The sequence below is a fragment of the Chitinophaga parva genome, assembly GCF_003071345.1.
Lineage (GTDB): Bacteria > Bacteroidota > Bacteroidia > Chitinophagales > Chitinophagaceae > Chitinophaga > Chitinophaga parva.
Genome location: NZ_QCYK01000003.1, coordinates 461,373 through 576,715 on the forward strand (window position 1 = coordinate 461,373; position 115,343 = coordinate 576,715).

Annotated in this window: 89 protein-coding genes (2 of these 89 cut by a window edge); 52 read left to right on the forward strand and 37 right to left on the reverse strand. The window is 53.2% G+C overall.

Annotation, left to right across the window (positions count from 1 at the left end):
• Positions 1–1,428, reverse strand: partial view of an ABC transporter ATP-binding protein gene (locus DCC81_RS21110; RefSeq protein WP_205686398.1) — the 5' portion only. Its footprint begins 429 nt before the window's first position; the window shows 1,428 of its 1,857 coding nt (coding positions 1–1,428); the start codon lies at positions 1,426–1,428; its stop codon lies off the left edge, out of view.
• A 175-nt stretch (positions 1,429–1,603) separates the two neighbouring features.
• On the opposite strand from DCC81_RS21110, the gene DCC81_RS21115 reads away from it, so the two are divergent.
• Positions 1,604–2,080, forward strand: coding sequence for an RNA polymerase sigma factor (locus tag DCC81_RS21115; protein ID WP_108688662.1), 477 nt, complete (start codon positions 1,604–1,606; stop codon positions 2,078–2,080).
• A 4-nt stretch (positions 2,081–2,084) separates the two neighbouring features.
• Positions 2,085–2,729, forward strand: a complete 645-nt coding sequence (locus DCC81_RS21120; protein ID WP_108688663.1) for a hypothetical protein — start codon at positions 2,085–2,087, stop codon at positions 2,727–2,729.
• On the opposite strand, the gene DCC81_RS21125 is transcribed toward DCC81_RS21120, so the two are convergent.
• The gene (locus DCC81_RS21125) at positions 2,726–3,541 is read right to left on the reverse strand and encodes an MBL fold metallo-hydrolase (protein ID WP_108688664.1); all 816 of its coding nucleotides are present in this window, start codon (positions 3,539–3,541) and stop codon (positions 2,726–2,728) included. The genes DCC81_RS21120 and DCC81_RS21125 overlap by 4 nt on opposite strands.
• Before the next feature lie 116 nt (positions 3,542–3,657).
• Positions 3,658–5,574, reverse strand: coding sequence for a beta-N-acetylhexosaminidase (locus DCC81_RS21130; protein ID WP_108688665.1), 1,917 nt, complete (start codon positions 5,572–5,574; stop codon positions 3,658–3,660).
• Between the two features lie 241 nt (positions 5,575–5,815).
• Here DCC81_RS21130 and DCC81_RS21135 point away from each other — a divergent pair, with 241 nt between their 5' ends.
• Entirely contained in the window at positions 5,816–6,367 is a 552-nt protein-coding gene (locus tag DCC81_RS21135) for a glycosyl-4,4'-diaponeurosporenoate acyltransferase CrtO family protein (protein ID WP_133177756.1), read from the forward strand.
• Positions 6,368–6,462: 95 nt separating this feature from the next.
• On the opposite strand, the gene DCC81_RS21140 is transcribed toward DCC81_RS21135, so the two are convergent.
• The 3 genes from DCC81_RS21140 to DCC81_RS21150 all read right to left on the reverse strand — a co-directional run bounded on the left by DCC81_RS21140 (position 6,463) and on the right by DCC81_RS21150 (position 11,479).
• On the reverse strand, positions 6,463–8,901 hold the full coding sequence (locus DCC81_RS21140) for an outer membrane beta-barrel protein (protein ID WP_108688667.1): 2,439 nt from the start codon (positions 8,899–8,901) through the stop codon (positions 6,463–6,465).
• A gap of 91 nt (positions 8,902–8,992) precedes the next feature.
• Positions 8,993–11,026, reverse strand: coding sequence for a M56 family metallopeptidase (locus tag DCC81_RS21145; RefSeq protein ID WP_108688668.1), 2,034 nt, complete (start codon positions 11,024–11,026; stop codon positions 8,993–8,995).
• A 66-nt stretch (positions 11,027–11,092) separates the two neighbouring features.
• Positions 11,093–11,479: a BlaI/MecI/CopY family transcriptional regulator gene (locus DCC81_RS21150; protein WP_108688669.1), complete on the reverse strand. Its 387-nt coding sequence runs from the start codon at positions 11,477–11,479 to the stop codon at positions 11,093–11,095.
• 95 nt (positions 11,480–11,574) lie between these two features.
• On the opposite strand from DCC81_RS21150, the gene DCC81_RS21155 reads away from it, so the two are divergent.
• The 4 genes from DCC81_RS21155 (at position 11,575) to DCC81_RS21170 (ending at position 14,907) form a co-directional block, all read left to right on the forward strand.
• On the forward strand, positions 11,575–11,793 hold the full coding sequence (locus DCC81_RS21155; protein WP_108688670.1) for a hypothetical protein: 219 nt from the start codon (positions 11,575–11,577) through the stop codon (positions 11,791–11,793).
• 154 nt (positions 11,794–11,947) lie between these two features.
• Positions 11,948–12,532 (forward strand): TetR/AcrR family transcriptional regulator, encoded by a 585-nt coding sequence (locus DCC81_RS21160; RefSeq protein ID WP_108688671.1) that lies wholly within the window; start codon positions 11,948–11,950, stop codon positions 12,530–12,532.
• Positions 12,533–12,584: 52 nt separating this feature from the next.
• Entirely contained in the window at positions 12,585–13,331 is a 747-nt protein-coding gene (locus DCC81_RS21165) for an SDR family oxidoreductase (RefSeq protein WP_108688672.1), read from the forward strand.
• Positions 13,332–13,356: 25 nt separating this feature from the next.
• The gene (locus DCC81_RS21170; protein ID WP_262510185.1) at positions 13,357–14,907 is read left to right on the forward strand and encodes a DHA2 family efflux MFS transporter permease subunit; all 1,551 of its coding nucleotides are present in this window, start codon (positions 13,357–13,359) and stop codon (positions 14,905–14,907) included.
• A gap of 11 nt (positions 14,908–14,918) precedes the next feature.
• Here DCC81_RS21170 and DCC81_RS21175 read toward each other — a convergent pair whose 3' ends face one another.
• Positions 14,919–15,824 (reverse strand): helix-turn-helix domain-containing protein, encoded by a 906-nt coding sequence (locus DCC81_RS21175; protein ID WP_108688674.1) that lies wholly within the window; start codon positions 15,822–15,824, stop codon positions 14,919–14,921.
• 412 nt (positions 15,825–16,236) lie between these two features.
• Here DCC81_RS21175 and DCC81_RS21180 point away from each other — a divergent pair, with 412 nt between their 5' ends.
• The 5 genes from DCC81_RS21180 to DCC81_RS21200 all read left to right on the forward strand — a co-directional run bounded on the left by DCC81_RS21180 (position 16,237) and on the right by DCC81_RS21200 (position 23,086).
• Positions 16,237–19,350: a SusC/RagA family TonB-linked outer membrane protein gene (locus tag DCC81_RS21180; RefSeq protein WP_108688675.1), complete on the forward strand. Its 3,114-nt coding sequence runs from the start codon at positions 16,237–16,239 to the stop codon at positions 19,348–19,350.
• A 24-nt stretch (positions 19,351–19,374) separates the two neighbouring features.
• Positions 19,375–20,880, forward strand: a complete 1,506-nt coding sequence (locus DCC81_RS21185) for a RagB/SusD family nutrient uptake outer membrane protein (RefSeq protein WP_108688676.1) — start codon at positions 19,375–19,377, stop codon at positions 20,878–20,880.
• A 130-nt stretch (positions 20,881–21,010) separates the two neighbouring features.
• Positions 21,011–21,910, forward strand: a complete 900-nt coding sequence (locus DCC81_RS21190) for a helix-turn-helix transcriptional regulator (protein ID WP_165806683.1) — start codon at positions 21,011–21,013, stop codon at positions 21,908–21,910.
• An 84-nt stretch (positions 21,911–21,994) separates the two neighbouring features.
• On the forward strand, positions 21,995–22,450 hold the full coding sequence (locus DCC81_RS21195; protein ID WP_108688678.1) for an SRPBCC family protein: 456 nt from the start codon (positions 21,995–21,997) through the stop codon (positions 22,448–22,450).
• A gap of 54 nt (positions 22,451–22,504) precedes the next feature.
• Positions 22,505–23,086 carry a Crp/Fnr family transcriptional regulator gene (locus DCC81_RS21200; RefSeq protein ID WP_108688679.1) on the forward strand — a complete coding sequence of 194 codons (582 nt, stop codon included), beginning with the start codon at positions 22,505–22,507 and terminating at the stop codon, positions 23,084–23,086.
• Here DCC81_RS21200 and DCC81_RS21205 read toward each other — a convergent pair.
• Genes DCC81_RS21205 through DCC81_RS21220 form a run of 4 tightly spaced genes read right to left on the reverse strand, consistent with a single transcriptional unit; the run spans position 23,073 to position 25,751 of the window.
• Positions 23,073–23,702, reverse strand: coding sequence for an alpha/beta hydrolase (locus DCC81_RS21205; RefSeq protein ID WP_240613040.1), 630 nt, complete (start codon positions 23,700–23,702; stop codon positions 23,073–23,075). The two genes, DCC81_RS21200 and DCC81_RS21205, sit on opposite strands and share 14 nt — an antisense overlap.
• Before the next feature lie 14 nt (positions 23,703–23,716).
• Positions 23,717–24,655 (reverse strand): ring-cleaving dioxygenase, encoded by a 939-nt coding sequence (locus DCC81_RS21210; RefSeq protein ID WP_108688680.1) that lies wholly within the window; start codon positions 24,653–24,655, stop codon positions 23,717–23,719.
• 12 nt (positions 24,656–24,667) lie between these two features.
• On the reverse strand, positions 24,668–25,000 hold the full coding sequence (locus DCC81_RS21215; RefSeq protein WP_108688681.1) for a hypothetical protein: 333 nt from the start codon (positions 24,998–25,000) through the stop codon (positions 24,668–24,670).
• A gap of 28 nt (positions 25,001–25,028) precedes the next feature.
• A complete protein-coding gene (locus DCC81_RS21220) occupies positions 25,029–25,751 on the reverse strand; it encodes a pirin family protein (RefSeq protein WP_108688682.1) in 723 nt (240 codons plus the stop codon).
• 180 nt (positions 25,752–25,931) lie between these two features.
• On the opposite strand from DCC81_RS21220, the gene DCC81_RS21225 reads away from it, so the two are divergent.
• From DCC81_RS21225 to DCC81_RS21235, 3 genes are all read left to right on the forward strand, one after another.
• Positions 25,932–26,969, forward strand: coding sequence for a serine hydrolase domain-containing protein (locus DCC81_RS21225; protein ID WP_108688683.1), 1,038 nt, complete (start codon positions 25,932–25,934; stop codon positions 26,967–26,969).
• 98 nt (positions 26,970–27,067) lie between these two features.
• The gene (locus DCC81_RS21230; RefSeq protein WP_108688684.1) at positions 27,068–27,502 is read left to right on the forward strand and encodes an SRPBCC family protein; all 435 of its coding nucleotides are present in this window, start codon (positions 27,068–27,070) and stop codon (positions 27,500–27,502) included.
• A 149-nt stretch (positions 27,503–27,651) separates the two neighbouring features.
• Entirely contained in the window at positions 27,652–28,815 is a 1,164-nt protein-coding gene (locus DCC81_RS21235) for a glycoside hydrolase family 88 protein (RefSeq protein WP_108688685.1), read from the forward strand.
• A gap of 87 nt (positions 28,816–28,902) precedes the next feature.
• Here DCC81_RS21235 and DCC81_RS21240 read toward each other — a convergent pair whose 3' ends face one another.
• The 5 genes from DCC81_RS21240 to DCC81_RS21260 form a co-directional block, all read right to left on the reverse strand.
• Positions 28,903–29,304: a DoxX family protein gene (locus DCC81_RS21240; RefSeq protein ID WP_108688686.1), complete on the reverse strand. Its 402-nt coding sequence runs from the start codon at positions 29,302–29,304 to the stop codon at positions 28,903–28,905.
• Between the two features lie 91 nt (positions 29,305–29,395).
• A complete protein-coding gene (locus DCC81_RS21245) occupies positions 29,396–29,833 on the reverse strand; it encodes a VOC family protein (protein ID WP_108688687.1) in 438 nt (145 codons plus the stop codon).
• Positions 29,834–30,124: 291 nt separating this feature from the next.
• On the reverse strand, positions 30,125–30,676 hold the full coding sequence (locus tag DCC81_RS21250; RefSeq protein WP_108688688.1) for a P-loop NTPase family protein: 552 nt from the start codon (positions 30,674–30,676) through the stop codon (positions 30,125–30,127).
• 187 nt (positions 30,677–30,863) lie between these two features.
• Positions 30,864–31,628, reverse strand: coding sequence for an SDR family oxidoreductase (locus tag DCC81_RS21255; protein WP_108688689.1), 765 nt, complete (start codon positions 31,626–31,628; stop codon positions 30,864–30,866).
• 126 nt (positions 31,629–31,754) lie between these two features.
• The gene (locus tag DCC81_RS21260) at positions 31,755–32,153 is read right to left on the reverse strand and encodes a helix-turn-helix domain-containing protein (protein WP_108688690.1); all 399 of its coding nucleotides are present in this window, start codon (positions 32,151–32,153) and stop codon (positions 31,755–31,757) included.
• Between the two features lie 127 nt (positions 32,154–32,280).
• Here DCC81_RS21260 and DCC81_RS21265 point away from each other — a divergent pair, with 127 nt between their 5' ends.
• The gene (locus DCC81_RS21265; protein ID WP_108688691.1) at positions 32,281–33,807 is read left to right on the forward strand and encodes a SulP family inorganic anion transporter; all 1,527 of its coding nucleotides are present in this window, start codon (positions 32,281–32,283) and stop codon (positions 33,805–33,807) included.
• Positions 33,808–33,810: 3 nt separating this feature from the next.
• On the opposite strand, the gene DCC81_RS21270 is transcribed toward DCC81_RS21265, so the two are convergent.
• Positions 33,811–34,659 (reverse strand): NAD(P)-dependent oxidoreductase, encoded by an 849-nt coding sequence (locus tag DCC81_RS21270; RefSeq protein ID WP_108688692.1) that lies wholly within the window; start codon positions 34,657–34,659, stop codon positions 33,811–33,813.
• Positions 34,660–34,781: 122 nt separating this feature from the next.
• Between DCC81_RS21270 and DCC81_RS21275 the strand changes: the two genes are divergently transcribed.
• The 14 genes from DCC81_RS21275 to DCC81_RS21340 all read left to right on the forward strand — a co-directional run bounded on the left by DCC81_RS21275 (position 34,782) and on the right by DCC81_RS21340 (position 53,275).
• On the forward strand, positions 34,782–35,954 hold the full coding sequence (locus tag DCC81_RS21275) for an acyltransferase family protein (RefSeq protein ID WP_108688693.1): 1,173 nt from the start codon (positions 34,782–34,784) through the stop codon (positions 35,952–35,954).
• 24 nt (positions 35,955–35,978) lie between these two features.
• Positions 35,979–37,007, forward strand: a complete 1,029-nt coding sequence (locus tag DCC81_RS21280) for a sensor histidine kinase (RefSeq protein WP_165806684.1) — start codon at positions 35,979–35,981, stop codon at positions 37,005–37,007.
• Positions 36,994–37,692 (forward strand): LytR/AlgR family response regulator transcription factor, encoded by a 699-nt coding sequence (locus DCC81_RS21285; protein WP_108688695.1) that lies wholly within the window; start codon positions 36,994–36,996, stop codon positions 37,690–37,692. Before DCC81_RS21280 ends, DCC81_RS21285 begins: the two co-directional genes overlap by 14 nt.
• Positions 37,693–37,819: 127 nt before the next feature.
• Entirely contained in the window at positions 37,820–38,509 is a 690-nt protein-coding gene (locus DCC81_RS21290; RefSeq protein WP_108688696.1) for a hypothetical protein, read from the forward strand.
• A gap of 73 nt (positions 38,510–38,582) precedes the next feature.
• Complete coding sequence (locus DCC81_RS21295; RefSeq protein WP_108688697.1) at positions 38,583–39,332, forward strand: hypothetical protein; 750 nt, start codon at positions 38,583–38,585, stop codon at positions 39,330–39,332.
• 316 nt (positions 39,333–39,648) lie between these two features.
• Entirely contained in the window at positions 39,649–41,046 is a 1,398-nt protein-coding gene (locus DCC81_RS21300) for a coiled-coil domain-containing protein (protein WP_133177757.1), read from the forward strand.
• 49 nt (positions 41,047–41,095) lie between these two features.
• The gene (locus DCC81_RS21305; RefSeq protein ID WP_133177758.1) at positions 41,096–44,656 is read left to right on the forward strand and encodes an RHS repeat domain-containing protein; all 3,561 of its coding nucleotides are present in this window, start codon (positions 41,096–41,098) and stop codon (positions 44,654–44,656) included.
• A gap of 20 nt (positions 44,657–44,676) precedes the next feature.
• Positions 44,677–48,915, forward strand: coding sequence for a DUF6443 domain-containing protein (locus tag DCC81_RS21310; RefSeq protein ID WP_108688700.1), 4,239 nt, complete (start codon positions 44,677–44,679; stop codon positions 48,913–48,915).
• A 39-nt stretch (positions 48,916–48,954) separates the two neighbouring features.
• Positions 48,955–49,404, forward strand: a complete 450-nt coding sequence (locus DCC81_RS21315; protein WP_108688701.1) for a DUF4265 domain-containing protein — start codon at positions 48,955–48,957, stop codon at positions 49,402–49,404.
• A gap of 282 nt (positions 49,405–49,686) precedes the next feature.
• Positions 49,687–50,133: a hypothetical protein gene (locus tag DCC81_RS21320; protein WP_108688702.1), complete on the forward strand. Its 447-nt coding sequence runs from the start codon at positions 49,687–49,689 to the stop codon at positions 50,131–50,133.
• Between the two features lie 2 nt (positions 50,134–50,135).
• Positions 50,136–50,405, forward strand: coding sequence for a hypothetical protein (locus DCC81_RS21325; protein WP_133177759.1), 270 nt, complete (start codon positions 50,136–50,138; stop codon positions 50,403–50,405).
• A 26-nt stretch (positions 50,406–50,431) separates the two neighbouring features.
• Positions 50,432–51,043 carry a hypothetical protein gene (locus tag DCC81_RS21330; protein ID WP_108688704.1) on the forward strand — a complete coding sequence of 204 codons (612 nt, stop codon included), beginning with the start codon at positions 50,432–50,434 and terminating at the stop codon, positions 51,041–51,043.
• Between the two features lie 75 nt (positions 51,044–51,118).
• Complete coding sequence (locus DCC81_RS21335; protein ID WP_108688705.1) at positions 51,119–51,382, forward strand: hypothetical protein; 264 nt, start codon at positions 51,119–51,121, stop codon at positions 51,380–51,382.
• 282 nt (positions 51,383–51,664) lie between these two features.
• Entirely contained in the window at positions 51,665–53,275 is a 1,611-nt protein-coding gene (locus DCC81_RS21340) for a S1C family serine protease (RefSeq protein ID WP_108688706.1), read from the forward strand.
• On the opposite strand, the gene DCC81_RS21345 is transcribed toward DCC81_RS21340, so the two are convergent.
• Positions 53,247–54,185, reverse strand: a complete 939-nt coding sequence (locus tag DCC81_RS21345; RefSeq protein ID WP_108688707.1) for an alpha/beta fold hydrolase — start codon at positions 54,183–54,185, stop codon at positions 53,247–53,249. The genes DCC81_RS21340 and DCC81_RS21345 overlap by 29 nt on opposite strands.
• A gap of 103 nt (positions 54,186–54,288) precedes the next feature.
• On the opposite strand from DCC81_RS21345, the gene DCC81_RS21350 reads away from it, so the two are divergent.
• Positions 54,289–55,431 (forward strand): lactonase family protein, encoded by a 1,143-nt coding sequence (locus DCC81_RS21350; protein WP_108689274.1) that lies wholly within the window; start codon positions 54,289–54,291, stop codon positions 55,429–55,431.
• Between the two features lie 79 nt (positions 55,432–55,510).
• Here the strand turns inward: DCC81_RS21350 and DCC81_RS21355 are convergent, their stop codons facing one another.
• Positions 55,511–55,924: an SRPBCC family protein gene (locus DCC81_RS21355; RefSeq protein ID WP_108688708.1), complete on the reverse strand. Its 414-nt coding sequence runs from the start codon at positions 55,922–55,924 to the stop codon at positions 55,511–55,513.
• A gap of 164 nt (positions 55,925–56,088) precedes the next feature.
• Here DCC81_RS21355 and DCC81_RS21360 point away from each other — a divergent pair, with 164 nt between their 5' ends.
• Positions 56,089–57,216: a flavin-containing monooxygenase gene (locus DCC81_RS21360; protein WP_108688709.1), complete on the forward strand. Its 1,128-nt coding sequence runs from the start codon at positions 56,089–56,091 to the stop codon at positions 57,214–57,216.
• A 12-nt stretch (positions 57,217–57,228) separates the two neighbouring features.
• Here DCC81_RS21360 and dgt read toward each other — a convergent pair whose 3' ends face one another.
• Positions 57,229–58,599 (reverse strand): dGTP triphosphohydrolase, encoded by a 1,371-nt coding sequence (gene dgt / locus DCC81_RS21365; protein ID WP_108688710.1) that lies wholly within the window; start codon positions 58,597–58,599, stop codon positions 57,229–57,231.
• Positions 58,600–58,721: 122 nt separating this feature from the next.
• Between dgt and DCC81_RS21370 the strand changes: the two genes are divergently transcribed.
• Together DCC81_RS21370 and DCC81_RS21375 are read left to right on the forward strand one after the other, a co-directional pair.
• Positions 58,722–59,318, forward strand: a complete 597-nt coding sequence (locus DCC81_RS21370) for a TetR/AcrR family transcriptional regulator (protein WP_108688711.1) — start codon at positions 58,722–58,724, stop codon at positions 59,316–59,318.
• 6 nt (positions 59,319–59,324) lie between these two features.
• Positions 59,325–60,482, forward strand: coding sequence for an FAD-dependent oxidoreductase (locus DCC81_RS21375; protein WP_108689275.1), 1,158 nt, complete (start codon positions 59,325–59,327; stop codon positions 60,480–60,482).
• 138 nt (positions 60,483–60,620) lie between these two features.
• Here the strand turns inward: DCC81_RS21375 and DCC81_RS21380 are convergent, their stop codons facing one another.
• Both DCC81_RS21380 and DCC81_RS21385 read right to left on the reverse strand, forming a co-directional pair.
• Complete coding sequence (locus DCC81_RS21380) at positions 60,621–60,908, reverse strand: DUF1330 domain-containing protein (RefSeq protein ID WP_108689276.1); 288 nt, start codon at positions 60,906–60,908, stop codon at positions 60,621–60,623.
• Between the two features lie 72 nt (positions 60,909–60,980).
• Entirely contained in the window at positions 60,981–61,706 is a 726-nt protein-coding gene (locus DCC81_RS21385) for a sugar transferase (protein ID WP_108688712.1), read from the reverse strand.
• Positions 61,707–61,853: 147 nt separating this feature from the next.
• Between DCC81_RS21385 and DCC81_RS21390 the strand changes: the two genes are divergently transcribed.
• From DCC81_RS21390 to DCC81_RS21405, 4 genes are read left to right on the forward strand one after another with little or no spacing between them, the layout of a single operon-like run.
• A complete protein-coding gene (locus DCC81_RS21390; RefSeq protein ID WP_108688713.1) occupies positions 61,854–62,966 on the forward strand; it encodes a DUF1972 domain-containing protein in 1,113 nt (370 codons plus the stop codon).
• Positions 62,963–63,919, forward strand: coding sequence for a glycosyltransferase family 2 protein (locus DCC81_RS21395; protein WP_108688714.1), 957 nt, complete (start codon positions 62,963–62,965; stop codon positions 63,917–63,919). Before DCC81_RS21390 ends, DCC81_RS21395 begins: the two co-directional genes overlap by 4 nt.
• The gene (locus DCC81_RS21400; protein ID WP_108688715.1) at positions 63,909–64,943 is read left to right on the forward strand and encodes a glycosyltransferase family 9 protein; all 1,035 of its coding nucleotides are present in this window, start codon (positions 63,909–63,911) and stop codon (positions 64,941–64,943) included. Before DCC81_RS21395 ends, DCC81_RS21400 begins: the two co-directional genes overlap by 11 nt.
• Entirely contained in the window at positions 64,936–66,015 is a 1,080-nt protein-coding gene (locus DCC81_RS21405) for a glycosyltransferase family 4 protein (protein ID WP_165806685.1), read from the forward strand. Before DCC81_RS21400 ends, DCC81_RS21405 begins: the two co-directional genes overlap by 8 nt.
• On the opposite strand, the gene DCC81_RS21410 is transcribed toward DCC81_RS21405, so the two are convergent.
• The 10 genes from DCC81_RS21410 to DCC81_RS21455 form a co-directional block, all read right to left on the reverse strand.
• Positions 65,925–67,523, reverse strand: coding sequence for an ATP-binding cassette domain-containing protein (locus DCC81_RS21410; RefSeq protein ID WP_108688717.1), 1,599 nt, complete (start codon positions 67,521–67,523; stop codon positions 65,925–65,927). The genes DCC81_RS21405 and DCC81_RS21410 overlap by 91 nt on opposite strands.
• Positions 67,507–68,766: an O-antigen ligase family protein gene (locus DCC81_RS21415; protein ID WP_108688718.1), complete on the reverse strand. Its 1,260-nt coding sequence runs from the start codon at positions 68,764–68,766 to the stop codon at positions 67,507–67,509. Before DCC81_RS21415 ends, DCC81_RS21410 begins: the two co-directional genes overlap by 17 nt.
• A complete protein-coding gene (locus DCC81_RS21420) occupies positions 68,753–69,838 on the reverse strand; it encodes a glycosyltransferase family 4 protein (RefSeq protein WP_108688719.1) in 1,086 nt (361 codons plus the stop codon). Before DCC81_RS21420 ends, DCC81_RS21415 begins: the two co-directional genes overlap by 14 nt.
• Positions 69,835–71,037, reverse strand: coding sequence for an O-antigen ligase family protein (locus DCC81_RS21425; RefSeq protein WP_108688720.1), 1,203 nt, complete (start codon positions 71,035–71,037; stop codon positions 69,835–69,837). Before DCC81_RS21425 ends, DCC81_RS21420 begins: the two co-directional genes overlap by 4 nt.
• Positions 71,034–72,485 carry a lipopolysaccharide biosynthesis protein gene (locus tag DCC81_RS21430; RefSeq protein WP_108688721.1) on the reverse strand — a complete coding sequence of 484 codons (1,452 nt, stop codon included), beginning with the start codon at positions 72,483–72,485 and terminating at the stop codon, positions 71,034–71,036. The genes DCC81_RS21425 and DCC81_RS21430 overlap by 4 nt, the downstream gene beginning before the upstream one ends.
• On the reverse strand, positions 72,472–73,368 hold the full coding sequence (locus DCC81_RS21435; RefSeq protein ID WP_108688722.1) for a hypothetical protein: 897 nt from the start codon (positions 73,366–73,368) through the stop codon (positions 72,472–72,474). Before DCC81_RS21435 ends, DCC81_RS21430 begins: the two co-directional genes overlap by 14 nt.
• On the reverse strand, positions 73,352–74,173 hold the full coding sequence (locus tag DCC81_RS21440) for a class I SAM-dependent methyltransferase (RefSeq protein WP_108688723.1): 822 nt from the start codon (positions 74,171–74,173) through the stop codon (positions 73,352–73,354). The genes DCC81_RS21435 and DCC81_RS21440 overlap by 17 nt, the downstream gene beginning before the upstream one ends.
• The gene (locus DCC81_RS21445; RefSeq protein WP_108688724.1) at positions 74,170–75,606 is read right to left on the reverse strand and encodes a B12-binding domain-containing radical SAM protein; all 1,437 of its coding nucleotides are present in this window, start codon (positions 75,604–75,606) and stop codon (positions 74,170–74,172) included. Before DCC81_RS21445 ends, DCC81_RS21440 begins: the two co-directional genes overlap by 4 nt.
• A gap of 3 nt (positions 75,607–75,609) precedes the next feature.
• Entirely contained in the window at positions 75,610–76,554 is a 945-nt protein-coding gene (locus tag DCC81_RS21450) for a hypothetical protein (RefSeq protein WP_108688725.1), read from the reverse strand.
• 153 nt (positions 76,555–76,707) lie between these two features.
• A complete protein-coding gene (locus tag DCC81_RS21455) occupies positions 76,708–77,376 on the reverse strand; it encodes an NAD(P)H-dependent oxidoreductase (RefSeq protein ID WP_108688726.1) in 669 nt (222 codons plus the stop codon).
• A gap of 98 nt (positions 77,377–77,474) precedes the next feature.
• Here DCC81_RS21455 and DCC81_RS21460 point away from each other — a divergent pair, with 98 nt between their 5' ends.
• From DCC81_RS21460 to DCC81_RS21470, 3 genes are all read left to right on the forward strand, one after another.
• Complete coding sequence (locus DCC81_RS21460) at positions 77,475–77,858, forward strand: winged helix-turn-helix transcriptional regulator (RefSeq protein WP_108688727.1); 384 nt, start codon at positions 77,475–77,477, stop codon at positions 77,856–77,858.
• A 27-nt stretch (positions 77,859–77,885) separates the two neighbouring features.
• Entirely contained in the window at positions 77,886–78,347 is a 462-nt protein-coding gene (locus tag DCC81_RS21465; protein ID WP_108688728.1) for a DUF6790 family protein, read from the forward strand.
• Positions 78,348–78,478: 131 nt separating this feature from the next.
• Positions 78,479–82,756, forward strand: a complete 4,278-nt coding sequence (locus DCC81_RS21470) for an AAA domain-containing protein (RefSeq protein WP_108688729.1) — start codon at positions 78,479–78,481, stop codon at positions 82,754–82,756.
• Positions 82,757–82,816: 60 nt separating this feature from the next.
• On the opposite strand, the gene DCC81_RS21475 is transcribed toward DCC81_RS21470, so the two are convergent.
• Positions 82,817–89,218 (reverse strand): papain-like cysteine protease family protein, encoded by a 6,402-nt coding sequence (locus tag DCC81_RS21475; RefSeq protein ID WP_108688730.1) that lies wholly within the window; start codon positions 89,216–89,218, stop codon positions 82,817–82,819.
• 403 nt (positions 89,219–89,621) lie between these two features.
• Between DCC81_RS21475 and DCC81_RS21480 the strand changes: the two genes are divergently transcribed.
• A complete protein-coding gene (locus tag DCC81_RS21480; protein ID WP_165806686.1) occupies positions 89,622–91,091 on the forward strand; it encodes a serine hydrolase domain-containing protein in 1,470 nt (489 codons plus the stop codon).
• Between the two features lie 271 nt (positions 91,092–91,362).
• Positions 91,363–92,328, forward strand: coding sequence for a glycoside hydrolase family 43 protein (locus DCC81_RS21485; protein WP_240613041.1), 966 nt, complete (start codon positions 91,363–91,365; stop codon positions 92,326–92,328).
• On the opposite strand, the gene DCC81_RS21490 is transcribed toward DCC81_RS21485, so the two are convergent.
• The 3 genes from DCC81_RS21490 to DCC81_RS21505 all read right to left on the reverse strand — a co-directional run bounded on the left by DCC81_RS21490 (position 92,325) and on the right by DCC81_RS21505 (position 95,474).
• A complete protein-coding gene (locus DCC81_RS21490; RefSeq protein ID WP_108688732.1) occupies positions 92,325–93,110 on the reverse strand; it encodes a class I SAM-dependent methyltransferase in 786 nt (261 codons plus the stop codon). The two genes, DCC81_RS21485 and DCC81_RS21490, sit on opposite strands and share 4 nt — an antisense overlap.
• 198 nt (positions 93,111–93,308) lie before the next feature.
• Positions 93,309–93,809, reverse strand: coding sequence for an SRPBCC family protein (locus DCC81_RS21495; RefSeq protein ID WP_108688733.1), 501 nt, complete (start codon positions 93,807–93,809; stop codon positions 93,309–93,311).
• A 465-nt stretch (positions 93,810–94,274) separates the two neighbouring features.
• Positions 94,275–95,474: a metallophosphoesterase gene (locus DCC81_RS21505; protein ID WP_108689278.1), complete on the reverse strand. Its 1,200-nt coding sequence runs from the start codon at positions 95,472–95,474 to the stop codon at positions 94,275–94,277.
• 167 nt (positions 95,475–95,641) lie between these two features.
• Between DCC81_RS21505 and DCC81_RS21510 the strand changes: the two genes are divergently transcribed.
• Both DCC81_RS21510 and DCC81_RS21515 read left to right on the forward strand, forming a co-directional pair.
• Positions 95,642–96,616, forward strand: a complete 975-nt coding sequence (locus DCC81_RS21510; protein ID WP_108689279.1) for an NADP-dependent oxidoreductase — start codon at positions 95,642–95,644, stop codon at positions 96,614–96,616.
• Positions 96,613–97,527, forward strand: a complete 915-nt coding sequence (locus tag DCC81_RS21515; RefSeq protein ID WP_108688735.1) for a helix-turn-helix domain-containing protein — start codon at positions 96,613–96,615, stop codon at positions 97,525–97,527. The genes DCC81_RS21510 and DCC81_RS21515 overlap by 4 nt, the downstream gene beginning before the upstream one ends.
• A gap of 343 nt (positions 97,528–97,870) precedes the next feature.
• On the opposite strand, the gene DCC81_RS21520 is transcribed toward DCC81_RS21515, so the two are convergent.
• Positions 97,871–99,451 (reverse strand): right-handed parallel beta-helix repeat-containing protein, encoded by a 1,581-nt coding sequence (locus DCC81_RS21520; protein WP_165806687.1) that lies wholly within the window; start codon positions 99,449–99,451, stop codon positions 97,871–97,873.
• 707 nt (positions 99,452–100,158) lie between these two features.
• Here DCC81_RS21520 and DCC81_RS21525 point away from each other — a divergent pair.
• The 7 genes in view from DCC81_RS21525 to DCC81_RS21555 are tightly spaced (at most 32 nt apart) and all read left to right on the forward strand, a layout consistent with a single transcriptional unit that may run on beyond the window.
• Complete coding sequence (locus DCC81_RS21525; RefSeq protein ID WP_165806688.1) at positions 100,159–103,329, forward strand: SusC/RagA family TonB-linked outer membrane protein; 3,171 nt, start codon at positions 100,159–100,161, stop codon at positions 103,327–103,329.
• A gap of 30 nt (positions 103,330–103,359) precedes the next feature.
• A complete protein-coding gene (locus DCC81_RS21530; protein WP_108688738.1) occupies positions 103,360–105,249 on the forward strand; it encodes a RagB/SusD family nutrient uptake outer membrane protein in 1,890 nt (629 codons plus the stop codon).
• Positions 105,218–107,215, forward strand: a complete 1,998-nt coding sequence (locus DCC81_RS21535) for an NPCBM/NEW2 domain-containing protein (RefSeq protein WP_108688739.1) — start codon at positions 105,218–105,220, stop codon at positions 107,213–107,215. Before DCC81_RS21530 ends, DCC81_RS21535 begins: the two co-directional genes overlap by 32 nt.
• A 5-nt stretch (positions 107,216–107,220) precedes the next feature.
• Entirely contained in the window at positions 107,221–108,051 is an 831-nt protein-coding gene (locus DCC81_RS21540) for an alpha/beta hydrolase (protein WP_108688740.1), read from the forward strand.
• Between the two features lie 32 nt (positions 108,052–108,083).
• Positions 108,084–109,910: a glycoside hydrolase family 88/105 protein gene (locus tag DCC81_RS21545; protein ID WP_108689280.1), complete on the forward strand. Its 1,827-nt coding sequence runs from the start codon at positions 108,084–108,086 to the stop codon at positions 109,908–109,910.
• Between the two features lies 1 nt (position 109,911).
• Positions 109,912–111,756 carry a hypothetical protein gene (locus tag DCC81_RS21550; protein ID WP_133177760.1) on the forward strand — a complete coding sequence of 615 codons (1,845 nt, stop codon included), beginning with the start codon at positions 109,912–109,914 and terminating at the stop codon, positions 111,754–111,756.
• Between the two features lies 1 nt (position 111,757).
• Positions 111,758–115,343, forward strand: partial view of a DOMON domain-containing protein gene (locus DCC81_RS21555; protein WP_205686399.1) — the 5' portion only. Its footprint extends 53 nt past the window's final position; the window shows 3,586 of its 3,639 coding nt (coding positions 1–3,586); its start codon is at positions 111,758–111,760; the stop codon falls past the right edge of the window.

Consider the following 115,343-nt stretch of genomic DNA (forward strand, 5'->3'; position numbering starts at 1 on the left):
GAATTGCTCTCCGATATTGCCCACGGCAATGTTCTGTGAGAAATTCATCTGGTAGCGCAGGTAATCCTGGAAAATAACGCCAATGTGTAAACGAAGTTCTGCCAGGTCGTACTCCCGCAGGTCCACCCCGTCCAGCAGGATGCGGCCTTCCGTGGGATCATACAGGCGGCAGAGCAGCTTTACCAGCGTGGTTTTGCCTGCGCCATTCTCGCCCACGAGGGCCAGTTTCTCCCCGGCTTTCAGCGTAAAGTTCAGGTGGCGGTTGGCCCAGCGTTCTGCATTGCTGTATTTAAAGCCCACATCTTCAAACGTAAAGCCTTCCCTGATCACATCGGGGAAAGGCCGTGGACGGGCGGCCATCGTGATCTTGGGCTGGATGTCGAAAAATTCAAAGAAGTCGCGCAGGTAAATGGCGCCCTGCGATACGCTGGTGAAGCGGGAAAGGATGGTTTCCAGCAGTGATTTTAGCTGGCGGAAAGAGCCCGCCAAAAAGGTAAGGTCACCAATGGAAAGCTGTCCCTCCACGGTGCGGATGATGATGAAGATATAAGCGCCATAATACCCTGCGGTGCCCAGCAGGGCAAACACGGTGCCCCACACGGAACGCCGGATAGACAGGCGTTTGTTATCCAGATAAAATTTATCGGACAGGGTTTTAAAGCGGTCAATGATAAAATCGGACAGGTCAAATATTTTCACTTCCTTGGCCGTGTCATCGCTGGCGCCCAGGTAGCGGAGGTAGTCCAGTTCCCGGCGCTGGGGCGTTTGGCCACGGGTGAGGGCGTAAGTCTTATCATTGAAATAAGATTCACCGAGGAATGCGGGCAGGATGGCCACCAGCAACAGGAGGATAAGCCAGGGATTGAATACCAGCAGGCCGGCGGCCAGGAAACCCATAGTGATGAGGTCCTGCACCTGGCTCATAACCTGGGAGAGCAACACAGTGCGGCCGGTGGTTTGCTGGCGGGCGCGTTCCAGCTTGTCGTAAAAGGTGGCGTCTTCAAACTGGTCCAGGTCCAGGGTGGCGGCATGGCGCATGATGCGCACGGAGGTGTGGTTAGAGAACAGGTCGCCGAGGAGGCTGTCCAGCAGCGTGATCACACGCCCCAGCGCGTCCGACCCGATGGCCAGGGCAAACTCAATGCCTACCATCCACCAAAGCTGATGGGTGTCTACGCTTTTGCCATTGTGCAGCTGCACTACCTGGTCTATGATGATCTTGCCGATGTATAAAATAGCGAGGGGCGTGGCGGCCCGGATGAGGCGGAGCACGGCATTGGCCACCGTGAGCCAGGGGTTTGTGTCCCATACCAGCTTAAAAAATGCCGGTAACATACGCAGCGCATCCAGTCTTTCTTTCAGCGTTACCTGCGGCTTGCCATCCGGCATGGCCGCGGGCGTGGGAAAGAGTCGTTTCCAGAAATTCATGTCCCGAATTTACTTTAATTGTGAGTAATTGTGGTGGGGATCAGGTCTTGGGTCTTAAATCTTAGGTCCCAGGTCTCAGGGATGGGTGGGGGATTGTTTCAAAAAATAATTTCAAACTCCTGTGATTTTTTAGGCCGCGCCGCGAATCATATTACAAACAGTTACGCACACGCCTATGCAAGCACAATTCACCGCTATCGTGAACGAGCATAAAGGCCTCATCTACAAGGTGGCTGGTGCCTACTGTGCGGATGCGGAAGACCGTAAGGACCTGGTGCAGGAAATACTGCTGCAACTGTGGAGGGCCTTTCCCCGCTATGATCCGCAGTTCAAGCGCAGCACCTGGATGTACCGCATTGCCCTCAATACCGCCATTTCCTTTTACCGGAAAGATCACCGGAGAAGGGCCGCCATGGCGCCTTTGCCGGATGATATCCTGGTGCTGGAGGCGGAGCATCCGCCACCCCGGGAGGCGGCCCTGGAGCAGTTACACCAGTTCATCAGTGCGCTGCCGGAGCTGGACCGGGCCCTCATGCTACTTTACCTGGAAGACCGTTCCCATGCGGAAATGGCAGATATCCTTGGTCTCAGCGTTTCCAATGTAGGCACCAAGATCAGCCGCATCCGCCAGCAACTCAAACAAAAATTCTAAACACATGGAAGAGCAAGATATTAAACAACTGTGGCAGGCCTACGATGCACAATTGCAGGAGGCGCTCCGCGTAAACGAAAATACCCTGCGCGAGCTGCAGACCCTCAAAGCCAAGCGGGCCGTGCGCCGTATGCTGTGGGTAAAATGGCTGGGCATTATTGTAGGCATTATCTGGATAGCCGTGGTATACACCTGGGTGAGCATAGCCCTTGCGGTGCACAATTATTTTTTTGCCGCTTCCGCTGGTGTGCACCTGGTGGTTACCACCGTCATGGTGGTCACCTACCTGCGCCACCTGGGCATGCTGCACCGGATAGACCGTGCTGCTGCTGTAATAGCCGTGCAGGAAGGGTTGGCCCGCCTGCAGGCCTCCACGCTGGAAGTAACCCGTATCGGTTTCCTGCAATTGCCGGTGTTTGCCGTCTTTATGCTGGGATGGGGCGTGTATAACAGGTGGCAGATCGTCATCTGCGTTGCAGTGGCCATTTTACTTATCCTGGCGGCGCTGTGGTTGTATGCCAATATCTCGCTGAAGAATGCCCACAAGCCCTGGTTCCGCCTGTTATTCAGTTCACCGGAATGGACGCAGCTCGTGCGTGCCCAAACGTTCCTGGCGGCCATAGAAGATTACAAAGGGGGAGAAGGTTAGAACAGGGAAAGCTGCATGCGCCGGCCTTCACGGGCAGCATCCGGATCGGCGGAGATGTGGTACAGCGCCGTTTCCGCGTAGCGCGATGCTACGATGATCTCTGTGCCCCGCGCATGCGGGCGGAAAAGATCTTCCACGAGGGCAGGGTCATTATTGTCTTTGGATAAGTGTGCCAGCAGCAGATGGCTCATGAAAGGAGGGCGGTGGTCGCGGAACAAAGCCAGGGCCTGCGCATTGGAAAGATGCCCTTTCCCGCCACGGATGCGGTTTTTCAGCATCCACGGGTAGCGGCCCTTCAGGAGCATGTCTTCATCATAATTGGCCTCCAGGAAAGCGGCATGGCACAGTTTGAAATGATGCGTGAGCTGGTCGCAGCACTGGCCTATGTCTGTAAAAATACCGATGGTCACATTGTGGGCGCGCACAATAAAACTATGTGGGTCTGCGGCGTCATGGTGTTTGGGAAATGCAGTGATGGAAAGCGCGCCTACCTGCACCGGGGTATGCGCCGTAAAAGCATGCACCCGCTCCGGTGCCAGGGATAAGCCGCCGTGGTGGTGGGTATCGGCAGTGATGTACACCGGCAGCTGGTATTTGCGTGCCAGTACCGGGATGCCACTGATATGGTCACTATGCTCATGCGATACAAAAATAGCCTTCACCGTTCTCATGGAAAGGCCCAGGCGCTGCATGCGCCGTTCTATTTCCCTGCACGAGATCCCAACATCTACCAGTATGGCCTCCTCCTGGTTCCCGATATAATAGCAATTGCCATTGCTGCCGGAATTCAGCGAGGTAATGAATAGTGACATAGGCGGCAAAAATACGGAGAAAGTGCCGTATTGCGGCAGCGCCCCCGCTGTTAAATGCGAAAAGCGCCACCACCCCGGGGATGTGACGCTTTTCTGTTATAAATGCGTGTGCCGCGTTATTTTTCCTGGTGGTTCAGCCGCTCCTGCATCACTGCAACAGGCATGGTGAGCATGCGGCCCATGGGCTGGTTTCCGCGGTAGGTGATCACCTTCAGCACTTTGGCATCTTTAGGTGGTGCCAGGGGCTGGGTGTATTTCGGGTAAAAACGGTCGGGGAATGAGTTGTCAAAGCTGTAGTAAATATCCAGGTCTTTTACTTCCGTATCCATAGCGATGAGCAGGTTGCCGCTGGCATCTTTTTCTGCCGTGAAACTGGGATCAAACATGCTGGGGGCATATTTTACCGCGGCGGAGTCAAAGCGTTTCATGTGGGCTTCCACGCGGGGCTCAAATTTGTCCCAGCTTTTCAGCTCCCCGGGCGTCCACACAGATTCTGAAATGGCAAATGCACGGGGCCAGGTCATGTACTCTGCATGGCGCAGGTTGTACACATTCTCCGTCCACAGGTTGGCCTGTCCACCGCGGATGTAGGCCGGATCAGCACCTTCGGGCACGGGCTCAAACTGGTAAGCGGTGCTCAGTCGCAGGGTAGCGTAGATGCGGGGCTCTATGATCACATCGCCCTGCATGTAGTCCAGGTATGCATAGGTGGTGGGGCTCATCACTACGTCGTGTTTCAGTTTGGTGCCTTCCACGCCGCCTTTCTCACCGCGCCAGCTCATGACGGCTGCACCGGGGGCCAGGCCGCCTTCCAGGATCTCATCCCAGCCTATCACTTTTTTGCCTTTTGAGTTTACGATCTTCACCACGCGTTTTTCAAAGTAGCTCTGTACTTCTTCATACGTTTTCAGGTGCTCTTTTTTCATCAGCGCCGTTACGGCATCGCTCTTTTTCCAGAAGGTCTTGGGACATTCATCGCCACCTACGTGGATGTAGTCGAAGGGGAAGAGGGCCGCTACTTCTGTGAATACCTTGTCCAGGAATTTGTAAGTGTTCTCATTGGCAGGGCACATGGTATTGTCGTAATGGGCCACCATGCCACTGTCTGTCCAGTCCATGAAATTCCGCTCACCGGAGCGCACCTGGTAATGGTCTGCACCTTCCGTGCAGGAAATTTCCGGGTAAGAGGCCACCGCAGCCAGGCTATGGCCGGGGGCTTCAATCTCGGGCAGTATGTTTACAAAACGGTCTTTCGCGTATTGGATCACTTCTTTTACATCTTCCTGCGTGTAGTAACCACCAGCGGTGCGGGGGGCATCATCAGGTTCCGGGGAGAAGGTGCCAAACTCACCGGTCTTGTCCAGGTTGTAGGCGCCTTTCTTCGTCAGGTTGGGCAGGCTCTTGATCTCAATGCGCCAGCCCTCATCATCAGTGAGGTGCCAGTGGAAGAGGTTGAATTTGTAGCGCGACATCTGGTCGATGTAAGCCATCACGTCTTCCTTTTTAAAGAAGTGGCGGGACACGTCCAGCATGAGGCCTCTCCATGCATAGCGCGGGTAGTCGGTGATCTCCACGGTGGGGGTCACCCAGGCTACATTATGCACGGCCTGGCCGCTTTCAATGGCCGGGGGGAACAATTGCACCAGTGTTTGCGCGCCGTAAAACAGGCCGGCCGGCTCATTGGCTTTGATCACCACCCCGGTGGGCGTTACGCTCAGCTGGTAGCCTTCCTTGCCCAGGGTGGCGTCGGCCTTGCCTTTGGCATGGAGTTGCAGGCTGATGGTGGCATTGCCGCCGGCCTGGGTGGTTACCGGGTAGCCGGTGGGCGTGCCCAGCCGTTTTTCCAGGAAATCCGTAATGGGCTTAGTGTTAGCACCATTAGGCGTGGCAATGCTGATGCGGGAGGGCAGGGTAAAACTACCGCCGGAAGTGGTGACCTGTACCGGTTGTGGAATAATGGAAATAGGCGCCTGCTGGGCAAAAGCGCCTGCCGCCAGGAGGCTGGCAGCCAGGATAAGCGTTAGTTTCTTCATGACGCGCGGATAAGCGTAGTTTTGTTAGCAATAAAACACTTTGATAAAGCGCCGGCGCTTTCTGCCGGAGGTGATAAGTTACAACCTATCCGCCTGATTTGCAACAACGGTGTGATAAATGGTAGCCCCGTCCCGAAAAACTTTAAAACAGTGATCGTTTCCTGGGCCTGAATGTGTATCTTGAGGAGCACCGCTACATTAATCAGACCATCAACTGAACCGCGTAAACTCCTCCTCCGACATGTCGATCCGACAAAATGTTCTTGCCCGGAAGGGTCAGCGCCTGGCTGCGTGGTACAACATGGTGCCCAGCTTTGCCTGGTCTATCCTCAACCTGGCGCCGCCGTTTATCTACGTTTACCGTTTCCTGGACCTGCAGTGGTTATGGGTGCTGGTGCCGCTTTGCATGGCGCCTTACTTCCTGCAAAAAGGTTTTATAGACCGCCTGGCCCTGAGCAGGACCAGGGACCTTTATATTCGTTTAGGCGTAGACGTTATACAGGAATTTGTGCAGCATGGGGGCATGGTAAACCGGCTGATCCGCCGCCGCTATCCCACTTACCGCATCGTGTTTGACAAGACCACGGTGCACCGCCAGCTCTCTGCCACTTATATGTTTGAGCGCTTCCACCTGGGCATGGCCGCTGCTTTTTGCGTGCTCATTTTACACGCGGCTTTCAGCCAGCGCTGGGAATGGGTGTTGCTGCTGTTCGTTTGTAATTTCATTTACAATGTGTACCCCGTATTGCTGCAGCAATATATGCGCATCCGCCTGAAACACCTGCTGGGATAGGGCCGGAAAAATTGCCTCCCACGGCTTGTTATGCATGGGTATAATTTAAACGGGGCATGTAATTCAACCGGCGCACTGCTGGCGGCCATGGTGTATTACTGCTTTACACGGTTACGTTCACTATCTGCACTGTTATCCTCGTGCCGGCGCTGGTTGGCAATGGTTTTCCCGAAGTTATAACTGATGCTCAGCGCCACTTTGCGGGTGTCTGATACATTGCGCCAGTTGGCAGTTGTCATGGCCAGGTTGTTGATCACCCCTGTATTGATCATCGTCTTGAAAAGGTCGCTGCCATTGAGTTTCAACAGGAGCTTGGGCGTTATCTTCTTGGAAAATCCAAGGTCCACGGCACCTCTTTCTCCCAATACAAATTGTGCATGGGTCAGTTTACTGCGGTAACGCGCACTGGCCTGGATGGTCCAGTCCTTGGGCAGCTTCAGCGTAAGCGTGGGCATTACAAATACGTAATTACCGCGGCTGTCCAGGTGGCCGGCATAGAAGTCGCCATAGGAGTGGATATTGCCGGCTTCCCCGTAGAAGTGCAGGTTCAGGCGCTTTCCGAGGTCCTGCTGCACATCCAGGTCCACTTCCAGCGTGGTGGTAGCGCCAATGTTGCCAGGGCGGCTGTAGTAAATGCCGTTTACAATTTCAATGGTCTCGTTGATGTCATCCCGGCTGTGGGTATAAATGAAAGTGGTGCTGATGCGCCCTTTATAGCTGTGCCCCAGTTCCACACGTTGCGTATAAGATGGCTTTACGTAAGGGTTGCCTACGTAGTAAGTGAATTTGTCCAGCGGCGATATGAACGGGTTCAGGTCCTGGTAATAGGGCCGGTCAATGCGCCTGCCATAGTTGAGCGACAATGTATTGTTGGCCGCCGTATCCAGCTTGTACAGCAGGTACAGCGTGGGAAACAGGCCGGTGTAATTGCGGTTGAAAGCGGAATCACCTTTCACGGCATTGCCCAGCTGGTGGCCGTTGGAGACCGTGTTTTCAAAGCGCAGGCCGGCCTGTACAGATAACCGTTTAAAATCCTTATTCAGGTTCAGGTAAGCCGCGTTAATGTTTTCGCGGTAGCGGAAGTGATTGCTTTTATCGTAGTCCGGCAGGTTTTGTCCATCAACCAGGTTGTAATATTGGGCAATATTATCCGTGGCGGTGTAACTGCTTTTCACGCCCGCGGCCAGCTTATAACCGTTCCGGAAAGGGTGCGTGTAGTCCAGCTTACCGGAGTAAATGTCGATGTGCGTGGGCACCTGTCCGTTCAGCTGTGCATAGAGATAAGGATCGGTGGCATCCGGCAGGTAGCTGTAGTTGTTGTAAACCTCCTGGCTGCCGGTGTTGTACCGGATGTAATCCGCGTCTGCCGTGAGCTCCCGGCCATTCTTATCGTAGGCGTGGCGGTAGTTCAGGTTAAGGCCCACGTTGTTGAAAGTGCCCTTGGTACTATTGAGGGCATGGATGCTGGAATCCAGTTGTTGATGACCATCCAGCAGGTGGCTGATGTTGTCATTATCACTGCGTGGGTGATCGTCATCACCGGATAGCACGATGCCGAAGGTGCTTTTTTCCGTGGCGTAATAGTCTGCGCTGATCTTGCCGGAAAAGGAGGTGAACCACCGGTTGATCTGGTTGTGCTGCATGAAGTAGCCCTGGGTTTGCCCGGCTTCATCATAAAACTGGCGGTTGATGGTGAGGTCACTGTAGCCCCGCGCTTTGTTGTAGGCCACATTACCGCCTATGTTCCACTTGTTGTTACGGTAATTAAAATTGAAGCTGTTGTTGGTACTGAAATAAATGCCTTGCATGGCCGAGAGGTTCAGTCCCCCGTTGAAACCCTTTTGCCTGCTACGTTTAGTACGGATGTTGATCACGCCGCCGGTGCCGGCCGCATCGTATTTAGCAGGTGGGTTGGTCATGATCTCCACGCTTTCAATGGTGGATGCGGGCAGGGAGCGCAGGTAGTTCTGCAATGCGGTGCCGGAGAGGTAAGTAGGCCGGTCGTCGATGTAGATGGTTACATTGTTCTTGCCTTTGAGACTGATGGTCTGTTCGTCCTCTACGCTTATGCCCGGGCTTTTTTCCAGCACTTCCAGCGCGTTGCTGCCTGCATTGCTGATAAGCGCGTCCACGTTCACCACGGTGCGGTCTATCTTCCTTTCAATAAATGGTTTCTGTGCTGTAACGGAGACTTCCTTGAGCTGTGCATCCTGCTGCTGCAGTGTGATGGCGGGCAATGTAAGTGCCTGGCCTTTGGTAAATACAAAACTCTCGCTGCGGTATTTTTTATACCCCATCATGGTTACCCAGAGGCGGTAGGTGCCTGCAGCGATGGCTTCAAAGGAGAAGCGGCCGCTGTTATCCGGCAGGGTGGCTTTTACTACGCTGCTGTCGTTGTGGCGCACCAGCACAATGGTGGCGGCCATTGCGGGTTGCTGTTGCGCATCTTTTACCTGGCCGGTGATCGTTTGCGCCAGGAGGGGTACGGGCATGAGAAGGCTGATGGTCAGCAGGACCACGTTTTTCATTTGCATGGAGCAGTTTGTTTAGAGCAGAAAAGGCATGGCCTGCCTGGAATGCAGTGTAGTACTGCGTTCCAGGTACTTGGGCCGGTAATGTTCCAGGTTAGTTCTTGACTTCGTAATTGTACAGGAGTGCCCAATGGTCTTTGGGTACAAACTTGTCTGCAAAGGCTTTTGCAATGTCTGCCCGCATGGGCTTGTCGTTGACGATAAATGCTTCCCTGCTTAGTTTAAACGAGAGGTTTTTGGTCTTGACGATCAGGTGCGACTGCAGCAACTCCTGTACCACGCGGTCTGAAAGGTTTTCATCCTTTTCGGCAGCCGCATCCGGTGAAGGAGGTGTTACGGGTTCCACCGGTGTGGGTGGCGCTGCAGGGGTAAGCGGTGAAAGCGGCGCAATGGGCTTAACCGGGACAGGTGGCGGCGCGGCGGCTGCAACATGGGTCACTGGTATGGCCTTCGCGGCCGGTTTTGCCACGGGTGCGGGCATGGCTACAGCGGTGGGTTGCACCCGTGCGGCAACATTGGGCATATACTGTACACGCGGGGCTCCAATGGCGGAAGGAGAGGTGCGTGGGTGGGTGGTGTCATGACCACTGCCGTGGGGTACCTGTGCGGCTGCAAAGTACTGGTGTGCATTTACCTGGTAAGCACGGGCGTTTGCCGTGCGCTGGCGTTCATCACTGGCGCGTTGTTTTTCCGCGGCCTCGTAGGCCCGTTGGTCTTCCGCGGCTACAGCTGCCTGTTCATCATGGAGGCGTTGTTTTTCCGCGGCCTCGTAGGCCCGATCTTCCAGCCAGCGTTTGGCGGCCGTATCATCCCGCAGGATCAGCGTTTGCCGCTGGTTACTGTCCACCCAGTACAGGGTGGGGCAGGCGGAAGACAGTGCGCCGAGACTGGCCTGCTGCGGGCGCAGGGTTCCATCCAGCGAGGTGAAGGCCGGCAGTGGCGCCATGCGCATATCATCCAGGGTAGCCAGTTGGGGAAGGGTACAGGTATCGTTATGGCGGTCTATGGAGAGCGTTACATTCCGTGTATCCGTTATCGTGGTCTGGTGATCAAAAGTGGTAGTGGTGGTGATGGTTTTTACCACGTGGCGGGCTGCTTTCCCGGGAAAGGCCAGCAGGAGCAGGCCTGCGCCTACCAGGCATACGCTCAGCAATGTTTTTTCCACCACGTTCAGGGAGTGGTTATGGTTGCTGATCATGCGGGTTACACGGGCCAGCAGGGTATTACGGCTCCCGGGCAGGGCCATGGCCAGTTCCGGGTGGCCATATTCCTGGCAGGATACCAGGGCTTGTATGTACACGGTTTTGCTGTGGGTGTATTGCATCACCAGGTCGTCACAGCAGTTTTCCCGCTCGGCTTTGAGCAGGGCGCAGATCCAGGTGACGGCCGGGTTGAAGAAGAAAAGGATCTCCACGAAACTTTGCAGCAGGTTTACCAGGTAATCGCGGCGGCGGATGTGGGCCAGCTCGTGCAGCAGGATGGCCTCAATGGCTTCCGGTGTAAGGCTGGACAGGAGGCCGGCCGGCACCAGGATGAGGGGCTTCAGGTGGCCCAGCACCATGGGCGCCTTGGCCAGGGCCGATTCCAGCAGTCTAACGGGACGGGATATACGCAGCTGGCGGGCCAGGTCCTGTACCCGTGCGCTCCACCGGGCGTCCGGGGCAATGGTTTGCTGGGTGCGCAGCATGCGCACTTCATACAGGCCGGTGAGCATGCGGATGCTCTTGATGCAGATAAAAAGGAACCAGATGAGCACTACCTGCTGGGCATGTGCACTGAGGTATTGAAAGAGCTGCTGGGTCAGTGCATTGGCCGAAGGCGCGGCTACCACGGTATTGGCTATACGCAATTGCTCCACGGCGGCCAGGCCGCTGGCGGTGGCGCCTTGTGCGGGCTGCAGGGCCAGCCACTCCCACACAAATGTAACGGCGGCGCCCCCGGTGAACAGGGCCAGCGCGCCCACCAGCAGGTAATAGCGGCTGGCGGCCTTTTGCCGGCGGGTGGCCAGCATGATAATGCCAGCCAGTGCGGCCAGGATAACGCCCTGCCAGAGCGAGTGGAGCAGGGTGCGGCACAGTGCCTGTATCAGCAGGTCTGCCTGGAAAGAAGGAAGCGCAGATGCTTGCATACGTTTTAGTTTTTTAGAACGGTGGGAGGAGGGGGCGGTTTTTAAAAATCCGGTTTATGGAGCAAATCAGTCCAGTTTATTCAGCATTTCCTTGATGGCCCGGAGCTCTTCGGCAGAGGTCTTGCGGTTGCCCAGCAACTGCAGTACCAGCTTGCTGGCAGAGCCTTTGTACAGAGCGTCTACGAATTTTTCCAGCAGGTGGGCCTTGGTGGCCTGTTCATCTTCCGCTACACTGTACACGTGCTTCATACGGCTTTCATCGCGGGTAAGAATGCCCTTGTCTGCCATGATCTGCATCAGCTTCAGCGTGGTGGTATAATTTACGTCTTTCTGTTTACATAACTCATCATTCACGAAACGCACCGTGCTGGGACCATGTGCCCAGAGCACCTGGAGGATCTCCAGTTCTGAGCGGGTTGGCTCCACATTCTTTTCGTCTTTGTTCTTTTCCATGATCCTAAGGTACGAATATTTTCGTACGAACAAAATATTATTTCAGGAGGTGGGTGGAAAAAAGTAGTTTCCATTTATTAAGGAGTAAAAAAATTATGCAGTACAAATCATTTAGCATTGCGGCGTCCAGCGCGGAGCAATTACAGGAAGGAATTAACAAGTTCTTTGAGGCCAATACGGAGATCACCGTGGTGTCTGCGCAGCAGAGCCAGAGCGGGGAGAGTGCGGCGTTGCGGATCACGTACACGGTGCTGTATAAGGTAGCGGAGAAAAAAGGGGAAGGTATCGGGTTTGGATTCAATGCGATGCGGTAGCGGAGCTTACAGGCCGGGGGAGGCCTGCCCCCTGGCCAGGCAGAAGGGACCGGCCTCCCCGGTACAGGGACCGCTCCACCACAGTGATCCCGTTTTTTTTATTTGGAAAATAATACCAATCGGTATAAATTTGTACCGTCTTACTGATAACAACATGAGTAAAGCGGAAAGAACCAAACAGTTCATCGTAGAGAAAACCGCCCCCATCTTCAATGTAAAAGGTTACGCGGGCACCTCTCTCTCCGATATGACAGATGCCACCGGGCTTACCAAAGGCAGCATCTACGGTAACTTTGCCAATAAGGATGAGGTGGCCCTTGCCGCCTTTGATCACAACCTGGAAAAGATCACCGGCATTTACGGCGCGGAGATTGCGAAGCACGATGGCGCCCGGGACCGCCTGATGGCTTATGTGCACGTATACAACAACTTCCTCAAATATCCCTTCCCCGTGGGCGGCTGCCCCATTCTCAACACCTCCGTAGAATCGGACGATATGCACCCTGCGCTGAAAGAGCGTGCCGCAAAGGCCATCCACAAATGGAAGGATAAACTGGTGGAGATCATTGAAGCAGGCGTGCGGGATAAGGAGCTTAAAAAAGTAGTAAACCCTGAACAGGTGGCCCTTTCCATCATTGCCATGCTGGAAGGCTGCATCATGGTAAGCAAGGTGACCGGTAATATGCACTACCGTAACCTTGTTACCCAGGCCCTGGAAAAATTTATCATGGAACTCTGAGTTCCTTTTTTTATCATAAAAAATATACCGATCGGTATAAAAAATCGACAGCATGAAAACGACTAACAACACCGTATTGATCACCGGCGGCAGCGCCGGCATTGGCCTGGCTATTGCCAAAACCCTTGCAGCGCAGGGCAACCATGTTATCATTACGGGCCGCAACAAAGAGCGTTTAGAGAACGCCGCTGCGCAGTTGAACAATGTAACCCCCATCGTGGCAGACGTGGCCAGCGCAGTGGCGGTGGATGCGCTGGTAAGCCGCATCAGCAAAGAGTTCCCGGCACTGAATGTAGTGATCAATAATGCAGGGGCGGCTCACTATTACCAGCTGGGCGCCAATGTGAGCGCCTTTGATAAGGCCGCGGAAGAGATCCACACCAACTACCTTTCCATCCTGGCCCTCAATGAAAAGCTGCTGCCCCTGCTCAGCAAACAGGCGGAAGCGGCCATCGTGAATGTATCGTCCATCGTGGCTTTTGTACCCGCCCGCAATATCCCTACGTACGCTGCCAGCAAGGCCGCCCTGCATTCCTACACACAGATCCTGCGCTATGAACTGGCGCAGCAACAATCACCTGTAAAAGTATTTGAGCTCATGCCCCCGCTGGTGAACACCGACTTTTCGCAGGCCATTGGTGGTGCGAACGGTATCCCGCCACAGCAGGTGGCAGATGAGCTGGTGCAGGCCCTGGCAGAAGACCGTTTCGAGATCCATGTAGGCGGCACCGCACAGTTGTACCAGGCTTTCCTGCAGTCACCGTCAGACGCGCTCCAGTATATGAACCAGGCCCGTTAAGCGGCGCTTTTTAACGCTAAAAAATATACCGAACGGTATGAAAAGAACGGTGCTCCTGATCACCGTCATCTTCGCAGCAATGATGGAGCTGATCGATTCCTCCATTGTAAACGTGGCGCTCTCGCATATGAGCGGTAACCTGGGCGCCACGCTGGAAGATGCTTCCTGGGTGATCACTTCTTATGCCATTGCCAACGTGATCATTATCCCTATCACCAGTTTCCTGGCCGCCAGGCTGGGACGGCGCAATTATTACATTGGCTCTGTAATGGCTTTCACTTTATGCTCTTTTCTATGCGGGCAGGCTACCAACATCTGGATGCTGGTCACTTTCCGCTTCCTGCAGGGCATTGGCGGCGGTGCGTTGCTCAGCGTATCGCAGGCCATCGTATTTGAATTGTTTCCCAAAGAAAAACAGAACGTAGCCAGCGCCTTGTTTGGCATCGGGGTGTTCATCGGGCCTACCATCGGGCCCACGCTGGGCGGCTACATCACGGAGTATTATTCCTGGCCCTGGATCTTTTATATCAATGTGCCCCTGGGTATCATCGTGGCATCTTTATGCCTGTTGCTACTGCATGAGCCGCTTATCAAACCCAGGGTGGGAAAGGTAGACTGGTGGGGTATCCTGCTCCTGGCCATCGGCATCAGCTCCCTGCAAACGGTGCTGGAAAGAGGGGAAACGGAAGACTGGTTTTCCACGCCTTACATCACCTGGCTGAGCGTGATTGCGGGTTTTGCGCTCACCATTTTCGTGTGGTGGGAACTGCAGGTAGCGCATCCTGTGGTAAACCTGCGGGTATTGCGCAGCAAGAACCTGAGCATCGCCGCAGCGCTCACTTTTATCTCGGGCATCGGGTTATTCAGTTCTGTATTTCTCACGCCGGTGTTTGCACAGCGTTTGTTGGGATTTACGCCCACACAAACGGGATTGCTGCTGCTGCCGGGCGCAGTGCTGGCCATTTTGGGGCTCATGGTCTCCGCACGTTTGTTGCAACGCGGCCTATCGCCCATGTATATGATCACGGCGGGCATTTTGTGCTTCGGGTATTTCAGTTGGGAAATGTCGCGGATAGACCTGGATGCCAGTGCAGACCTGCTCACTTTTACACTCATCTGGCGGGCCGTGGGACTGGCCATTATCACGGTGCCGCTTACCACCCTGGCCGTATCATCCCTGCCACCGGCGGAGATCCCGCAGGGGGCGGCATTGAACAATATGATGCGCCAGCTGGGTGGCTCCTTTGGCATTGCCATGGTGAACACTTACCTGGCCAACCGTACGGCCCAGCACCGGTTTGACCTGGTGAGCAACCTGGCCCTGGATAACCCGGCCACCCGGGCCCGGCTGGATGGTTACACGCATTACCTCATGGGCAGGGGCTTTAACGCCCCCGCCGCTAAACACGGGGCCCTGGGCCTGCTGGATGCGGTGATCGGCAGGCAATCTTCCATGCTCAGTTTCAATGACGCCTACCTGGCGGTGGGCAGTGTTTTCGTACTGGCGTTGCCGTTATTGCTGATGGCGCGCAGTGCCAAAAAAGGAAAGCCTGCGGTGATCGTATCAGACCACTAGGTACCCGGTCATCAGGCTACGCGGAAGGCAGATGGGGTAGTGGCGGTTTGCTTTTTGAAGAAGTGGTTGAAGTGCGCGGGCTCCTCAAAGCCAAGGCTGTAGCTGATCTCGGAGATGTTCCAGTTGGTGTGCCGGAGCAGCGCCTTGGCTTCCGCGGCCAGCCTTTCCGCAATGTGGGTGGTAGTGGTTTTCCCCGTGGTATCGCGGATGGCGCGGTTCAGGTGATTCACGTGCACCGCCAACTGGTCTGCATAATCCTTCGCGGAGCGCAGGGCAATGCGTTGTCCCGGCGATTCGATGGGGAACTGTCTTTCCAGCAGTTCGGTGAATACGGAAGTGATGCGGGCATGCGCATTGGCGTGCTGGTACAGGGTTTCAGTAGGCTGCAGCTTATTGGCTGCGTGCACGATCTCCATCACGTAGTTGCGCAGCAGGTCGTACTTCATGGCATAGTCAGACCCTATTTCTGCCAGCATCTTTTCAAATATTTCGCCCGTTTGTGCATCCTGCGCAGGGTTCAGTATATACGCCGCTTTCCCGTTCGGCGCAAACATGGGCAGCTCATGCAGGCTGCCCTTTATTTTTTCCGTGAAGAAGGCTTCCCGGAAAATGCAGAAGTACCCGCTGTTGTCTTCCGACAAGGCTTCTATAGTATAAGGCACGTGCGGGGTAAAGAACAACAGCGCACTGCCATTGATCTCCACACTTTTATCCGCATAATGGAAAATGCTATGCCCCCTGAATAAACTGATCTTGTAAAATGAGCGCCGGCTGTATTTGGGCGGGGCGGGGCAGTTTGCAGTGCCCTTGGGTACGATCCGGAATACATTGAAATGCCCGATGTCCTGCTGGAGGTTGTCGGGCAGCCAGCTGAATTTATGTTGATAAAACTCCTCGAGTGTTTCTATACCTGCCATACCTGTAAAAATACAAAAATGAATGGAGCCACCGGCCAGCCTCCGTTCATTTATGTACGATTTTTGCTATCAAATTGAATACGACTGCTGCAAGACGGGATGGAAAATAATTTAGTCTACAGATTTTGTAGATTAATTACTTCCCCCTAATTTTGCCTCCGCAACCAGAAAAACCGGTTCACGATATTTAGTATTTATAGATCAACAAAACGCTTATGTAAGAAACCGGGGATCTGATCAACCGGCTGTACAAGAAACAGGGATCAACATGTGTGAGGCCAGGCGGAAACGCCGGACCAACCGCTATTTTCATGCAACTAACCAAACAGATCGCTTTATTACCAGGCTGGCATTTGTAAGGAAAACCGTCCTTTCCGAAACGCTATTTTTTTTACCGCTTATTGGAACAATTATGCTAAGAACGCTACTGAGTGTCATGCTTGTATTTTGCTGCGGCATTGTGCTGGCGCAAGATCGTTACATCATTCACGGCCAGGTGCGCGCCGCGGAAAACGGGGAGCCGCTGCCCGGTGCATCCGTTACAGTGAATAAATCGCCCCACGGTGTATTCACCGATGAGAACGGCCGCTTTTCCATACCGGTAGCCAGTCTTACCGGCACCGTGTCCGTGAGCTACGTGGGCCGAGAAGCTGCGGAGGTCCCGCTGAAAGGCGATACTTCCATCACCATTAACCTGAAAGCTTCCAACAAACAACTGGATGAAGTGGTGGCCGTAGCTTATGCCACGGTAAAGAAATCCGCATTCCCCGGCTCTGTATCCAGCATACAGGCGGACAAGATCGAGAACCGGCAAACCTCCAACATCACTAATGCCCTGCAAGGCCTGGTGGCAGGGGTGCAAACGGAATCGGCCAGCGGCCAGCCGGGCAATGCATCCGATATCCGCATCCGCGGCGTGGGCTCTGTGAATGCATCCAGTGCCCCCCTGTTTGTACTGGACGGGGCACCTTACTATGGTGATATCAATGCTATCAACCCCGCCGATGTACAATCCATCACGGTGCTGAAAGACGCTACCGCGGCTAACCTGTATGGCGCCAGCGCGGCCAATGGCGTGATCGTGATCACCACCAAACAAGGTAAGAAAAGCGACAACGTAGCGGTGACCGCCACCGTGAACCAGGGCTGGAGCAGCCGCGCCGTAAAGGACTACGCCCAGCTCAATACCCAGCAATATTTTGAACTGACATGGGAAGCGATACGCAATAACCAGATGGATAACGGCCTCTCTGCGGATGCTGCCGCCGTGAAGGCCAGCGAATTGCTCACCAGCAACCAATACCTGAACATCAATCCCTATGGCCCCGGTTTTCCCCAGCCGGTAGGTACAGACGGGAAGCTGGTACCGGGCGCAAAGCTGCTCTGGAACGATAACTGGGAGAATGCCATGCATCAAAATGCGGGCTATACCCAGGCCCAGCTGAGCCTCAGCGGCGGAAACGATAAAGGCAATTACTACATCAGCGGCGGCTACCTGGATAACCAGGGGCTGTACCTGAAGTCCGGCTTTAAACGCTACAGCATCCGCAGTAATGTGAACCTGCAGGCACGCAAGTGGCTGCGCGTAGGGCTGGATTTCAATGCCTCGAGCACCACGCAGGATGCACCACCGTCCACGGATTCCCAGACCGGCAACGTGGTGAACTTTGGACGCAGTATCCCTGGTTTTTATCCCATTTACCAGCGCAATGCTGATGGCACTTTCATCCTCGATGACAAGGGACAGCAGCAGTTCGACTTTGGTACCTACCGCCCGTCCGCAGCCTTGGCCAATGAGAACCTGGTGGGCAGCATTCCGTTGGACAGATATCGCCTCACGCGTGAGAACGCCTCTGCCCGCACCTTTGCGGAAGCCACGCTGTACAAAGATTTGAAGTTCAAGACCAGCTACAATGTAGATTACATCAGCAGCAATGGGCTTACGTATTACAACTCGCAATATGGAGACTACGCGTCTATAGGCGGCCTGGTGGACAAGAGCAGCAGCCGTACCGTGTCTTACACGTGGAACAATATCCTTACGTATGACCATGACTTCACCGGCGGCCATCACTTGAACCTGCTGGCAGGGCATGAGTATTACAGCTTCAATTACACCAATCTTTCCGGTGAGCGCCAGAACTTTTCTTACCCCGGCTTTTACGAACCGGTGGCGGCTTCTGTGCTCAACAGCTTTACCGGCCAGAGCGATGTGTACAATAAACTGAGCTTCTTTGGCCAGGGACAATACTCTTTCCGCAACAAGTATTATTTCACGGCTTCCCTGCGAAGTGACGCTTCTTCCCGCTTTTCGCCACAGGAGCGCTGGGGTACTTTCTATTCTGTAGGTGCATCCTGGCACATGGCGGATGAGCCCTGGCTGAGCAATGTGACCTGGATCAATGCACTGACGCCTAAAGTGAGCTATGGTGCCTCCGGCAATGATAACCTGACGGATAATGGTTCCCCGAACTACTATGCATACCAGGCATTGTACGCCATTACGCCCAATCAAAGCGCGGGCGGCGCTACCACGCTGCGTTTGGCCACGCCTAATTTGAAATGGGAAAGCAATATCAGCACCAACGTGGCGGTGGACTTTGCCTTCTTCAAGAACCGGCTGAGTGGTACCATCGGGTTCTATAACCGCCAGAGTAAAGACCTGCTGTTTCCCAAGCCGCTTACGCCTTCTACGGGTTTTTCCACCATCTATGCAAACATTGGCAGCCTGCGCAACCGGGGCTGGGAGTTTGAGTTCAATGTGATCCCCGTGAGCACAAAGGACTTCCGCTGGAACCTGGCGGTGAACGGTACTTTCAATAAGAACAAGATCACGTCCCTGCCGCAAAATGAAATCATTTCCGGCACCAAGAAGCTGATGGTAGGTAAGTCCATTTATGAATTTTACATCCGCCAGTGGGCCGGTGTGGACCCGAAGAACGGGGACCCGCTCTGGTACACTACGGATGCTGCTACCGGCGCTAAAACAACGACCAACCTTTATAAAAATGCAGGCCTGTATTACTCCGGCTCTTCCCTGCCGGATGTATACGGCGGCATTACCAACACCTTTGACTACAAAGGCTTTGAGCTTAGCTTCATGGTGTCTTACAGCCTGGGTGGCAAGGTGCTGGACGGGGATTACCTGGCCCTCATGAACAACGGCAATTCCTTTGGCCACAGCTGGAGCACCGAGATCCTGGACCGCTGGACACCGGAACATACCAACACGGATGTGCCCCGCCTCAGCACCATTACCCAGGGCGCATGGAACCAAACCTCCACCCGCTTCCTGTACAGCGCCAGTTATGCCCGCCTGAAATACGCCACCCTGGCGTATAACCTGCCCAAGGCATGGATGCAGCGCGCCAATCTTACGAACCTGAAAGTGTATGTGACCGGTGAGAACCTGCTCACGTTCTATGGCCACAAAGGCATGGATCCTGAGCAGTCCATTGACGGTACCACCTTCTATCAATACCCAACCCTGCGCACCTTGTCCGTGGGCCTGCAGTTAGGTTTTTAATGTTCATGTTTAATTGTAATGACGATGAAAAAAATTGCCACTTCTTTATACATCGCGGCGGCCATGCTGCTACTGCCAGCCTGCAGCAAGCAACTGAATACGGCGCCCTCTGATGCCGTGACCGGCGACCAGCTGTATGGCACGGTGAATGCACTGGGCACCATTTACGAAGGTACCTGGGCTGCTATGATGGACAGCTACTGGGGTGATATTTTCGGGAATCCCGGCTTCAGGACCATTGGCCTGGTGAGTGATGCCATGGGCGATGACGCAGCCCTCATTCCCAATAAATACGGCTACCGCGATGCCTATCCTTTCACCGAGATCAATGACAAGACCAGGAGCCGCGTGGCCGCCATCTGGGCCACCGTATACAAGGTGGTCAACAATATGAACATCATCCTGGCGCATGCAGATGCCGCACAAGGGGATGCCGCCAGCCGCAATGTGCTGAAAGGCCAGGCGATGGCGCTGCGGGCAGACATGTACCTTACGCTGGCTTCTTTCTACCAGTTCTCTTACCTGAAAGACTCCACTGCCAAGGCGGTGCCCATTTACACCCAGCCCGCCAGCGATACTACACAAGGCAGGCCCAGGGCCACTTTGAAGGAGATCTACGCCCAGGTGTTTGCCGATCTTACGCAGGCGGAAACCCTGCTGCAGGGCTACAGCCGCCCTTCCAAATACAAGATAGATGTGAACGTGGTGAATGGCCTGCTGGCCCGTGCCTACCTGAACACCGGCCGCTGGGCACAGGCAGCAGCAGCAGCCGTAAAAGCGCGTGATGGTTACTCGTTCATGTCTGCCTCCGACTATGCAAAAGGGTTTAACGACATCAATAATTCAGAATGGATCTGGGGTGAGCCGGAAACCACCGTGCAGCGTACCGGCAGTGATGCATTCCACTTCCTGGATGTAACCAACGATGGATCTTACTATTACAGCTTCATGGCAGATCCGTTCTTTATGCAGCTCTTTGATGACGGGGATTACCGCAAGGCCCTGTTTTCCTGGGATGCAGATGCAGGCCGTGAAGGTTATTTGCAGTACAGGAAATTCCTTTTCCGCGGTGACCTTACCGCAGACCTGGTGCTCATGCGCTCCGCAGAGGAATACCTGATCGAAGCAGAAGGCAATGCCCGCGCAGGCAATACCGGGGCGGCCGTTACCGCTCTCAATACCCTGAAGGCCGCCCGCAATGCCAAAGCCTACGATCCCGCCGGTAAAACCCCGCAGGACCTCATTGACGCCATCCTGGTTGAACGCCGCAAGGAGCTGTTTGGAGAAGGCTTTGCACTGGCAGATATTATCCGCAACCAGCTTTCCGTAGTGCGCAAACCTTATGTGGATGGCCAGGGCCATGATATCCTGGTGACCATTGTACAGGACGGCGTGTCCAAGCAGGTACCCGCCCGCTACCATACGGTGCGCAACTTCCCGGACAAGTCTGCCTTCGTGGCCAACAGCCCGTACTATATTTTCTCCATCCCATTGGTAGAAGAACAGAACAATCCCAACCTCTACAAGTAGGCAGTTACACATGTTGATAGTAAGGGCGTGGTCGCAATGGCGGCTGCGCCCTTCACGTTTGCAGGCCCGGCCCACCAGGTGCCGCCGGCCGTGCATGCCCCCCGGAGAATTATTTTCGTACCTTTCCCGCATGGAAGAAACCTTCTCCCACAGCTTTGAACAGGGCACCCGCACCGGTACCATCTGGCAGTGCGACGACATCCGCCTGGGCCACTCGCTGACGGTGATGAACACCCTTTGCACCCTGCCCGGCCACGCGGATAACGACGTGGTGCGCATGCACTTTGGGATGCGCGGAGATTATGCATTCCACTATGAACAGTTAGGCCGCAGTTTTGACCTGGTGGGCAGCCACCACAACATCATGTATTCAAACGGGTTTGATATCCAGGTGACCAATAAAACCCTGGAAGTGGAAACCTTTGGCGTGCAATTTCCCAAAGCGCTTTTCCTGCAGTTTACCCAAACAGCCAGCCCGGCGTTGCAACGCTTTGCGGAAAAAGTGATGCAGGGGCAAAACGTATTGCTCAGTGAGCATTGGGGCAGCATAGACAGTAATATCCAGCAGGTGATCCAGCAGATCCTGCATTGCAAATACAATGGGGAATTGAAGAAACTATTCCTGTTATCCAAGAGCATCGAGTTATTGGTATTGTGTGCAGCTGCCTGCGAAGCGGCCAGCTACCGCCAGGAGCACTTCCTGAAAACGGCTACAGACAAGGAGAAGATCATTGCCGTGCGGGACCTCATCAACCAGCGCCTCAGTGATCCGCCAAACTTGTCGGAGATTGCCAAAACGGTGGGGCTGAATGAATACAAACTGAAACGTGGCTTTAAGGAAACCTTTAACCATACCGTGTTTGGCTACCTCACCGACCAGCGCCTGCAACTGGCGCACCAATACCTCCGCGATACACAGAAAACCGCCGCGGAGATATCCTTTGAACTGGGCTATACTTCGCCCCAGCACTTTAACAACGCTTTTAAAAAGAAATTCGGCACCACTCCGGCAGCCGTGAAGCAGGGCTGATGCTCCGTTTTTTGTTAGTTATAATCCGGTATTTGCAATGCCTTGCGCCGGCAAGGGGCTAATATTGCATAAAACAAATCAACAATGGCACTTTTTGTAAACAACCAGATCCACTTCAACGCGCCCGTGGCGCGGGTTTGGGATTACCTCGTGAATCCTGCACAGACCAAGAAATACATGTTTGGCTGTGAAGCCCTGTCCGACTGGCAGCCCGGCAGCCCCCTTATCTGGAAAGGCAATTTCAACGGGGTGGAGCTGGTAGCCGTAAAAGGGAATGTAGTGGAGATAGAGCCGGAAAGAAAGCTGGTGTACACCACGTTTGATCCCAACAACCCATCCCTGGAAGACCTGCCGGAAAACTACCTGACGGTTACGTACCGCCTGGAGCCCAAAGACGGCGGCACGGACTTTTATGTGCAGCAGGGCGATTTTTCTACGGTGGCCAACGGGGACGCCCGTTACAAGGATGCCAGCAACAATGGAGAGGGCTGGATGCCGCTGCTAATAGAGATCAAAAAACTGGTGGAAGCAGCAAACTGACCCACGTTTTATGCAGGTTTAGCGTTATCTTCCGGCCTTATTAATACCGCTTGTATGTTTGAACCGCTGGATCGCTTTGTGGCGCGTTACATCACGCTCACCCCGGAGGAAACGGAGTTGTACCATTCCCTTTTTACGTTGAAAAAAGTGAAGAAAAAGCAATTCCTGCTGCGGGAAGGGGAGGTGTGCGATTTTGAGGCCTACATTCTGAAAGGCTGTATCCGCGCGTATTACACGGACAAGGAAGGGAAGGAAACGGTACTGCTTTTTGCCGTGGAAGACTGGTGGGTGAGTGACCTGAGCAGCTTCATGGACCGCAAGCCTTCCAACCTTTATATTGAAACCCTGGAAGACTGCGAGTTGCTGGTGATCGATTTTATCAGCAAGGGTATTTTGTTTGAGAGCATTCCCAAGTTTGAAAAGTTATTCCGTATCCTGGTACAACGTTCGCTCGGCGTGCTGCAACAACGGTTTTATGCATCCGTGTCGCAGACCGCCGAGGAGCGTTATATTAATTTTACAGCACGTTATCCCCAGCTGTTGCAGCGCATTCCACAACACCAGATTGCCCGTTACCTCGGCGTTTCGCCGGAGTTCCTGAGTAAGGTCAGGGGCGCCATGGCTAAGCGGCATTAAATATCACTTCATTCACTACATCCAGCTCATCCTGTGAAATGGTATGCCCCATGTGGGGATAGATCTTCGTATATACGTTCGCGTGTTTTTCCTGTAAAAGTTTGGTGCTTTCCTGTACACGGGGCACGGGCACGTGCATGTCCGGGTCACTGCTGCCTATGAAAATGGGCGTGCCGGCAAAGTCGCCCTGGGCATAGGTGGCAGGGTTTACCTTGTCACCTATGAGGCCCCCGGTGAAGGCTGCTATACCGCCCCAGCGGGTGGCGTTGCGGGTGGTAAATTCCAGGGTAAGGCAGGCGCCCTGGGAGAAGCCGAGGAAGTAAATGTTTTCGTTTGGAATGCCTTGTGCGTTCAGGTCCTTGACAATGTCACCCACCATTTGCAGGGCGCTGCCAAGATAAGGTTCATTCTGCGAAGTGGGCGCCAGGAAAGAGTAGGGGTACCAGCTGTTGCCGGTGGCCTGGGGTGCTATCAGCGTATAGTCCTTCACGTGAAGGTGTGCGGCCAGGGAGAGAATGTCTTCTGCACTGCCGCCCCTGCCGTGGATCATCACCAGGACCTTGCCGGTGGCGCTTAAGGGAGCGCCGCCGGTCAAGAACTGTTTTTTATGCATCATGCTTGTTTTAAAGGTTATTGAATTTTCACCAGGGTACGTTCCAGTTCTGCGCGCAGGTGTTCATGTTGTGCGGGCAGTTTCAGGTGGGTGCCCAGTTCGTTCAGCGGCTCGTCCACGGTGAAACCGGGATTATCAGTGGCCAGCTCAAAGAGTACGCCACCGGGCTCGCGGAAGTACAGGGAGAAGAAGTAATCACGGTTGATCTTAGGCGTAATGTGGAGGCCCTTACGCAGGATCTTTTCACGGAACTCCATCAGGATGTTGTCGTTCTTCACGCGGAAAGCCACGTGGTGGTTGGTGCCCCCGGCATTGAGGCCGCGGGGCTCGCCGGGAATTTCCACCAGGTCTACGATGGCCGCAGCATCTACCGCCTTGGTGATGTAGCGGTAACGGTTGCCTTCCTGTTCCAGCAGTTCGTAACCAAAGATGTCAGTAAGGATAGCGGCGGTGGGCTTCACGTTATTCAGCGTAAGGGTTACCGCGTGGAATCCTTTGGTGGCGGCATTCGCGTCCACTTCCGGAGTGGTCCATCCCTGGCGGTTATCGCCGGTTTTGGATACTACGAGGTTCAGGTTCAGCCCGTCCGGGTCCTGGAAGGGCAGGATGATCTCACCCATGCGCTCGGCCTGTTCACCGGCTTTTACATTCTTTTCCTTGAAGCGTGCGGCCCAGAAAGGCAGGCTGCCTTCGGGCACCGCGTAGCTGATCTCCGTGGCCATACCTGCACCGGGGCGGCCGGCAGGAATGCCTTCCCAGGGGAAGAAAGTGAGGATGGTGCCAGGCGTACCCTGTTCATTACCAAAGTAGAAGTGGTAAGTACCGGGATCGTCAAAGTTCACCGTCTTTTTCACCATGCGCAGGCCCAGGGTCTGCGTGTAAAAATTATGGTTGGTAACGGCATTGCCCGCAATGGCAGTGATGTGGTGGAGGCCTAAGATGGTATTATCGTTCATGATGGTGTGTTTTTAAAGTGAAAGGGTAATGTTATGTTCAGCCAGCAGGTTGCGGATCTCGGCTTCCAGTAAGCCGCTGCCGCCGCCATAGTGCTGGGAAATGATGAGGTCCGGTTTGCGTTGCAGCAGGTGGCGCCACAGGGCTGTTTCCTCGCCGGGGGAAATGCCTGCGCAGAGCAGCACGATGTCGAACGGTGTTTGCTGCAAGGCCTGCAGGGCGGCTTCATCGCTGGTGACGGCCAGCCCGTACCAGGCTTCGTGGCTGTTGAGCAGCCTTTCCACAACAGCCATGATGGCGGCGTTGCGACCTACGGCTAATACGTTGAGATGATCTATCGCTTTCATGATGTGTACTTTTTTTACGGATAAAAGATCAAAGCGTCATGGGAATTTCCATCAGCAAGATCGTAGCTGCGTTGGCGTTAGCCTGGATGCTGATCTCACCATTGATGTCTGAAATGCCCAGCCCATCGCGGGTTTCCAGCAATTGCCCGTCTACCGTGAAGCTGCCGCTGATCACGAATACATACAAGCCATTGTCTTTTCTGCGCAGCGTGTAAGACACGGTTTCACCCTGGTCAAAGTTGCCCATGTGAAACCAGGCATCCTGTTGTATCTGCCCGCCGGCGTCTGTTGCATCCGGGGAAAGGAGCTGTTGCAACCGGTGTGCACGGCCGGCGGGGTCGGGGGTGAACTGCTGGTAGCGTGGTTTTACGTTCAATGTTTTGGGAAATACCCAGATCTGCAGGAAGGCGGCGTCCTGGTCGGCATTGCCATTGTATTCACTGTGGAATACGCCTTCACCGGTGCTCATGATCTGGATGTCGCCCGCTTCAATACGCTTTTCGTTACCCAGGTTGTCTTTATGTTCCAGCGCGCCCGCCAGGGGGATGCTGATGATCTCCATATTATCGTGCGGGTGCTCGCCAAAACCGCGTCCACCAGCTACCACATCATCATTCATTACCCGCAGGGTGCCAAAGCGGATGCGGTCCGGGTTGTACTGGCCGGCGAAGCTGAAGGTCTGCGCGCTTTTGAGCCAGCCATGGTCCAGGATGGCGCGCTGGCCGGCCTTGTGTAAAGTATAGTGTGCCATGTGTTTCGTTGTTTGTGATACAAATGTACAGTGACCGGTACCCGCAATCCATTGAACTAGGTTAAGAAATCAGCGGCTGCAAACCTACGGCCCCGGGAGCGGGGGATTTTGTTGGAATGGTAGTTTTTGTAGTATTTATAAAACACGCACGCATTATTTTTGCAGAAACCTTCCCGTCACATGCCGTTATCATTCCCCCGCACAGGCTATTTCCTATGCCTGTTGTTGTGCTGTACTTCCCTGAAAACCGCCGCCCAGCTGGCGCACCGCCTGGATTCGCTGTTGCAGGCGGACACACCCCGCGCATTCAATGGCGTAGTGCTGGTGGAGCAAAAAGGCAGGATCATTTATTACAAAGCAAAAGGCGAAGCCAATCGTGAAAAACACATTCCGCTGAAAAAGGAAGATGTGTTTATCATCGGTTCCCTCAGCAAGCAGATCACCGCGGTGCTGGTGCTGCAGGAAATGGAAAAAGGGCACCTGCACTTAACCGATACCCTGCACCGTCTTTTGCCCGGACTGAAAGCGCCCTGGGCCGATTCCATTACCCTGGAGCAGCTGCTCACCCACACCTCGGGACTGGGCTCGCCGCCAGATGAAGCCGCGCCCCTGCTTTCACGCCCCGGCACGGAATTTCACTACTCCAATTACAACTTTATGTTGCTGGCCCAGGTAGCCGCCCACACCAGTGGCAAGCTGTATGAAGCGCTGGTAAAGGACCTTTTCAAACGCTGTGGCATGAAGCATTCCAGCCCACCCAGGGGCTACCACGGCCCCCTGGTGACGGACTACGCAGAAATGCCGGATGGTACCTGGCAGGTGGCGGATAACATCCTGGAACTGGCCGCCCCGTATGGCCCCAGTGGCGCCACCATTTCTACGGCGGCCGACCTGCTGCGCTGGAACCACTGTCTGCATGGCGGAAAACTGCTGCAGCCGGCCACTTACCAGCTGATGACCAGCCGGCATGCCAGCCGCCAGGGCCACCGCTGGGGCGATGTAGGCTACGGTTTTGGGGTGCAGGTGGACAGCATTGGCAATATCCCGGAGATCAGCCACAATGGCAACTTTGCAGGTTTTATTGCTACGGATATCTACCTGCCGCAAAGCGTGACCAGCATCATCATCCTGGAAAATGTGAATGCACAAAACCAGGACCGCAACCGCACTTTTTACTACCACGACCTCATCCGGGAATGGGTACGGCAGCAACTTTAATTTTGTGAAACCATTTGGTTACGTATATTTGTTGTGCAGCGCTGGTCCGCGGCCGGGCTGATTATTGTACTTGTTTTTTATCACCAAATCATCGTACCATGGCAAACACACCGCTGGTAGTGGAGCGTATTTACAATGCCCCCGCAAACACTGTATGGGAGGCGCTTACAGATAATAATAAACTGAAGCAATGGTATTTCCAGCTGGAGGAATTCCGCCCGGAAATAGGCTTTGTATTTACATTCATGGGCGGTGATAAGACCACCCAGTACAAGCATATCTGCGAAGTAACGCAGGTGGTGCCGGGTAAGAAACTGGCCTACACCTGGCGTTACGACGGCTATCCCGGCAATTCCGAAGTAAGCTTTGAACTGTTCCCAGAAGGGGATAAGACCCGCCTGAAGCTGACCCATACCGGCCTTGAGACCTTTGCGGCCGACAAGGACAAGAACTTCCGCGTGGAAAGCTTCAACAACGGCTGGACCTTCATCCTGGGTACCAACCTGGCCAATTTCCTGGAAGGCAAAAAGTAAGCAGGTATATATTGCAGGCCGGGGCCCGCGGGTCCCGGCATTTTTGTGCCCATAGCCGAAAACGATTTCGTAAATAAATACCCTGCATCGTTCGCTAACAAGCCATTTACCGGTTAGATTTGTCGCTTACCTACCATGTTTACAACGATATGAAATACTTCTTTGCAGGTCTCCTGCTTTCCACGTGTATGAGCGTCCACGCGCAGCGGAAGGTGGATGTGGCTAAACAGCTGAAACTCGCCGCCCACCAATATCATGGCATGTTACAGGAGCTGGGCGATACCACTACCTTGTTCCCGCAGTCCATCAACCCGGATGGGAGCATGAAGAAAATGAAGAGCGACTGGTGGTGCAGTGGCTTCTTTGGGGGCAGCCTTTGGTACCTGTATGAGTACACGAAAGACACCTCCCTTAAAAGTGCTGCGGCAACCTGGACGGAAGCCGTATCCAAAGAACAATACAATACCGGTACCCACGACCTGGGCTTTATGCTGAACTGTTCCTTTGGGAATGGTTACCGCATTACAAAGAACCCGGCTTACAGGCAGGTGCTGCTCAATGGCGCCCGGTCCCTCTCCACCCGTTTTAATCCCGCGGTAGGCGTGATCAAATCCTGGAATAATTTCAAAGGCTACAAATACCCGGTGATCATCGACAACATGATGAACCTGGAACTGCTTTGCTGGGCCACCCAGACCAGCGGGGATAAAAAGTTTGAAGACATCGCCCGAAAGCATGCGGATAAGACCATCAAAAATCATTTCCGCCCGGACTACAGCAGCTATCACGTGGTGTGCTACGACAGCGTGGGCAACGTACTGGCTAAAATGACCGCTCAGGGCTATGCAGACAGCTCTGCCTGGGCCCGCGGACAGGCCTGGGGCCTCTATGGCTACACCATGATGTACCGGGAAACGAAGGATAAAAGATACCTGGAACAAGCCAAGCACATCGCTGCTTTCTATATGCATCATCCCAATCTGCCGGCCGATAAAATTCCTTACTGGGATTTCAATGCACCACATTCCGACAACGAGCCCCGCGATGCTTCTGCTGCGGCCATCGTAGCTTCTGCACTGTTGGAGTTGCGCGGTTATGTACCGGCTGCATTAGGCAAAACGTATACAGACTTTGCAGAAGCCACCCTGGTAAGCCTTTCCAGCCCTGAATATTTTGCGGCGGAGGGCAATCATCACTTCCTGATCAAGCACTGTACCGGCCATTTACCCGGTCATTCAGAAATTGATACGCCGCTGATCTATGGGGATTATTATTACATAGAAGCGCTGCTGCGCTATAACAGGATAAAGTAGGCATAACCTGACAAAGCTATAATGTAAAAGGGAAGATCATACGCTGATCTTCCCTTTTACATTTAAAGAATTTCCCTGAATGACCTGCTATGCAAATGCAGGGCCCTGTTGCACACCCGCGGCCTTGTACTGCTGTATTTTGTGGTAACAGATGTAAGAGCCGGCAATGAAGACAAAGAAGATGATCATGGGCGCCCATTGCATAAAGGGAGTGCCACTACGGATGATGGAGTACGTGGCACCGGAGAGGTCGAAGGTAATGCCGGCGTAAGCCCATTCTTTGAGGCGGGGATAGCCGGGTATTACAATGGCGATGACGCCCAGTATTTTGGCCACGCTCAGGAAAGGCATGATGTAGAGCGGGTAGCCCAGCCCTTTGAACAATTCTACACTTTTGGCATCGCCCATGAGACCGGGGATGGAGAATACACCAAACATCAGGATGATAAAGGCGGTGAACACCCAATAAGCAATTTTGATCTTTTTCATACAAAAGGTTTTAGAATGGCGTGATAAAAAGGTGGCCACAGCGTTTCCCGCTGGCGGTGGACGGAGGCTGCTGTGGCCCTTGTAGAAGTAGTTATTTCCCGTGTTGGTCCTGGTTGTAATCGTGGTTGATCATCCACCGCACGCCCCACTTGTCTGTGAGCATGCCAAAATATGCGCCCCAGAACTGTTTGGACATGGGCAGTTGTACGGAGCCACCTTCAGACAGGCCTGCAAAGATCTTGTCGGCTTCCGCATCGCTGTCCACAAACAGGCTGAGATAATGGTCATTGCCGGGATTGAATTTTTCCATGCGCTTGCCCACCAGGTCTGTGGCCATCAGTACGTTGCCTTTGCCAATGGGAAGGGCAATGTGCATGGCTTTTTCTTTTTCGGCTTCGGTGACATTTTCTTCAGAAGGGGCGTCTTTAAAACGTACAATGTTGTATTCCCCGCCAAATACTTTTTTGTAGTGGGTGAAGGCTTCCTCGGCGTTACCGGGATAGTTCAAGTAAGGATTTAAGGTTACCATGTGAATGTGTATTTATTCGTTTTCTGCAACGGTTGTTTGCACCGTAAATGTAGAACAGTACCGGGTAAGATGCCGGGGCGATAAATGACAACTTGAGGGGGGAATCAGGACAACCTGCGGGTGGCGCTAAGCGTACCGGCCGGTTTAGCTGTAACAATGGGCTGTAGCGCGTTCCGGCCGGCTGGTCCCGTGCCCGGGAGCGCGTTTAAAACACACAATGGAACCTGGATGCAACAGGTAGGTGAAATGAGCCGTGGTATGCCTGCACATAAATGCGCCGGCCGGTGACGGTTAATCTGCCTGTGAAACAATTTCGCGGATGCGCTCCATGATCATTTCCCTTCTTTCTTCAATGCTGTAATCTCCTTTGATGGTGAGCACGGGGCAGCTTAGTTCATGCATCCATGCCATGTGCACGGCCAGGCTGCGGCGTATATTGCCGGTATCGTAACTGGCTGCCCATTCCATGAATTCTTCGTGCAGGCGTTGACGTTCGGGATCAGTGCGGATGATCTCCCCATAGCGGTCCATCTCCCGTGTTTTGAGGCGTTCCATGCGGATGGGGTGGGGCACATATAGGAAAACGGCGAGGTCCAGCGCGGTTTTCCAGTAATCACCCCAGCTCACCAGGGAACCGCCAATGATCCAGCTGTCGTAGGGCTCCAGGGCTGCTTTGAGCAGGGCATTGCGTTCCTCCTCCGGTCTTCTTTCGGTGAAGGGAACGGCGGAAGGCGCCCAGAAATAATCGTCGGAATCAAAGTAGGGGATGTGCAGTTTGGCTGCCAGGTCTTTGCCCTGCGTGGTGGAGCCCGCGCCGGATGCGCCGAACAAGTGGATTTTCATACGCTTGCAGATTGATGGTCCGTGCTCAAATGTAAGCGGACCAAAAGGATTTAGCAAACCTGGCCAATAATTTAACGTGATTGTACGTCACGCAGGGCTGGTGCCGGTGTGGCCCCCGGCAGGTACACATTCAATTAAAACAGCCAGGAGGTGGGCCCCTGGCTGTTTTAATTGAAAATGGATGTTTTTACAGGTTCATGCCGCCAGATGCTTCAATGCGTTGTGCATTGATCCAGCGAGCTTCTTCCGTGCAGAGGAAGGCTACCACGCCGCCAATATCATCCGGCTCGCCCACGCGGCCCAGGGCGGTAACCCCTGCCACCATTTTGTTGGCCTGTTCATTATCCCGTACCATGCCGCCGCCAAAGTCTGTGGCAATAGCCCCTGGTGCCACCACATTGGCCGCAATGCCGCGGGCGCCCAGTTCCTTGGCCAGGTAACGGGTGTACACTTCAATGGCGCCTTTCATGGCTGCATAGGCAGAGAAACCAGGAGTGCTGAAACGTGCCAGGCCGGAAGAGATGTTGATGATGCGGCCTCCATCTGCCAGGATGGGCAGGCAGCGCTGGGTGAGGAAGTACACGCCTTTGAGGTGGATGTTCACCATGTCGTCAAACTGCGCTTCGGTGGTTTCTGTTACAGACGCATACACGCCTACGCCGGCATTGTTGACCAGGAAGTTGAACTTGTCTGCGCCAAAATTGCTTTGCAGCGTGGCTTTCAGGGTTGCTATAAAAGCGGGGAAGCTGCCGGTGTCACCCACGTTGAACTGCAGGGCGGCGGCTTTAACGCCGGTGTTCTCTATTTCCTTTACAACGGCTTCAGCCTCGTCTTTTTTACTGTTGTAGGTGAGCACCACATCAATGCCCTTGTGTGCAAGGGCGAGTGCCATGTTCTTGCCTAGCCCGCGGCTGCCGCCGGTAACCAGTGCGATCTTTCTTTGTGTTGCCATGTTATTGAGTTTTGATTTTGACAATACAAATGTGAAGCGAAATCCCGGTCAAAAATGTTCCAGACTTCAGTATTTGAAAACGGGAGGGGAACAGGTAAAAAGAAAGCGGAAAAAGTATTCCAGGCTTCAGTTTTTTTGAGCTTCCTGCAGCGACTTCCGGTATTGCAGCGGCGTCATGCCGGTCATGTTCTTGAAGAACTTCGCAAAATTGGACGGGGTACTGTACGTGAGGCGGTAGCCCACGTCTGCCACGGAAAGGGTTGTGGTGGCCAGCAGGCGGTATGCCTCGGCGATCAGGCCTTCTTCCAGGTGGTCGCACGGGCTTTTACCGGTGGTGAGCTTAATGGTATTGGTCAGGTGCACCGGGTGCACAAAAAGCAGGCGGGCCAGGTCGGCCGTGTGGTACGTCTTCTCCACGCTGTTGTTACGGATGTCCTGCAGGTGCTGGTCCACCAGGGCCAGGAACTGCTCCGTGATCTCGTCCTTGCGGGACAATACTTTTTTAGGAATAGAGGTGCTTGGCATATGGTAAAGTTAGCACAATTTACCCGCTGCCCCGCGGGCAGGATCGGAGGGGCGGATGGTGGTCAGCTGAGGCTTCCAACCCGCTCTTCATGGGCGGGTTGGGGGTTTTTGCGTACTTTTGCGGCGCATGAGAACATACCTGCGCCTATTCGATTTTTCCCGGAAAGTAAATTACAGAAACGAAATACTGGCCGGCTTCACGGTGGCCATGACCATGATGCCGGAATCGCTCAGTTTTGCGATACTGGCGGGTTTTCCGCCGCTGGTGGGGCTGTATGCAGCCTTCATTATGGGGCTGGTTACTTCCGTGCTGGGTGGCCGCCCGGGCCTGGTGTCCGGTGGGGCCGGCGCTACGGTGGTGGTGCTCATTGCCCTCATGAAGTCGCACGGGATCGATTATGTATTTGCCGCAGTGGCCATGGCGGGCGTGATACAACTGATCATCGGCATTTGTAAGCTGGGCAAATTCATCCGGCTGGTACCGCAGCCGGTGATGTATGGTTTTGTGAATGGCCTGGCCGTGATCATCTTCATGGCGCAGTTACAGCAATTTAAAGTGATGAGCAACGGGGAGCTGGTGTGGCTGAGCGGTGCACCGCTGTGGATCATGGCAGGCCTGGTAGCGCTCACCATTGGCATTGTGTTGCTGTTGCCCCGGTTTACACGGGCCGTGCCGCCGTCGCTGGTGGCTATCATCGTGGTGTTTGTGCTGGTGCTGGTCTTTCACATTCCTACTAAAACGGTGAAAGATATTGCAGCGGTGAGCGGTGGGTTCCCGCCTTTCCATATTCCCCATGTGCCGCTCCATTGGGGCACCCTTACCACCATTGCACCGTATGCCTTGGTAATGGCCTGTGTGGGGCTCACAGAAGGCCTGTTGACCCTGAACCTGGTGGATGAAATGACTGCCACAAGGGGCAACAGCAACCGGGAATGCATTGCCCAGGGTACGGCCAATATACTCAATGGTTTCTTCACCGGCATGGGTGGCTGCCCCATGATCGCGCAAACGCTGGTGAATCTTTCCGCCGGTGCGCGGGCGCGCCTGTCCGGTATTATTGCATCCCTTACCATCCTGGCCATTGTACTACTTGGTGCGCCTGTGATAGAACGTGTGCCTATGGCGGCCCTCACGGGGGTTATGATCATGGTGGCTATCGGCACGTTTGAATGGGTGAGTTTCCGCATTATCAACAAAATGCCAAAGCAGGATATTTTTGTAGGCATCCTCGTAGCAGTGATCACGGTACTGCTGCACAACCTGGCCCTGGCCGTGCTGACCGGTGTGATCATTTCCGCCCTGGTCTTTGCCTGGGAAAGCGCGCGGCACATCCGCGTTGTTGCGCACGTGAACGGCGCTACGAAATTGTACAGCGTGAATGGGCCGCTATTCTTTGGCTCGGTCACCGCCTTTGCGGAGCAGTTTGACGTGGAGCAGGACCCGGAAGAAGTATACGTTGATTTTAGGGATAGCCGGGTGGCAGACATGTCCGGCATACAGGCGCTGCACAAGCTCACCGGCCGCTATAAAGCAGCCGGTAAAACCCTGCACCTGCGCCACCTGAGCGCAGATTGCCGCCAGTTGCTGGAAAATGCGGCGGCAGTAATTGAAGTGAATATCGTGGAAGACCCCGAGTACAGGGTAATGAAGTAAACGCTACAAAGCCCCTTCGCCAATTACGGTCCAATCCTTTCCACCCTTGCCATCGGCAATGAACTGGTCCATCAGTTTAGCCACGGCGGGGATCACGTTCAGTTGTACACCGGCATCTGTTGCAGCCTGGAGGAAAAGGCCGGTGTCCTTGCGGGCCATGTCCAGCTCCCAGGAAGGCTGGTCGTAGTTGCCGCTGGCAATGCGTTTCAGGCGGGCGGGCAGCATGCCGGCGGGGTTCCAGTTATCAAAGAGGCGGAGGATGTCTTCCGGTGTTACATGCAGGGCCTTGCCCAGGGCCAGCGTGTCAGTGATGCCGGCGGTGAAGGTGACGAGGAACAGGTTGCCGATCAGTTTCATGGCTGCGGCCTTGCCTTCTTCCGGGCCAAAGTTTACCACCTTGCCGGTCATCTTGGCCAGGGCGGGTTCCATCTTCTTTATCACGTCCTGGTTGCCGGATACCAGCATGAAGCCGGTGCTGTCCAGCGCATTGGATGGGCCCATGAACACGGGGGCATGGAGGTAGGTGAAGCCTTTTTCTTTCCAGGCCTGGGTGCGGGCAATGGCGCCGGCGGCGGAGGTGGTGGTATGGTCCACGATGATGGCGCCCGGCAGGAAACCCGCGCTGGCGGCGGCCAGTACGCTGTCTACCGTAACATCGTCCTTTAATGTTACGTGGATCACAGCGGCGCCTTTTACGGCGTCGGCCACGTTTTCAAATGCTTTGGCCCCATCTGCTTCCAGGGCTTTGGCCTTGGAGTGGGTGCGGTTCCAAACCTGTACCTGTTCTCCTTTCCTGCGCAGCGCTTTGGTAAAATTGGCGCCGAGTAATCCCATGCCTAAGAATGCTATCATAATGTATCGTTTTGGTGGTATAAAGATAGGGATTTGCAGGTGGTCACTGAAATGCTGCGTGTTGTCAAAGTTGTTTCTCCAGGGTATGTGCTTGTGCTTTCTTTGAAAAAAAATATAACGCCATGGAAACAACCCTCCGTCAAAGTTACCTCGACTGGCTCCGTATAGCCGCCATTGCCGGCGTATTGCTTTTCCACTCCTCCATGCCTTATGTGGCAGAGTGGTCCTGGCATATCAAAAATGCAGAAACCAGTAATCTTATGCTGGAAGTGGCGTTCTTCTTCCATCTGGTGCGCATGCCGCTGCTGTTCTTTATTTCCGGTACCGTAAGTTATTACATGATGCAGCGCCGCTCCGGCTGGGCTTTTATGGGCTTGCGCATACGCCGCCTGTTCATTCCCCTGGTGGTGGGAATGTTCATCATTGTGCCGCCGCAGATCTATGCCGAAAGGGTAACGCAAGGCTACCAGGGCGGCTTCTGGGCTTTTTACACCACGCGGGTGCTGCAGTTTGTGCCTTATCCCAACGGCAATTTCAGCTGGCATCATCTCTGGTTTATCTGCTACCTGCTGGTGTACGACCTGTTGTTCGCGCCGGTATTTGCCTGGATGGTATCCCCGCGCAGCCTGCGTTTCCGCGAAGCGCTGGCGGTGCTGGCCAAAGGTAAACGGGTGCTGCTGCTCATGGTGCCGGGCGTGTTATGGTTTGCCGGCGTGGCCAGGGTGCATTATGAAACCAATGACCTGGTGCACGATGGCGGCTACTTTGTATACTGGTTATTTTTTGTGCTGGCAGGCTTTGTATGCATCGCCCAGCCCAAACTGATGGATGCACTGGAGCGCAACCGGCGTGCGGCCCTGGGCATAGGTTTCAGCGCCCTGCTGGTGCTGGACTGGGTGCGGTGGACCCACCAGGATACCAGCCCGTGGTGGCCCTGCCTGGAACCGCTGGTAGCATATGGCTGGGTAATGGCGCTGGCAGGGTATGGGAAGCGGTACCTGAACCGCTACCATCCTTCCCTGGAATACCTGAACCAGGCGGTGTATCCTTTTTATATCCTGCATCAAACGGTGATCGTGCTGCTTACGTTTGTGATCGTGCAGTTGCCGCATGAGACAATGCTCTCCAAATACCTGTTCACCGTGGCATTTACCCTGTTTATTTCCATGGGTATCTACCACCTGTTTATCCGTCCTTTTGGGGTGATGCGACTGCTCTTTGGCATGAAACCTTTGCCAAAAACAAAAAAGGCCCCGCTGGAAAACAAGCTGCCGGGCCTCGCCATTTCTGCCTGAAAAGCGTAAATTAACAGTATGCATGTGTTTAAAAGATTCATCTTCCCGGCATTGTATGGATTGCTGATCTACTTTACCATCCGGGTGCTGCATGACAGTGAATTCCACCAGTTGTTCTGGCGCCGGTCGTGGAAGCTCAATGCCCTGGAAATGAGTGTGAGCGTCCTGATGGGTTATGTTGCCATTGCTTGTTTCCGGTGGATGTTGCGCCGTATTGACCAGCAGCGGCGCACGCTGGACGGATGGCAGGTGCTGCGGGAGCTTTGCATTTTGGTAGGCGTCAATTTCGTGATCGTCAATGTCACGGTAACCCCGTTGGTGGCGGTTACAGATGATGGCCTTTCTTATGGCGACTTTGCCGATGTGAACGTAGTGAGCCAGCTCTTTGCCGTCATTTACTATGGCATTGCGCGTAGCGCGGCTTTCCTGGCAGCTTACGTGGAGAAACAAGTGCAACTGGAAAAGATCACCAACCAGCAGTTGGATACAGAACTGAAATTCCTGCGGGCGCAGTATCATCCCCACTTTTTATTCAATGCGATCAATACCGTGTATTTCCAGATGGATGAAGATGTGCAGGCAGCCAAACAAACGCTGGAAAAGTTTTCCGCCTTGCTGCGCTACCAGTTGTACGACCAGCAGCATCCCGTGCCGGTGGGGCAGGAGATCCGCTACCTGGAAAATTACATCTCCCTCCAGCAACTCCGCAGTACCGGCCGGTTGCAGCTGCGGGTAAATATAGATCCTGTTTTGAATGAGCAGCGCGTGTACCCGTTACTGTTATTACCCCTGGTAGAAAATGCGTTTAAATACGTGGGCGGCCATTACCGCCTGGAGATCAACCTGCACCAGGACGGGCCGCAACAGCTTACCCTGCAGGTGGTGAATGATGTGCCGGAAAGCCTGCCGGTAAAGACACCCGGCGGCATTGGCCTGGAGAACCTGCGCCGCCGGCTGGAATTGTTGTATCCCGGCAAACATACGTTTAGCGCGGGTTTGCAAGGCAGTCAATTTATTGCTACCCTTCAATTACAAACGGATGGCCCTTACTAAGATCAGTTGTATTATTACAGACGACGAGCCTTTTGCCCGCAAGGGTTTGCAAGGCTATATTGAGAAAGTAGATTTCCTCGACCTCAGAGGCGTGTGCGAAGATGCCCTCCAACTGGGCCGCCTGCTGCAACAACAGCCGGTAGACCTGCTTTTCCTGGACATCCAGATGCCGCATATTACCGGCATAGAATTCCTGCGCACGCAGCGCGATCCACCAAAGGTGATCTTCACCACGGCGTATGAACAGTATGCACTGCAAGGCTTTGAGCTGGATGTGCTGGACTACCTGGTGAAGCCCATTTCCCTGGAACGCTTCCTGCGCGCGGCCAACAAGGCACACGATTTCTTTTCCAGCCGCAGGGAAGCCACGCCGGGAGCGGACTACATGTTTGTAAAGGCGGACGGCAAGCTGGAGAAGATCCTCTTTAACCAGGTGCTCTTCCTGGAAGGAGTGGAGAACTACGTGAACATCTACCTGCCGGACCGTAAGATCATGACCCACTCCACACTCAAGGCCATGTATGAGCGCCTGCCATCCGGGCGTTTCCTGCAAACACATAAGTCGTACATAGCTGCACTGGATAAGGTGGAGCGTATTGATGGCAATCTGCTCCACGTGGGGCGCCATGAAGTGCCGGTGAGCCGCAATTTCCGCGATGCGGTGATGGCTGCGCTGGTGCGGTGACTGATTGTTTTTTAACCGCCGGTACAACTTGTTTTTTAACCGGGTGTTTAGTCTAATCACAATTTAACAGCAGTTAACGGTAAGCAATGCAACAAACGCTTACTTTAGATTAACAAATACCCCAGCCATGAAAAGGTTTGTCCCAATTACTGTAAGCATCCTGCTGTTGCTGCCTTTTGCAACCCGTGCTCAGCAAGCAGATAATAATATCACCTGCATCATCACCGGTGGCGTGGGCACCACCTCCCTCGACACCAAGGGCTTTGACCTGTGGGCGCTGGGAAGCGGCAATTCCTCCATCCGTTATGGCCTGCCCGTTAACTTTGGCCTGAGCGCCGCGGTGGCCGGCAAATTCCTTGTCAGCCTGGATGTGGATGGCCGTAAACACAATACCCTGGTGGATATGGGCGCTATGTACCGCCTGTGGAACACCGGCCGGCTGAATGGTTATGCCGGTATAACACTGGGTGTGCTGGGCTCTAAATACAAGCATCTTAGTTTTGATGGCAGTAACCCATATGATGACGGCTATTACCTGAAAAACGAATTTTTCACCACTGGCATCACCTTCCGTAATTACCTGCGTACTTTCTCCATTGGAAAGAGCGGTGATGCCCTGCAACTGGGCCTCCTGCTTTCGGCAAACATGCGCGTGGGCGGCAACCGCTGGAAATACGGTTATAACGATCCGGATTATTATGATGGCCAGGGTACATACACGGGCGAGTTTCACGGGCATACGGTGTATGGTATACCACCTGTGGGCCGTTACTTTTTTAATGCCGGCATTGTGATCGGCTACAGCTTTTCGCGGTAAAGACGGGGGCTTTTACAGGTGCGGGCCGCAACGTATCTTTATGCTGTAAAAACTATCCAAGATAAGTTGACATATGTGTAAGAAGATATTTTCCCTATGCCTTTTCCTGCTGCCGCTACTCACGCAGGCACAGGATGTGGTAGATGCGCCCCGGCCGCATCCGCGCCGTACGTGGACACGTGGCTTCATGCTGGATTTTGGTACAGCGGGAAGTGTGCTTAACACGGACCGGCTGGACCTCTGGGCCACGGCGCATGGGAGCACCAAGGTGCAATATCCCGCGCAACTGGCCGGCCTGTTCATTCTCCAGGTCAATAAAACGGATGTGGGGGTGCAGGTGACCGGCAATCAGCAAATGATCCTCTCCAATTTCCTGGTGGGCCGCCAGGTATACCAGCGCGGTCATTATACTTCCCTGCTGGAGCTCTCCGGGGCTAAGCTGCGCGTGGATGTTGACAACGCGGTGCCTCCCGGCTTTTCGCCCGTGGATGCCACTTCCGGGGCTACCAACTACCTGAAGGGCTCCGCCTTTTTGCTGGGCCTTACTACCCGGCATGTTATCTCCACATTTACAAAACGCGGTTATGACATGGCCCATGTGGGTGTATTTGCCACACTCAATTACCGCCCCGGTAACATCCGGTGGGAGTACGGCTATGATGAAAAAGTGTATGACGATTCAGATGGATCGTCGCATACGCAGTTCCATGGCCAGGTGGTGCATGGGGTGCCGGATTGCGGGCGGATTATGTTTACGGTGGGGATTACTATTGGGCTGGGAGGGCCAATGACATCGAGTTATCCATCGTTGATGGGCCGGTGATGAGGCCATCTGTTCCGGCGGGTTATTGGTCTGTGAAGCCCTGGAGTTCGGCGACGGGTGCCCGTGAGCCGGGCTTTCCAGGGCCCGGCTAAAAATAAAAATTTTTTTATTTCCTGAATTTTCGCACTTTGTGCTCCTGTAAATTTTTACTGTTTTCGTTTTCCCGGTTGTCAGCTAACGGACAGTTAGTTTTTCTGAAAGTTTGAACCTTACCCCAATAATGCCCTGCATACCTGTTCGTGTATTTTGGATGTAGCTTCACAGTTATCCCTTTTTAATGCTCATTTAGTTAAGTCCAAATGTTTTTATTGTAGTCATGTTTGTACGATCCTTTATGCTATTGCTTGCACTGGCTAAGCAACCGTGCGATACGGTAATCACACAACCCAAATTAACAGGAGTAGTGCCGGCCCGGTACTATACGCAAGTCACGCAAAAGGCGAATAAGGTGGCCAGGAACCTGGATCGCCAGTCGATGCTTGCGGTCAGCGCCCTGCTGGAACGGGAGCAGCGGATGCAAAACCTGCTTGCCCGGAAAGATCCGGAAGCCGCCGCGCGAGTTTTCCAGGCACCGGTAGATTCTCTCCGCCAGCTGAAGGCAAAGCTTCAGCATAAATTACCGCTTGGAGGTGGTCTTAAGGTACATAATGAAACAATTGACAGCCTTGCGGGTACGTTGGCTTTTCTAAAAGAAAACAAAGCGTTGGGCGCCGTTGGTAGCGCGGGTGGGCTGGAAAGCACAAGCGAGGCGGTAAATGCCCTGGAAGAAAGGTTCCAGTCTGCCGACCAGGTAAGAGCGTTCCTGCAGGCGCAGAAGGCAACGCTCAATGAGCAGTTGGCCTCTTATAGTGCCCTTGGCCAGGAGCTTAAAGCATTAAATCAACAGGCTTATTATTATTCCCAGCAATTAAACGAATATAAGGAACTGCTGCACGACCGGAAAAGGGCCGAAGCCAAGGCCCTGGTCGCATTACAGCAGCTACCGGCCTACCGGAATTTTATGGCGCAGCATTCCCAGCTAGCCGCGTTGTTCAACTTACAGGGTGCGGCAGGCTCACAAAGTTTAGCGGGGCTGCAGACCCGCAATGCGGTGGGGCAGGTCATCCAGCAACGGCTGGCAGGGGCCGATGCAAGTGCCGTAACCGGGCAAATGGATGCTGCCCGTGGTCAGCTGCAAACTCTAAGGGACAAATATGCAGGTTTAAATAGTGCCGGGGAGATGCCGGATTTCAAGCCTAAGGAGCTTAAGACAAAGAGCCTGCGCCAGCGATTGGAGTTTGGCGCTAATACACAATTTGAAAAATCGAGCAGGTTCTTTCCTACTACGGCAGATATAGCCGGACAGGTAGCCTATAAATTCTCTAAGAATGGCAGCGTTGGGATGGGGGCATCCTATAAATTAGGGATGGGTACCTACAACCACGTGCAATTCACCAGCCAGGGGATGGGAGTGCGAAGTTTCCTGGAATGGCGGATTAAACAATCATTGTATGCAAATGGCGGATTTGAAGAGAATTACACGATACCCTTTGCCAGCCTAAGTAACCTCTACAGTCTTAATCAATGGATCGGCAGTGCCTTGTTGGGTATCAGCAAAAAGATCCAGCTTAACAGCAAGTTAAAAACCAATGTCATGCTGCTGTATGATTTCCTGTGGGCAAGCCACAGCCCCACGACCCAGCCGCTGTTACTGAGAATGGGATATAATTTTTAGTTTTTATCCTTACCATATAAACCCGTAACGATCACCTTTTAGTATACCTATGCACAGAAGAATTATAGGAATAGCCATTGCGTTGCTATTTGCACTTTCCTCAAAAGAACAGAATCTTAGTCCCACCAACATGAGCAACGTGATACCGCCTACCCCGGAAGCAGCGGCCGTTGGAAAGTACCTCGATATGCCGGTGGGGTATGCGACGGGAGCTGCTGAGGTAAGTATCCCGCTGCACACGCTTACGCAGGGGGATCTCAGTTTGCCGTTAACACTGAGTTTTAACACCGGTGGCATCCGGGTGCCCGAAGTCCCTTCCTGGGTTGGATTGGGATGGTCGCTTGGTACAGGGGGCAGCATTACCCGTGTTGTACGCGGGCTGCCGGACGACCTGGCCGTACAGGGATATATGAACACACCGTACAAGGTGTCGTACCTGGAAGGTTTGTCTCCACAGAGTAATGATTACTTTAATTTAATCTTTAACCAGGCGCATAACGGAACGTTGGATGTAGAGCCGGATATGTATAACTATAGTGTGATGGGCTATTCCGGCACTTTTTATTACGATCAGGATAGTGCAGGTTTTGTACAAACACCGGTTACTAATGTAAGGATCAAAGCTACCAAGGCTGCTGACAGCACGGTAACCGGGTGGGTGCTCACCTTGCCTGATGGTGTTAAGGCTTATTTTGGTACATCAACGGATGGCCGTAGTGGATATGATCGTTACAATAGCGATTATTCCAGCACCAAGTCGTCCCAGGGAGGCTACTCCCTGTCACCTAACAAGACAACTACCCCTCCTCACATCACAACCTGGCAATTAATGAACATAGTGAGCCCGGGGTTGGAACACATCGATTTTTACTATAGTACTTTTTCTGCCGTTGATTTTGGTATGGGTGGAGAGGTAACAGATCTTATCGGGTTGTCTGGCTGCACAACTGTTAGTAACAGGGTTACTTATTCTTCCATCTACGAGCAGCGGTTGACAAAGTCCAGGTTAAGCCGGATCAGTACAGAGATGGAAGATGTGTATTTTGTCCCGTCAACCGCAGCCCGCCAGGATATGGTTGGCGATGAACGTGCACTTGACAGCATTGTCGTTAGGAATAAAAAGAGCCAGTTAATAGAGGGAGTCAAATTTAATACCGGCTACTATAGTTCACCGCTTATATCCATTCCATTCCAGGGTGGAGGGGAAGCAACCGCCGCAACGAAACGCCTGTTTCTCCGGTCATTGACACAATTTGGGGCTAATAATATAAGTTTACCTCCTTATCAATTTGTTTATGACACCACGCACCCGCTTCCGAGCAGGCTGTCTAATTCCCAGGACTATTGGGGCTTTTACAATGGTAAGACCAATAGCTTTCTTACACCTAAACCATCTACGGTTGACCTGGCCCAGGGATATTCCGATTTCCCCAATGGGGGAGATCGTACAGTAGATATTAATTATGCAAAGGCTTTTTCCCTGTCAAAGATCTATTATCCAACCGGTGGCTATACGGAGTATACTTATGGGTCTAATATTTCCAACAGGAATAATATCAGCGGCACCCAGGCAGGCTATCAGATAAGTCCCTCAGCAGCAGCGTATCACGGCTTCTACTTTTTCTACAAGGATGCCTCCTACCAACAACCCGGTAATCCCAATTTGTACGTCGATTCTGTTACGATCGGACCGGGGCTGATAGGTAGTGTTGCAGTGGCACTTACGGGATGCACCAATTATACTGTTTTTAACTGCCCCGTTAAAATAGTGATTACAGGCATCACGGATCCCACATTTAACGTTTGGGTAAAGTCCGCCACTTATTCGTTGACGACGCCGGGAAAATATAAGGTGACGTGTACATTAAACCCCAATGCAGATGTAAATAACCCGGATCCTGATTTTAGTGTACAGATGACCTGGACGGAAAATCCGCCCGGTGATACCAGGAACTATATTGTAGGCGGTTTGCGGGTTGAAAAAATTGTCAACGGTGATGCGAATGGAAAAATACTGTCCAAAGTATTGAAATATAATTACTTTAATGATTCCACCACCAGCAGTGGTCAATTATTGAACCTTCCTGTACATGCCTTTAAAACCTATTGCGGCAGCAATACTTCATCGGCCGGTAGCCAGGGGGCAGTATTGCGGATGACTTCCGGTAGTGCAGTACCGCTTAGCGGAGCAGATGGCAAAATTATCCGGTATGAAAATGTTACAGAATACATGGCGGATGACACGGTTGCTGCATCAAAAACAGAATATACGTATTCCATAGACCTGTATGATGTTCAAAATCTGGCCGCTGAGATTTATCCATTCCCTACCAATACTTCCCGCGACTGGCGTAACGGAACGCTGGAAAAAAAAGATATGTATGTTAAAACCGGCCCGGCAACATATAGACTCTTGCGAAGAGAACAGTACTTCTATAATCCATACAGCTATTATTTTAAGACCCATGGATTGAAATTGAGCGATTATCCCGGCAATGCCGATTTTCTCAATATGGGCATTAATGCATTCGGCGTAACCCCCTATAGCATTTTCTCGGAGCGCTACCTGCTGGATTCAACGATCATTACCAGTTACGAGAACAGCACAATGGCTACCAAAACGGTGAACCGTTACAACCCGCAACATGGCTACACCTTGGCAGAACAGATCACTACCAACAGCCTGTCACAAACCGTTAGTACCAAAAGCTGGTATGCCGCCGATTACGCCGCAGCAGCCGGCGCCAACCTGCCCTGGATGGTACAGAACAATATGGTCGATATACCTGTAAAACAACAGGTAACCGTTAATAGCAAGCTTGCCGATGGGCGTGTTATTGCCTATAATAACTACGGCCAGCCCGCCAATGTGTACCAGTATGAAAGCAATACGTTAAAGGATTCCATTGCGCATGACCCGGCTACGTTAGTGCCTCCTGATTATACGCTTAGATCCACTATGACATACGCGGCTGCTCATCCAACAAGGCTTACTAAACAAATCGGCACCGGTGATGCAAGGACTACCTACATCTGGGATTATAACCTGAACTACCTTGCAGCCGAAGTAAAGAACGCTGATAGCATAGATGTGGCATACACCAGTTTTGAAGCAGATGGAACAGGGTACTGGACCATTAGCTCCTCGGCCCGTGACAGCATTACTACAGCCCTCACCGGTAGTAAAAGTTATTCCCTGGCCAGCAACATCAGCAAAGCAGGGCTCACCACAGCCAAAACCTATATCGTGTCTTACTTTACCAGGAATGCAAGTCCCTTCACCATTGCAGGTACGGTGACCGGCTACCCGGTAAAAGGTACTACCGTAAATGGCTGGACATATTACGAGCACCGGGTAACAGGGGTGACCAGTGTGTCTCTCATTGGCACCGGTATGATAGATGAGCTGCGCCTCTATCCGGCCGATGCGGCTATGCAGACCTATACCTACCAGCCGGCTGTTGGCATATCATCGGTTTGCGATCCTAAAAACCAGGTAACCTACTATGAATATGATGGGATGAACCGGCTGCGGGTAGTGAGGGATGCACAAAGGAACATTCTAAAAGTGTTCACCTATAAATATGCTGACCAACCAGTTTCATTGTAAGTTCCTTCAATCCATTATTTATGCGTCTTTTTTCCCTCACAATACTGTTGTTTACCTGCCATGTAGCGATGGCTCAGAATGTGCCACAGGCCAATCCCCAGCCAGTGAACGCACATCCGGTGACCCAGCCTGCGGCATATAACAGCGTCAATGTAAACTATGTCCGCACTTACCTCCCGCGGTTCGGGACCACTGACACGACTGCTGTATTTGCACCAGGTAACACGGTGCAGCAAGTGGCACAGACCTCCCAATACCTGGATGGACTGGGACGCCCCTTGCAAACTGTCGGCAAAGCCCTCAGCCCCGCCGGATATGACGTGGTGTCCCCGCTGGTGTATGATGTGTTTGGTCGCCAGCAATATACATACCTTCCCTATATAGCTACCGGAACGTCAGATGGTAATTTTAAGCCCGCTCCCTTTGCCGGGCAGGCAACGTTCTACAGGAATGAATCCCTGAATCCAGGCGTAGCTATTGACAGCATTTATTATGGCCAGGTACAGTATGAAAATTCACCGCTGAACAGGGTACTGAAAACATATAGCCCGGGTGCCAACTGGGCGGCCGAAGGGGGTAACCGACCGGTACAGCAACAATACCTGGTAAACGCTTTGGGGGATAGCGTGCGCATATGGGCTGTACCAACGAGCGGAAGCATTCCCACAAGTACCAGTGCCTATACTGCCGGGCAATTGGCCCGCAGCCTGGTGATCGATGAACAGGGGCACCGGGTGGAAACATTTAAAGATAAACAGGACCGGGTAATCCTGAAGAAAGTATCGCTTACCGCCATCACCGGCGGACATGCCGGCTGGCTTTGCACCTACTATGTGTATGACGATGTAGGTAACCTCCGTTGCGTAATACCGCCCCAAGCGGTGGAAGCCATCCGTGGCAACTGGGTAATTACCCAGGCTGCGTACGATGAACTGTGCTTCCGATATACGTATGATGGCCGTGACCGCGTGACCGTTAAAAAGGTACCTGGTGCTGCCATCGTGGAAATGGTTTATGATGTAAGGGACCGCCTCGTGTACAGCCGGGATGGAAATCTAAGGGCCCAGGGTAAATGGATGATTACCTATTATGATGCATTAAACAGGCCGGTGGAGACCGCGTTGTACGCCGGAACAGAAACCCAAGCCACTTTACAAAGCCAATTGACAAGCTCCGGAACACTTAATCCAACCATTCCGGCAGCTTCGCTAACACCGCTTACCTATACTTACTATGATAACTACTCCTACACAGGAGCCAAGGCAGCAGTAACCGCAGAACTCAGCAAGCCACAAGCAAATGGGAATGTGTACGCAGAACCTGCGTCGGCGGTAAGCACGATGACCAAAGGACTGTCCACAGGTAGGAAAGAACTGGTACTGGGTACAAGCCAGTGGTTGATGACCAGCATTTATTACGACAACAAAGGTAGGGTGCTGCAAACCGTAAGTGATAATGCAAAGGGCGGTGTTATTACGGCTAGTAACTTATACGATTTTTCCGGCAGGTTGCTCAGTACATACATGCATCAGACTAACCCATCGGCCACGCTTACACCAGACCTGAAGGTACTCTCCATGACGCATTACAATGCCGCTGGCCTGGTGGATTCGGTTTCCAACATCATTAACGATGATCCCACTACGAGGAGACTTGTCACGACAAACAGCTATGATGAACTTGGCCGGGTAAAGACGACCGCATTGGGTAACCTGGAAACCCAGGCATTTGAGTATAATATTCAAGGATGGCTGAGTAGCATTAATAAAGACTATATTAATGGGGTTAGTAACCCCAAGACGCACTTTGGCGAGATACTTCGCTATGACAGGGGATTTAGCCAATCCCAATTCAATGGCAATATAGCAGGCGCCATCTGGAGGGGTTTCAATGATGGCGTAGTAAGAGCATATGGGTTTGGCTATGATACCAGCGGTAGATTAGCTAAAGCTGATTATACGCAACAGGCTACCGGTGTTTGGGTGCAAACGGCAATGGATTTTTCTGTAAGCGGCCTTACCTATGACGCTAATGGCAACATTTTGAGCATGAAACAAAGGGGGCTAAGGGGGACACAATCTGCGACCATTGACTCTCTTGTTTACAAATATTTGCCCTCCAGTAATAAGTTGAAATATGTAACGGATAATGCCAATGATCCGGCCAGCGTTCTGGGTGATTTTAAGGAAACTGCACAGAATAAATCCCTCAATGCGCTTGATACAGCAGATTATGCCTATGACCAGAATGGTAATTTAATAACAGATGGTAACAAGGGCATAACAGCCATTTCCTACAACTTCCTCAACCTGCCGGAGCAGGTGAATATAAAAGGGAAAGGGGTTATTAAATTCCTGTATGATGCCAGTGGGCAAAAACTTCGGAAAACGGTGGTGGATAGCACCTCAACTCCAGTAAGGACAACTGTCACGGATTATTTAGGGGGCATGGTATTCCAGAATGACAGCCTTCAGTTTATACAACACCCGGCTGGACGGGTGCGGGCTAAAATCTATGCTGGCGTTCCGGTGAAATATGTGTACGATTATTTTGTCAAAGACCACCTGGGCAGCACGCGGCAGGTTTTGACGGAAGAAAGTGATACAGCCAGCTATGTGGCTACAATGGAGACGCCTAATGCGACGACGGAAAATGCGCTGTTTTCCAACGTGGATGCCACAAGGACTTCCGCTCCCTCGGGTTTTAAGTCAGACCAGCTCACAAGCCCTGATAATAGTGTGGCGGCGCTCAATGCTGCCACCGGCAGAAAGATCGGGCCGGCGCTGGTACTGCGGGTGATGGCGGGAGATACCATCCAGGTGGGGGTTTCTGCGTTTTACAAATCTGGTGGGGATGCGGTAACGCGGCGCAATTTTGGCGCCCAGATGGTGTCAGCACTGGTACAGGCATTGAGTAGTGACGTGTCAAATGCAGGGGTACATACGGAAAGCACAGGCAGTCTGCCAGGAGGCATGGTGCTGGATTCCAGTACTTACAATGACTTGGTGAAGAGTGATCCGGATTGGGATGGCAAGCCCAAGGCCTATCTTAATTATGTGTTGTTTGATGACCAGATGACACTGCAAAAGGAGGCCAGTGGGGTAAAACAAGTACCCGCTACGCCGGATGAAGCGATTCAGTTGGGAAGCGGGCCGGTTGTAGCATCGAAATCGGGGTTTGCTTATATTTACGTTTCCAATGAGAGTGCACAGGAGGTGGATTTTAATAACCTGGCTGTTGTGCACAAAACGGGGCCTTTATTGGAGGAGACGCATTATTATCCGTTTGGGTTGACAATGGCGGGGATTAGTTCGAATGCGTTAAAGGGCTCTAACTATCCCGAGAACCGGCTGAAGTATAATGGGATAGAACTGGATACCTCCATGGGATTGAATGCCTATGAAGCTTCTTACCGGGATTTAGATCCACAGACGGGAAGATGGTGGCAGATTGATCCGAAAATAGATGAAGATATGGAGGCTTGGTCTCCATATGCATCGAACTACGATAATCCCATTCGGTACAATGATTTTGGTGGCGATGCTCCCGGCGATGGAGTGCTTAGTAAAGTTTGGAGCGCAGCAGTAAATACGTTTAACTTTACAAGGCAGGCGGTAAATGGGGCGGTGGTCGGAACCACAGATAATTTGTTGGGGACAAATTTAAGATCAGATTACGGCGCCCGTTATATTCATGATGAAGCGAGTGCAAGGGGGTGGAATACGGGATTGGACGCGGCAGACGTTGCCGGAGTGGCTATCGGTGACGCAGAAATAACGGCTGGTGCTGGAATCGTGGTAGCTGGTGGAGGAGCCACGATTGTGTCAGGAGGTGCCGCTTCACCTGCGTCCTTGCCAGCAATGGCAGGGGGAGTCGCTGTTGCAGCACATGGGTTGGTTGTAATAGGGAAGTCAGCAATGAATTTGCTGAACCAAACTGGAAGAGTTAATATCACTCCTGCGCAGCAGAAGGCGGAAAAGCTTAGTCAAAAGGACAGATCAGGTCAAGATTTTACAAAGGCTGGAAAGGAGGCGGTAAAGGATGTTAACAAAGAAAAAAATGCAGGGACATTAGCTTGTGAAAATTGTCAAACGCCACTTAAAGATTCTCCACAGAGCAAAAAAGGCGTACCTACACCTAAGGATGCCGCTCAAGTTGATCATATTGTGCCTAAGGCGAAAGGAGGGAGCGGTACCCCCGCAAATGGCCAGGTGCTGTGCCCGACCTGCAATGTTAGGAAGAGCGATAAAATGCTTTAATACGCTCCGAATTTTTATAAACTTTTAACTGAATGTTTTATGATGGAAAGACAAAGAATATTCTTTGTGCAATTTACAGATGAAGAAGCTGGCGAAACGACCACAGAAAGTATGTGGTGCCAAAAAAGTGGAGAATACTATATTTTGGATAACATACCCTTTATCGCTAAGAATATTTCATACGGTGATACCTTCGCTGCTGAGTATGATGATACGGATGGTAAATACTACTTTGACCATTTGGTAGAGGAATCTGGAAATTCTACAATTAGAGTCCTTGTATTCGATAAGAAAGAATACCAGGTAGTGATAGAAGAATTGCATGAAAAGTTTAAACTTGAAACAGAAGAGTTAGAAGTCAAAAACCTCATAGCGATTAATGTGGAAAAAGATCAAGAATATAGACCGATTTGGGAATATTTGAGATTTGGAGAAGATAATGGAAGGTTTACGTTTCAGGAATCTTGTTTAGCACATGCTAGAGATTGACAAATAATAAAAGTTATGAACCAATGAAAAACGGATGATCTGTGGTGGTTGGTAATATGTTCTGGTTGACTTTCGAAATTATTGCGAGAAAAATTTCCTCTACAGCATATAGAGGAATGGGCATTAATAACCGGCGTTCCGCTAGGTGATAAATGTTGCTAGAGAGACGTACCTGGATCTTAATGGAAATGCTTCCAACAACAAAGTTGTAGACGGAAGAGCAATCGGTAAAAGTCAATCAGAATGTAATCAAGCTACTCATTTTAATAATACTGATAACTAATGGAACGTAAAACAATAGTTGTGCCTAAAGATAAAAAAGCTCAAATCGCTTTGGATCATGACACGGCTACACCAGAGCAATTAATAGAAATGACATTAAATGAAACAGAACTTAGAGAATTGCTGGACGGAGGTTTTTTTGATCTTATAAATAATGTAGCCGGCGTGAATATTGATGATTATGAAGATGAGAGTATAGAAGAGAGAGAAAAATTAGAGAAAGTGTTAGCAACTGATGTCTTTCAGGCAGAAGTTACAGGCAAGTTGGCTCAAATCAAATCTCTCTTCGAAGAGGCAGTGACGCGTAGCAAGCACTGGGATTTATTTTTACTTTTAATCTCCGAAAATGAAATGAGTGATTTAAGAGCACTCGTTTACATTTGTGCATTAACGTTTCCGATTGCAGGAATACGTCCTTGGAATTTGGCGCGATTAAATAATGAATGAATATGAAGAAAGGGGAGAGTATATTGTTAGCACTCATTTACATTTTTACATTATTCTTCCTGATTGCAGCTTTGCGGCTAGGGCTTATTAATTTTATTGTTAATAATTTCACAACAATTTATTATAATAATGATTTAGGTAACCTCATCGTAAGAAAATTAGGCTTACCTGATACTTACGATACGATGGAGATATTAAATGGGAAGTTAAGAATAAGATGCTTCGGTGGAACGACTGTCGACGAAGTTTTACCTTCATCTCCTCGCTCATAGTGAAGCAGCCAAATCATTGTAATGTGATGTCAAAAAAATTGAATATCAATACAGTAAACGAATTTTGGGAGTGGTTTTCCGCAAATTGCCAAAACTTTGGACAGTCATTTGACAACGCATACTTAATCAACGAACTTGATGTGTGGGTTCAAAGACTAGGAGGTTTCACTTGGGAGATCGGCCCCGGTAAGACAATGGAAAATGCGCTGACGATATCGCCAAATGGCAATTTGGAATTGCTGCCCTATACAAAGGAAATTATTTCTATGGCCCCGAAGTGTAACGGTTGGGAGTATTACTTTGCAAAGCAGCCTAAACAATGGGAGATGATTTTTGATTTTGAAACCGAGAGCGGAAATACAATTGAAATCGATGCCTCTCGTTGGGAATATGTATTGCTTAAATATGAAGATGGATTATATGGTGTCATAATTAAATTCATTCAATCGGATCAGCTTTCCGATAATGATAAAATAATGGCAGCAGAAATTGCACTTGACGGTGTTTTAGGAGAGGGAAAAAGGATTCAGTTTATTGATGAATTAGAATTTGTAGAAGAATTTGAAGATCGTTACAATGGAAAGGCTAGTAGGTTTAAAAACATAGCTCTTCATTTTAACCAACTTCTTCAGTCATAATTTGAACCAGGAGGGAAACCGACAGTTATTTTAAAACAAAACAATTGATAGCAATAGTTATTTAAAGACAATATTATGATGAGGTATTGGTTTGAATTTGATTTTACTAATTATGATAAAGTGCCTAGTGGTCTTTTAATGGGATGTGGGGTTACAGGATATGGATATGAAGATGTAATCAATATTCTAAAGGAAAAGGTTTTTATTAATAAAAGTCTACCCGAAATTAAGAAAGTGGCCGAGAATATTGATTTGCAAGAATTAGATCAGAATCATGTTCTACCTAATATAAATTCCCCAAATCAGAGAGGGGTATGGTTCCCTTTAGGTTATAATTAAAGTTGCACGGCAAAAACATTGAAGCTGCAGATGTTTGTCTACGGCTTCGGTGTTTTATGGCGTCATTTTTTTGTGGTTTTTATGAAACAAGTGATGATGACTGGATCAATACTCGGTTAGGGATGATTTTTTTAAAACTATGGAACTTATTTAAATTGGGAACAATTTTGACCGCTTTCAAGACCGTATTGAATAACCGCTAGTAAGCCCTAACACCGCATTACCCACCCATAATTGAAAATCTCACCCCCACTAACTATCTTTACCCCATAAACCAATCAGATGACCATTAAAAAACCGGCTTCGCTCACCCTGGCGATGGCCTTTTTATGCGGCTACGCCCATGCACAGGCGCCTACCTTACAAACCGCCGTACACAATGCCGTACAACGCGCTTACGCTGCCAGCGTGCGCATCTTCCCGTACGATTCCGTTACCAACATGCAAACGGGCGCTCCGTTCAGTGGCGTAGTGGTCACCGCGGATGGCTTCATCCTCACCGCTGCCCACGTGTGTGAGCCGGGACACATTTACAAAGTAAATTTCCCCAATGGCACCAGCGTAAATGCAAAAGGCTGCGCGCAAATAGCGCTGGACCATATTGCGCCGGATGTGGCCACCATGCGCATCCTGCCCGCGGGGCAGTACCCGTTTGCCGCAATGGGGCGCACAGACGCAGTAAAAACAGGAGAACCCTGCATCAGCATTGCCTGCCCTGAAAGCCTGTTCAATCCTTTGCCCACGTTGCGTTTTGGCCGCATCGGCGCATTACAGAACGAAAAGGGGTTTATGGTCTCCACCTGCATCATGGAGCCCGGTGATTCCGGCGGCCCTTTGTTTGACCTGATGGGGCGCGTGATAGGCCTGCATAGCGCTGTAGATACCATAGAAGCACACAACTTTGAAGTGCCGGTAGACCTGTACCGCCGCTACTGGACAGCATTACAGCACGATACCACGTACCGCGCATATCCCACCACTATGGATGCTGTGCCGGCAGAGGACAAAGCAGACAGCATCCGGTATTTTACCTCCCTGAAAGCCAGTGCCCCGGCTTTGCCCCGTGCGCTGGTAAGCCTTTACAGCAACAAGTCCGGGCGCGCTGCAGGCACCTTATTTGGCGGGCGGCTTATCGTCAGCAAAAGCTCGCAGGTAGGAGATACCGTGTGGTTGTTAAAAGGTAAAAAGCGTATGCCCGTGCACGTTATACGCAGGGATAAGGCAAATGACCTGGTACTGTTGGAAGCAACAGGAACGCAGGAAGGCGGGCTGCCCTTGCTGCCAACGGCCGCCCTGCCGGAACCGGGCACTTTCCTGTGGACGCCCGTTGCAGACGGTAAGCCCCTGCAAAGCATTATGGGCGCTGCACCTTACGAAGTGTTCAAATTCTTCAGCGCCGGCAGCCTGGGTGCCATGTGCGGACGGAACCTGCCGTTAAAGTTTACGATGGTGAAGCCCGGCTCCGTGGCGGACAAGGCCGGCCTACGGGCAGGTGACGTGCTGCGCGAGATCAACGGTGCCCCGGTGAAGGAAGCTATGGATTTTGGCAGCCAGCTCATGGGCTGCTGGCCGGGGGATACCGTACACTTTGTGTTGCAGCGCGGCGACAGCAGTTTTGCTACGAGCGTAGTCCTGGCGGTGCGCACGTTTGATGTGCCCAACCATGCGTCGGAACATGTGGCCGGTGGCTTCAGTAAGATCCGGGACGGGTTTAAGGATAAAGTATTCTCCCACGATGCGGTGGTAACGCCGGAAAACTGTGGTGGGCCGGTGTTTGGGCCGGATGGCGTTTTCTGCGGTATCAACATCGCAAGGCATAGCCGGGCCAGTGTGCTGGTCATGCCGGCCAGTGTGATCTATACTTTTATTGGTGATGCGGCTGTAACCAGGTAACGAGTGCAGGTACAAACGCATCCTGCCGGTCAATGAACAAGGTATGCGAGGCATGTTCCAGGTATTGGAGGTGGCCTTTGCCGGCAATTTTTGCTACCGCGGCCACCTGCGCCGGGGAGTACAATCCGTCATCTTTTCCATACAGGGCATACAACGGCATGCCGGCGGCAGTTAAGCGCCGCAGGTCCGGCAGGATGTTGATATGCGTATAATGTTCCGTTTCAAAAAAAGTGTTGATGGCCCGGTCGTTCTGGGTGCCGGAAATGCGCTGGTAGGTGGCGTTGCTGTCCAGCTGCCGGTACAGGGCGCGGGCCTGTGCAGTGGGCTGCGGCGTGGCAAAGTAGCCGTTCTGCGATGCATTGCGGAAGCAGGCCTTGCGAAAGGCCATGGAATAGGGATCCAGCCTTTCAACCGTGTCCAGCGCATGCAGGCGGGCGGTATCGTGCGTGGCCATGTAATGGGCACGGCTGCTCCGCAGGATGGTTTGATAGGTTTCCTGGAGGTTGAGCAGGGCGCTGATCAGCACCAGGCGCTGCACCTGGTCGGGATGCTGCACGGCAAACCGGGTGGCCACAATACCGCCAAAGCTCATAGCCAGTAAGGTGGCCTTTTGCAGGTGATACTGGTGGTACAGGTTCTCCAGGTCTGCAAAGGTTTGTGTGAAATTATACTGCGCACTGTCTGCCGCGGAACGGCCTTCCCCGCGGCGGTCGTAGGCAATCACGTAAAAGCCGCTGTCGGCCAGTCTTTGCGCGGTAGTAAGCTCAAAGGCCATGGCACTGCTGCCAGGACCTCCGTGGATAAAGATCAGCGCCGGGTTACCGGGTTGGCCAAAGGCTTTGCTGTAAATGGATTGCGCGGGCAGCCATGCTGCGGGAAAGAGCAGGAGGAGGGTCAATAAGTACTTCATGAAAGGAGAGGGTGTTTTAGAATGGGCTTTGTAAATGCAAATTATATAAATGCATGAGATTCCGGAAAACTTCCTTATTTTTCAAAGCAGAAAATTTCCACGCATGAAAAAACACGCATCAAAGATAGCCGGCATAGCGGCGCTGGGACTGCTGCCTTTTAACAGCCTTTCCGCGCAAACCGCTCCCAAACCCAATGCCAGCGAGCCTTACCTCATCCTGGGCACTTACACGAACGGCAACAGCAAGGGCATCTACGTCTACAAATTCAACACCCAGACCGGTGATGCTACGGAAGTAAGTCATGCGGAAACTTCCAACCCGTCTTTCGTAAGCATTTCCCCGGATCAGCATTATGTATACGCAGTAAATGAAGACAAGGGCCCCGGCTCCGTTACATCCTTTTCCTTTGACCATGCCAGCGGCACGCTCAAAGAGATCAACAAACTGCCTTCCGAAGGTGAATCGCCTTGCTATGTAGCCACAACACACAACGGCAAGTTCATTGCCGTAGCTAATTACAGCAGTGGTACCTACGCGGTGTATCCTGTAAGCAATGGACACATTGGTGCGCCGGTAGAAAAACTGGCTGATGAAGGCACCGGCCCTAATAAAGACCGCCAGGAAAAGGCACACGCGCATGCGACCATCTTTTCACCGGACAATAAATTCATGTTCGTCAATGACCTGGGCACAGACAAGATCATGGTGTACCACTTCAATGACGCCACCGGCAAACTTACTGCTGCCAAGCCACCTTTTGTAAGCGTGGAGCCGGGCGCAGGCCCCCGCCACCTGGTGTTTGACAAAAGCACCAAATTTGCCTACCTGATGACGGAAATGGGCGGCAAGGTGATCGTATTCCAGTACAACAATGGCCAGTTCAGGGAAATACAAACCATTTCCAGCCACCCGGCAGATTTTAAAGGAGAGAAGGGCTCGGCAGATATTCACCTTTCCCCGGATGGCAGATTCCTGTATGCGTCTAACCGCGGCGATGCCAACTCCATCGCCATTTTTAAGCGCGATGCAGCCACCGGAAAGCTTACCAGCATTGGTTTTGAGCCTACGAAGGGCATCATGCCCCGCAACTTCAACTTTGACCCCAGCGGTAACTTCCTGCTGGTGGCCCACCAGGCCAGCAATGACGTGGTGATCTTCAAAGTGAACAAACAAACCGGTGCGCTAACGGACACGGGTAAACGCATTAAAGTGGGTAGCCCCGTTTGCGTGCAATGGATCAGATAAGGACATCGCTTACTAACCCATATAAAAAATCCCGCTCTCTTTCCTGGAGCGGGATTTCTTTTTTTGCGGCCGTGAAGCCCTATTGCTTTTCCGTATAATTTTTAAAGTTGTCCAGTATGGACTGCCAGCCAGCCTGCTGCTGCTCCAGGCTGTGCGTGTCTTCCGCTTCAAAGGTGGTTTCAACATGAATGCCTTCCGGTGTGGGCGTAAAAAGCGTGTTCACTTTGCGGTTGTCTCCCATGGTGTAGGCAATGCGTTTGTTCTGCTCCACCACGTCGTACACTCCGCCAAAATCGAACCCAAAGCTGCCGTCTTTGGCTTCCATGCGGTAGTTGAATTTGCCACCGGGCTTCAGGTCGTTGAAAGCCACGGGTGTGTGCCAGTCTGGTGAGGCGGCGTTCCAGCGGGTGACATGGTCAGGATTGTTCCAGTATTCCCAAACTTTTTCTGCGGGTGCGTTTACCGTGTTCGCAACGGTGATAAGCGTAGCCATAATTTGTAAGTTTTTCGGTGAGATTGACGATACAAACTTACAACGGTTGCCGCAGGTGGAAGCAGGGGAAATGTGACAAGATCCGGGGGGCGTTATGACACAAATTCCGTATCTTCTCACCACCTGGAAGCAATCGTAAGCTACCGGGCTAAACGCTATACCCCATGCAGGATACTCCTACGCTGATCATAGGCGCCAGCTTTGCCGGACTGGCCACTGCCGCGGCTTTACAGCGCCGGGGGCTGCCCTTTGTTCTTATTGAAAAAGCCGCGGGCGTGGGCGCGCCCTGGCACCAGCATTACGAGCGCCTGCACCTGCATACCCACAAGGAATTTTCGCACCTGCCTTTCCGGAAGTTTCCTGCTGCAACACCGCGCTATCCCAGCCGCCAGGAGGTGGTGGATTACCTGGAAGATTATGCACGCGCCCTGCAACTGCAGCCCCTTTTTGATACGGAAGCACTTTCTATTACTTACAAAGACGGGCGCTGGTTTACCGCCACGGACCAGCGCACGTTTGTGTCTGATAATCTGGTGATGGCAACGGGCGCTTTCAGCAAACCCCGGCCAGTGGCCTTTCCTGGCTTGTCGTCCTTTACCGGTGACGTCATGCATAGCCATGAGTACCGGAATGCAAAAGCATATGCGGGCAAGGCCGTACTGGTGGTGGGATTTGGCAACTCCGCGTGTGAGATTGCAATGGACCTGGCGGAGCAGGGCGCTAAACCCGCCATGGCCGTACGTTCGCCGGTAAATATTGTGCCGCGGGACGTACTGGGTGTGCCGGTAGTGACCCTCAGCTGGATGATGCGCAACCTTTCACCCCACGTGGCAGACGCAATCAGTGCTCCCCTCATGCACCTGCTTATTGGCGATGTGCAGGACCTGGGCCTGCAGGCCATGCCTTATGGACCGTTGGAGCAAATACAGCGGGACGGCAAAGCCCCTGTGCTGGACATGGGCGTAGTACGCATGATCCGGCGCGGGCAGATCGGGATCTATGATGACGTGGACCACCTGGAAGGGCACACTGTATTTTTCAAAGGAGGAGAAGCGGCCCGCTTTGATGCGATCATTGCAGCCACCGGGTACGAACCTAATCATAAGGAACTGCTGCAAGTAGGGCCGGAGCGCTTTGATGACCTGCGCAATCCGGTAAGTAAGCAGGCCTACTTTGGCAAAGATGGCTTATACTTCTGTGGCTACTGGATCAGTCCCACCGGGCAGATACACGAGATCAGCAGTGATGCCCTCAGTATTGCGGCAGCCATCGCAAAAAAGGCTGGCCATTGAGGTGCGTTGGCATCAGATCGTCATGCCGATATCAATCCCCTGGATCTTGCGGTACAGGTCCGTTGCATAATTATCCGTCATGCCGGATACATAATCCAATACGCCCATTACTTTTTTATACGTGCTTTCCTGCTCATACAGGAACTGGGAGGGTATCAGCTGGATAGCCTTTTTATCTGCCTTGGTACGCTTTCCCGCATCCATCGTCACCGGGGGAATGAAGTGGGAGAGGAGCTTGTACATTACGTTATAACCCGCGTTCTCGATCTCCACTACGGCACGATGATTATAGATATTATGCAGGGAAAAATCCATGATGGCCTGCAATCCTTTACTTTCTTTTTTGATCGCATCAAACAGCGGCTGGGTGGCACTTCCATCCAGATAGCTATCTATGTTTTCCTGGTAAATGTGGATGGACCGCTTGGTCAGCTCAGCAATGCACTTGGCGCGCAGGTAAGACACCTGGTCGTTCTTATCGCTGATGTTATCCAGTTGTTTTTGCACGTAGGCCATATCCCCGGGAGCCAGGGATGCCACGAGGCTGCACAGCATATCCATGCAGGCAGTATGTTCTATGATGTGGAGCCGGTGCGCATCTTCCAGGTCAATGATATTATAGCAAATATCATCTGCCGCTTCCACCAGCCATACAAACGGGTGACGGCGAAAGATAAGCGGGTCCCGCGATTCCACCTGCATCAATGTGGCTTCTGCAATGCGGGAAAATGCATCCGCCTCCGATTGGAAGAAACCAAACTTCTTGCGATGGATGAACTTTTTATCGTTGGCAATGGACTCACAGGGATACTTGGCAATAGCGGAAATGGTAGAGTGCGTGAGCTTTAGCCCGCCTTCCGACTTGCCGTTTTGCTGCTGTGTTAAGATCCGTACCGCATTGGCATTGCCTTCAAAGTTCACCAGGTCTGCCCATTCCTTGTCCGTGAACAAATGTTTGAGATCACTTTCATGCTTGCGGAAATAACTGGAAATGGCATCCTCGCCGGAATGCCCAAACGCCGGATTGCCAATGTCGTGGCAAAGACAGGCCGCTGCAATTACATTGTACAGGCTGTATTTGTAAAATTCTTTACTGTCGTCCGTGAGATGGGATGCAAAACGCTCACAGATAAATTCGCCAATGGACGTGCCCAGGGAACGCCCTACAGACGCCACTTCCAAGGAGTGGGTAAGCCGGTTGTGCACAAACACGCTGCCGGGTAAGGGGAATACCTGCGTCTTATTCTGCAGCCTGCGGAAAGCGGAAGAAAAAATAATGCGGTCAAAGTCGCGCTGGAACGCACTCCTGGTCTCGCCGGCGCTTTTATAGTTAGTGTTGGAACTGCCGATGCGTTTATCTGAGTACAGCCTGTTTAGATCCATTGGGTCAGACGAAGTTTGGCCGAAAGTAAATAAAAAGAATGGAATGAATTAAGACGTTGATTACCAATCCGGGTGAAAATATATTTTGTAAGTAAATAAACGTTTACTTACTTTGCCGGATCATGAGACCTAAAAACACCGCAAAAGAAGACGCGATCCGCAGCATTGCCATGCAGATGATCCAGGAAGAAGGCCTGGAAAATCTGAGCATGCAACGCCTGGCCAAGGCGGCCAACGTATCGCCGCGGACCATTTATATCAAATATGAGAACAAGGAAGACCTGCTCATCAAGCTCTATGTGGATGAGGCCCTGGGTAAGTATGAAGCCGCCGTACTGGAGGGTTTCAGTGAAGGGATGGCCTTTGCCGAAGGCGTGCACAAACTCTGGAGCAATGGGTTCCGCTTTCTCACCAGGCACCGTGAATACTTTGCCATTATGCAGTATGGCAAGTCATCGCCCCTGCTCAATAAAGCCTACCAGGAGCGTGGCATTATCCAGGGCAGCTATTTCCAGCCCATCCACCGCTTCCTGGACCGGCATGCAAAAGCCGGCACTATCCATAGATTTCCCGATGAAGTAAGGCGGGCCCTGTTGTTCTCGCCCGTGATGGAGCTGGTGAGTGAATATTTCGACTACCAGGACAGGCCAAAGCAGCTCATCACGGAAAAACTGCTGAAACAGGCTTGTGACACAGTGATCAAAGGAATGCTTAAATAAAAAATGATGAACCCTGTTAACAACAAACGCATTGCCATTGTGGGCGGTGGCCCCGGTGGCCTCACCCTGGCCCGCCTGCTGCTGCCGGGCGGCGCTGCTGTAAAGGTATATGAAAGGGACGTGAGCCGCAGTGTAAGGGTGCAGGGTGCCACGCTGGACCTGCATGATGAAAGCGGCCTCGCAGCCCTGCGCAAAGCCGGTCTCATGGCGGCTTTTGAACAGCACTACCGCCCCGGTGCAGATCACATGCGCGTAGTGGACAAGCACGGCGTGATCCGTTTTGATGAAATGGCCGGCCCCACGGAGGGCGTGTATTTCCGCCCGGAAATAGACCGCGGTCCTTTACGCAACCTGTTACTGGATTCCCTGCAGGAAGATACCGTGGTGTGGAACAGCCACTTCCAGGATATGCAGGCGGAAGGCAAAGGTTGGCGCTTACATTTTAAGAACGGTACCAGCGCTTATGCGGATATCGTGATCGGGGCGGATGGCGCTAATTCCAGGTTGCGCCCTTATCTCACGGACATTGTTGCTTTTTACTCCGGCTACACCGCTATTGAAGGGGCGGTGTACGACTCCGCCAAGAACGTACCGGTACTGCATACGCTGCTGCACGGGGGGAAGATCTTTGCCCTGGGTGATGACAAGACGCTGGTCTTAAGTTCCAAAGGTGATGGCAGCCTGGTATTTTATACGGGGTTTAAAGCGCCGGAGAACTGGGTAAAGGAAAATGGTTTGGATCTCAATGATAAGGCACAGATGAAGGCATGGTTCCAGGAAGCCTTTGCCGGCTGGGATGCGCTATGGTTGCCACTTTTTGAGCAGTCTGCCGGTAGCTTCATTGCGCGCCCGCTGTATTGCATGCCGCTGGACCAGCACTGGCAAAGCCAGCCCAATCTTACGTTGCTGGGGGATGCGGCCCACCTCATGCCTCCATATGCCGGCGAGGGTGTGAACATGGCGATGCTGGATGCATTGGAACTTAGTGCATGCCTGCTCGATCCCGCCTTCCACACGGCACACGAAGCCATTGCCGCTTATGAAAGACAGATGCTGACCCGCGCATCGGCCACTGCGCAAATGACATTGGAACAAACAGATGCCTTGCACAGGGAAGGAAACCTGCAGTACATGCTGGATATGTTTGACCCGGAGAAACAATAAATCGTACAACGTACAGCGTACAACGTACAACGTACAGCGTACAACGTACAGCGTACAACGTACAGCGTATTTTCCACTATCAACCGCGCATCCGCGCCAATAGTCGTTGTACGTTGTACGCTGTACGTTGTACGATTTTTATAACCCCTCCGTGATCACCATACGCATGGTAGCTGCATCTTTACGGGTGGCCCGGGCCTGGGAGTACGCGTCAGAGTGCCACCAGGCTTTTGCATTTTCTACACTGGGAAATTCGATAAGCGTCATGCGCTGCGGTTCCCAGCCGCCTTCCAACGTGGTATTGTGGCCGCCACGGGCAATGTAACGGCCGCCGAAAGGGGCCAGGGTAGCAGGAGCGAGCGCCTGGTATTGCTTGATGAGTTCCGGGTTGAGGATCGTTACTTCAATGATAACGTAAGCTGGCATGAAAAGCGTTTTGCCGTAAATCTCGGTAATTCCGGGCACATTAACGAAGCGCGCGAAATATCTGCCCATCTTTCAATAAACACCAGGTGTGCGCCGTAGCAACAATTTTACCGTCATCCAGATAATTTTCCGGTCAAAGGCAGGTGTCCAGTATTGCAGGTAATAAAGATCATGCTGCACGCGCTGTTCCATTTCAAACAGGTAGCGGGTTTCGCCCCGGTAGCCGCAAACCTGCGCCCAGCCCGTAATGCCGGGCTTTACCAGGAGGCGTGACATATAGTTGTCAATGCAGGCTCCATATTGTTCCGTGTGCAGCAGCATGTGGGGGCGCGGACCTGCCACAGACATATGATTGCATAACACGTTAAAGAACTGTGGCAGTTCATCCAGGCTGGTACGGCGCAGGAAACGGCCTACGCGCGTAAGCCTTGCATCTTCCTGCGTGGCCTGTAGCGTATGCGCCTGTGCATTTACCCGCATGCTGCGGAATTTGTAACAGGTAAAAGCCTGGTTGTTCTTACCGGAACGCAGTTGCTTAAAGAATACCGGTCCCCTTGAATCCAGTTTGATCAGTAATGCCAGCAAGGGTGTAAGCCAGCTCATAACAAAAGTGAGCACCGCCAGGGAGATGCCTATGTCCAGGACACGCTTTGCCAGCCGGTTGACCGGGCGTTCCAGCGGATGTGCAAAGACCGGCTGCAATGTGCCACTGGTAGCGGTTTCTGCAGGTGGGAGATCCCCGTGCAGCAGGGGATTGTTGTGGTAAAGCATCGGTTGCTTCAGCGGCTTGCTTATCATACACGGAACATGTTTTCCTGCTTGCGCAGGTAGTTGCGCAAGGGCCAGTCTTACACAATAGAAAACGAGTATTTAGGCCAAAGGGTTGCCTCATAAATAAAAATATTTGGCAGGAAACATGACTACATTTGTTGCACAAGCATGGCTATGAATATCGCAATTATCGGCACCCGTGGCATTCCCAATTACTATGGTGGATTTGAGCAGTTTGCAGCGTATTTGTCGGCTGCTATGGTGGCCAGTGGGCACCAGGTGACCGTATACTGCGCGCATCACCACCCGTGGCAGCAGTCCACCTGGAAAGGCGTGCAGCTGGTGCACTGTTATGATCCCCGCGTGCTGGGCACGGCAGGCCAGTTTATTTATGACCTGCAGTGCATCCGGCATGCCCGCCGCTGCCACTATGATGTGATCCTGCAACTGGGTTATACCAGCAGCAGCGTGTGGGGCTGGCTGCTGCCCCGTCGTAAAAGTGTGGTGACCACTAACATGGATGGCCTGGAGTGGAAGCGCAGCAAGTACCCCGCCCTGGTACAGCGGTTCCTGCGGGTGGCGGAGCGGCTGGCCGTGCGCACCAGTGATCACCTGGTAGCAGATTCACCTGGCATTCAAAACTACCTGCGCAATAAGTATGACAAGGAAGCAGTGTTCATTCCTTACGGTGCCAGCGTGTTTGACCAACCGGATGTGCGGGTGCCGGAAAAATATGGGTTGGTGCCTTTTCAATACCACCTGCTCATAGCCCGCATGGAGCCGGAAAATAATATTGAAACCATCCTGGATGGGGCAGGGGAGCGGCCGTTCCTGGTGATAGGCGATACGCACAACAAGTTTGGCCGCCGCATGAAAGCAAAGTATGCCCACCAGCCGCACATCCGTTTCCTGGAAGGTATTTATGATCAACAGGTGCTGAACAACCTGCGTTATTTTTCCCGCCTGTATTTTCACGGGCACAGCGTGGGTGGTACTAACCCTTCCCTGCTGGAGGCTATGGCTTCGCAGGCGCTCATCGTGGCGCACAACAATATCTTTAACCGCGCCGTTTTGGGAGAAAATGGTTTTTATTTCCGCAATGCGCGGGACGTGGAAACATTGATCAAAACCGTATCGCGTACGGAAGAGCAACATCACATAGATGCCTGTGTAGCGCGGATACAGGAACAATATACGCATGCGCGCATCGTGCAACAGTATCTCCAACATTTTGAAAGCATCCTGGCTGCCCGCCGGGGTGTGAAGCTGCTTTCTTTTTCCAGATGAAGATCAGTGTAGTGATACCTACGTATAACCGGCCGGATCATGTATTGCAATTGCTGCAATGCCTGGCGAAGTCTGTATTGCAGCCGGTGGAGGTGATCATCGTAGATGCCAGTGAACATCCCCTGCAGCCGGCAGATTATGCAGGGTTTCCGGGGCCGGCTGTACATTGCCTGTATACGCGCCCTGCAGTATGTGCACAACGCAATGCAGGTATTGCCGCGGCCTCGGGAGAATGGATCTTTGTGTGCGATGATGATATGGAAGTACCGCCGGATTATCTTTCCATCCTGTGCGATTATACAACAGAGCATACAGACGTAGTGGCTCTTTCCGGCCTGGTATTGCAGCAGGAAGCCGGCCAGTGGGTGGATATGTACCCGCTGGTATCGCGGAAGGAGTTATGGCTGAAATATATTTTTGGATTGGGCATCTGGGGCGGGGTGCACTGCAAAAATGGCTGGGGCAGCAGCTACCTGCAACGGTACTATGCCCGCAAAGGCAATCACATTGCGGCTTCCGGCTGGCCGGTGCTTACTGATTTCAGCGGGGCCGCATTTGTAACGCCGGTATGGGGCCTGGGCGCCAGCCTTATTAAAAAAGAATGGCTGCTTAGGTTGCCTTATGATGAAACCCTGGACCAGCATGGTATTGGCGATAATTATGGGGTAAGCATTGGCCTGCCCGGCATACACGTGGTGCAGGCCGCCTTTGTATACCATCATCACGCGCCGGCCCAACGCTTGCAGGCGCCCGTGCAATATTATAACCGGGTAATGGCATTGGACCATTTTATCCGCACCCGCCCGGAATTGCGTGCGGTAAGCCGCCTGGCTTTTACCTGGTCACTGCTGGGCAACTTCTTTATTTTTTTTACCGCAGGCAAAGGGCCCATGGCCCGCATGGCATTCCGTGCGCTGCGCCATACTTTAAAAGCTAGCTCCCATGGAACCTGAGCTGATCCCTGCCCACCCCTGGAAGGGAAAGCGCCCGCCGCAGCGGGTGCTGGCTATCCGCCTGCAAGCCATGGGCGATACCGTGGTCACCTTGCCTTACCTGCAATGCCTGCGTAACAGCTTGCCACCCGGCACGCAGCTGGACCTGCTAACACGAAAGGAAGTAAGCCCCATTCCTTCCGACCTGCAATTATTTGATCACGTATATGCCATTGGCGGAAAGCGGAGCCACCGCAAGCAATTGCTACTGGCCATGTTATTGCTGCCAAAGTTGTGGTGGCGCCGCTATGAAGTGGTGATAGACCTGCAGCACAACCGTGTCAGCACCTTGGTGCGCAAGGCCCTGCGGCCCCTCGCCTGGAGCGCGTTTGACCGCTATTCTCCCCGCGCCGCGGGGGAGCGTACCCGCCTTACGATTGAAGCCGCCGGTCTGGGGCCTAATCATTTTGATGCCGGATATACGTTTAATGCCAGCACGTTTGATGAAGATGCCATCCTCAAAGCCTGTGGCTGGGATGGAAAGAGTAAGCTGGTGATCCTCAACCCAGCGGCTGCTTTTCCTACGCGGCACTGGCCGATGGCATATTACGTGGCTTTTGCAAAACGCTGGCTGACAGCTTACCCGGATACACAGTTCGTTGCACTGGGGATAGGCTTTATCAAAGAACGCGCTGCCTTCCTGAAAACTGTACTGGGAGAGCGGTTGCTGTATATGATCGATAACACATTGCCCAGTGAGGGCTTCCGGCTTTTGCGCCGTGCACAGTTCGTGCTCTCGGAAGATTCAGGGCTTATGCATATGGCCTGGGTACTGAACCGGCCCACGGTAGTATTGCTGGGCGGTACCCGTAGTGATTGGGTAAGGCCGCAGCACCGGCATGGTCTGGTATTCAGTTCGGACGACCTACCCTGTGGCAACTGCATGCTGGAAGCCTGTCCTTTTGGCGATGTGCATTGCCTCACGCGCTTTACACCGGATCTTGTTTTTGAAAAAGTGAATGCATTTATACAAAGCCTTGGATAAACAAACACTGGTCATATTAACACCTGCATTCCCGGCCAATGAAAGCCCGGAAGAAACCGTATGGCTGCCGGCGCAACAGGCGCTGGTACGGGCCTTGAACCGGCAGTACCCGGACGTGGAGGTGGTATTGCTCAGTTTCGAGTTTCCCTTGCAGCGTAAAGAATACCTGTGGCATGGCAATACCGTGATACCCTTTGGGGGCGGCAACCGGGGCAGGGGGCACAACTGGCGGGTGTGGGTGCAGGTATTCAACACCTTGCGCCGCCTGCAACGCACCCGCAAGGTAACAGGCCTGTTAAGTTTTTGGTGGGCGGAATGTGCCTTTGTAGGCAGCCTGTTTGCCCGCACCCACGGATTACCACACTACTGCTGGCTTTGCGGACAGGATGCACGGGCAGGCAACCGTTTTGTAAAACGCCTCCGCCCTAGACCAGGAGAGCTGGTGGCCATGTCTGATTTCCTGCAACGCAGTTTTGCACAGCATTACGGCATCCGCCCGGCCCACCTCATCCCGGATGCCATTGACACCAGCTTGTTTGCCCCATTCACCGGCCCGCGGGATATAGACCTGATGGCCGCTGGCGGCCTTTCCCCACTCAAGCAGTTTGACACGTTCGTGGAGCTTGTACAGCAGGTAAAGGCTGCGCGGGGTGCCGTACACGCCGTGCTTTGCGGGGGAGGGCTGGAAGAAGAAAAGCTGCGGCGGCAAAGCGTTTCGCTGGGTTTAACATCCGGCCTGCAAATGACCGGCTACCTACCGCAAGCCGAAGTACTGGCCCTGATGCAGCGCACCAAAGTGTTCCTGCATACCTCCAGCTATGAAGGCTTTGGCAATGTGTGCATAGAAGCACTGTACGCCGGCGCCCATGTGATCAGCTTCACGCAGCCAATGGATGCGGCTATACCGCATTGGCACATCGTAAAAACAAAAGCGGAAATGCTGGAGAAGGCCCTGGCATTGTTGAATGATAACGGTAACGACTACACGCCGGTGCTGCCGTTTGATATGAATGATACGGCCCGTTCTTTTATGCAGTTGTTTGAAAGTTCCAGCACCACATCACAGTGTTGAAAGGCCTCCGGGTTATGGGAGATGAGGAGGATGGTTTTCCCGGTGGCGGCCAGCGCCCGCAAATGCTGCAGTAGCAAGGTTTCAGAGGCGGGATCCAGTTCACTGAACGGCTCATCGAGAAGGAGCACTGGCGCATCTTTATACAATACACGGGCGAGGGCAATGCGTTGCCGCTGCCCCCCGCTGATATTTTTCCCTCCTTCCAGGATCATTTTTTCCAACCCTTCGGGAAATGAAAACCCGGCCAGCGCTGCTACCCGCTGGAGTTTCCGGGCGTCGTAATTTTCTTCGAACAGTACAATGTTATTGGCAATAGTGGTATGTAGCAGGAATGGCTCTTGTTTGGCATAGGCAAGGTCCCGCGGGCTGTAGATCCGGCCGGTACCGGGCTCCAGGAAACCGGCTATGAGATTGAACAGGGTGGTCTTACCCTGCCCGGATGGCCCGCTGATGCCGTACAGGCAACCGGCTTTGAACTGGTAATCCAGTCCCCGCAACACCGTGGCATGTGGGTAAGCAAAGCCCACCGCTTCCAATGTGACCACCGGTGAGGGCAGCGTGCCGGCATGTGCGGTGGGTGCGGCTTCCAGGTCATCCATGCTGTACTGGTATGCTTTCAGTTGCGTGCCCAGGTTAATGATCCGGGAAATGCCGGGAATGATCTTATACGCTGCTGCCATAAAAGCACCTATTAGCACCAGGTAGCCGGCATCACTATGACGCACGGCCGCCACCAGCAGGAACAAACCGAGGATGGCAAATACTTCAAACACGCGGCCGGGCAGGTCCTGTGTGATCTGCATTTGCGCAATGCTATGACCCAGCTCCGCCTGGGTGGCGGCGTGCCGGCGGATGAAGTAGGCATGTTTGCGGAATACATTGATCTCTACAAAACCGCCCAGTGCTTCCCGCAAATATTGAAGGGAGCGTGCTGCCAGCGTTTTCACCTGCCCCTTTACCCGCCGCAACCGGCGACGGGTAAGCATTAGCAGCAACAAGGCGGGCGGCAGTAAGGCGACAGTGATGATGCCCAGCAACCTGGCATTGTACCAGCACAGCGCCGTTACGGCAAAAACGACCATCATACTTTCTGAAAGCAACTGCTGTGCATTGAGCAACACATATTGCGCAAACTCCGTGGGCTGGTGGATAATGCGGCGGATGAAAATGGAAGAATCCTTACCGGCGAACTGCTGGTAGCTGCCATGGAGATAAGCGGCCAGGTTTGCTTCAGACAGCCGGTTAGCAATGCGGTTCATGGTCTTTACCTGGTGCCGGTACAAAGCATGGCCTGTGACATGTTTTAATATAAACAGGCCTGCCAGTCCCAGTGCCGGCCATAAAGACTGTAACTGCCCATTCGTATAGCGCTTCACTACCAGCAGCAGGCAGGCGATGCAGGCAATGTCCAGCAGGTTCACAGCCGTATTGCCCGCCACGAAGAAGGCTACCCGCTTTCTTTCCACGGGTATCAGCAGGGACCATATGTTCTTAAACAGCCGTTGCATCTTGTTTATAAATAAAACCCAGGTAACAAATGGTGAGCACCAGGGCCAGGTCGCACTGGTTATTGATCACGATCACATCTGTAAAGGAAGCGCACACAATGATGATGCACAGATCCCGTAACAGGGACACTTTGCGGGTGATGCCGTAATAGCCAATGTAGCCGTAAAGCAGTACAAGGGCTACTACCCCGATGATGCCAAAGGCCACAAAGCTTTCCAGGTAAGCATCGTGGAAGGAATATTGCAGGTAGCCGCCACCGCTGCCATCGCTGCCGTCACCATCATACATGTGGTAAGCGCGGATCTTGTCCCGCAGCAGCTGGGCTGCATCCCCGCTGCCTACGCCTACCAGGTAGCGGTGGTGCTCCTGCATAATTTCAAAAGAATAACGGATGTAAAGTACCCGCAGGCTCAGCCCATCGAAGTACATGCCCTGGTTGAAGTCTTTTTGGGTGAGGTAGCCCGCCTGGAAGCGCGTCATGTCCTGGAAACGGGCCCGCACAGGGTTGGGCACCAGGGCGACGGGCAGTAACAACGCTACCAGGGCGCCCACCGCTACCAGCTTCCACCGGAGCTTTAATAACGTAAACGCATGTACGCCGGAGATCACCAGGTGGATGAATAGGAACATGCGGGAGGCCAGCAGCAGGATGAAAATACTGAAGCAAATATAGAGCAGCAATTTGCGCCCGGGGGACATGGGCAGGAAAAGCAGCACCGCCACGGCTACCACGCACAGCATGGAGCTGAAAATAGCCGTGGAGCCTACCTGCCCGGCCAGTGCATGGTATATGAACACGCCGGTATCGTGCAGGCGGAAATATTGTACGGTGGCCAGCAGGAGCGCTGCGCCCATATAAACCAGCGCAGCGTATACAAAGCCCTTCAGCAGCCCCGCCACCTGTACTGGTGAAAATGGTTTTTTGGAAAAGAAGATAAAGGCAAGGATAAATTCCCGCTGCAGCATGGAGAAGGCCTCGCGTTTATTAGCAGACGTAAGGAAGCTGGTGAGGTACAATAGAAAGAAGAAGGCCACGAAATACACGATGTGCACGCTTTTCAGGCGCTGCCACTTTTGGCGGAAGCCCCCTTCCACCAGCCAGGTAAGGGTAAGCAGGATGGTACAGATACTGTTGAACGCCACCCAGGTATCGCCCACCACGGTGGAGAGCAGCAGGGCGGCGGTGAGCACCACGTAAATGCGCTCAAAGTACAAGGCGGTAGGCAGTTCATTCCTGTGCATCCATTACTTTTTTATAAACTTCCAATGTTTTAAGTGCCGTCATGTCCCAGTTATTTTCCAGGGCAATGCGGCTGGCAAACAGCGGGTCAGCGGCGGTTTGCAGTGCCTGTTCCACGGCACTGCGTATGCTTTGCGGGTTGCCGGGGTGGCAGTATTGCACATGACCGGAGAAATATTCCCGCGTGTCTCCTTTTTCAGATACCACGAGGGTGCAGCCGCAGGCGGCTGCTTCCAGTGAACTGAGGCCGGTGGTCTCAAACCAGCTGGCCAGGATATGCGTTTTATACTGCTGGTACAAGGTTGCTACCATGGCGGGTTCCTGGTGGGAGATGAATTGTACATTGTCATAGGCAGCACGCCTGCATTCCTGGTAATAAGCGCTGTGATTAGGCGCCGCATCGCCCACAAATGTGATAGGTGTGCCGGTTTCGCGGAGGGCGTTGATGATGTTGAGCTGGTTTTTGATGGGTTCTATCCTGGCCACGCAAAGCAGTGCAGGCTTGCGTTTTACCGGGGCGGCGGCTATATGGAACACCGTGGTGTCAATAGAGTTGGGCACCACTGCAAAGCGGCCTGCTTCCGGGAAATCATTTTTCAGGCGGGCATATTCACTGCAGGAGTTGGGCAGCAGGTAGGCGCACCGGCGCAGGATGTAGGCAATAGCCTGGCGGTGGCCAAGGAAAAGGTATTTCCAGGAGATCACTTTTTCCCCGTTCTTAAAGCTGCGGCCCACTGTCTTCAGGTACTCCTGTTTGTGCTTGTTAAACAGGCCCAGTACCCGGTACAGCGGGTGCTTGTAGGTTTTGGGAATGTCCTCGTAGCTCAGGTAAATGGGCGATACCACGTAGGGCAGGCCACTTTTATCTGCATGATAAATGATGTCCGCCGGGCGGATGATATTGAAAAAGTGTAACAGCTGGTAGGCCTCGTAGTTAATTTGCTTATCACTGCTCAGGGCAATATCCACCTCCACGCCCAACTGGCGCAGGCAACGGGCAGTATGCAGTATCTGCACCGTATCACCCCCTCTTGCTGTGTACAGGGTAGCCCTGCTGATGAATAACACTTTCATAAGGGCGCCGTTTTATTGAATTGTGGAAATAACGCCGGCGTGAAGGCCAGCATCCAGAGCACATATTCTGCCGGGTTAAATAAATAACTGCCGGTGAACTGGTAGATGAATACAAACAGGAAAATGAAACTACGGTAGTAGTTGTTCCACACTTTTGTTTTTATGGCCCCGTAGGTGATGCCCCCCATGCGGAGTGCTATGCCCGCCCAGCCGTAATAGCAGAAGGTCTCTGCCAGGGAGTTGTGAATGCGGGTAGTGGGAATATGGGAGTAGCCATAGAAGTAATTGGAAAAATCCTTGCCAAGGTATTTCAGTTGCCCCAGGCCAATGCCAATGTAGCGCGATTTCATCCTGGCCACTTCCCACGCGATGTAGAACGAATCGGCCAGCCGCCCACGGGCAGAAGTATCTTTTCCGACGTAAATGTTTTCCAGGCGCCCGAAGAGCGGATTGTGCCGGTAAAAGAAAAACAGCACCACGCAGCCACCTGCCAGGCACCACGCGGCAAACATCAGGAATCCCAGGTTCATATGGGCACGCAGGGCATTCCCGTTCAGCGTGAGCAGGAGCGCAGTGCAAATAATGGCCGTGGCGATCACTCCCAGTGAGAAACTGAGCAACAGCGACATGCTGAGCGTAACAAACAGGATATTGTACCGGCTTTGCAGCAACATCTTTTTCAACGCATAATAGGTGGCAATTGGCAGCATGACCAATGAATAGTAGGAAGCTTCGTAGGTGAATAGCTTCAAACGCGGCACCACGGGTACATCCGGGCTGATGGGCAGCAGGTACCAGACGGTGGGTTTGAGGAATGGGATAAAAAGAAACACCAGTGCCATTGCCACCAGTACCAGGTTAATGCTGGCCAGTTGTTTGAACAGGTGCTCCATCGGCGGTGCAGTTTGCAGGTACAGGTAAGTGTTGATCACAAAAATACCCAGCGTCTGCAACAGGATAAAAGATATTGCATAGTCCTTGAAATGCTCCACCGTAGGGAGTTGCAGGCAGGCCATGATGAAGGTGGCCAGCAGGAACCAGCCATAATATTTTAACCCTTTTACCCGGACCAGGTTGATAAAGAAGAAGGGTGTAAGCAACGTGGTAAAGTACAGCCCCTCTGGTAGCAGCCATCCGTTAAAGAAGGTGTAAATGATGGCCGCAAAGCCGAAGAGGCGGTATGACTGTTCCTGGTTCATGATCTGGCAAGTAGTAACATCGTGTGTTTGCCACCCCGGAGGTGGGTGAAATAAAGAGTGGCCAGCGCCAGCGCTGCGCAACTGTAACGGAGCAGGGGCGTGGGTGCGCAGATAAACGAAGTGAGGAACACGGAAGGCAGTAGCTGCAGGAGGGCCTTGTATAGCTGGTATTTCCCCGTCAGTATTTTATTCAGCATGCAGGTGAGCAGCAGGGTGCTGACCACGCAGGCTGCAATAAGCCCGTACAGCACGGCCTGTGGCTCGTGGAAAATATGAATGCAGGCAAACATGGCACCCAGCGCCAGTCCGCAAAAGATCAGGATATAATAGAGATAGGCCTTTTCATGCCCCACCGCGTTGAAATAATACGTAGGCACAATGCTGAGGGCAAAGAAAGACTCAAAGCAGATAAAGTACCGTGTATATGTTTGCACTTCCGCACTGGTGGCACTACCCAGCACTATGCGGAACAGGAATGGGTAAATGAAATACAACACCAGCAGGAAGACCACCGCGCAACTGGCCACGAGGCTGCGGGCTGCAAAGTAGAGGGATTCACTGTCGCCCGCCTGTGCATGCAGCTTGGTGAATTTTGGAGAGATCCAGTGCACCACCGCATTGAGCCCCATGTGCAGGTGGTTGAACATGGTAGCGATGAGCGCATAGTAACTGAGCACGATCAGCCCAAAGTAGCTTACCACCAGGTAGCGGTCCGACTGGAAAGTGAGGATAATGGCCAGGGATTGCAGCCAGGTAAGCACGGCAAAAGACATTTCCCGGCGGGGTATGCGCAGGGTGAAACGGAACCTGTAAGCGGGCATGCGCTGTTGCAGCAGCAGGAAAGCAAAGAGGATAAACAGTGCGTTCATGATGATGATCACCAGCAGCAGCTGTGCAATGTTCATGGGCGCTATGCAAAGCAGCAACACATTGAGCAGCAGGCCTCCCAGGCGGTTGCCACTGGAAAGCAGGGCTGCGGTCTTGTACTGTTCCAATGCCTTGAAGTAGTTGGTAAAGATCTGCTCAAAGAATTTAATGCCCACGATCCAGCCCGCCAGGGCGCAGCTCTGCGCGCAGAGGCCGCGGTAGGCATCCGCAATGGCAAATAAGTGGAAGTGGGACACCAGGAAGTATCCTGCCCCGGAAAGCAGGATGCAGAAGCCAAACAGCAGGATGGTGATGCTGATGGCATGGTTGAGCGTACCGGCCCTGGCATCAGCATCACCACGGCCGGTGTGCAGTGCAATATTTTTCAATACCATGCTGCCAATACCGAAATTGAACAGCTGCATGGATACTATGATGGTATTGATCAGCATCCAGATGCCAAACTGGGCCTGGCCCAGGTGGCGTATAAAGAAAGCCGTGCTCATAAAGAACAGCAGCGGGTATAGAAAAATATCCGCAATGTTCCAGAGGCTGTTGCTGATGTTCTTATTGCGCAGCATGCGGCCGGTTTGACAGGTGAGGCAAAAGAAAAACCAGGATGCCGCTGATGACCAGGAACACGGTGATGGCCATGGCGGCTATTTTAAAAGCGGATTTGTGTACGGGCACTTCGCTCACGAGGAAGGGCCTTTGCAGTTTCACCGCCCGGGGATCTGCCAGGAAGGATTGCATATCCGCAATTTCTTCGGTAATGCGTTCCCCCTTTTCCAGGAGGGCCTGCGCGCTGACCGGGTCTTTCTGGGTGGAGAACATGGCGGTGCCGGGTTTTGTAAGACTGGCAGTGTACGCGTGGGTAAGGGAATCCAGGGCTATAAGTTCTTTTTGCCGGTAGGTGATGGCACTTTTAAATTTTGCTACGCGCTGCTGTTGCAATTCCTGCACCGCAATGTTTTGGTTGAGATAACGCTCCAGTACCGTGTCCAGGCGCTGGAATACTTGCTGATTGGTGGTTTTCACAGACAGGTAGAAGATCTTGGCGTTATTTTCGGTAAGGTCGTCAGCCAGTTTGCTGCCCACATTGTTGGTGGCCTCGATGGATTTGATAGTGGACAGTTGCTGCCGGTCCAGGTGGAGGATAGGCTGCAACTGGCTGTAGGAGCGGGCCTGCAGCAGGTCGTTCACATTGTCTATTGCCTCTCCATACAGCTTGCGTTGCAGGGAAGTATAGGCGTAAAGGGCTTTGCCTTCAAATATTTTTGCAGATTGCCAGCTGTAAAAAATACTGCCACCCACGGCCAGCAGTGCCAGTACCAGCATGAGAGGCCCGTAGTGGCGCAGCCCCTGGCCGTATTGGCGCAGGAGGGCACGCAGGAAGTGTACCAGGGTGCGTACCTGTGCATTAAGTTCCTGTACGGTCAGTTCATCATCAGGCGCTTGCATCATAGCTTTCATCTTTCTTTTGAATGGTGACCAGGTAATGATCACAGCAGGTATTGAATGGAAAATAATGGCCCAGTAAGTTTTCTGCCCTTTGCAGCACCCGGTAAAGCCGCGGGTAGCGCTCCACGAAGCCCTGGTAAAATTCCGGTGGCACGGCAACGTAGATCCCCCGGAGGGTTAGTACCTTAAAATCCTTTCCCAGTGAGCGTTTTACGTAACGTGGGCTGTAGTAGCGCAAGGGGAAATGCACGCCTTCAATATGCGCCACCGGTTGCCTGCGCAGCCGGCGGAAGGCCGTATGGAAATCGCCTTTCAGCGCCATGACCAGCTCCCAGGGGCAGTATTTTGGCATGATCACCAGGGTGGCCTTTCCACCTGGGAGTAAATGGTCCCTGAATTGTTGCAGCACCTGCTCCAGGTGCAGGCTGCAATTCAGGCCTCCAAAATTGGAAAGGATATAATCGAAGCGCCGGGTACCCAGCAGGTGCAGGTCATGAAAAGAGCATTGACGCACTTGTACTTGTTGTTGCAACTGGTGCGCCTGTACCTTTTCTTCCAGTGCCTGTACCATACCCGTGGCCAGGTCTGTGGCCAGTAGGCGGTGACCCCGTGCGGCAAAGTAGAGGGTGTCTAAACCGGTACCGGCATTGAGTTCCAGCATACTGGCATGGGCCGGGGCCTGCTGCATCACCTCCTGGCGGTAAATGTGGCGCAGGTGGGCTGTAAGCGGGTTGCCCTTGTTCAGGGCGTCAAAGCCGGCAGCCTGCCGGCTGAAAGCCTCGTTTACCAGTGCTTCTGTGTGGTTCATATGCGGTCCGTTTTATGTGTGGCCAGGTGCCGCAGTTCCCGGCTGAAGCGCTGTTTGAGCAGTTGGTATTTCAACGTGCGCAACAGCGTAGCAGGTGTATGGCCCTGCTGCTTCAACCATTCCAACCGGTATACATAATGCGTGTAGCGGTGCAGTTTTTTATAGAAAGGACTGCCGTATGTATTGGTATACATGAGGTCCAGGTCATCGGAGTCTGTCCAGTTTTCCTTGCTGCGCATGTCTTGTTTTACTTTGTCGTAAAATTTGGTGCCGGGCAGGGGATAGGAAACGGAAATGCCAATATCGTCCGGCAGTGTTTCACGAATGAGGCGCAGCGTCTGGTCAATATCGGCCGCGGTTTCATGCAGATAGCCATACTGGATGAAGAAGGCTGCACGGATGTTGTACTGGCGCAGCAGCTGCCTGGCACGGCGGATCTCCTCCACGGTAATGCCTTTGTCCATGGCATCCAGGATGTGCTGAGAGCCGCTCTCAGCGCCCATCCACACTTCTTCGCAGCCTGCCCCGGCCAGATCTGCCACGTAGTTTTCCTGCACCAGCAGGTCTGCACGGGATTGTATCTTAAACGGCGTTACCGCATTGGCGGCGTGCAGTTGTACTGCGAAATCAGCTACCCAGCTGCGTTTCAGGCCAAAGATGTCGTCACAGAACCAGATATGGTCCATGTGAAAAAGCGCTTTCAGGTGCAGAATCTCTTTCACCACCTGCTCCGGGCTGCGCATGTTGTAATGATTGCCATAGATCGGCTTTGCACACCAGTTGCACTTATACGGGCAGCCTCGGGTGGTGGCCACGTTGATGGAAAAATAGCCGTGCTTTTTCAACCACACTTTTTTATACGGTGCAATATTCACCAGGTCCCAGGCGGGTAGGGGTAGCTCGTCCAGCTGGCGGGAGATAGGGCGCGGTGCGTTACGGCGGGGCGCATCAGCCACCCGGTGTATAAGGCCTCTCACCGCATCCATGGCGGGTTGTGTGGTTTCTAGCAACTGTACGGTTTCCAGCAGCGTGTACTCCGCTTCACCGGCTATCACATAGTCGGCTCCGTGCTCCATGTATTTTTCATAGTGGTCCGCTGCATCAGAACTGGTAACGATCACCTTACAACCATATGCCCTGGCATATTGCTGCATTACAAAGGCGGCTTCGCGCATGTTGCTCAGGCACATCTTGGTGAGGTAGTTAAACCCATCGTCATAGATCACGAACACATCTGGCTTAAAGGACTTCAGTACAGGGATAAGCTCTTCCGGCGCATGGGCAAACATGGTATCGAAAAGGGATACGGCAAACCCGTTTTCCCGCAGCAAAGCCGCGGCCAGCAAGGTGCCCAGGGGAGGGTAAGGTTTACCATGCTCCACCTGCTTTGGGTCCAGCTGTAGAAAATAGGAATGACTGAATAACACTTTCACGGCTCAGGAATGTTGAAGTTGTGCAAGGATTTTTTTCTGGTAATTTTTGGGATGGTTCTTAGACACGTAAGGCGTGGTTTTAAAAGCCGTGTCGTAATCTTCCATCGGGTAGCCTTTGCGCTTCCACTTGCGCCGCCACTTCCAGTCGGTAAGCCGCATCAGCAGCAGGTTTAGCGGCTTCCAGTGCAGGTGCAGCTTGTCTTTGCCAGCAGGGCTATAGGCCAGTGCGCCTTCAAAGTCCACCGCCAGGTGCTGTATGTTGGTAAGATTGCGTTGGTTGCGCAGCAGGAAGGTTTTATATACGCTTACATTGTGCACTGGTATCAGGGTGCTCAGTTCTATGCGGGTATAAATATTCTGTTCCTCCAGGCAGAGATGGTGCTCATCTACGAAGTAATTCATGCATAGCCAATGCTGGCGCCCTACCAGGAAGCTCAGTTTCTTTACCAGGTGCAGCAACGTGCGGCAGATCCAGAGCGTATTGTTGGCGGTGATGATAAAAAAGTCGAAGTCGGTGTTATCGTCCGCATAATGTTTGGACAGGGAGCCGGAAATGCCCACGAATTGCACAAAAGGGAACTTCCCGATAAAACGCCCGGCTTGTATAGCTTTGGGCAGCAGGTGGGCGGCCCTGGCCTCGCCGCTGAGGCGTTTCCGGATGATCTGTGTATCGTCTGTGGCTAGCAGGTAAAAGTCTTCCACGTGGAGGAGGGCGCCTGTGATCTCCATTTTGCGCAGCGCGTACCGGGTGGCAGTTTCACTGATGCCGTCGGGCAGTAGTTTATAAAGCTCCGCTTGCGTGAGCGGGTGGCGGAACAGGCTGAAATAACGGAGCAGGTCCAGGATCTCCGTTTCTATCCAGGCATTGGTGCAGGGTTTTTCGGTGGCTGCGCGTTGCAATTCATCCGTCCATAACGCTCCCATAAACAGTATTTTTGCGTCACTCATGATGCGCCGGGCTTTTAATGAATGTTGGTGGCACTGCTATAGAATACGGGGATGGGCCCGGAAGGGTTGCCTGGGGATGGAAAATTGATTGCTGCATCCCGGACAACCCGCAGGCGCGCCGGCCTCCGGGCCATTTTTTCCCGGCCGCCTGCCTTAATAGCTGGTTACCGTAAGGGCTTCCTCGCTGAAGATGCCGTGCAGGCGCTCCTTCCACGCGTGGAGGTCTGCGGCGCGGCCTTCTGGTGTGTTCCGCGCCGGTGCGCTGACCACCTGCGGATGCAGTACCGTGAAGCCGGTGAAAGCCAGAACGCCGTGATGGATGGGCTTCAGCATGTTCAGCAGGTCGCCGTAAGTGCCCCCGGCTACATAATGAGCGGCATCGCCACCGGTGGTGAGGGAGAGCATGGCTTTCTTTCCCTGGAAAACTCCCTGCCCATAAATGCGGCCATTCCCATAAAAACGGCCCATGGCAAACACCCGGTCCACCCAGCCTTTGAGGATGCCCGGCACGGAAAACCACCACAGCGGGAATTGCCATATCATGAGATCGCACCATTCCACTTTCTCCTGTTCCGCGGCAAGATCCGCCGCAAATCCATCGTGTTCCCATGCATACATTTCTTCCAGTTGCTGTTTAAAAAATGCAGGATTTTTTACCGTGGTAAAATTGGCCCGGTCTGATACCGGGTTGAAGGCCATACGGTAGAGATCAGATTCCTTTACTTGGTGTCCCGCTGCTTCCAGCGTCGTTTTAGCCTGGCTAAACATGGCGCCGTTCATGCTTTGTATTTCCGGGTGTGCCAGCACAATCAGTATTTTCATAATTTTAGGTTATTTTAATAACGGATGCGAAGTTAGGTGGCCGCCGCGTGGCGGGAAAATGGCCAGCCCGTTGTATGTAACACACAAAATTGTTAGTAATGAGTAAGCGGAAGCCCAGTTCTACCAATACAGAAAACCTGCAAAAACTGCTCAACTTCTGCGGCGTGGTATATGCCGTGGACCTGCTGGGTGGACGGTGGAAAATGATCATCCTGTACAAGCTGGAAAAGCGTACCCTGCGCTTCGGTGAATTAAAATCCCGCATCCCGGATATTTCTGACCGCATGCTTACCCTGCACCTGCAGGAACTGGAGCGGGATGGGCTGATTACCCGCACCGTATACCCGGAAGTGCCGCCCCGCGTGGAATACAGCCTTACGGAAAGTGCCCGCAAACTGGCCCCCATCTGGCAGCAGCTGGAACAATGGGGCCTGGAGCACCGAGGGCAACTGGTGCCACAGCAGCTCACTGCCGGCGTTTAATTTTAACCTTGTGTTCAACCCGCCATTATGAACAAGCCATATTTCATTGTTACCTCCTTGCTGGCGGTAGCCCTGCCCTTTGCCGGTTTTACGGGCGAGCACCTGGTGGCACATGTGCCTTACACCTTTCCATTATTTGCCAAATGGTTCCTCTTTTCCGCGGTGGGACTGCGTTTGCTGTTTGCAGGATTGAGACAGGCGCTGCTGCCGGAAGCCGCCGCCCGGAAGATATCCGGTATGCAGACCGAAGAGATTTTACCGGTGGTGCAGGAACTGGGATTTGCCAAACTGTGTTTCGGGTTACTGGCCATTTTCTCCTGGTGGAAGCCGGAATGGCGCATGGTGGCCGCTTTTACCAGTGGTATTTATTTTGGCCTGGCCGGTCTGCGGCATTTGGTAAAGCCGAAAGTGAATAGTAATGAACGCTTCACGTTGTGGATCGACCTGCTCACGTTTGGATTGCTGTCCGCTTTTTATCTGGGCCGTTGAGCTGGAGGCGCTCCTGATGCACGCCGGCCGTAGATGGCGGATGGAGCGACTATGCGTTTTAAACACCCGTTCCTTCACCGGAAAATCTTTATTTTTAGGGCTGCACTTCCGGTGATGAAGGAACGAAAGTTATGAACGTAAACGGACTAGAGTTTTTTGATGATGTGCTGGAAATGCACGCGGCACCCAATACCCTGGCTGGTAAATATGCAGGACTGCGCGCTTTGCTGGAAAGGGCCTGCAAAGACCTTACCGCGCAGGAGCCCATCCAGTTTTCCAATTTCTTTTCCCGGCTCAATTTTGTCTGTAGTAAATACCACGTGGATGGGCGCCTGGCTTTCCGGGTCAATACCTTCCGGGTACACTCCAATGATATCCTGTACCGCAATGCGGTGCCGGAGGAAGCCACTTACCTGCAGGACCTGAAAGCGGTATGCCAGGCCCTCAGCCACTTTTATGAAGTACCGATCCCTGAAGACCTGCGCGCCATCCTGCCCGTGGCAGACCTTTACCTGCCCCACACTGATGCCCAGCACCACCTGGACCGCGTGCGCGTGGAGCTGGTAACGATGGACGGGCAATACCTGTACGTAGTGGACGAAGCGCAGCCTTCGGAAGATCCTGTCCGCGTGCGGCATGGCGTAGCCGGTGTGAACGACGCGTTTAACGAAACCATCGCACGGCTGTGGAAGGGATGCCAGTTAAACCTGCTGGAAGTGAACGTGGAAGACGATGGCACTTATGTGCCGGGCCTCATCATCCTGGAGCCGGATTACCTGGTGGATATCAGTTCCCTGGCAGAATGCATGAAGGAATACGGCGCCCACCCGCTGCATTTTATACAAGCCAAACTGGAACCTGCAAAGAATACCAGGCATATCCTGCTGGGTAATATTGCCAACCTGTTTCTCGATGAATTTGTAAATGAAAGACCGGACCGGCCGGTGGTATTCCTGGAGGCGCTGCGGGCGGCATTCCGCAATGCGCCCTTTGAATTTGCCACCTGTGAAGGGGTGGATCGTGATTTTTTCAAAGATGTGGAATTGCAATACCACAATATCCGCCGCGTGGTGAATGATGTATTTCCCGGCCGTGGCATTGCCCGCGAAAATGCCATCCTGGAGCCCAGTTTCATTTGCGAGCACCTGGGCGTGCAGGGCCGGCTGGATCTCCTGCAATTGCAGGAAAAGGGGCAGCCCCAGTTTGTGATAGAACTGAAATCCGGTAAGGCACCTTACCCGGAAGACAATCATGCCCTGGTAGGGCACAACCACCGCAGCCAGGCCTTCATTTACCAGATCCTCATACAAAAGGTGCTGGGCGTGGCTTTCAAAGACCTGAGCACGTTTATATTGTATTCCAAATACACCGCACCGGATGCCAACCTGCGCCTGCCTACGCCCTACATGGGTGCCATCCGCGAGGTACTGAATGTGCGCAACGGGATCGTGGCCAATGAAAGGCGTATAGCCAGTGCCGTTAGCCAGGGAGATACCCATGCTTTGATCAGTGCCATTTCACCGGATACATTGATCACCAATGAGCGGGTATCGCCAAGGTTCATTACAGATTACATTGTGCCCCAGATCCGGCGCTTCCGGCAGGCCTTTGACACCGCCACGCCACTGGAGCTGGCCTATTTTCACAGCTTTTACACCTTTGTAACGCGGGAACAATACCTGTCCAAAGCCGGGGATACCGAATATGATACCCTGCGCGGCATTTCCTCGCTGTGGCTTTCTTCCCTGCCGGAAAAATTTGAGGCCGGTGAGATCCTCACTGACCTGGAGATCGTGGAAAACCACGCGGCGCACGCAGCACGCACGCTGAAATTGCGCATCCCTGCGTATGAACATGATTTCCTGCACAACTTCCGCCAGGGCGACATCGTGATCCTGTATGAACGTAACGCGGCCACGGATAATGTGACCAACAAACAGGTATTCAAAGGTACCATCCAGGCACTGGCACCGGATTTCATCACGGTGCGCATCCGCTACCGCCAGCGCAACCAGGCGGTATTGCCCGCCGGCAGCCGCTACGCAGTGGAACGTGATTTCCTGGACGCATCGTACCACGCCATGTACCGGGGCCTGTACGCCTTCCTGCTCGCTAATAAAGACCGGCGCCAGTTGTTGCTGCACCAGCGCAAGCCCACGCAGCACATGCACCTGCAGCTGACCGGCAGTTATGGCTCGCCAGAGATCAATGCCATTACGCTGAAGGCCAAACAAGCCAATGACTATTTCCTGCTGGTAGGCCCGCCCGGAACGGGCAAAACATCCCGCGCCCTGAAAGCCATGGTGGAAGAGTTTTACACGGAGCCCGGGAAAAATATACTGCTGCTGTCATTTACCAACCGCGCGGTAGACGAGATCTGTGACGCCCTGGACACGGTAGCCGGCAGCCCGGCTTACATCCGCATCGGGGCAGAACTGGCGTGTGCAGCGGAGCATCGCAAACGGCTGCTGGAACATGTGATCCAGGGCTGCCACAACCGCGACGATGTACGCAGGCAGCTGGAAACCCACCGCATTTTTGTAGGGACGGTAGCATCCCTGGCCGGTAAAACGGAATTGTTCAAACTGAAACACTTTGACGTAGCCATCATAGACGAGGCGTCACAGATCCTGGAACCTGCACTGGCAGGGCTGCTGAGCGCAAAGGATGGAGAGGGAGGCAATGCCATCGGTAAGTTTATCCTCATAGGGGATCACAAACAACTGCCGGCAGTGGTGTTGCAAAAGGAAAGCGAGTCTGCCGTAAACGACACGGCCCTCCGCGAGGTAGGCCTGCACGACCGCCGCAATTCTTTCTTTGAAAGACTCTTCCACCTGCACAGCCGGGACGCTGATTCACCCGTGTGGGGCATGCTGCACAAGCAGGGGCGTATGCACCCGGAGATCGCATTGTTTCCCAATTATGCATTTTACAACAGCCAGTTACAGGAAGTGCCCACGCCACATCAAACGGAGGCCCTGATTTATGCAAACGTGGAAGCCGGCAACCCGGTGCAACAACTGGTAGCCAGCCGGCGCCTGGCCTTCATCCCCGCGGCCAGGCACGTGGAGGATAAAACCCATAAGACCAACACCCACGAAGCCTGCATTGCCTGTACATTAGCAAAAAATATCTACACCCTGTACCGGCGCAATGGCATGGCTTTTTCCACTGCCCAAACACTGGGTATCATCACCCCTTACCGCAGCCAGATAGCATTGATAAAACGCGGCCTGCATGCATTGGGCATCCCTGAACTGAACGAAGTGATGGTAGACACCGTGGAGCGCTTCCAGGGTTCAGAGCGGGATATCATCATCTACTCCTGCAGTGTGAATGATTACCGGCAATTGTCTTTCCTCTCCCAAGCCGTAGTGGTGGATGGCCAGTTAGTGGACCGTAAATTGAACGTGGCCATCACGCGCGCCCGCAAACAACTCTTTATAACCGGTAACCCGGTTATCTTATCCAACAGCCTTACTTACTACCGCTTCCTGGAATTTATCCGCTCCCGCGGCGGTTACGTGCACGCCACACCGGAGCAATTCCTGGCCGGAAATTTTTCTTTGGAAGCACCCGTGCATACCAGTAAGCCCACCACAAATGATGCCTTTGCAACAGTGTTCGATGAACTGGTGGTAATGCCGCTACGCCAGGATCCGCGCACCTTGCAGCCGGACCAACCATTAGGATTTGATCGTGATCATCATCAATTGAACGTGGTGGAATACGGCCGTGCGCAGTTTGACACGGCTACCGGTGCATTTTCTACCGCAGATAAAGTGAACCTGTATTGCTATTACCAGTTACATAACAGCTATGAGAATAGCGTGCAGGTGTTTGCCACATATGATGCATACCTGCGCCGGTTATTTGCACAATGCGATCACCGCATAACGTTGATAGACATCGGCTGTGGCCCCATGACCGGCGGAATAGCCTTCCAGCGGCACTTTGGGGCAGGCCCAAATTTTTATTTTCATTATGTAGGCCTGGACAAAGCGCCCGCCATGCTGGAAAAAGCACGGCTATTTGGAGCATCCGGCCTGCTGGCAAGGGATACAAGGGTGCAGTTTGTAACTGCGCTGGACGGGGTGCAAGATGCTTACTGGGAAAGCGTGTTCACGCTGCCCAATACGGTGGTGCTATATGCGGGCAACGTGTTTGGAAGTATAAGCAATGAGGGCGCCGCGTTGCTGGCCCTGCAGGTAAATAGGCTGATGGATAAATTCCCGCTGAATAAATATGTGCTGATCTTTCATGGCCCTTTGCTGGAGCGGCAGGCAAGGAGTTATGTGGTATTTAAGAAGCTGGTGCCAGGGCTGCATAGCGTGTCACAGCCCAGGGTGATGGCAGGAGCAAGTGGGAAGGATGCGGGCGATGCGGTGTATTGTGAGGTGCTAGGGTAGCGCAAAGCAAGCCCTCACAAAGAAACCGGCATCGTCCGCCCAAAGGGGACCGGCCCCGCACTACGCCAGGTTCCCGTCACTCACATCCAGCAGGATCACTGTCCGCTTTTTCCCTGCCGGATCAGCTGTTACAGTCGCCTTAATAAAGTGATCCTTCATCAGTGACTTACACAGGTCAAACGCCTTATCCTTATCCTTACCTTTTTCAATGCGCAGCCACGTATACAATGTAAGGAAAGATCCATCAGAATGATTTTCATACACTGCGTTATGCGATAGAATACCCGGTGTGGTCTTCATGTTCGCAAACGTAATGTAACTGAACCCGGTAGTGAAAATGAAGAACTGCTTTTTATCCTTGTCCGCTGCTGCCGGCGTATCGGCAGCTTTGAAGGTCCAGTAGGATTTTACATCATTGTAAGATACTACCTGCAGCCATGTGTCCTTGATATTAGGCAGGTCCAGCACCGGCATGCCGGTGGCAGTGATGGGAATGCCAAGCCAACCGGCCAGCACCTGCGAAGAGGGTTTGGTTGCATCCCACTTGCTGCCGTCTGAAACCCAGTTCAGGTAAGCGATCGGAAGATCCCGCACCAGCCATTCTACCAGTTCCTTTTCTTTTTCCAGCTGATCCTTGCTTTGGGGCAGGCGGTAAATATTAAAGCCCATTCCCCAGAAGCACCACAGGTAGCCCTTGTCTTCGGCAAACAATGTCTTTTGCTGCGCGGCCAGTCCCCCTTCGGTAGCGGGGATGGCCTCATGTCCGTAAGAATACAGGGGGGATTGGCTGTCGCAGTTCTGGCAATCACCGGTGCTGGTGCAGGCAGTGCCGCGCGGCGGGCAAGGCTGCAGGGTGCCGGTACCATCGTCATATTTTGTTTTGGGACTGGCCAGCCAGCCACGGTTCACAAACTCGATCCCGACGGATTTTTCGTTGAACGTGTTGGCATGTGCTTCCAGTTCCAGCAGGTCGTTGAACTGCCAAACGGTGGCATCGTTGCGCACCACCATATGCGCAGTGTATGGCGGGGAGAACCCGTTGCCGGTATCGGCCGCGGTTTCATGCAGGATGAGGTGGATCACATCGTTGCCATTACGGCGGCCGGATACGGTGGTGTTGTGCGATACCGAAGTGTCGCCCCAGTTCGTAACGCTGGTTACTTTTTTCAGTGCATTTTTATTGATGATGATGCTGTCTGTGGCAGTGGGCTTATTGCTGTTCAGTTGCGCAGCGGTAGGCGCGGCACTGGTCCCGCTACCGCTACCGCCCTCCCCCGGGCCTACAGCTTCTATAAAGTGAACGATCTGTTTGTAAAGCTGGCCGGGATTGTCGGTCACCATCTGTTCAAAGGCAGACTGGAAGTCGCTGAAGGATTCCCTCACTTCCGTGCCCGTGTAGGGATCATTGAAGTAGAAGTAAGTGCCTATACCATCAGGCGTGCCGGTGCCCGTGATCTTTTTCAGCAGGCGTGCATGCGGGGAGAACTGGCCGGCGGCCGTGGCGGCATCGGTAGTGATCCACAGCGGGCCATAGGTCTTCACCAGGTCAATGTAACGCTGCAAGGTATAGCTGGCGGGCGGTTCGGCCGTCATGTGCATGGCTTCCACGAAGGGGTCCTTTTCGCTGGAGCGCAGCCCCTGCTTGGCCGTGAATTTATCCAACCATGTTTGTCCAGCCATGCCCAGCACGGTTTCTACGGAAAGACTGGCTGACTCGCGCCAGCATTCCATCATGGTGGCTACCGTGGCCCAGCAGGCCAGGTCATTTTCCTGCTGCAGTAGCGGGATGGTGCCGCCGGCGTCGGCCAGCACGTTTTCCGGGCCGCCGCCTTCAATGTCTACTTTTTCTGTTTTACCGGTAGTGGCATCCGTTTGTTCTGCTTTCACGGCTTTGCCCTGGTCTACCGCTTTTACAGCTGCATCCGTGAGGGAAGGCTTCTTGGCGGCTGCGGCAGCGGCATCCGTGCGCTTAGTTTCGCCGCCGTCTATCATTTGTTGAATGTGGTCTTTGGTCAGTTTGCCAGCATCGTCCTTGGTGAGGTTGCCACTGGCCTGTGCATCGTTGATCGCGCTCTTGATCTTATCATCGTTCTGCGTGTTATGTGCCTGTACGGCCATGTCTTTGGCCATCTGTGCAAAGGCTTTGGCATTTTCCTGGTTAGACAGGTAAGTAGCCATGGCATTTTTCTGGTTGGCATCCAGGCCGGTGATGTCTTTGAAGATATCGGCCTTGCCCAGCAGGTCTGAAAGGCCTGCCAGTCCTGCGCCCGGAGCCGGCAGTGCCGGTGCGTTCTGGATATTTACCAGTGGTGAAGCAAAGTCCTTGAATACCGCTTTCCAGTCTGTGGGTGCAGGCGTGGGCACCGTTACAGGGTTGATGGCCGTGGGCTCATCGGTCGTGAATTTATCCCAATCCTGTGAAGAGTTGTCCTTCACCGGTTCGCAGGCGTCGCAGGCGCCCATCACGGCTTCTGCAAATACGCCGCGGGTGGGCACACTGATGCGGAACGGATCGGGTGGTGTAAGCGGTTTGTAGTGATCCAGCAGCGAGATCTTCACTTCATTGCTGGGCTGCCCGTCTGCGTTTTGCGATACCACGATGTAAGAGCGGTCTACTTTCACGCCCGCAGCCACGGGGAAGATCAGCGAGTTGCCCGCTATGCCTATGAGCTGGTTTTTTACAATAGAGGCCAGGCTTTTCATGGGGCCAGGCTGGTTCAGGTCATCATACACCTGGATATGGAAACCATCCAGCAGCAGGTAGCGCCGGTCTATGTCCAGCGCGCGCCACAGCACTTTGTTATAGTATTCCACGTTGCTGTTCAGGTGCGTGATCAGTTCGTTCACGATGAACTTATCCTCCTTGCGCGGGTTGCGTTTTTCGTCAAAGTTGAGGGGGGTGTAAATGTCTTTTACACCATCCACCAGGTCATCGTTTAGTGTTTTGCTCACGATGGTACCGTTATAGTGCGCAGTGGCATAGTTCACGCGCAGGCTTTCCACGCGCAGGTCTATGTACTGGAAAAATTCCATCTGGTTGGCAAACGCAATGTTGTACAGGATGTCCAGTTGCGTAATGTCTACGCGGGCCTGGGAGGTGTCACCGCGCAGGGTATAGCGCAGCAGGCGGTTGCCACCGTTGTATTTGTCCAGCGGCGTGAAGTCCAGGCCAGTCAGGGGTTTGATGGTGATCTTGTACTGGTCTATCAGCTTGGCAATGAGCATGGGGGCAATGTAATCGTTGAAGATCTGGTCCCAGTCTGCGATCACATTGTTGCTGAAATAATGCAGCAGCTCATTGGTGGTCATGCCCAGCAGGCTGGCATAGGCATCCCACAGTTTCTTTTCCTTTTCCATGCCGGCAAAGAAATCCAGCGGTGTATAGGCGTCGTTGAAATACAGGAACGGGATATTCGGTGTATCCACAGAATCAAAGTTCACACGGATACATTTGGCCGGGGGCACGGTTTCATAGTTGGCATCCAGGGTCATGAACATATCAAAGATCTGCCCGCGGGTGATCACTTCCGTGGTGTTGGTTTCCCGCTTGATGCTGGGGCCACCTGCGGCGCACGGCACAATGGCGCCTATCACGGCGTTCTTGATATTGTCTTCCACGGTGCCCACTACATCCACGCCACCTTGGGTGGTCACGGTTTTTTTAACGATGGGCAAAGACAGGATGCGGTCAAAGCGGGTCTTGGGCCGGGGAATGCTCACGCGGAAATTGATCTGCCCTGTGATCTCGGTAATGGTCTCATCGCAATAGCGGCCCGCGGGGAAGTCCACGTTGGACCAGTTGGTCAGCACGCGGTCATTGGCATCAAAACCTTTCAGCAAGGGATTGAGGCCGCGGAACATGGGCAGGTACGTGTTAGACGGCCGGTACATCAGGTTGGCGGCCAGCACATCCCGCCACTTATGGATGTTCTCCATCGTGAAGTTGGTCATGATCAGCGGCACAAAAATACATTCCTCTACCTGCACCAGTTCCTGGAATACCGCGTAGTGGCGCAGTACTTCAAAATACAGCATGGTGAGGGAATGGCAGTGGTTATGATTGGCCACTACTTCCGTGGTGGTGGAATATTGTTGTCCTTCCTGGATGGTGTCTATCAGTGTACCATTCTGCTGGCGGTACGCGCTGGAGCTTTGCATGATAGCGTTGCGCAGGGTTTCGCCAAAGGCCTGGCTGGTATTACGGGAGCTGTTTTGCGATGCATTGGAAGAAGAGGAAGAGTAGCCGCCGGATACGCCCAGCACCGCGCCCACCGGGCCTAAAATAGCGCCCACGCCCAGCCCTGCGGATACACCGCCGGTGCTGGCACTGCTTTGCCCCTGCAGGTACTGGTCAATGGAACCACTCAGGCTGTCAATGATGCTGCGGTCGTCTACAATGCCCGCGGAAAGGCTTTCCCGCTGGGAAAGCTGTTGTGTTTCGGAGCCCTGTAAAGAACGTTTGTAGTCAAACACCACGATCTCTTTCTTTTGCCCCGGGGCCAGTGGCAGGGAGTAAAGGAGGTCGCCCAGTGAGTAGCCATCTGCCTTGAGCACAGATTTGTACGTGAGCAGGTGGCCATGCGCCACATTCACCGCCTGGTAAATGGAAAGATGGTTATCCTTATCGATGGTGTCCGGGGCGTCCTGCCAGCGGATGGGGGTTTCATAGCTTACTTCCACCCGTTCTACCTTCTGCCCGTCGCCCAAAGTGAAGGACACTTTTTGAAAACCGTCCAACTGCTGCACGGTACTTTTTTCCAGCACATAGTTGGCCACATCTGGATCGGAAGTGCGTACAATGGCGTAGTAGGTTTGCTCACTGAGCGTACGGTTGGGCGTAGTGAGGTTCATGCAGGTGCCGCCACCCAGGTCCTGTGAAAATTTATCGGACCCGATCAGGTCTTTCTGGTCGGGGAGGCGGGGCGTTTTACTATCGGTACTGTGGCAGCTGCAATCTGCGTCTGCATCTTCATCACCACTGCAGTCCACACCTTCTATGAGCAGGTACAAATAATCCGTGGTGATGGTCTGCAAAGGCGATTGCTGGGATGCCAGCGGGATGGTGCTCACCGGGATCGGGTTATCCGGGGATAAGGAGATCAAGGCCTGTGCTACTTCATAACTGCCCAGCGGGTAAGGCATGGTAAAGCTGCCGGTAATGTCCGTGGTGGCTACACCAATGACCTTCCAATCGGCGTCTGTGGCCTTGTTCTTCGCCTGCAGCACCACGGTAATGTCTTTCATCAGGCATTTACCGCTGATCTCCACTACCTGTCCTTTAATGGGCTGGTTGTTGCTGCCGGGGCTACCCGGATCTGCCGTGAGCACGGGTACCTGCACCAGTGGTATTTCAATGTGCACGGCCTGGAGCGTGGTATCGTCCGGCTGGTAGCTGTGTTTCCACACAATGCTGCCATCGTACAGTTTCACGGTAAGGGTTACCGTGCCGGCGCTCTGCGTGTCGAGGATGATATCGTTTTGTGCGTGAAAGTCAAAGTTCACTTTGCGCCCGGGAATGTCTGTATTGGTATAATTATCCCACGCGTATTTAGCGGAATTGCCCGTGTAGTCCAGCACCAGGTCATAGCTGGTAAGGTTGCTGTATTTCACGGGATCCGTGCCGGTGAAGGTAACATCGCCTTTCACTACGACCGGGTTCAGGGCCGGTATGGTGAGGGGGAAATCAAAGAGTGCGTTGAAAGTGGCTGCAGGCAAGCTTTTCAGCAGGTTGTAATCCGTGTCGCTGACAATGATGGAGAACTGTTCCCTGGCCTGGCCGGCAAGGGCCTGGTAGCCGGGCACATTCATTACCGGCATTTTCTCCCCGTCTTTTTTGAACGAGAGGGAGGTAAATGCGATGATGGAAGCCAGTGGCGTATTGGGCACGGCGGCCTGCAGTTTTGCAAGGGCGTCCGTGTTGAGCAGCACCAATGTTTCATTCAGCAGTTTTTCCAGTGCCGCATTGGTGTCGCCTCCATCCGTAGCAGCAGCCATGCCGGCGACGCCACGCCGCAACAGGAGGGAAGGCGTATTGGTAGTAGGTGTACTGGTGGGTGGCATCAGGATGAAAGGCAGCGCGCTCAGTTGCTGGGTTACGTGGCCATTCATTTTTACATCGATGCCAAGCGCCAGGTTGCCCACCAGCTTTTGAAGGTCCAGGGGCACCTGCTGGGAGTTGTTGAACTGCATGATCCAGTAGTACACAAAACCCACCATGTTATTGCCGGTGAGCAGGGCCAGTGCAATGTCCTGCTGGTAAGCGGTATCTGATAACTGCAGGGTTTGCGGCAGGGCCTGGAAACCGGCGGCGGCGCGGCTTGCCGGCTTGTCATTGCCGGGTGGTGTGTAGTTGTAGAGCGGCAGTACAAATTCCGTCTTTACCTGTTTGAAGTCAGGAAAATCGCTTTCAATCTGGGACAGGTTGCTACCGGCGTACGCTAGTGATCTGTGTAAAGAAGCCATAACAGTGGTGGGTTTGGGGTACAAAAAAAACGGGGTATTACAGTAAAGTGCAGGATGGGGAATAGATAGGCGGTAGTGTATTCACTGGAGCGAAAATAGGGCATGTGGAGGAATGCAGTATAGCGGAAGGTGGCCGGTGGCAGGGGATTTTTTCTAACTGGTGGATTTAGGAGGATAAGTGTGGTGAATAAAGCGGGGGCGGCAGTTTTTCTTCCTTTGCGGATAAAAAACTGTATTTTATCAGGCAAATACCCTCCCCATCATGCCAGGCCCGTTCTTTATCACATGCGCTATTGATAGAAAATGCTTTCGTGCATCCGCCATTGTTGCGGGTTTGTTTTTTTTGATCGCGTTTCCCACCGCTACTGTTGTGGCACAACAGAAAACGGGACGCGATCCGTTCTTGCAACAACTGGAGGCGCTACGGCAGCAACTGAAGATCCCGGGGATGGCAGTGGCGGTACAGCGGGGGGATACGGTATTGCTGGCGGAAGGCTTGGGGTATGCAGACCTGGACAGGCACATAAAGGTGACACCTCAAACCGCTTTTGGGGTGGCGTCTATAGGAAAAACATTTACCTCCACCCTGGTCATGCAATTGGTAGAAGCGGGAAAACTACGGTTGGATGACCGCGTTTCACAATACGGGGTGTATCCGGGGAACCCGGACATCACAGTGCGGGAACTGCTCACACATACCTCTGAAGGCATACCTGGCACCTGGTACCAGTACAATGGTTCCCGCTTTGGAATGCTGGGGCCTGTACTGGAAAAGATCACAGGCATGCCTTTCTATGCCTTGCTGATGGAGCGTATTATTATGCCCCTGCAAATGACGGCTTCCGCCCCGCCCATACCGTTGGATCAGTATTATGATTACCGCAAAACAAATCCCGCCGTTACGCCTTTTTTTGATACCGCCTTTTTCCATGCCACCCGGCCTTATGAACTGGATAACCAGGGCCACATTGTAAAGGGCCAGCCCTTTTCATTCGGCGCGTTTGGCGGCCTGGTAACTACCGTAGCAGACCTGCTCAAATATGGGGCAGCCATAGACCGGCACCAGTTCGTCAGTGCCGCCACACAGGCGGAGATCTTCACGGCCAACAGAACGAGCACCGGCGTAATCACGCCTTACGGCCTGGGATGGTTTGTACAGCCTTACCGCGGCGATACTTTTTATTGGCACTATGGGCAAAGCTCCGGACAATCTGCTTTGTTTATAAAGGTGCCTGCACGCGAGCTGACATTGGTGGTCCTGTGCAACACGGACAAACTCAGCCAGCCTTTTCCCCTGGGCGATGGAGACCTGTTGATGTCACCGGTGGGGCAATTGTTTTACCGAAGCTTCATCCGGCAGGATGTAGATGACCTGTTCAGGAATAAAGAGCGGATCGTGCAGGCTTCCATCGCGTTACTGAATGGCGATAGCGCCAAGGCCACCAAGTTATACGCAGCTTACCAGCCTCCCCGTACGCCCGGAAATCCGGGTGTGCCGCAAGGTAAACGCATTGCAGCACTGGTGGATGTGGGCGTGAATAAGGAACTTTCATCCCCTTTCCGGTTAGCGCATGCCACCACGCTCAGGGTCTATGCTGTGGGCGAGGATTGTGCGGGCGACGGCAGCTTCTGGTGTGATGCGGGTTGGATAGAAGACCGCAGCGGCAAAGTGTTGTGGGAGATGAAGGGGCATACGGGGGTGCATGCTGGTGGCGCCGCGAAAAATCAAAAGGTGGATACATTGATCACATTGCCGGCAGGCGAGTACACACTGCATTACAGGTCGGACGGAGGGCATGCTTATAACAACTGGGACTCCCTCCCGCCGGACGATCTTTTTTGGGGAATTATTGTGATGCCTGCCGATAAATGATACCGCCTGGCGATAGCAGGTGCCCCCGCTCTAAAGCTTACCCGGAGGGAAAATGAATGCAGGTGCAATGCCCGGCGGCCAGATTGTCCGCATGAGGGGCTGCTTTGCCCGCTTTCCCCTTCAGCTCCATTACCAATGGGAAAGACCAGTTGCGTTACATGATGTAATGAGTGCGTTCTGTCTTACGGTGAAGGCGCCGTGGAAAATTACTGCCAGGCATTATTGGAGCACCTGTAAGCGCCGGGGATTTATTTTGCTATCTTTAACTGTTATGACTATACGTAAAACCATGCTTAAAGCGCTGCTGCTGGCGGCGCCCACGTTATGCGGCATCCATGCCCGCGCACAGCAACAACCCTCCATCTTCCTTGCCGATCCCACGGTATTTTCAGACAAAGGCATGTACTACCTGTATGGAACGGGCAGTGATCGTGGCTTCCTGGTCTATACATCGAAAGACCTGAAAACGTGGTCCCAGCCGGCGGATACTGCGCAGCGCCTGGCGTTGAAGAAAGGAGAGAGCTTTGGCGACCACGGTTTCTGGGCGCCGCAGGTAGTGAAGTATAAAGGTAGTTATTACATGGCCTATACGGCCGATGAGCATATTGCCATTGCCCGGGGAAGCAGCCCTGCAGGGCCTTTCCGCCAGTCGTCATTCAAAGCACTGCGTGGCGATACCAAACAGATAGACCCGTTTCTTTTCTTTGATGATAACGGTAAAGTATACCTCTACCACGTGAAGCTGCAGCATGGCAACCGCATTTTTGTAGCAGAGATGAAGCCGGATCTGTCTGATATCATCCCCGGCACGGAAAAGGAATGCCTTGCCGCCACGGAGCCCTGGGAGAATACCGCCGCCGCCGGATGGCCGGTATCAGAAGGCCCCACGGTGTTGAAACATAAACAAACTTATTACCTGGTCTATTCTGCCAATGACTTCCGCAGCAAGGACTATGCGGTAGGTTACGCTACGGCTGCCTCGCCCGCCGGCCCCTGGAAAAAATACGCGGGTAACCCCATCATCAGCCGGCAAACCGTTGGCCACAACGGCTCTGGTCATGGGGATGTATTTACGGACCAGCAAGGGCATATGCACTATGTATTGCATACGCACCGCTCAGACAGTGCGGTGGCCCCGCGCGCCACGGCCGTGGTGGATCTCCGGTTTAAGCCGGCGAAGGGCGGGGAAGATGTGCTGGAAGCAGATGGAAACTCCTTCCGCTGGTTGCAGGATTAGGCTTTCTGCGCCATCACTACCCTGAATTTATTCCGGAATACCACGTGGCCATTGTCCTGTGTGAACGGCGCTACGGCATGGCTGAGCGCCGTTCTTACTTTATCATAACCACTGTGCGCAATAGCTTTGGCAGACGGACCTGCAGACAACAGCCCGTCCAGCGCGGTGGGCAGGTCGGGGTATTCCCAGACATTGGGCACATCGTCATTGGTAAGGATGGTGAGCCCTGCCTGTTGTATCGCTTTTTCCAGCCGCTGATCTTCACTGAGGGCAAAGGGGCCCGGCGCCCCTGGTGGGGGCGGGGGCAGGAGGCTATCCACCGCGGCGAGGAAAGCGGTGGCTTCACAATCTGCCTTATTGCCCCAGATCATGGCAATGAGCCGGCCCCGGGGTTTTAATACCCGCGCGGCTTCTGCCAGTGCCTTGTTAACATCGGCGGCAAACTGGAAAGAATTGAAGCCGGTCACCACGTCAAATTGTGCACCCGGGAAGGGAAGCGCTTCCATGTCTCCATTGATGAAAGTGAGTGCCGGTGCGCGTTTGCGGGCTTCTTCCAGCAGCCCGGGTGTAGCATCAAAACCCGTGACGTGTTTGGTGTAGCCATATGCTTCACTGCAAAACAGGCCGGAGCCGCAGCCTACATCCAGCAAGTGAATGTCAGCGGTGAGTTGCAGCAGTTGTAAGGCATGGTCATAACCCGACTGGCAGGTAGCTTCCTGGATGGAAGACCATGCCTGGGGATTGCGCCCCCATAATTGCGCCTGGATAGCCTGTGAGCCCATAACGATGATTTTACAGAAAGGTAAGGAATTCCCTCTATCCGTAACAAAGCCCAGCTGCCGGCAAGCCTTGCCCGCCCCCACACGTACTGCCTTGCTTTACGGATGGTCATTTTGCAAAAAAAGCAGGGCAGCAGGTCATGACAACCTGTTGCCCTGCTTTACACAACGGTAGCTGGCGGCACCCCGTTCCTGTGGCTATTATTTTAAAGTCAGTAACAGTTCATCCAGTTTTTCCAGCGTAGCGATCATGCCTTGTTCCATGCCCATCTGGATCACTTGTTCCAGGTCTGCCAGTGACTTATAGGTAACAATAGTTTCTACCAATGTGTTCTCACCTTTGTCTGTGAAAGTGACGCGCCATGCGGCTTGCGGCAATGCCTCATTGATCTCGCCCGCTTCGTTGGAAAAGGCATCGGTGGTGGTATAATAATCAATGGACTGGATCTTTTTGTAGTGCGTGAGGCCCCAGTACTCGGTGCCATTGGGCTCTACCATGGCATAGTGCCAGTGGCCGCCCTCGCGGAAGTCCATGGATTTTGTTTTCGTAGTGAGCGGCTTGGGAGCAAACCATTGGTCCAGCAGTTCCCTTTTAGTGTAGCAGTCCCACACAAGGGCGCGGTCGGCCAGGAATTCACGACGGATGGTCAGTGTGTTGTTTTGCTTGTCGGCAAGGAAATCAAATTGCAGGATGCTGTTCATGGTTTTTTATGTTTGAGTTTAAGTAATACTTCGTCCAGGCGCTGCAGGCGTTCCTGCCATAGCTGCTGAAGGTGCTGCAACCATTTTTCAAATGCATTCATTTTTTTTCAATTTTCAAGTTGGTAATGTTTTTCCCTACTCAATAATTGCGCAACTATTCAGTTGCAAATATATAAGCAACTGATCAGTTGCGCAAATTTTTTTGAAAGAATTTTTGAAAGTTTTTTGGGAGCGGTTTTGCAGGAAGGGTAGGAGGGAAGGGCAATGAGAACGCATTCAGGACATCCAGGGAGCCATGCAAGGCGCAGTGGCTGTTCCCCCGGGGAGAGAACAACCACCGTTGGAAAAGGGGGCTCCCTGGCCCCCGTGGTGGGAACAGGCGCTGCTGAAACACTTCACCGCCAGGCTGTCTTCGCAAAGACGGCCTGGCGGTGAACCATAAAAACAATTAAATGCCGGTGTAGCCTATGCCGCCTGCACGGCGGCCGCGCCCCGCTTCAGCGTGAGCACCGTGATCTCCGGCCAGATGCCTATCCTGCCTCTCAGGCCATGGAAACCAAAGCCCCTGTTCACATATAAATACTTGCTGCCCTGCTGGTAAAGGCCTGCCCATTGCTTGTAAAAATATTTAATGGGGCTCCATTTAAAACCAAACATTTCAATGCCGAACTGCATGCCATGGGTATGGCCGGCCAGGGTGAGGTGGATGTGCTGGTTGTGCCCGAGCGTCACTTCGTCCCAGTGAGAAGGGTCGTGCGACATCAATATCTTAAATGCATTGTCCGGTACATTGGCGGTAGCTTTTTCCAGGTCGCCGTATTTGTGGAAGCCGCCCTTGCCCCAGTTCTCCACACCTACCAGCGAAATGCTCTGGTCTTGTTTGCGGATGGTCACCGCTTCATTGAGCAGCAGTTTAAACCCGATCTCTTCATGGATGGCTTTCAGCCGTTCCAGGTTAGCCGCCTTTGCAGCACTGCTTTCCCAGCGGGCATAGTCGCCATAGTCATGGTTGCCCAGCACGGAGTAATTGCCGTAAGGCGCATGCAGGGTGGCAAAGCGGGGGATCCATGGGTCCATCTCCGAAGCCATGTTATTTACCAGGTCGCCGGTGAAGAGCAGCAGGTCGCTCTTTTGATCTTTTACAAGGTCCAGCCCTTTCTGTACTCCTTTGGCATCTGTGAAGCTGCCGGAATGCACATCGGAAAACTGGGTGATGGTAAAGCCGTCAAACGCTTCCGGGAGGTCCGGGAAATAAAGGGTTTCCCGTTTTAACTGGTAAAAGTGCTTGCCGGTGGTAAGGCCAAAAAGCACTACCAGGAAAACCACGCCGGCCAGCGCCAGGGTGGCCTCGCTGACATACAGGTTCCTGGCGGGGAAGCCACGGAACAGGCGGGTCACGTCTTCTGCCATCAGTAAGACGGAAGAGAACAGCCTGGGTATAAAAATAAGCAGCAAAGCCGCCATGAGCCCGTTAATAAGGCGCTGGGGCGTATGCCCGGCCCTGCGGATGAATAGGATGGAAGCAATGCCGCCAATGATGCCGAGGTCAACCAGCCAGTAAGCGGTGTGCAACAGCGGGTTTTGGGTAAGGGTTGTAACAGCCTGGTAAAAATAGAGATCTCCCACAACGAGCAGGAGCAGAATCAAAATAAATCTTTGTGCCATAGATACGGAACGCATTTTATAGGAAGACGAATGGAAGAGGGCAATATTTTACGGTTAACAAAATTTTATGAAATGCACCGTGGGCAGTTTGGCTAAGACAAAGGGTATTTAGGCTAAACGCATGTAAACACCTGTTCAGACCTTTGTATCCATAAAAAACAATGGATATGAAAGCAATCCGAATACATGAATTTGGCGGCCCGGAGGTGATGAAAATGGAAACCGTAGCCCGCCCCGTGCCCGCTGCCGGTGAGATCCTCGTGAAAGTATACGCGGCCAGCGTAAACCCGGCAGATTATGTTATCCGCGAGGGCGGCAATGATTTTTTACGGCCTTACCTGCAGCTGCCGATGGGCCTGGGCATAGACCTGGCCGGGGTGGTGGAAGCGGTAGGCGCAGGCGTGGAAAATTTTAAACCAGGCGACCGGGTGTATGGATTGCCCAATTTCCTGGACGGCGCTTACACGGAGTACCTGGCCGCCAGGGCCACCCAGTTTGCCCGGATGCCGGGCACGGCTACTTTTAACGAGGCTGCCGCCATGGCTTCCTGTGCGTCTATTGCCTGGAATGGCGTGATGGAACTGGGCAATGTACAGGCGGGGCAGCGCATCCTCATCCATGGCGCCGCTGGTGGGGTGGGCAACATGGCCTTGCAGTTTGCAAAGTCGCGGGGCGCTTACGTGATCGGCACCGCTTCCGCCCATAACTTCGATTTTCTGAGATCACTCGGGGCGGATGAAGTGGTCGACTATAAAGATGAAAATTTTGAAACGCTGCTACACGATGTAACGGTGGTGTTCAATGCCTCACCGGTGCGCGATGCGGCTATGCGCATGAAATCTGTGCAGGTGATGCAGGAAGGCGGTATTTTTGTATGTACCCAGGTGGATTTTCCCTTCAGCGAAGCATTTATCAATGCGCTGGCTGCAAAGCAGGCTACCGCTACTTTTATTGGCGGCACCAACCTCGACTTTGGTTACCGGCTGGCAGAAGTAGCAACCCTCGTGGATGAAGGGAAAGTAAAAGCGGTGATCAGTAAAGTATATCCATGGGAAGAAGTGGCCGCCGCACACCGCGAAAGCGAAACCCGGCACGTAAGGGGTAAGATCGTGCTGGAGATCAGGAAAGAAGAGGAAATATGAAACGTTTTGCAACCATCCGGGAATTTCACCAGTTCAAGCGCCTGCCGGGGCCGGAGCATCCTTTGATCAGCGTGATCAATGTAGGTGCGGTGGACCGGGTGCGCATCATCGATGCCGCAAGCTGGTCCTACGGCTTTTATTGCGTGGCCATTAAGCGGATCGCCGAATCGCAGTATGTGAAGGTGAAGTATGGGCAACAGGTCTATGACTTTGATGGTGGCATCATGTCTTTTGTGGCGCCCGGCCAGGTGGTAGGGCTCATGGTGGATAAAGAAGAAGTGATCATAAAATCGGGATGGCTGCTATGCATTCATCCTGATTTCTTTTGGAATACGCCGCTGGCAAAGACCATCCGGCGGTACGACTTCTGGGATTATTCCGTGAACGAGGCATTATTCCTCTCCGAAAAAGAGGAAACCATCGTCAACGACCTCGTCCACCACATCCGGCAGGAGTATCATACCAACATTGATAAGTTCAGCAAAAATATTATCATCTCCCACCTGGAAGCGTTGTTTAACTATGCAGACCGGTTTTACCACCGGCAATTCCTTACCCGGGAAAAAGCCAACCACCAGGTACTGGAACGGCTGGAAGACGTGCTGGACGCCTATTTCGGCAGCGATGACCTTTGCACAAAAGGGCTGCCCACGGTAGCCTTTGTAGCGCAGTCATTGAATGTATCCCCCAAATACCTGAGCAGCATGCTGAAAACACTCACCGGGCAAAATACACAACAACACATCCATGAAAAGTTAATTGAGAAGGCGAAGGAAAAGTTATCATCCAGTACGCTTACGGTGAGCGAAATAGCCTATGAGCTGGGGTTTGAGCACTTACAATCGTTCAGTAAATTATTTAAGGCCAAGACGAAATTATCACCTTTGGCATTCAGGGCTTCGTTTGAATAGAAGAGCAGGGATGTTCAAAGCCCTTCCGTTGTAAACAGTTTCCAGCGCCCTTCTGAGACCACTTCCACGTGGCCATCCACGACTTTCTGCGCGGTTTGATCACCTATCAAATAAGACGGCATGGGCAATGTAAATTTTTAATCATTAAGGCTCAACGTCGAAATTTTGATCTAACACTCACCACTTATGGTAATTGTATCCATGGCTTTCCTGAGTGGCGTTGCATGCGGCCCGGCTACTACAAGATAAAAAAAACAGCACCACACCTTCCGGCATGATGCTGTAGCTAACGAGTGTCAATACCACAAGACACATTCTTTACTAAAAAATCTTTCGTTGCGTGCTATTGTGCTGCACCCACGGCCGGGGCCATGGTGGCGGATACCGGCTTGCCAAAGTAGTCCTGGCCTCCATTGTTGCTGATCAACACGCCTGCACCAATGGCGGGTGAGTTGCCCTGCAGCTTATATCCATTCACCGTATTTATGCCACTGCCGCCACTGCCCGGTGCTACCAGCAATGGGTTTACCGTATAGCCAGTGCTATCGCTGGCTGCTTTAGGACCAGGGTAATAGAAATTGTGGTCATACACAATATTGGCCTGGTCATCAAACTGGGTGGCGGGTGCATAGAAAATATTGTTCCTGAACTCCAGCCCCGGGTGCACGCCGGTGCCGCCGGCACGGTCCAGTACCCCGATCTTGGTAGCATCGTAGAAGGTATTGTTATAAATATAGATCGGCACTACTTTTCCGTTGGGATGCTCGTGCAGTTCAAACACGCGGTTACCAAACGGGTCGCCATCATTCTGGCTGATATTGTAACGCACTATACCGTAGGTAAAGTCGGGCCCCGGATCGCCCATGTGCAGGAAGAAGCCTCCCTGGTTGTCGTGTGAATAATTGTACTGGATGATCGTGTAGCCCGGTGTGCCCAGGTCAATGTCAAAGGCCTCGGAATCCATGGACGCATATGGCACCGGGTTGGTCAGCCGCGTATAGGCTACCTCGTTATGCTGGATGATCATGTTCTTGCCCCGGCCCCAGAGGCCTGCCAGTACAATGTTCATATTCACGCCCAGCGTATAGGCGCCGGCGTTCAGTACCCGGTTATTTTCTATCAGCACATTCTTGGAAGTATACACGATGATGCCTTCCAGCGCAGTGCTGTCCACCACGTTCTGGCGGATGACGATGTTATTGTTATAATAAGTGGTGTCCTTGTTGCTGCCATCGCCCATCATGATGCCGCGGGAAGAGCAGCGCTTCAGGTCATTTCCTTCTATGGTCAGGCTGTCAAAATAAGCCTGGGCCGCATTAGACCTTACAAAGATGCCCGCCTGCAGGTGGCGGTTGGTAATGGGCATGCCTTCCACATCATGGATGTTATTATGCTTAATGCAGATGCCCGGGTAAGTGCCCGCCGTGGCCAGGGCTACGTAAATGCCAGACAGGGAAATATCTGGTGGCCTTACCGCCCGCGGATGGCTTACATCAAAATTCTCGAACGTCAGGTATTTGGCATCCTGGATCAGCACCGCGGAAAGCGTGGCATTGTTACCCACGATCCTGGGCTTGTCGCCCGTGCCATAGGCGCCAAACGTGATCCGGGCGTCATGGGTGCCGGAGCTTTTTATGACCAGGGTACCTGTCCACGCGTTGCCTCTTTTAAACAGTACAGAGTCCCCCGGCTGGAACGTGGTGGCGTTCACTTTGGTGAGGGTCTTCCAGGCCGTGTTGGGCGATAACCCGTCGGCAGAGTCGGAGCCGTTGTTGTCAATATAATAACGGGTGGTGGTCACCACCGGGCCGCCATCGCTCCCGTGGGGCGGCAACAGGAATGGCAGTTTGGAGCAGGAGCTCAGTAAACCGGCTTGCAGGCAAATAGCGCCCAGCACCCGGGATAAGGCCTTTGTTTTTTTCATACGTGGAATGTTTAATGTGGAATGTCTACAGCCGCCGGCGCTCATGGTTACAAATCTATTACGGGGCAGGGCCGGGAGCCAAACAGAAACGCCCAAAAAGAGGGAACAAACCGCGGACAAAGTTGTAATAAAATTATAATTTGTTAATATTCATTTATTTATATATAATGAATGACTCGATTTTTTCTGGCTGCCGCAGGCGAATACCCCGGCTGTTGCAGGTCACCGCGCGGAGGCATGCCGCCCGTTTAAAACCAGGGCATGGCATTCCTCGTTGCGTATATAAACGGGTATGCTTAAGGGAAGCCAATGCATGCACAAGGATAGTTCGATGTAGGTTCACTATTCGGTTTGTTCAGCGGAGGCTTGGTATTTTTCCAGCCGGTTAAATACCTTATTGGTTAACCCTTGTATAGACCTGTTTACAAGTAATTGATTTTAAGTGCGTTGGAATTTTGTTTGCACTTTGTTCGCAGTTTGTTTGCCCTTTTTGACCCCTTTTCCTTGCACCAGCTGGCGGCCAAAGGTACTTTTGGCGTCAGCATTTGAGCCACGTTTTAATTTCCACTTCCACGCATATGAAAAAATTACATGAGTTCCCGTTCAGCGGGCGGTCGCACCCACTGGTGCCATCTGCCCCACACTGTATGCTTCCCGCACCCGACATTGATTTATTTCACAAAAAATTGACTGTAAAGCATATGAACATGCGCAAATTCCTCAGCATTGTGCTGCTCGTATTCACCGTCTTTGCCGGCATCCCCGCTGCATTTGCGCAAGGCCCGGTTGTAAAGGGCGTAGTGATCTCGGAGCAAAATGAGCCTGTACCCGGCGCCACTATCATGGAAGACGGCACTTCCAATGGCACCAGCACCGATCCGCAGGGCCGCTTTACCCTCCACGTATCAAAATTTCCCGCTACGCTCACCGTACGCAGCGTAGGATTTACCAACCGTGCCGTGGCGGTAGATGCCCAGCACACCAACCTCCAGGTGATCCTGGCGCCCAGCTCCAAGCAGCTGCAGGACATCGTGGTGATTGGCTACAGTGCCCAAAAGAAGGCCAACCTGCTGGGCGCTGTGTCTTCCATTGACACGAAAGACCTCTCTAAAACGGCAGTGACCGGGGTGGCAAACCTCCTCCAGGGCCGCGCCGCCGGCGTGCAGGTAACCAGCGCCAGTGGCGATCCCCGCTCTACCGGCACGGTGGTGATCCGCGGCGTAGGCAATATCCGTGGCATGTCGCCCCTGTACGTGGTGGACGGTGTGCCGGCCATTGGCAATACCGGTTTTAATATGAACGCCCGCGATATTGAAAATATCCAGGTGCTCCGCGATGCATCGTCTGCCGCCATTTACGGCGCCCGCGCTGCCGGTGGGGTGATCCTCATCACCACCAAGAAGGGCGCCCGCAGGGAAAAAATGAACGTGGACATTTCCCTGAGCAATGGTTTCACCCACGGCACTTTCTTACCTAAGCTGCTGGGCACACCGGAATATAAAAAGGCCTGGGCTGCCATCATTCCCACTGCTACCACATGGAGTGATTCGGTGAACACGGATTGGGTGGATTACCTCTACCGCACCGGCAAGGAACAGGACTACAATGCCTCCATCAGCGGTGGCAGCGACAAGCAGAACTTTTATGTATCTGCAGGCTACCGCCGCGTGGACGGCATTGTCTACAACTCCTGGTCTGAACGTTACAGCCTGCGCGTGAACAGTGACTTTGACCTGGGTAAAAGAGTGAAAATAGGAGAGCGCCTCAACCTGTATTCTTATGCAGACAACCCACCCACCATTACCGGTACCGCGGCCAATGCCTATGCACTGCCCTTCCGTTCTTCCCCCATGATGCGGCCCAAGAACGCGGACGGCTCCTGGGGCGGCCTGCCGGCTTCCGGTAACTACAACGGTGGTAACTGGGCGGCTTATGTAAATACAACGAACCGCCGCTACAACGGCCTGGAAACAGAAGGCAATGTGTATATAGACGTAGAGCCTATTGATGGCCTGCACGTGCGGGCCACCGGTGGCGGTGATTTCACCACCAGCATGGCCCGCCAGTTTGAAGCCAAATGGTATGTCTCCGGCCAGTCGAACCAGCCCCAGGATAACCTGCGTAAGCAGGCCAGCCTGGCCATGGCATACGTGGGCAACCTTGTAGCTTCGTATGGCAGGAAAGTAGGTGATCATGAGTTTAAAGTGCTGGCAGGTACGGAAGCCAGGAAGTCTTCCCAGGATGATCTTTCGGGTTCTATCTACGCGGTAAACTCCGCCTACTCCGTTCCCGTGATCTCAGATGCTTTCCCGGTGGGCTTTTCAGAGTCTTCTGCCCTGAGCAATGTACCGGGCAATACCAGCGGGCGCTCTTCCGATATGAACTACGGCGTAACCCGCATGCTCAGTTATTTCGGGAAGGTGAACTATAGCTATAAGAACAAATACCTGTTTGAAGCAAACCTCCGCCAGGATATGAGCGACCGTTTTGCACCGAGCTACCGCAAAGGTAATTTCCCCTCTGCGGCCGCGGGTTGGAGACTGACGGAAGAGCAATTCCTGAAGAACAGGTTCCGCGCACTGTCCGATCTGAAACTGCGCGCCAGCTACGGCAGCCTGGGTAATGATGGCGTGGGCAGCTACGTGTACATTCCTTCCCTTGCCAATTATGATAAAACACAGTTTAACGAACTACCCGGCACCGGTTCTGTAAGCGGCTGGGGCATAGGCCGCGTGGCCAATGAGTCCATCCACTGGGAAACGGTGACCACCACCAACGTGGGTGCAGACGTAGGCCTGTTTGACAGCAAGCTGAATGTAACACTGGACTACTACATCCGCGATACAAAAGACATGCTGTACCAACGCAGCCTGCCCATCAGCTCCGGCATGATCAACGGCCACTCCGCATCCGACAGTTATGCGCTGGATATGAACCTGGGTAAAATGAGGAACACGGGTTTTGAATTTACCGTGAACTACAATAACAACTTTGGTAAGCTGGGTGTGAACGTTGGTTTTAACGCAGCCTTTAACCACAACAAGCTGCTGTCCTTCGGCGGGGAAAACCTGCCCATAGACGCGGGCTCCGCCGGTGAGTACTGGTCTGGCGCCGTGGCCCGTACCCAGTTGAATGCGCCCATTTCCCAGTTCTTTGGCCTCAAAACAAAAGGCCTCATCCCGGATCAGAAAACCATGGATGCGCTGAATGCAAAAGCACAGGCCAATGGCAATGCGTACTGGTATGCAGCCGGCTCTGGTCCGGGCGATATCTGGTATGAAGACCGGAACGGTGATGGTGTGATCAATGATAAAGACAGGACCGTGATCGGCAACCCGCTGCCCAAGATGACCTATGGCTTTAACATTGGCCTCACCTACGGCAGCTTTGATCTCGCTGCTTTCCTTAACGGGGTGTATGGCAATGATGTGTATAATGGCATGGATGGTTACTACAAGAGCATCTACAACGACTTCAACACCACCAGCCAGGTATTCAACAGCTCCTTTATGTATGGCAATGGGTTGACCAGCCAGCCCAGGTTTGGTTACATCAATGGCAATGCTTTCCAGTATGACCCGAACGGTAACTACAAGAAGATCTCTGACTTCCACGTACAGAAAGGCTCTTTCCTGCGCCTGCAAAACCTGCAGGTGGGGTACAATCTCCCCGGCGCGCTGCTCACACGGATGAAGATAAGACAGCTGCGGGTGTACTACAGTGGACAGAACCTGTTTGTGCTGACCAAAGTGAAGAACGTGGACCCGGAAGTAGGCTTTGCCGGTGCTAACTCCAGCGCGCTGGCACAGGGTATTATTTCTGCGGAAGTGTACCCGAAAACAAGACTGCATTCTTTCGGAGTTGAATTTGGATTCTAACCATTCTATCAGGTAAAAAAATTACGATCAATGAAACGCCACATAATAAAACTGTCTGCCATCCTGGGTTTGAGCGCATTGCTCTTTGGGTGCAGCAAGAATTTTGTAGATGAGTCAAAGCCTTACAACGTATTGAACCCGGACATTTTCCCGGAGAATATGGCGCAGGTGGACTACTTCCTTAATTCACCCTATGCCAATATCCACAGCGTGGAGCTGTTTGGCTTCTCTGACCTGGGCCGCTTTTTTTATAACCTGGACCACACGGGCGATGTAGCCTGGCTGGGTACCAGCGAGTGGAATGAACTGCAGGTGCTGCATGTCACCGCGGCCAACAGTTATTCCGGTACCCCGTGGAGAGGCCTGTACCGCGGTGTACAGCAGGCCAGGACCTTTATAGACCAGATAGTGCCCAACTACCGCCAGAAAAAGGGGAGTGGCCTGTCTGCCGCAGACACACTGGCCCTGCGCTATAAGCTGGGCGAGGCTTATTACCTGCGCGCCTGGCATTATTTCTTCCTGATGAATTTATACGCACAGGATGTGGTGGTGAAAGGTAATGGAGACAATACCGCCCCCGGTGTGATCCTCTTTACTTCAGATATTAAGATAGGCGACCGTGCAGACGAAATGCGCGCCCGCAGCACCGTGAAGCAGTGCTGGGATTACATCATTGCTGACCTGAAAGCCTCCATGGCACAGCTTACAGACCCCAATGGCGGTAAGAAGACCTGGACCGGTGCAGACAAAGGCCGCATTGATTATTATGCAGCGGAAGCCCTGCTGGGCCGTGCGCTGATGTATGAAGAACGCTGGATGGAAGCGCGGGACCTGTTCCTGGATATTGTGCACAATTCCGGCAAGTCTTTAATGAGCTTCCCTGATTATTACAACATGTGGAATGGTAATCCGCAATATTCCTATACCGAAAATAACAACACGGAAGCCCTGCACCAGATCACCATTGTAAGATCAGGTGATAACGCCATGGCCGGCCCTTCTACCGCGTCTGCCGTAAGCCTGCTCTTTACTCCTTTCTTTGACAATGGTGCACCAGGTGGAGCTACACCAGGCTACGGCAACATGTTTATGCACGACCGTAACCTGGGCCGCTTTGGTTTCCCGCAAAACTATTACCCCACCATGCAAGGCCTGGGCACGCCCGCCCGCACAGTGGCTACGGCTTACGTGGATTCCTGCACACACATGAAAAACCTGAAGCGTTATGCAACGGACCCCGATCCACGTTTGTGGGTAAGCGCTTACCAGCCCTGGGTAGATTCTGTAATGAACAATACCACCAGGGCAGCCATCCTGCCTTATGGCGCTGGTACAGAAACAGAATACCAGCTGAATGCCCAGCAACCCGCAGATGTGATCAAGCATGGCTGGAGCCTCCGCAAGTTCAACCTGTATGATATGCAGGCCAGCCAGAACCCGCGCATGCATGGGGCCGACTTCTACTTTACCCGCCTGCCGGAAGTGTACCTGAACCTGGCGGAATGCTACTGGAAAATAAGCGGTAACAACGCAGATGCAAATGCGCTGGACTATATCAACCGCGTGCACCGCAGGGCATGGAACCGCCCGGATGCTGCCGGCCAGGATGTAGACTACACCACCATTACAGACGGATCCAGGATCACCAAGGCGCAACTGCATCCTAACACGGCGGATCCTTCTTTCACAGATGCACTGTCGCTCAATGCGCTGTACTATGAAACCTGGGCCGAAACATTTGGCGAAGCAAAATGGTGGTTCAATGTAAGAAGGTGGTCTCTGGGGCCCAATGAAGCAAAAGTATATGAGAAAAGCAGGGCAGGCGCCATCACCTGGAACACAGATGACCAGTATGCGCTTCCCATTGTACAAACAGAAATAGACCGGAATGTTAATTGTGCGCAGAATAAGGGTTATTAATAAATGGCAAAGCAGGGCTGCAGCCCTGCTGCTGCCTGTACTGCTGCTATCCGCCGCCTTTAAGCCCGCTAAACACGTGGTGTGGCTGGATGAACTGGATCTGTCAAACGTGGACCAGTCGGCAGGAAAGGCATTGGCAAACCAGTCTATGTGGAAAACACCCTTGTTGATCGCGGGAGAAGCGTTCAGCAGGGGTGTTGGCACACATGCAGAAAGTTTTTTCAGGATCCGCCTGGATGGGAAAACCACGGCGTTCAACGCAAAGGTAGGCCTGGATGATTCCCCGCCGGAACATGAACTGAAACAGGCCAGCGCGGAATTTATGGTGATAGGCGATGGGAAGGTGTTGTGGCGCAGTGGCGTGATGCATGGCAGGGACAAAGCAAAACCGGTGGCGGTTGCTACGAAAGGTATTCATTCCCTGCTACTTTATGTGGACCATACCGGCGACGGTATTTCCGGCGACCGGGCAGACTGGGTAGACGCCAGCTTTGAAGTGAATGGTGCAGCCCCCGTGTCTGTAAAGCGCACGCGGGAAAAGGAATACATCACTACACCGGTTGCGGGGAAAAGCCCGGTTATTAACCCACCTTATGTATATGGTGCGCATGCCGGGCATCCCTTTCTTTTTACGGTGCCCGTTTCCGGCGAAAGGCCGCTTACCGTAACCGCTACCGGCCTTCCCGAAGGTTTGAAACTGGACAGCAATACCGGCATCATTACCGGCAGCGCAGTAAAGGACGGAGATTATAAGGTGGCTCTGGTGGCGCAAAACCGCTATGGGAGTGCTACGCAGCAACTCATGATCAGGATCGGCCGTACCATAGCGCTCACTCCACCCATGGGATGGAACAGCTGGAACGTGTTTGGCGCCAGCGTGGATGACCAGAAGATCCGCGATATGGCCGACGCCATGGTGAACCTCGGGTTAACACAATATGGCTACAGCTACATCAACATTGACGACGGATGGCAGGGCCATCGGGGTGGAACGTACAATGCCATTATGCCCAATGAGAAATTTCCAGATATGAAGGCGCTGGTAGACTATGTGCATGGCAAGGGCCTGAAGATCGGCATCTATTCATCGCCCTGGGTGCAAACGTATGCCGGCTACACTGGCGGTAGTGCGGATACCAGGGAAGGGAAAGTGATCAACGCATCGCGCCGGTACGGCGCTTTCTCCCTGGTGAAAAATGACGTGCAGCAGTGGGCCAGCTGGGGCTTTGATTATGTAAAATATGACTGGGTGACCAATGACATTGCCCACACCGCGGAACTTCAATATTTGCTGGCGCAATGCGGCAGGGATGTGGTGTACAGCATTTCCAACGCAGCGCCTTTTGAGCTGGCGGAAGACTGGCGCAACCTTACCAATGCGTGGCGCACCACCGGCGATATCCACGACTCCTGGTGCAGTATGACCACCATTGGTTTCCTGCAGGACAAATGGCAACCCTATGCCCGGCCCGGAAGCTGGAACGACCCGGATATGCTGGTGCTGGGAAAAGTTGGGTGGGGCAAGGACCTCCACGCCACTCACCTTTCACCGGATGAACAATACACCCACGTAACGCTTTGGAGCATCCTGGCAGCACCCTTGCTGGTAGGATGTGACCTGAAGCAGGTGGATCCGTTTACCCTCAGCCTGCTCACGAACAGGGAAGTGATCGCGGTAGACCAGGACCCCGCCGGCATACAAGGCAAACGCATCCTGGGCAACCGTGAAAAGAAAACGGAAATATGGTCCAAACCCTTGCAGGACGGGACATTGGCCGTAGGCCTGTTTAACCTGGCGGACGATGCGCAATCCATTACCCTGCATTGGAATGACGTGCAGTTAAACGGTCCGCAGCAACTGCGCGATCTCTGGCGGCAGCAGGACCTGGGTGTACAGAACGGCCAATATGCGGCAACGGTGCCGGCCCATGGCGTAGTGTTTTTAAAAATGAAACCGGCAAAATAGGAAACATGAAAAGCAACATCCATTTCAGCGCCATTATCATGTTATTGTTAATGAGCTTATGTGTGAAACCCGCGCGGGCCCAGCAGCACCTGGACCTGCCGCTATGGCCGGAAAAAGCCGGCACGGAAGACTATGCGGATGCAAAGCTCCAGGTATTTATCCCGGAAAAAAGCAACGGCGTAGCCGTAATTGCCTGCCCCGGCGGAGGCTATGCTTACCTGGCATTGGAAAAAGAAGGGACCAATTTTGCGTCCTTCTTTAATGAACAGGGCATTGCACTGATCGTATTGAAATACCGCCTGCCCAAGGGCCGTGCGGGTGTGCCGCTGGCGGACGCCCGGCGTGCACTGCAGCTGGTGCGGGAGCATGCAGACCAGTGGCATATTGATAAAAACAAAGTGGGCATCATGGGCTCCTCTGCCGGTGGCCACCTGGCCGCTACGGCCAGCACCCATTTGAGCGGGGAAGAGCGGCCTGCCTTCCAGGTCCTGCTGTACCCGGTGATCTCCATGGAAGAAGGGCTTACCCACGAAGGTTCCCGTAAATCCTTGCTGGGAGAGGCTCCTGGCGCAGCGCTGGTAAAGGAATATTCCAATGAACAACAGGTAACGGAACAAACCCCGCCTGCTTTTATAGCAGTGAGTGATGATGATAAAACGGTATCATCGCTCAACAGCATCCGTTATTACGAAGCGCTGCATGAAAAGAAAGTGCCGGTGTCACTGCACATTTACCCCACCGGGGGACATGGCTGGGCGCTGAATGATTATCGTTACAAACCCGAATGGACGGCGGAATTGAAGAAATGGCTGCAAACCTTGTCGTGGGCTCACTGACACGGATATACGGCGTAAATGACAGATGGTACATGATAGTAGTATTGAAGAAATATGTAAGCGCTTTACTAATGAGCGTGGCACTGGCCGGCAGTGCCCGGGCACAGTCAGGAAACGGAAACCTGCAGCCGGTGGCGGAAATAAAAAAGATAGGCGATAAGCTGATCAGGGAAACCCCCTTTGCCTACCGGCTGGTGGTACCAGCACGGAACCCCCGCTTTAACGGGCTATGCTTTGTAGATTTTGGAAAAAATTTTGGCACCGGGAAACCCGCGGTGGCTTATGCTTTTACCCAGCTTACGGTAGCAAGGGATACCACGCTGACCATTGAAATAGCGCACAACGATGCCTGCAAGGTATGGTGCAATGGACAGCTGGTGTATGAAAAAAGCGGTCACCCGGATATTGCCATTGAGCGGGATGAAAGAAGCATGGCGCTGCCGGGCTCCTTCCGCGTGCCGCTGCACCAGGGGAGTAATGACCTGCTGGTAAAGTCCGCCACCAGTGGCAAAGCATGGTGCGTGTTCCTGCAGCCACCCAGTGAACAGGATGCGGTGCTGGCCGTGGCCAGGGAATACCCGGAGCTGGGCCTGCAACACACGCGCAATGTGGATACCAGCGTGGCCGCAGTGAGCAACTGGTTGCTGGCAGGCCCCTTTGCACCCGGCATTGACGGGGTACACGCGCCCGAAAAGGAATTTCGCTTTGGGTACATGTACCCCGGGCTTACCGGGGCCGTGACCTGGACCATTCCTAAAACAGATGTGCTGGGGGATGTGATAAACGCACGCCCCTGGGGCACCACCTATCAGTGGAACTACCACAACGGGGGCGTGGCCTGGGCCATGCAGCAGCTGGGAGAAATGACCGGTGAAAAAAAATACGATCAATGGGCTACTCACTTCTGCGACTTCCAGATGGAAGGCATTCCATTCGTAGACTACCAGGTGAATAAGCTGCGGGCCTATAATGCGGCCAATGCCATGGTGATCAACTCGAAACTGCTGGACTTCACCCTGGCGCCCTCCCTGCCGCTCATCTACCGCCTGCGCAAAGAGAAAGGTTTCAGGAATGAAGCGGTGTACCGGGATTACATTGCCAGGATGATGGACTATGCAAAGACCGGCCAGCTCCGGAGCCCGGGCTATACTAACTATGCCCGTACCACGCCGGAGGTGTACACCGTTTGGGTGGATGATATGTTCATGGGCATTCCTTTCCTGGTGCAGGCAGGCCTTTATGCCAATGATGCAGCGCAGCGGAAATGGTTCCTGGACGATGCCGCAAACCAGTTGCTGGACTTTACAAAACAGGTATGGGATAAGGACGCACGCCTGTTCATGCATGCCCATTATTCCAGCCGCCCCCAGGTGAAGCTGCCTTACTGGTCCAGGGCCAATGGATGGGCCATCTGGGCTATGACGGAAGTGCTGATGGCACTACCGCCGGAACATCCCAGGTACAAGGCCATCCTGGCACTGTACCGCGATTTTTCCAGTTCCCTGGTGCGCTACCAAAGCCCGGAAGGGTTCTGGCACAACGTGATCAACCGGGATGATTCACCGGTGGAAGTATCCGGCACGGCCATCTTTACCATGGCCATGGCCAGGGGAGTAAGAATGGGATGGCTGGATAAAAAGAAGTTTACCCCGGTAGTGGAGAAGGGCTGGAAGGCCACGGCGTCTGAAATTGACGATGATGGCACCGTACACAAAATATGTGTAGGCACCATGTGCTCAGAAGATGTGAACTATTACATGCACCGGCCTTTTTATGATGACGATACGCATGGTTCCTTTGCCGTGATCTTTGCCGGGATGGAAGTGCAGAAAATGTTGGACCAGCAGAAAAAACAGTAAGATGGGAAAAAGACAGTTGTTGCTGGCGGTGCTATGCGGGTTGTCTGTCATAGCCTGTGCACAGCAAAGTGATATCCTGGCAAAGTCCCGCCCCTTAAGCAAAGCAGCCATTACTCTGCTGAAACAGGAGCTGGTGGAAAGCGATGCACACTATGATGCGGAAAAGAAGATGACCTGGACCGTGACGAAGGAAAAGCACTATCACAGTGACCTGGACAGTGGGGTGCGCGTGCATGACACGCGGGCTTCCATTCAGTATGCCGCCGCTTTGCTGCATACGGAAGATGTTGCATCCAGGCAGCGGGGCATTGATATCATCAGGGCGATCTTACCCCTGCAGGAAAAAGATCCCCAACGGGCTTTCTGCGGGGTGTGGCCTTATTACCCCGAAGATCCGCTGCCGGGCCGTAAAGCGCCGGTGGACTATAACTGGGCGGATTTTATGTCGGTGTCACTGATAGATATTGCACGCAATGCAAACGCCCACCTGGACAAGGCATTGCAGGCGCAAATCAAAGATGCCCTTATCCTGGCGGCCCATGCCATCATGAAGCGGGACGTAAAGGCAGATTACACCAATATCTGTATCATGGGTACTTACGTTTGCTACGTCGTGGGTGCGCTGTATGACCAGCCAGACATCAGCGCTTACGGCAAACATAAGCTGGCCTATTTTTATCAATACACGAAAGCAAACAAAGGCTTTACGGAATACAACAGTCCTACCTACACCGTGGTGGCCATGGACGAAGTGCTGCGCATGAAACAGGTGATCATCAACCAGGCAGACAAGCAGCTGGTGGATGAACTGTATACACTGTGCTGGCAGGTGATAGCCCGGCATTTTCATCAGCCCTCCGGGCAATGGTGTGGCCCTTACCTGCGGGCTTACAATGACCTGCTGACACCGGCGTTGAAGCAGTTATTTTTCTATGCATCCCAAGGCAGGATCAACCTGCCGGGCGATTATCCCCGCCAGCCCAGCGTACTGGTGCCGCATGAGATCCCGGCAGGTCTTGTTCCCGCCTTTGTGCAACAATCCTTGCCCGGCGTGCGCGTGGATACCTTCGTAGCCGGCAGGTTGCAGGTACCAAACCGGGTGGTGTATGCTGATACCACGCTGGGCGCAAGGGATGTAACAGGCAAGCTATATGTGCATCCCCAATACGCCCTTGCCTCCGCAAACCAGGGATTTCTCTGGAACCAATGCCGGCCGCTGATGGTGCATTGGGGCACGCCAGAACAGCCGTCCTACCTGCGTTTGCGCTTCCTGCATGATGGGTACGACCTGTCTGCCGCATGCATTAAAAGCGTGCAGGATTCCTCTTCGCTCTTGTCTATCCTGAACATAGCTACTGATGGAGGGGACAAACATCCTAACATAGACCCAATAAAGCACGCCATGCTTCCCGCTACAGACTTGCGTTTGCGGCTGGAGACCGGGGGCAATACCGGCGCAGCGGCATTCACCATTTCCTCCACTGACAACAATGAACTGTTGTTTACCGCCGGTTCCCTGCAGATGCGTATACAGGTGCCGTATTGCAATTGGGATGGCCTGCAGGGGCATTGGGAAACGGGGGGCGATGGAAACAGGAAATGGGCAGACTACGTGGTTTATGCCGGCCCTGGAAAAGTGTTTGACCTTGCTGCCATGAAAGCAGCCGTGATCGGCCTTTCACTCCATGTGTTAACCCCTGATAGCCCGGCTGGCCGTGACAGTATAGTTGCGGTCAACGATGGAAAATACCTCCGCTTGTCGCGCAGGGGAATGGCCGTAAAGGCGCTGCAGCAGCCTGCGGAAGCATTCCGTATTAAAAACGATTTTGAAACCGATGTGAAATAATATGCGAATAAGACCTTTATTATTGGGAACCATTTGTCTTTTTGTGATGCAGGCCGCCATGGGCCAGATGAAAGAGCCTCAGGACTGGCTGGGCTATGAGCAGGTATTGGGCCTGAAGAATGGCCTGAGAAGTTACGATTACGATGTAAACCTCATTTCATCCTCCGCGCCGGCAAACGTGTTCTGGCCGGGAGACCCTGTACGCCTGCAGTTCCAGCTGGTGAACAATACCAACCAGCCCATTCATGCAGATGCTAAAATATACGTGATCCGCTACGGCACCCGGGGCATTCCCAACGATATCTGGCTGCCCCAGATGGTAAAGCTGGATTACGAAAAAGTAGTACCTGTGAAACTGGACATTAACCCTAACGGGTATACGAATACTTCCCTGAGCGTTGATGATATTAAAGCATACGGGGGCTACGCAGTGGTGTTCGACCTGGGTAAGAACGGGCGCCGGCTGGGCACCAGCTTTGTGCTGAGCATGAAGCCCTCACCGGTGAAGATGCAGTATCCCAGGCAATCACTGGACTACCTGGGGGTGGACTTCCTGCAGCGCATGGGCGTACAGTCCATCCGCTATGGCGTGCCTTACATGGCCACTACCAATCCAAACTACCAGGCCTACCGGCAGGAGCTGAAGCGCCTGATGAAGAACTTCAAGGATAACAACATTACGGTGATGCTCATGTTTGGCGAAGGGCAAACGGCCCAGTCCATGCCATTGGGGATTAGCCGGCCCCACCTGGATAGCAGTGGCAAATTCCTGCGCACTAAACAGGACCTGGCGTGGATGCCGGACATGGATGAAGACTTTAAAAAATACGTAAAGGAATTGTGCATGGACTTTGGATGGCCCAATGGCCCGGTTACATCGCTTTGCCTCTGGAATGAGCCCTGGGAAGGATCTTCCATTTCCGGCTGGCAGGCAGACATGCTGCGCTACCGCGAGATCTATACCAAGATGGCGGAAGCCGTGCTGGAAGCGCGCAAGGAGGGAAGGGACGTGCTGGTAGGCGGTGGCGATTCCAACTCCAACGCATTGGATAAATTCTTTGCCGATGGCACCCAGGACATCCTGCCCATTTTTGATTTCCTGTCTATCCACTACCAGGGCATGGAATCGCCGGTGCTGTATCCTGAGTGGAACAAGCGGAAGGACTATAAAGGCAGGGTAAAGATCTGGGATACAGAAAGCTGGGTAGGCAATACCGACGATCGCATAGGCCCGGTAGTGGCGGCCAACCGCTCCGCGGGCTACGACCGCTCCATGGGCGTATACGGCGGTTACATGTACTCCGGCGATCCGCACCGCTCCGCGCAAACCATGACCATCCACACACCTTATGGCCTGGAAACCGTGCCCAAACTGCACAACACCTGGTCCACCGCGGCGGCCATGGGCGCCACGCAAAGCTTCATTGGTGACCGGGCGTTTAACCGCCTGCTGTTCACCAACGGCCTGCCCTGGGTGATGCTCTTTGATGGTTATAATAACAACAAGGAGGATGGCAGCATTGTAGTAACCGGCGATCTCGGAGATGCCTTTGGCCCCGCGCGCATCCTGTTCCGCAATGTGCGCAGTATCACCGAAGCAAAGAAGCGCCAGCAGCTGTATGCACGCCTGGACACCGCTACAGATGAAGCCGCGCGCAAAGTCATTACCACCGAGCTGGCCGAATATCATCCCATTACAGATGGAAAGATGATCGTGAAAGCAGATCCTGCTTTCCTGCTGTATGATTTTTATGGTAACAGCATCCCCCCGCAAAACGGGGTGTTCACCATTCCATTGAACTACCAGGGTTATTTCCTGCGGGTAAATGGAACGGCCAGCGCATTCAATAAACTGGTGGCCGCCGTGAACAATGCGCGCATAGAAGGTTATGAGCCGCTGGAGATCATCCCCAAAGACCTTACAGCGCCCATTGCCACCAAACCAACCATGGAACTGCAGTTGACCAACATCCTGAACCGCCCTGTGAAAGGGAAACTGCAGGTATCCCTGGGTGGACTGCAGCTGGCCTACCCGGAAACAGTGGCGTTGAAACCCCACGAAACCAGGACCATCCAGGTGCAGGTAAAGGGGGGCGAGGCAAACAAGGAAAATAACTACCCCCTGCAGGCTTATTTTGATGCAGGCAGCGATGGCTTTGCCGCGCACCGGGAAAACATGCATGTGAATTACATTGCTAAAAAGACTATCCGGGTAGATGGAGACCTGAGCGACTGGGCAGGCTGCATTCCGGAAACGATCAAAGGCACCGGCAAGGCCAGTATATCCATAACAGAAGCTGCATGGCACCCCTACGAAAATTTTGATACTACTGCCGATGGCCTCGCGAATACTTACACGGCCTATGACGACCAGTATTTTTATTTTGGCGCCAGGGTGGCAGATAAAACGCCGAACAAAGGCGCGCCCCGCTTTGCAACGCGGGATGATGACCAATACTTTTATCCCGATACTTCCTATATGCAATCCCTGTATGCCATGCAATCTGTGCTGGTAAAGCAACCGGCCAGTGCTGCGGATACAGGAGCCCTGCAACTGCCCGGTGGTGGCCGCGCGCTGAATTACTTTGAGAATACCGCCACCACGCGTTCCATCGGCATGGACATAGACCTGCCGCTGGACAAATACACCCGCACGGCTTTGTATTTCCCTGGCGTGAACCAGCGCAATGTATCCGTGGTAGTGTATGACCGGGAGAGCGGCAAAGAATTACTCAGCACCAATATTGAAAACTGCTGGAACGGTACGTACCTGAACCTGGACCTGGCCGGCAAGCTGCGCATCCGCTGCTCCGCCACCAGCTGGGATGGCTGGAGGAACACCACGAAGCTGGCAGGAATTTTCTTTGACCGGTCCGACAAGGTGATGGATGCAGGTAATGCGAAGACCGGTGCCGCCATGGTAAGCAAAGACTTTGATACCCGTGGCAACTGGACCGGTGTGTATGGCAAGGCAGGTTTTTATCTGCCCGGTGCAGCATCCTCCCTGGCCGCAAATGTGCACTGCGCGCCGGTTTCGCAGGACGACCTGGTGACAATGGTGTGGCCCAAAGGCGTGCGGAAATTCTCTTACCGTAAAACCGGTACCCTGCCGGATGGCTCTACGGGCGAGCGGTTTGATAACATACTGATCGCGTTTAACGTGATCCCCATCGGAGAAGACGGGATGGAAGCCTTCCCCAAAGGCACCATGCCGCGCTACACCGGTTACAAATGCAGTGACTATGAATATGCCCTGAATACCGTTGCCAGTGAGTATGGTGGCGGGTTTGAGATCTGGCGCCTGCTGGTGCCGGGCATGCCCCGCAAACACTTTTTCCCGCGACAGCCTAAATCGCCCTACGATGGGCCGGTGAAAGATGGCAAGCTGGTGACCGTGCGCAAAGGCAATACCCTCTTTACGGAATGCGCCATCCCGTGGTCAGAGATCCCGGATGTGAAGCGCGTAATAGACAAAGGCGGCAAGGTGAAATTTTCCGTAAGGGTCAATGACGACGGCGCCCCGGCAGCCTGCATGGAGCTGGCCCGCGACCGCAGCGTATCCAAGTTGAATGCCCGTGCCTTCCATC

Coding starts and splice junctions, on each gene's coding strand:
- DCC81_RS21145 (WP_108688668.1), bottom strand. CDS start 11,026: ATGCAAGCATCTGCGCTTCCTTCTTTCCAGGCAGACCTGCTGATACAG.
- DCC81_RS21200 (WP_108688679.1), top strand. CDS start 22,505: ATGTTTGAACCGCTGGATCGCTTTGTGGCGCGTTACATCACGCTCACC.
- DCC81_RS21385 (WP_108688712.1), bottom strand. CDS start 61,706: ATGATAAGCAAGCCGCTGAAGCAACCGATGCTTTACCACAACAATCCC.
- DCC81_RS21505 (WP_108689278.1), bottom strand. CDS start 95,474: ATGGCACAAAGATTTATTTTGATTCTGCTCCTGCTCGTTGTGGGAGAT.
- DCC81_RS21305 (WP_133177758.1), top strand. CDS start 41,096: ATGCACAGAAGAATTATAGGAATAGCCATTGCGTTGCTATTTGCACTT.
- DCC81_RS21210 (WP_108688680.1), bottom strand. CDS start 24,655: ATGAACGATAATACCATCTTAGGCCTCCACCACATCACTGCCATTGCG.
- DCC81_RS21180 (WP_108688675.1), top strand. CDS start 16,237: ATGCTAAGAACGCTACTGAGTGTCATGCTTGTATTTTGCTGCGGCATT.
- DCC81_RS21315 (WP_108688701.1), top strand. CDS start 48,955: ATGATGGAAAGACAAAGAATATTCTTTGTGCAATTTACAGATGAAGAA.
- DCC81_RS21485 (WP_240613041.1), top strand. CDS start 91,363: ATGACTATACGTAAAACCATGCTTAAAGCGCTGCTGCTGGCGGCGCCC.
- DCC81_RS21330 (WP_108688704.1), top strand. CDS start 50,432: ATGTCAAAAAAATTGAATATCAATACAGTAAACGAATTTTGGGAGTGG.
- DCC81_RS21340 (WP_108688706.1), top strand. CDS start 51,665: ATGACCATTAAAAAACCGGCTTCGCTCACCCTGGCGATGGCCTTTTTA.
- DCC81_RS21355 (WP_108688708.1), bottom strand. CDS start 55,924: ATGGCTACGCTTATCACCGTTGCGAACACGGTAAACGCACCCGCAGAA.
- DCC81_RS21360 (WP_108688709.1), top strand. CDS start 56,089: ATGCAGGATACTCCTACGCTGATCATAGGCGCCAGCTTTGCCGGACTG.
- DCC81_RS21150 (WP_108688669.1), bottom strand. CDS start 11,479: ATGGAAAAGAACAAAGACGAAAAGAATGTGGAGCCAACCCGCTCAGAA.
- DCC81_RS21320 (WP_108688702.1), top strand. CDS start 49,687: ATGGAACGTAAAACAATAGTTGTGCCTAAAGATAAAAAAGCTCAAATC.
- DCC81_RS21450 (WP_108688725.1), bottom strand. CDS start 76,554: ATGAGTGACGCAAAAATACTGTTTATGGGAGCGTTATGGACGGATGAA.
- DCC81_RS21490 (WP_108688732.1), bottom strand. CDS start 93,110: ATGGGCTCACAGGCTATCCAGGCGCAATTATGGGGGCGCAATCCCCAG.
- DCC81_RS21350 (WP_108689274.1), top strand. CDS start 54,289: ATGAAAAAACACGCATCAAAGATAGCCGGCATAGCGGCGCTGGGACTG.
- DCC81_RS21255 (WP_108688689.1), bottom strand. CDS start 31,628: ATGGCAACACAAAGAAAGATCGCACTGGTTACCGGCGGCAGCCGCGGG.
- DCC81_RS21235 (WP_108688685.1), top strand. CDS start 27,652: ATGAAATACTTCTTTGCAGGTCTCCTGCTTTCCACGTGTATGAGCGTC.
- DCC81_RS21215 (WP_108688681.1), bottom strand. CDS start 25,000: ATGAAAGCGATAGATCATCTCAACGTATTAGCCGTAGGTCGCAACGCC.
- DCC81_RS21530 (WP_108688738.1), top strand. CDS start 103,360: ATGAAACGCCACATAATAAAACTGTCTGCCATCCTGGGTTTGAGCGCA.
- DCC81_RS21265 (WP_108688691.1), top strand. CDS start 32,281: ATGAGAACATACCTGCGCCTATTCGATTTTTCCCGGAAAGTAAATTAC.
- DCC81_RS21120 (WP_108688663.1), top strand. CDS start 2,085: ATGGAAGAGCAAGATATTAAACAACTGTGGCAGGCCTACGATGCACAA.
- DCC81_RS21440 (WP_108688723.1), bottom strand. CDS start 74,173: ATGAACCACACAGAAGCACTGGTAAACGAGGCTTTCAGCCGGCAGGCT.
- DCC81_RS21290 (WP_108688696.1), top strand. CDS start 37,820: ATGAAAAGGTTTGTCCCAATTACTGTAAGCATCCTGCTGTTGCTGCCT.
- DCC81_RS21400 (WP_108688715.1), top strand. CDS start 63,909: ATGGAACCTGAGCTGATCCCTGCCCACCCCTGGAAGGGAAAGCGCCCG.
- DCC81_RS21195 (WP_108688678.1), top strand. CDS start 21,995: ATGGCACTTTTTGTAAACAACCAGATCCACTTCAACGCGCCCGTGGCG.
- DCC81_RS21460 (WP_108688727.1), top strand. CDS start 77,475: ATGAGTAAGCGGAAGCCCAGTTCTACCAATACAGAAAACCTGCAAAAA.
- DCC81_RS21455 (WP_108688726.1), bottom strand. CDS start 77,376: ATGAAAATACTGATTGTGCTGGCACACCCGGAAATACAAAGCATGAAC.
- DCC81_RS21205 (WP_240613040.1), bottom strand. CDS start 23,702: ATGATGCATAAAAAACAGTTCTTGACCGGCGGCGCTCCCTTAAGCGCC.
- DCC81_RS21325 (WP_133177759.1), top strand. CDS start 50,136: ATGAAGAAAGGGGAGAGTATATTGTTAGCACTCATTTACATTTTTACA.
- DCC81_RS21160 (WP_108688671.1), top strand. CDS start 11,948: ATGAGTAAAGCGGAAAGAACCAAACAGTTCATCGTAGAGAAAACCGCC.
- DCC81_RS21375 (WP_108689275.1), top strand. CDS start 59,325: ATGAACCCTGTTAACAACAAACGCATTGCCATTGTGGGCGGTGGCCCC.
- DCC81_RS21240 (WP_108688686.1), bottom strand. CDS start 29,304: ATGAAAAAGATCAAAATTGCTTATTGGGTGTTCACCGCCTTTATCATC.
- DCC81_RS21370 (WP_108688711.1), top strand. CDS start 58,722: ATGAGACCTAAAAACACCGCAAAAGAAGACGCGATCCGCAGCATTGCC.
- DCC81_RS21295 (WP_108688697.1), top strand. CDS start 38,583: ATGTGTAAGAAGATATTTTCCCTATGCCTTTTCCTGCTGCCGCTACTC.
- DCC81_RS21410 (WP_108688717.1), bottom strand. CDS start 67,523: ATGCAACGGCTGTTTAAGAACATATGGTCCCTGCTGATACCCGTGGAA.
- DCC81_RS21525 (WP_165806688.1), top strand. CDS start 100,159: ATGCGCAAATTCCTCAGCATTGTGCTGCTCGTATTCACCGTCTTTGCC.
- DCC81_RS21140 (WP_108688667.1), bottom strand. CDS start 8,901: ATGCAAATGAAAAACGTGGTCCTGCTGACCATCAGCCTTCTCATGCCC.
- DCC81_RS21245 (WP_108688687.1), bottom strand. CDS start 29,833: ATGGTAACCTTAAATCCTTACTTGAACTATCCCGGTAACGCCGAGGAA.
- DCC81_RS21165 (WP_108688672.1), top strand. CDS start 12,585: ATGAAAACGACTAACAACACCGTATTGATCACCGGCGGCAGCGCCGGC.
- DCC81_RS21420 (WP_108688719.1), bottom strand. CDS start 69,838: ATGAAAGTGTTATTCATCAGCAGGGCTACCCTGTACACAGCAAGAGGG.
- DCC81_RS21300 (WP_133177757.1), top strand. CDS start 39,649: ATGTTTGTACGATCCTTTATGCTATTGCTTGCACTGGCTAAGCAACCG.
- DCC81_RS21155 (WP_108688670.1), top strand. CDS start 11,575: ATGCAGTACAAATCATTTAGCATTGCGGCGTCCAGCGCGGAGCAATTA.
- DCC81_RS21435 (WP_108688722.1), bottom strand. CDS start 73,368: ATGATGCAAGCGCCTGATGATGAACTGACCGTACAGGAACTTAATGCA.
- DCC81_RS21425 (WP_108688720.1), bottom strand. CDS start 71,037: ATGAACCAGGAACAGTCATACCGCCTCTTCGGCTTTGCGGCCATCATT.
- DCC81_RS21465 (WP_108688728.1), top strand. CDS start 77,886: ATGAACAAGCCATATTTCATTGTTACCTCCTTGCTGGCGGTAGCCCTG.
- DCC81_RS21260 (WP_108688690.1), bottom strand. CDS start 32,153: ATGCCAAGCACCTCTATTCCTAAAAAAGTATTGTCCCGCAAGGACGAG.
- DCC81_RS21510 (WP_108689279.1), top strand. CDS start 95,642: ATGAAAGCAATCCGAATACATGAATTTGGCGGCCCGGAGGTGATGAAA.
- DCC81_RS21345 (WP_108688707.1), bottom strand. CDS start 54,185: ATGAAGTACTTATTGACCCTCCTCCTGCTCTTTCCCGCAGCATGGCTG.
- DCC81_RS21390 (WP_108688713.1), top strand. CDS start 61,854: ATGAATATCGCAATTATCGGCACCCGTGGCATTCCCAATTACTATGGT.
- DCC81_RS21125 (WP_108688664.1), bottom strand. CDS start 3,541: ATGTCACTATTCATTACCTCGCTGAATTCCGGCAGCAATGGCAATTGC.
- DCC81_RS21550 (WP_133177760.1), top strand. CDS start 109,912: ATGGGAAAAAGACAGTTGTTGCTGGCGGTGCTATGCGGGTTGTCTGTC.
- DCC81_RS21415 (WP_108688718.1), bottom strand. CDS start 68,766: ATGCACAGGAATGAACTGCCTACCGCCTTGTACTTTGAGCGCATTTAC.
- DCC81_RS21470 (WP_108688729.1), top strand. CDS start 78,479: ATGAACGTAAACGGACTAGAGTTTTTTGATGATGTGCTGGAAATGCAC.
- DCC81_RS21545 (WP_108689280.1), top strand. CDS start 108,084: ATGATAGTAGTATTGAAGAAATATGTAAGCGCTTTACTAATGAGCGTG.
- DCC81_RS21270 (WP_108688692.1), bottom strand. CDS start 34,659: ATGATAGCATTCTTAGGCATGGGATTACTCGGCGCCAATTTTACCAAA.
- DCC81_RS21190 (WP_165806683.1), top strand. CDS start 21,011: ATGGAAGAAACCTTCTCCCACAGCTTTGAACAGGGCACCCGCACCGGT.
- DCC81_RS21495 (WP_108688733.1), bottom strand. CDS start 93,809: ATGAACAGCATCCTGCAATTTGATTTCCTTGCCGACAAGCAAAACAAC.
- DCC81_RS21275 (WP_108688693.1), top strand. CDS start 34,782: ATGGAAACAACCCTCCGTCAAAGTTACCTCGACTGGCTCCGTATAGCC.
- DCC81_RS21380 (WP_108689276.1), bottom strand. CDS start 60,908: ATGCCAGCTTACGTTATCATTGAAGTAACGATCCTCAACCCGGAACTC.
- dgt (WP_108688710.1), bottom strand. CDS start 58,599: ATGGATCTAAACAGGCTGTACTCAGATAAACGCATCGGCAGTTCCAAC.
- DCC81_RS21515 (WP_108688735.1), top strand. CDS start 96,613: ATGAAACGTTTTGCAACCATCCGGGAATTTCACCAGTTCAAGCGCCTG.
- DCC81_RS21250 (WP_108688688.1), bottom strand. CDS start 30,676: ATGAAAATCCACTTGTTCGGCGCATCCGGCGCGGGCTCCACCACGCAG.
- DCC81_RS21430 (WP_108688721.1), bottom strand. CDS start 72,485: ATGCTGCGCAATAAGAACATCAGCAACAGCCTCTGGAACATTGCGGAT.
- DCC81_RS21225 (WP_108688683.1), top strand. CDS start 25,932: ATGCCGTTATCATTCCCCCGCACAGGCTATTTCCTATGCCTGTTGTTG.
- DCC81_RS21535 (WP_108688739.1), top strand. CDS start 105,218: ATGTTAATTGTGCGCAGAATAAGGGTTATTAATAAATGGCAAAGCAGG.
- DCC81_RS21175 (WP_108688674.1), bottom strand. CDS start 15,824: ATGGCAGGTATAGAAACACTCGAGGAGTTTTATCAACATAAATTCAGC.
- DCC81_RS21135 (WP_133177756.1), top strand. CDS start 5,816: ATGTCGATCCGACAAAATGTTCTTGCCCGGAAGGGTCAGCGCCTGGCT.
- DCC81_RS21230 (WP_108688684.1), top strand. CDS start 27,068: ATGGCAAACACACCGCTGGTAGTGGAGCGTATTTACAATGCCCCCGCA.
- DCC81_RS21475 (WP_108688730.1), bottom strand. CDS start 89,218: ATGGCTTCTTTACACAGATCACTAGCGTACGCCGGTAGCAACCTGTCC.
- DCC81_RS21520 (WP_165806687.1), bottom strand. CDS start 99,451: ATGAAAAAAACAAAGGCCTTATCCCGGGTGCTGGGCGCTATTTGCCTG.
- DCC81_RS21220 (WP_108688682.1), bottom strand. CDS start 25,751: ATGGCACACTATACTTTACACAAGGCCGGCCAGCGCGCCATCCTGGAC.
- DCC81_RS21285 (WP_108688695.1), top strand. CDS start 36,994: ATGGCCCTTACTAAGATCAGTTGTATTATTACAGACGACGAGCCTTTT.
- DCC81_RS21310 (WP_108688700.1), top strand. CDS start 44,677: ATGCGTCTTTTTTCCCTCACAATACTGTTGTTTACCTGCCATGTAGCG.
- DCC81_RS21115 (WP_108688662.1), top strand. CDS start 1,604: ATGCAAGCACAATTCACCGCTATCGTGAACGAGCATAAAGGCCTCATC.
- DCC81_RS21185 (WP_108688676.1), top strand. CDS start 19,375: ATGAAAAAAATTGCCACTTCTTTATACATCGCGGCGGCCATGCTGCTA.
- DCC81_RS21130 (WP_108688665.1), bottom strand. CDS start 5,574: ATGAAGAAACTAACGCTTATCCTGGCTGCCAGCCTCCTGGCGGCAGGC.
- DCC81_RS21395 (WP_108688714.1), top strand. CDS start 62,963: ATGAAGATCAGTGTAGTGATACCTACGTATAACCGGCCGGATCATGTA.
- DCC81_RS21540 (WP_108688740.1), top strand. CDS start 107,221: ATGAAAAGCAACATCCATTTCAGCGCCATTATCATGTTATTGTTAATG.
- DCC81_RS21335 (WP_108688705.1), top strand. CDS start 51,119: ATGATGAGGTATTGGTTTGAATTTGATTTTACTAATTATGATAAAGTG.